We start from the raw sequence: 115343 nt of genomic DNA, 5'->3' as shown, positions 1-115343 counted from the left end.
GAGGAGGAGTTCGCCAGGCTCGACGGCCCGTCGGTCAATGCCGACCCGGCCGAGGTCGCGCGCATCGCCGCCTATTTCGCTCCGCCGGCCTATGAGGTCCTGCCCGCGATCAGCCGGGTGCTGGATGCGACCAAGGCCGCCAACCCGGCTTTCTCGCGCTGGGTCGAGACCAACACCACGCCGCACAAGGCGCCGGGCTACGCGGCGCTGACGATCTCGCTGAAGCCGATCAACCAGGCGCCGGGCGACGCCACCTCCGACCAGATGCGTCTCGTCGCCGATCTGGCCGAGCAATATTCGTCCGACGAGCTGCGCGTCACCCATGCGCAGAACCTCGTCCTGCCGCATGTCCGCCAGCGCGACCTGTTCGCGATCTGGCAGAAGCTCGGCGAGGCGGGGCTGGCCAGCGCCAATGTCGGGCTGATCACCGACATCATCTCCTGCCCGGGCCTGGATTATTGCGCGCTGGCGACCGCGCGCTCGATCCCGATCGCCCAGGCGATCCAGCGCCGTTTCGCGGACGACAGGCGCCAGCGCGAGATCGGCGAGCTCAACATCAAGATTTCCGGCTGCATCAATGCCTGCGGCCATCACCATGTCGGCCATATCGGCATTCTCGGGCTCGAGAAGCGCGGCATCGAATCCTACCAGGTCACGCTCGGCGGCGACGCCACGGAGAACGCCGCGATCGGCGAGATCCTCGGGCCCGGCCTCGCGGCCGAGGACGTGCCGGACGCGATCGAGCGCATCGTCGGCGTCTATCTTGAAACGCGGCAGGCCGATGAGAGCTTCATCGACAATGTCCGCAGGCTCGGCCTCGCCCCGTTCAAGGCCGCTTTCCAGGAGGCCGCCCGTGCCGTTGCTTGATCGCACCGGGGCCAAGCCGGATGTCTGGACGCGTAGCGAGGCCGCCGCGATCGACAACCTGTCGCACGCGCTCGTCGACTGGGACGCGCTGCCCGAGGCGCTTCGGCAGAAGGCCCGCGACCAGCGCATCGGGGTGGTCGTGCCGAACACGGTGGGCATTGCCGAGCTCAAGCTCGTCCTGCGGCAGCTCTCGCTGGTCTGCGTGACCTTCCCCGCCTATTCCGACGGACGCGGCTTCAGCCTTGCCAAGCATGTGCGCAATCACGGCTTCACCGGCACCTTGCGCGCCAGCGGGCCGCTCATCGCCGACCAGTTCGCCTATGCCCTCTCTTGCGGCTTCGACGAGATCGAGCTGCCCGAAGCGAGCGCGGCGCGCCAGCCCGTAGGCCAATGGCTCGCGGCTCTGGAGCGGATCAGCCACGGCTATCAGCGCGGCTATGGCGATGCCCGCAACATCCTCGACCAGCGCCGCGCCGCGCGCGCCGCCTTGGGTTGAGGCGATGCTCGGCTCCGCACAGGACCAGGCGGGGCGCAGCAAGCCTGGCGGCGTGTTCGGCCACAATGAGGAGGATGAGATGGGCGGCGACCTGCTGAGCACGATTCCGCCGCGCCCCTATGAGCGCTGGTTCGATATTTGCTTTCGCCTTATCATCCTTGCGCTTGCCGGATTCTGGGTGTTGATGCCGCCGGCCGGCGCTCCGGATCGACCGGTCGACCTGAAGGCGGCAGAAACCACGCGATGACGCAAAGACAGCCAGAGCCGACGACCGCCCGCCGCATCGAGCGGCTGGCGACCTTGCCGCTGTTCCACAAGCTCGACGGACGCAAGGTCGTGCTCGCCGGCATGGGCGAAGGCGCGCTCTGGAAGGCCGAGCTGCTCGCCGCGACTGGCGCCGAACTCGTCATCCTCGCCGGTGGCGAGACCGACCTCTTCGACGCGCTCGTTGCCGATCCTCCGGCCGCCGCCATCGTCCTGCACGAGCGCGGCTGGCAGCCGGACGATCTCATCGGCGCGGCGCTTGCGATCGGCGAGATCGAGGACGACCGGGAAGCCGGCGCCTTCGCGGCGGCCGCGCGGCAGGTCGGCGTGCCGGTCAATGTCGTCGACAAGCCGGGCTTCTGCGACTTCGCCTTCGGCTCGGTCGTGAACCGCTCGCCGCTCGTCGTCGCGATCTCGACCGATGGCGCCTCCCCTGTCTTCGGCCAGGCCATCCGCGCCAAGATCGAGGCCCTGCTGCCCGCCGGCCTGAAGGATTGGGCCCGCGCCGCCAGCGACTGGCGTCCGGCCGTGCAGGCGCGCGAGCTGCCCTTCGCGCTGCGCCGCGCCTTCTGGGAGCGCTTCACCCGCCGCGCCATGGCTGCGCCCGACCGGGCTCCGGAAGCCCATGACGAAGCCGAGCTCTTTGGCGCGCTCGACCGGCTCGAGGCCAGCTATCAGGGCGTCGGCCGCGTCACCCTCGTCGGCGCCGGTCCGGGCGATCCCGAGCTGCTGACGCTGAAGGCGATCCGCGCGCTGCAGAGCGCCGACATCATCCTCTATGACGACCTCGTCTCGGAGGGCGTGCTGGAATTCGCGCGCCGCGAGGCCAAGCGCATGCTGGTCGGCAAGACGGGCTACGGCCCTTCGGTCAAGCAAGGCGACATCAACGCGCTGATCGTGTCACTGGCGATACAGGGCAAGCATGTGGTGCGGCTGAAAGGCGGCGACCCGGGCATTTTTGGCCGGGCGGGCGAGGAGATCGAGGCCTGCGCGAAGGCCGGCATCGCGGTCGCCGTCGTGCCCGGGATTTCGGCGGCGCAGGGCGCAGCCGCCTCGCTCGGCATTTCCCTGACGCATCGCGACCATGCCAGGCGATTGCAATTCGTCACCGGCCATGCCCGTACCGGCGCCCTGCCGGAAGATTTTGACTGGCGAGCGCTGGCCGACGCCCACGCCACCACCGTCATCTACATGGCGCGCGCCACGCTCGCCGCCTTCCGCGAACAGGCCATCGCCGCCGGTCTCGCGCCCGACACGCCGGCAATCGCGGTCGTGGCCGCGACCCAGCCCGGCGAAGCGCGTCTGCGCGCCACGATCGCGACCCTGCCCGAGCGGCTTGGCGAATTGCCGGCGAAGGGGCCGCTACTCGTCATGGTCGGACATGCCCTTGGGGATGTTGCCATCGAGGGCGTCAGCCTGCAGGATTTGCGCAGCGCCTAGCCAGGTTCTGCCATGCCGAGAACCTGGCCGAGGGCCTGATGGCCCCGATGTGGTTTTGGCCAGAATGGCGGCATAATTCGCATCGGATCGTGGAACGCTTCGGGACGGAGAGGTGTTTTCTCCCGAGGACCTTAAATTTGGAACGGGAACGCTGCGCCATCCCGTTGTGAGAAAGCCGCCTGTTCAGTACGTTTCGTTTGTTATTCAGAACGGTTGCTGCAGTCCGCCTCCGGACGCGGGACCATGACTTCGACGGAGCACTGATATGACGCGAGAGCGCATTCGCCGCATCCTGCAAGCGGCCCTGATCCTCGGCGCCTTTTCGATCTGCTTCGGCATCGTCAGCGGCGCCCGGGCCCAGAGCGAGCTGCTGAACGTCTCCTATGATCCGACGCGCGAACTCTATCGCGCCATCAACGCGGCCTTCGTTGCCGAATGGCAGAAGACGAGCGGCCAGAAGCTGACGATCCGCCAGTCGCATGGCGGCTCGGGGGCCCAGGCCCGCACCGTCATCGACGGCCTCAATGCCGACGTGCTGACCCTGGCGCTCGCCGGCGACATCGACGCCGTGGCCGAGCGCTCCAAGAAGATCCCGCTCGACTGGCAGAAACGCCTGCCGCAGAACTCCTCGCCCTATACCTCGACCATCGTCTTCCTGACCCGCAAGGGCAATCCGAAGGGCGTCAAGGACTGGGGCGACCTCGCCAAGCCGGGCGTCGCCGTGATCACGCCCAACCCGAAGACCTCGGGCGGCGCGCGCTGGAACTATCTCGCGGCCTGGGCCTGGGCCGAGAAGGCCTATGGCAAGGACGACGCGAAGGTCCGCGAGTATATCGCCGCTTTGCTGAAGAACGTCCCGGTCCTGGACACCGGTGCGCGCGGTGCGACCACGACCTTCGCCCAGCGTGCCCAGGGCGACGTCTTCCTGTCCTGGGAGAACGAGGCCTTCCTCGTCCTGCAGGAGTTCGGGGCCGACAAGTTCGACATCGTCGTGCCCTCGCTGTCGATCCTGGCGGAGCCGCCGGTGACGATCGTCGACGGCAATGTCGATGCGAAGGGAACCCGCGCCGCGGCGCAGGCCTATCTCGAATTCCTCTATACGCCGGCCGCGCAGGCCATTATCGCCAAGAACTTCTATCGCCCGCGCAATCCCGAAGCCGCGGCTCCCGAGGACATCGCGCGCTTCCCCAAGCTCGATCTGATCACCATCGACGAGGTGTTCGGCGGCTGGGCCAAGGCGCAGAAGGATCATTTTGCCGATGGCGGCACCTTCGACCAGCTCTACAAGCCGGCGCGGTGAGTTCGTGACCACTGCGGCCAGCTCCTGGCGGCAGCCGAGCATCCTGCCCGGCTTCGGCCTCGCATTCGGGATCACGATCAGCGCGCTCTCGCTGGTCGTGCTGATCCCCCTGGCCGCTCTCTTCCTCAAGGCGGCGAGCGCCGGCCCTGCCGATATCTGGGCGATCCTCACCTCCGCCCGCACGCAGGCCGCCCTGCGCCTGTCCTTCGGCGCCGCGCTGTTCTCGGCCACGCTCAACGCCATCTTCGGACTGATCATCGCCTGGGTGCTGGTGCGCTACCGCTTTCCTGGCCGGCGCCTTCTCGATGCGGCCGTAGACTTGCCCTTCGCCCTGCCGACCGCCGTTGCCGGTATCGCGCTCGCGGCGATCTATGCGCCGAACGGCTGGATCGGCTCGCTGCTCGCCCCCTTCGACATCAAGGTCGCCTATACGCCGCTCGGCGTCATGGTGGCGCTGGTCTTCATCGGCCTGCCCTTCGTCGTGCGCACGGTGCAGCCGGTGCTGGAGGAGGCCGATGCCGATATCGAGGAGGCGGCGGCCCTGCTCGGCGCCAGCCGCCTGCGGACCATTTTCCGGGTCATCCTGCCCAGCATCGTGCCGGCACTGCTGACCGGTTTCGTCCTCGCCTTCGCTCGGGCCGTCGGCGAATACGGCTCCGTGATCTTCATCGCCGGCAACGTGCCGATGTTCTCGGAGATCGCGCCGCTGCTGATCGTGATCCGGCTCGAGCAGTTCGACTATGCCGGCGCCTCGGTGGTCGCGATGATCATGCTGATCGTCTCCTTCGCGCTGATCCTCGCCATCAACGGCATCCAGGCCTGGAGCCGCGGGAGGCTCGGCAATGTCTGACGCGACCTTGTCCGAGGCGACGCTCCCCGCCGCGGTCTATCGGCCGGATCGCGCCCTGCGTGACGGCCTGTGGATACGCGCCCTGCTGCTGACGCTGGCGCTCGGCTTCCTGACGCTCTTCCTATTCTTGCCGCTGATCGCGGTCTTCGTCGAGGCGTTCCGCAAGGGCTACGAGGTCTTCGCCGAGGCCCTCGTCGAGCCGGACGCACTGAGCGCGGTGCGCCTGACCTTGCTGGTCGCGGCCATCGCCGTGCCGTTCAACCTGGTCGTCGGCGTCGCCGCGGCCTGGGCGATCGCCAAGTTCGAGTTCCGCGGCAAGAGCCTGCTGATCAGCTTCATCGACCTGCCGTTCTCGGTCTCGCCCGTGATCTCGGGACTGGTCTATGTGCTGCTGTTCGGGGCCCAGGGTTTCCTCGGGCCCTGGCTCAAGGCCAACAATATCGAGATCATCTTCGCCCTGCCCGGGCTCGTCCTGGCGACGATCTTCGTGACCTTTCCCTTCGTCGCGCGCGAGCTGATCCCGCATATGCAGGCGCTCGGCTCGAGCGACGAGGAGGCGGCGCTGACGCTCGGCGCCTCGCCCTGGCGCACCTTCTTCAGCATCACCCTGCCGAACGTGAAATGGAGCCTGTTCTACGGCGTCCTGCTCTGCAACGCGCGGGCCATGGGCGAATTCGGGGCGGTGACCGTGGTGTCCGGCCGGATCAGGGGCGTCACCACCACGATGCCGCTGCATGTCGAGATCCTCTACAACGAATATAACAGCGTCGCCGCCTTCGCCGTCGCCTCCTTGCTGGCCGGCCTGGCGCTCGTCACGCTTGCCCTGAAAACCTATCTCGAATGGCGCTTCGCGGATGCGATTTCCGCCAAGACGCGTCATTGACGGAGGCCGTTCATGTCTGTTGCCGTGACCATCGAAGGCGTCCGGAAAACCTTCTCCAACTTCCCGGCCCTGCGGGGCATCGCGCTGGATGTCCAGCCGGGCGAGCTCGTCGCCCTGCTCGGCCCGTCCGGCTCGGGCAAGACCACCTTGCTGCGCCTGATTGCAGGCCTGGAGCAGGCCGATGACGGCCGCGTCCTGTTCGACGAGACCGATACGCGCCGGCTTAGCCTGCGCGAGCGCCGGATCGGCTTCGTCTTCCAGCATTATGCGCTGTTCAAGCACATGAACGTCGCCGACAACATCGCCTTCGGGCTGAAGGCCCGCCCGCGCCGCGAACGCCCGGGCCCGGACGAGATTCGCCAGCGTGTCGGCGGCCTGCTCGAGCTCGTCCAGCTCGGCGGCCTCGAGCGGCGCTTCCCGGCGCAGCTCTCCGGCGGTCAGCGCCAGCGCGTCGCGCTTGCCCGGGCGCTCGCCATCGAGCCGCGGGTGCTGCTGCTCGACGAGCCCTTCGGCGCCCTCGACGCCAAGGTCCGCAAGGACCTGCGGAGCTGGCTGCGCGACCTGCATCGCCGCACCGGCCATACCACCCTCTTCGTCACGCATGACCAGGAGGAGGCCCTGGAACTGGCCGACCGGGTCGCGATCCTGAACGATGGGCGGCTGGAGCAGGTCGGCTCGCCCGACGATGTCTATGACCATCCGGCGACGCCTTTCGTCTGCGAATTCCTCGGCGAGGCCAACAAGCTCCCGGTCGAGGTCGTCGGCGGACAGGCCTTCTTCAGCGATCGGCCGGTGCTCGGCGGCCTGCAGCAGAACCAGGGCGGGCCGGCCTCGCTCTATGTCCGGCCCCAGCACCTGCGCATCGTCGACGACACGCCGCTGGCTTTACCTGGAATCGTCGAGGACCTGCGTCGCAACGGGCCGCTGCGCCGGGCCGAAGTCGCCATCGAGGGCTTGCCGCGGCGGCTCGATGTCGACCTCGCCAGCCAGCTCGCGCCAGCGATCGGCGAGCGCGTACGGCTGCGCATCACCCATGGCAACCTGTTCGCCGCAGCCTGACGGCCCTCGCCTCCCGGAGCCTGACGGGTTAAGTCTCCGTCGAGTCACGAATGTGAGGATGCGGCAATGAAGGCACGGGCGAGCTGGGTCGAAGGCATGGCCTTCATGGGCGAAGCGGGCAGCGGCCATGCCGTCGTCATGGATGGCGCCCCCGAATATGGCGGGCGCAATATCGGCATCCGGCCGATGGAGATGCTGCTGATCGGACTTGCGGGCTGCACCGGCTTCGATGTCGTGCAGATCCTGAAAAAGGGTCGCGAGGCCGTCACCGGCTGCGACGTCGAGGTCGAGGCCGAACGGGCGAGCGAGGATCCGAAGGTTTTCACGAAGATCCATCTCGCCTACCGCGTGACGGGAAAAGGGCTGGCGCGGGCCAAGGTCGAACGGGCCGTCACATTGTCGAAGGAAAAATACTGTTCCGCTTCGATCATGCTCGGGGCGACGGCCGAGATGAGCTACGCGCTGGACGTCATCGATGAACTGAACCAGGTGGCCGCCGAATGAACGACGCGACCCTTTCCGGACTGATCTCGCCCGAGGCGCTGGCCGAGCGGCTCGGCGACAGCAACCTCGTCATCCTCGATATCCGCTCCTCCGTCGACGGCGGCGGCAAGGCGGCCTATGAGGCGGGCCACGTGCCCGGTGCGGTCCATACCAACTATGTCGCCGACGGCTGGCGCGCCAAGGTCGGCAATGCGCCGGGCATGCTGCCGCCGCTCGATCATCTCGCGCGGCTTGTCGGCGAGCTCGGAATCAAGCCGCATGACGACGTCGTCATCGTGCCCGCCGGCATCAGCGCCACCGATTTCGCCGCTGCCGCGCGGGTCTACTGGACGTTGAAGCTGGTCGGTCACGGGCAGCAGGCCATTCTGGACGGCGGCTTCAAGGCCTGGAGCGCCGATCCCGGGCGCCCGGTCGAGACCGGTTCGTCCGCGCCGAACCCGGCCACGCCTTACCCGGTCGTGGTGCAGCAGCGCCTGCGCAGCACGGCCGACGCCACGCTCGTCGCCTCGCGCAGCCGGCTCGCGACGCTGGTCGACGCTCGTTCCCCAAGCTATTTCGAGGGCCGGGAAAAGGCGGCGGAAGCGACCCGCGCCGGACATATCCCCGGCGCCCTGTCGCGCGACTATGCCGAGGCCTTCGATCTCGCCACCGGCCGCCTCAAGCCGGTGCGCGATCTCTCCGCGCTTTTCGCCGCGGTGCCGAACGGGCCGGCGATCTCCTATTGCAATACCGGCCATACGGCCGCGTTGAACTGGTTCGTGCTTTCGGAAGTGCTCGGGCGCGACGAGGTCTCGCTCTATGACGGCTCGATGACCGACTGGACGCAGGACCCCGAACGGCAGGTGGCGACGGCGGGCTGATCCGCCAGCATTTGCAAAATACTCTGAAACGGGTCAAAGGAGCGCGACTCGCCGGTCCCGCACCCGCGCCCCCTTTTCCCGTTTCCGAGCTTGCCGCCGATGAACGCCGTCGCGCCCAAAATTTCCTTCGTTTCCCTGGGTTGCCCCAAGGCCCTGGTCGATTCCGAGCGGATCATCACCTCGCTGCGCTCGGAGGGTTATGAACTCAGCAAGAGCCATGCGGGCGCCGATCTCGTCATCGTCAACACCTGCGGCTTCCTCGACAGCGCCAAGGCCGAGTCGCTGGAGGCGATCGGCTCGGCGATGGCGGAGAACGGCAAGGTCATCGTCACCGGCTGCATGGGCGCCGAGCCGGAGCAGATCCGCGACGCCTTCCCCAACGTGCTCGCGATCACCGGGCCGCAGGCCTATGAGAGCGTGGTCTCGGCCGTGCACAGCGCCGTGCCGCCCAGGCACGACCCCTTCGTCGACCTCGTGCCGGACCAGGGCATCAAGCTGACGCCGCGGCACTATGCTTATCTCAAGATTTCAGAGGGTTGCAACAACCGCTGCAGCTTCTGCATCATCCCTAAGCTGCGTGGCGACCTGGTCTCGCGGCCGATCGGCGAGGTGCTGCGCGAGGCCGAGAAGCTGGTCAAAGCCGGCGTCAAGGAGCTGCTGGTGATCTCGCAGGACACCAGCGCCTACGGGCTCGACATCAAATATGCGCCTTCGATCTGGCAGGATCGCGAGGTTCGCACCCGCTTCTTCGAGCTGGCGCGCGAGCTCGGGCAAATGGGCGTGTGGGTGCGGATGCACTACGTCTACCCCTATCCGCATGTCGACGAGGTCATCCCGCTGATGCAGGAAGGGCTGATCCTGCCCTATCTCGACATCCCCTTCCAGCATGCCTCACCCAGCGTCCTCAAGGCGATGAAGCGCCCGGCCCATCAGGACCGCACGCTCGACCGCATCCGCAAATGGCGCGAGATCTGCCCGGACCTCGCCATCCGCTCGACCTTCATCGTCGGCTTTCCCGGCGAGACCGAAGAGGATGTGCAGTTCCTACTCGAGTGGCTGAAGGAAGCGCGGCTCGAGCGCGTCGGCTGCTTCAAATACGAGCCGGTGAAGGGCGCGCCCGCCAATGATCTCGGCCTGCCTTTGATCGCGGAGGACGAGAAGGAAGCGCGCTGGCACCGTTTCATGAAGGCGCAGGCCGAGATTTCGGCCCGTATCGTCAAGAACCGCGTCGGCAAGCGCATCCCGGTGATCATCGACGAGGCTGGCCCGACGGTCGCCAAGGGCCGCTCGAAATGGGATGCGCCGGAAATCGACGGCAATGTCTATGTCGCGAGCCGCCGGCCGCTCAGGGCCGGCGACATCGTCACCGTGAAGATCGAGCGCGCAGACGCCTATGATCTGCACGGCATCGCGGTCTGACGGAGCTCAACGCTCGTCGCAGAAGGCGCGGATGACCTGACCCTGGCGGTCGCGGACGAGATAGACGTCGCCACCGGCGCAGGCATTGTCGAACTGCGCGAGGCGGGCCGGAGGACGGCGCGGCGGCGGCTCGTTGCAGGCATGGGTGAGGCAGCCGGCGGCGCCACGACGTGGCTCGACCGCACGGGTCAGGCGCGCCTTCTTGGCAGCGTCCTCCCGCAGGAGCTGCAGGATCGACGGATCTCCGCCGCCACCGCCACCACCCGCGCCACCACCGCCGCCGCTCCCGCCGCCTCCACCCTGCTGGGCCATGGCGACCGTCGAGATGGTGAGTGAGGCCAGCACGAGGCCGGCGAAACGAATTGAACGGTTCATGACATGTCTCCCGAATGAAGATCAGCTCGTGCTGACCCTCATTGGTCGCGGAGACGCCGGAACAGGTTCACGCGTGGGGCTGATTTTCTGCCGAAGCGTCAGGCGGCATGGAGGGTGCGCCGCGGGCGACGGCGGCCGAGCCACCACCCCAGCCGCTGCGCAAGCATGGCGAGGGCGAGTGCGTAGCCCAGTAGCGCCAGCATCCAGCTCACGGTCGTCAGGCTCAGCGCCCCGAGCACCAGCGCGGATCGGCCGAGGACCTTGAGGACCGCGCGCGCCGTCGAGGGCTTTGCGGCCGCGAGCTTGGCGGCGCGCCCGAGATCCGCCGCCTCGTCGGACAGCGCGAGGACCTGCCGCAACCCGCCCTGCCCCAGCTTGCCGTAGACCGCGCCGGCATCCTGGCCGAGTGTCGCGATCCGCGTCATCACCGCAGGACGGATGATCTTGGCGCTCGCCATGCGCGTGGCCGCGAGATCGAACTTGGCGGCCGCCGCCAGGCTTGCGCTCAGAGCCGGCCGGTCGATCGCGCCCGCGGTCATGCGGCCGAGATTCGCCGCCAGCCGCGGCGAGAGCTTGCCGGCCTTGGCGGTCGTCTTGACAAGGCTCAGGCCCCCGCGCACCGGCAGGCCGCCGCCCAGGCTGACCCAGGTCGCGGCGCTGATTGCCAGCCCCGCCGCGGCGAGCGTCAGGACGAGCTGGTCCGGGGCCTCGCCGCGCACAAGCTTCTGGCCTTCGCTGGCGAGATCGCGCAGATCGCCGAAGCCAACGACATCGCCGGTGACGGCCCCTGCAAGGCCGGCGCCGGTGATCCGCTCGCCGGAGAGAAATCCGGACCCGAAATCCCTCAGGGCGCGTGTGGTCGCCTCGTCCTTCAGCGCGGCAAGGCGCTGCCGCCGCTCGTCGCCAATGGCAATGCCGTGCTCCGCGGCGAGGTCGATCAGGCTTTCCGTCAGCTCGGAATCGCCGTCGGCAATGGCCCGGTCGATCTCGGCGCCCATGCGATGGCGGTCGACCGCGCCCTGCAGGCGCAGTTGCGACAAGGCCGCCGGGTCGTGGGCAAGGGCGGCTTCCTGCCAGCCCGGCCAGGCGCGCGGAAGCACGACCGCTCCCGCGCCGATCGCGCCGGCGACGACCGCCAGCGCCAGCGCCGTCCGTTTCATTGCGCGCCCGCCTTGCATCATTGTCATGCTGTTAGCGCGCAATCTGGGCAAGAGTGGCGCGGCCCTACGGAATGAGGACGGTCGAGCCGGTCGTGCCGCGTCCCTCGAGCGCGCGATGAGCCTCGGCGGCGTCCTTCAGGGCGAAGGTGGCGTTGACCGGCACCGTGACCTTGCCGGACGAGACCGCGCCGAACAGGTTCCTGGCCATCTCGACCATGGTCTCGCGCTTGGCGATATGCGTGAACAACGTCGGCCGGGTCACGTAGAGCGAGCCCTTGGGGCCGAGCAGGCCGAGATTGAACGGCTCCACCGCGCCCGAGGCATTGCCGAAGCTCGCCAGCACGCCAAAAGGCTGCAGGCAGTCCAGCGAGGGCAGGAACGTGTCCTTGCCGACGCCGTCATAGACCACGGCGCAGAGCTTTCCGCCGGTGATCTCCTTGACGCGTGCCGGGAAATTCTCCTCGCGATAGAGGATCGTGTGATCGGCGCCATGCGCCTTGGCGAGTTCCGCCTTCTCCTTGGAGCCGACCGTGCCGATCACGGTCGCGCCGAGCGCCTTGCCCCACTGGCACAGGATCAGGCCCGTGCCGCCGGCCGCGGCATGGACGAGGATCGTGTCGCCCGGCTTCACCTTGTAGGTCCGATGCAGCAGGTACTCCGCCGTCATGCCCTTCAGCATCATGCTGGCCGCCGCCTCGAACGACACGGCCTCCGGCAGGGCCACGACGGAATTGGCCGCGACGACGCGCTCCTCGGCATAGGAGCCCAGCGTCGCGACATAGGCGACGCGGTCGCCCGGCTTGAACTCGCTGACATTCGGGCCGACGGCGAGCACCTCGCCGGCGCCCTCATTGCCCGGGACGAAGGGCATCTGCGGTGCAGTGTAGAGGCCGGAGCGGAAATAGGTGTCGATGAAATTCAGGCCGATCGCGCGGTTCTTCACCAGAAGCTCGCCCGGACCGGGAGCCGGCAGCGTGATGTCCTCGAGTTGCAACACTTCCGGTCCACCGACCTTATGAACGCGTATCGCCTTGACCATGGAAACCACTCCGTGACGTGAAGGCCGGACCATAGGGACTTGCATCGCGTCAGCGCAACGGCTCGACTGCGCGGCAGGCCGGCGCCCAGCGCCGAGTCGGGCAGATCGGTTGGGGGCACGATATGGACGGGTCGGGCGCTCGCCATGGTGGCGACATGGCGTTCCGCGAGCTTTTCACGCCAAAACTCGTTACCACCCTGCGCGAAGGCTATGGCCTTTCGCGTTTCCGGGCCGACACACTGGCCGGCCTGACCGTCGCGATCGTCGCCCTGCCCCTGTCGATGGCGATCGCGATCGCAAGCGGAGCGACGCCCGCCGCCGGGCTGTTCACCGCGATCGTCGGCGGCTTCCTGATCTCCGCCTTCAGCGGCAGCCGCTACCAGATCGGTGGACCGGCCGGGGCCTTCATCGTCCTGATCGCCGCGTCCATCGACCGTCACGGCTTCGACGGGCTGCTGCTCGCGACGATGGTCGCAGGCGCGATCCTGATCGCCGTCGGCCTGCTCAGGCTCGGGACCTACATCAAATACATCCCCCACCCCGTTCTGGTCGGCTTCACCACCGGCATCGCCATCATCATCTTCGCCAGCCAGATCCGCGACCTCATCGGCCTCCAGCTTCCCGGCAAGGAGCCGGCCGCGCTGCTGCCGAAGCTGCAGGCGCTGACATCGGCGCTCGGTTCGGCCAATCCTGCCGCGATCGGGCTCTCGGTGCTGACCATCGCGATCATCCTCGGCCTGCGCCGCTATCGGCCGACCTGGCCCGGCCTGCTGATTGCCGTCACTGGCGCGGCGGCCCTGGTCTGGCTGCTGCAATTGCCGGTCGAGACGATCGGCAGCCGTTTCGGCGGCATCCCGCGGTCGCTGCCGGCTCCGCATCTGCCGCAGGTCACGCTCGACAAGCTCATCGATATCTTGCCGGCCGCGCTGTCGATCGCCGTGCTGGGCGGCATCGAATCCCTGCTCTCGGCCGTCGTCGCCGATGGCATGAGCGGCCGCCGCCATCGCTCGAACATGGAACTGGTCGCGCAGGGCGTCGCCAATATCGGCTCGCCGCTGTTCGGCGGCATCTGCGTCACCGGCACGATCGCGCGCACCGCGACCAATATCCGGGCGGGCGGGCTGACGCCGGTCGCCGGCATGATGCATGCGCTCTTCGTGCTGCTGTTCATGCTCGTGGCGGCGCCGCTGGCGGCTTATATCCCGCTCGCGGCGCTCGCCGGCGTCCTTGCCGTCGTGGCGTGGAACATGGCCGAGAAGCACGCCTTCGCCGCGATCCTGCGCCATTCCCGGGCCGATTCCGTCGTCCTCCTGGCGACATTCCTGCTCGTCGTCTTCGAGGACCTGATGGTCGGCATCGCCGTCGGCGTCGTGCTCGGCTCCCTGATCTTCATGCATCGCATGGCCAATATCGTCACGGTCGAGGCCGGCATGCCGAGCGCCGTGGTCGATGACGACCAGGCTTCCGAGGCGGAGCTCGACAGCAATGGCAACGGTAGGCGCAAGGGCGACGCCTTCCATTACAAGATCACCGGCCCGCTCTTTTTCGGCGCTAGCACACATGTCGCGACCGTGCTCGAACGCCTCGGACCCTATCCGCACCATCTGGTGTTCGATCTTTCCGGCGTGCCTTTCGCCGATTCGAGCGCCGCGGTGGCGCTGAAGGCGGTGATCGACAAGGCCGTGCACCACGGCGCGACCATCGAGATCCGCGGCGCGGCGCCTGCTATTCGCATGGTCTTCGCTCATGAGGGCATCGCCGGACCCTCGGTCGCGTTCCGGGATGCTTGAACCCGCGACATGGCGCGGTCTGGTCAACCAGCCCGCGGTCGGCTAGCCAAACGCCATGACAGCCCATGATCAGCAGGTCGATATCGCCATCGTCGGAGCCGGCGCTGTCGGCATCGCCGCAGCGCTGGCGCTGGCAGCGGATGGCCGCAGCGTGGTGCTGTTCGGCCGCCCGGCCGCGCCGCGCGACGGGCGCACGGTCGCGCTGCTCGACGGCTCATGGCGCCTGCTGGCCGAGCTCGGCGTCGTTCCGGCCCTGGCCGACAAGGCGGCTCCGCTTGCCGTGATGCGCCTCGTCGACGACACCGGCAGCCTGTTCAGGCAGCCCCCGGTCGAATTCTATGCCTCCGAGCTCGGGCTCGACGCCTTCGGCTGGAATATCGAGAATGCCGATCTGTTGGCGGCGCTCGCCGCCGCGGCGGAAGCCCATCCCGCGATCCGCATCGTGCCGCATATGGTATCCGGGATAGCGGCCGACGCCGCCGCCGTCGTGCTGACCGGAGCGGATTTCGAGCCGATCCGGGCGCGGCTGGTGGTCGGCGCCGATGGCAGGAAGTCCCGCGTTCGCGAGGCCGCCGGCATCGCCGCGCAAGACTGGAGTTATCCCCAGGTCGCGCTGACGGCGATCCTGGGCCACCGCCGCGATCATCGCGAGGCCTCGACCGAGTTCCACACCCGCAGCGGACCGTGCACGCTCGTGCCCCTGCCCGGCCGCCGCTCCTCGCTGGTCTGGATGCTGGAGCCGCGCGAGGCGGAGCGCGTGGCGGCGCTCGACGACGCGGCCTTCGCCCGGCGCGTCGAGGCGCAGACCCATTCCCTGCTCGGCGCAATGACCGTCGAAGGGCCGCGCGGGCGCGTTCCGATGGGCGGGCTTTCGGTGACGCGCTTCGGCGCCAGCCGGATGGCGCTGATCGGCGAGGCCGCCCATGTCTTCCCGCCGATCGGCGCTCAGGGGCTCAATCTCGGCCTGCGCGACGTCGCTTCGCTGCGGCAGGTCCTGCGCAGCACTGAGGATCCCGGCAGCGAGACGGCGGTCTCGGCTTATGACGGGGCGCGGCAGGCGGATGTCCGGCTGCGGACCGGCGCGGTCGATGCGCTCAACCGCACGCTGCTGACCGGGACCGGCGGCGGGTGAAGTGTCACGATCCGGCGCTTACTCGCCGGACCCGTCCCGCACCATCTCCTGATCGCCGCCGCTCGCCGGCACCCGGCGCAGACCCGGCGCCCGCTCGCGGAACGTCGGCGCGAGCGGCAGCGGCGTCGAGACCAGCCGTCGACCACCGGGCTCCTCGGCCTGGGCTTCGAGCAAGCCGCGCGCGGTCAGGTGCGGATCGGCCAGCGCCTCCTCGAGGCTGCGCACCAACGTGCAGCAGCAATCGCGCGGCTCGAGGTAGCTGCGCCAATAGGCGGCCGGCTCGGCGGCGATGATGGCGGCGATGGCCGCGTGTGTCGCTTCCGGGTTCGTGCGATCGTCGCGCAAGGCGGGCTCCAGTTCGAGCGCCTCGCAAAAAATCTCCCAGAACTTCTGTTCGAGCGCGCCGACCGCGAGGAACCAGCCATCGGCCGTGGCATAGAGCCCGTAGCGTGGGCTGCCCCCGGTCAGCAGGCCTTCCCCGCCCTCGGGCCAGCTCCCGGTCACCTGGCCCTGGGCGAGGCTGTACCAGGTGAAGGTCGGCATGGCATCGGCCATGGCGATGTCGAGATGGCAGCCGAGACCGCTGCGCTCGCGCTGGCGCAAGGCCAGCAGGATGTTGAGGACAGCCGGCATCGCGCCGCCGCCGATATCGGCGACCAGCGTCGGCGGCAGCGGCGGCTCCTGCCCGCGTTTCAGCGACTGGCCGAGCAGTCCGCCGATCGCCTGGTAGTTGATGTCGTGCCCGGCCTCCTGGGCGCGCGGGCCGAACTGCCCGTATCCGCTGATCGAGCAATAGATCAGGCGCGGATTGAGCTCGCGCAGCGCCTCGTAGCCGAGGCCGAGCCGCTCCATCACGCCCGGCCGGAACTGCTCGATGACGATGTCGGCGCGCTCGACCAGCGGCCTGAGCTGCGCCAGGGCGCCGGGCGACTTCAGATCGATCTCGATGCTCTTCTTGCCGCGGTTGAGCGCGGCGAAAGGCGCCGAGGTCTCGCCGAAGCGCGGCGGAAAGCGCCGCATGTCCTCGCCGCCCGGCCGCTCGACCCGGATGATCTCGGCCCCGGCCTCGGCCAGGAATAGGCTCGCGAGCGGTCCCGGCAGCAAGGTCGAGAAATCCAGCACGAGAAGGTCATCGAGCGGCAGCATCGCGGTCCCGGGCTTGGACGGCGACGCCGTCAGGGGAAGAGGTCGGCTGCCATCCTGCCTGTCTTCACCAGCCACAGGAAGCCCGTCAGCGTCGCCATCGAGACGATGGTGCCGACGAGGATGCAGGCCGAGGCGCGCTCGACGCCGACACCGTACTGCGTCGAGATCACGAAGATGTTCAGCGCCGGCGGCAGCGCCGCCATGATCACCGCGGCATAGACCCAAGGGTCGCTGAAGCTGCCGAGTGCGGAGAGCAGCACCCAGACCAGCAGCGGGTGCAGAACGAGCTTGATCACGACCAGCGCCGGCACCTCGCCGGGCATCGATTTCATCGGCCGCAGCGCCACGGTCACCCCGAGCAGGAACAAGGCGCAGGGCGCTGCCGCCTGGGAGAGCCAGAGCGTCATCTTGTCGAGCGCGGTCGGCAGCTCGAGCTTGGTGTAGCTCGCGATCACCCCCGCCAGCGTGGCGAGGTTGAAGGGATGAGTCACGACCTTCCAGAGCACGTCGCCGGCAGTCGCCAGAAAGCCCTTCTTCTCGACGCCGGCCAGCGCCATCAGGAACGGCACCAGCGAGAACAGCAGGATATTGTCGAAGACGAAGATCAGCGCCACCGGCGCGCTCGCGATCGGCCCCAGCGCCGCCAGGATCAGCGGCGGGCCCATATAGCCGATATTGGAATAGGACCCCGCCACGGCCTGCATCACAGCCTGGGGCATGTCGCCGCGCGTGTATTTCAGGCCGACCAGGAGCGACAGCGAGAAGACGCAGAAGGTGGCGAGCGTGGTCGCGCCGACGAAGCTCCAGTTCGCCAGCTCGCTCAACGGCTTGTCGGCGATGAGCCGATAGAACAGCGCCGGCAGCGCGATGAAGATCAGGAAATACTGCATCCAGGCCAGCCCCTCTTCGGGGAGCTGCTTGTAACGGCCGACGGCGAAGCCGAGCAGGATCAGGCCGAAGAACGGCGCGACCAGATTGAACAGGCTGACAAGCTCGGCCATGCGGGCTGGATACCTTGAAGCCGCTGCGCCACCCGTTCTGGAGCGCCATGCGTCGCGCGGGGTTTAGCGGGTCGGATGGCCCGAGCAAAGCCGGCCAACGCAAGCGGTCTCGGCAAAAATGCAAGCCGGGAGGAATTCGAGCCTAGGAATTTAAGCCTTTCACGTTCTTGGTATTGTTTCCTAGGCTATCATTCCTGACATCAAGCGCTATGGCGAAAGCACGATGGACGCGCCTCGTTCGCTCCGGCACATTCGCTGCAACGCACCATGGAGCCAGCCATGCCGACCAAGACGCCGCGCCAGTTCTTCCGCCCGCTCGCGATCGGCGCGCCGGAGCCCTGGCGCGAGCTGCCGCTCCGGCTGGAGCGAATGATCCATTTCGTGCCGCCACATCTGGAGAAGGTCCGGGCGAAGGTCGGCGAGCTCGCCGGCCAGGTCGATATCGTGCTGGGCAATCTCGAGGATGCCATCCCCGTCGACGCCAAGCAGGCGGCGCGCGACGGCTTCATCATGATGGCCAAGGCCGTCGATTTCGGTGCGACGGGCTTGTGGACGCGCGTCAATGCGCTGAACTCGCCCTGGTTCCTCGACGATATCACGGCGATCATGGCCGAGATCGGCGGCAAGCTCGACGTCGTCATGGTGCCGAAGGTCGAAGGGCCCTGGGACATCCATTATGTCGACCAGCTGCTCGCCCAGTTCGAGGCGCGCCATCAACTTTCCAAGCCGATCCTGATCCACGCGATCCTCGAGACGGCGGAAGGCGTGAAGAATGTCGAGACGATCGCCACCGCCTCGCCGCGCATGCACGGCATGAGCCTGGGTCCGGCCGATCTCGCCGCCTCGCGCGCGATGAAGACGACGCGGGTCGGCGGCGGCCATCCGGACTACAAGGTGATCGCCGACCCCTCCCCCGATGGCGGCGCGCGCGCCGTCGCGCAGCAGGATCTTTGGCATTATACGCTGGCCAAAATGGTCGATGCCTGCGCCGCCGCCGGGCTGAAGCCGTTCTACGGTCCCTTCGGCGATTTCGCCGACGAGGCCGCCTGCGAGGCGCAGTTCCGCAACGCCTTCCTGCTCGGCTGCGCCGGCGCCTGGACCTTGCATCCCTCGCAGATCGCCATCGCCAAGCGGGTTTTCAGCCCCGATCCCGGTGAGGTCGCCTTCGCCAGGCGGATTCTGGAGGCGATGCCGGACGGTTCAGGGGCGGTGATGATCGACGGCAAGATGCAGGACGACGCGACCTGGAAACAGGCCAAGGTGATCGTCGACCTCGCCCGCCAGGTCGCGGGGCGCGATCCGGCACTCGCGGAGCGCTACGGATTGTGACGAAAAGTCCCGTTCAGGTCGGTTGATCTTGACGCATTTGCGACGCAATCCTACCCCATGCGCGGGATGGCGGCGTTATCCGGAGGCTCGTGGGCCTTCCGGCTCGAGTACAGATCAAGGCAAGACATGGAAGCGCGTTCGGCGAAGTTCCGGATCGGACAGGTGGTGAAGCACCGCGTCTATCCGTTCCGGGGGGTGATTTTCGACGTCGACCCGATCTTCTCCAATACCGAGGAGTGGTGGCTGGCGATCCCCGAGCATCTGCGGCCGTCCAAGGACCAGCCCTTCTACCATCTCTTCGCCGAGAACGAGGAGACGGAATACGTCGCCTATGTCTCCGAACAGAACCTCGTCGTCGACGAATCCGGCCAGCCGATCCGGCATCCGCAGGCCAAGGAGTTTTTCCGGCGGGACCGCAAGGGCCGCTACCTGATCGACAGGACCGAGCTGAACTGATCCCGGGCTGGCACAGCCGTCGCGGCAATGAAAAAGGCCGGTCCTTTCGGACCGGCCTTTTCTGTATCGGCGAAGCGGGCCCGGATCAGGGCTTCGGCGCGGCCGGGGCAGCCGGAGCCGGTGCCGCACCGGGTGCCGGAGCCGCGCCGGGAACACCGGGGACGGCGGGCGCGGTGCCGTTGCTGGCGCCGCCGCCACCGAGCCGCTGACGCAGCTCTTCCTGGCGCTTGGCGAGTTCGTCCTGCAGCTGCTTCTGCTGATCCTCGAGCACCTTGGGATCGATCGGCGCGCCGTCGAAGCCCTTGGCGAAATCGGCCAGCGGAATCGCGAAGGAGACCTCGCGCGCCGTCTGGTTCTGGACGCTGACGCTCAGCGTCGTGCCCTTCTTCATGGCGTTGATGAAATCGTCCTTGACCTGCGCCTCGGCGAAGCAGCCGTTCGGGAAACAGACGGCGTAGCGGCCCGGCTGCGGCTGGGCATTGTCGACGCCGAAGCGGATGCCGGGATTGATCAGCAGGCCGAGCGGCATCAGGAAGCGCACGATCTTGTTGGGGTCGCCCTTGACGTCATAGATCGCGACCGCGAGCACCGGCTGGCCCTGATCGGAGACGAAATCGCGGGTCGTGTAGCAGATTTCCTTGTTCGCGGCCTGGTCCTTGCCGCAAACCTTGGTCCAGCTCGTCTGAGACGGCTCCGGCTTGACCTGGACCACGGTCGGCCCCGTCGGCTGGGCCTGGCCGGCCGGCGGCTGCGCGGGCTGGGCCGGCTGTTGCTGCTGTTGTGCCGGACGCTGCGGCGGGCGCTGCTGCTGGGCCGAGGCGGCGACCGGGCCGAGGCCGATCGCGACGCTCAGGGCCAGGCCGAGCCCGCGTGAAGACAGGCGCAAGGCGGCATCGCGACGCGTGGACGGGCTGAACGAAGCGGACATATGTTTTTCCTTACCAGGCGAATCCGGAAACACGACTTCGCGAGCCGCGCGCGTCATCGTCGACGGCTCAATCGCGCTCATGCGCCAGCCCTCGGAGGCCGTGCACATCGGCTGCGATTGAGGCGTTTGAATGACACCTCGCGTTGCGTTTAGCGAGTTCCGTCGCAGGTTTCCAGCCCGAACAGCGTACGTGACTGCCACCAAGCCGTGTTATCCTTTCCTACGGGAATCAGGTCAGGCGATGGGTTCAATTCGCATTCTGACTGCAGCCATGGGCGTTGCAGCCAGGCAAATCTTCACTCTCCTTGCACTCGTCCTGGCGACGGGCGCCGTTGCGCGCGCCGAATCATCGCATTCGGATCACGCCATCGCGATGCATGGCGAGCCGGCGCTCGCCAAAGGTTTCGCGCATCTGCCCTATGCCGACCCGGCCGCGCCCAAGGGCGGACGAATCATTTTTGGGCTGCAGGGCACCTTCGACAGCCTCAACCCGCTGGTCGTGCTCGGCGTCGCGCCGGACGCGGTGCCGCGCTATGTGCAGCAGAGCCTGCTCTTCCGCTCGGCCGACGAGCCTTTCACCGCCTATGGGCTGCTCGCCAGCAAGGTCGAGCTCAACGATGACCGCACCCGGCTCGCCTTCGAGATCGACCCGCGCGCGACCTTCTCCGACGGCAAGCCGGTCACGGCGGAGGACGTGCAATTCACCTTCGAGATGCTGAAGAGCAAGGGCAAGCCGTTCCATCGCGCCAGCCTCGGACGCGTGACCAAGGTCGAGACCCCCTCCCCGCGCCGCATCGTCTTCGAGCTTGGCGACGGCTCGAACCGGGAACTGCCGCTGGTCATCGGCGCGATGCCGATCTTTGCCAGGCATGCGACCAATGCCGAGACCTTCGGCGAGACCAGCTTCAAGCCCGCGCTCGGCTCGGGCCCCTATCTCGTCAGCGAGGTGAAGCCGGGCGAAGCGCTGACGCTGAAGCGCCGCAGCGATTTCTGGGCCGAGGACCACCCGCTGACGCGCGGCCTCTTCAATGCCGACGAGATCCGCTATGATTTCTATCGCGACGCCAATTCGCTGTTCGAGGCCTTCAAGGCCGGGCTCTACGACGTCCGGCTCGAGGGCGACCCGACGCGCTGGATGACCGGCTATGACGTGCCGGCCGTTCGCGACGGGCGCATCGTCCGGGAGGCGCTGCGCTTCGAGACGCCGAAGGGCATGACCGGCCTCGTCTTCAACACCCGTCGCGGGATCTTCGCGGATGTGCGGGTGCGCGAGGCGCTCGGCTTCCTGTTCGATTTCGAATGGGTCAATCGCAATCTCTTCCATGGCGTCTATCGTCGGGCCGGCAGCTTTTTCTCCGATTCCGAATTGTCGGCGCTCGGCGTCGCCGCCGATGCCCGCGAAAAGGCCCTGCTCGCAGCCTTCCCCGGCGCGGTGCGCGACGATATCCTCACCGGCGCCTGGACGCCCTCCGCCACCGACGGCTCGGGCCGCGACCGCGAGCAGGCGCGCAAGGCCCTCGACCTGCTCAAGGCCGCCGGCTACGAGCTGCAGGACGGCGTGCTGCGCAAGCGCGCCTCGGGCGAGGCTTTCGCCTTCGAGATCACCGTCACCAGCCGCCCGCAGGAACGCCTGGCGCTGAACTATGCCCAGTCGCTGAGCCGGTTGGGCATCACGGCCTCGGTGCGGCTGATCGACGACGTGCAGTACTGGCGCAGGCTGTCGGCCTTCGATTTCGACATGATCCAGTGGACCTGGCCGGCTTCCGCCTCGCCCGGCAACGAGCAGATCGGGCGCTGGGGCTCGGCCAATGCCGAACGCAAGGGCGCGCTGAACTATGCCGGCGTGGCGTCCCCGGCGGTCGATGCGGTTCTGGCGGCGCTGCTGGGGGCGCGCGAACGCGAGGATTTTGTCGCGGCCGTGCGCACGCTCGACCGACTGCTGATCTCGGGATTCTATGTCGTGCCGCTCTATTACCTACCCGAGACCTGGCTGGCGCTTTCGCGTGACGTTGTCCTGCCCGAGCGCAAGCCCGCCTATTTCCTGTCCACCGAAGTGCTGGCCCGCGTCCCGTCGCCGCCGGCGCCGGCGAATTGAAGGACAGTCGATGCGGGCCGATCATGACGAAGCCGCTGCCCTGCTCGACGGTCTCGATCTCGATACCCTGCTGAAGGCTCTCGTGCGCGGCCGTGGCTACGAGGCCGCCTTGCGCGATCCGCCGGGACGGCGCGGCTGGAGCGACGAACAACCCGCCTCGCTCAGCTTCGTCGATCTCGACGACCGGATCGACCGGCTGGCAGGGCTCCTGGCGACGAACCGGGCACAGCCGGGCGCGACGGTGGCGATCCTGGCGCCGCTCGGGCCGGAGGCGATCGTCTCGATCCTGGCCTGCCTGCGCGCCGGCCTGTCGCCTTTGTTACTGCCGCTGCACGGCAACGAACTCGAGCTGCTGCGGCTGATCGAGGCATCCGGCGCGGTGATGGCGCTCGGAGCCGGCCGCGTCGGACCCGTCCGGCCGCTATTGATGCTGCGCAACCTCGCGGTCCGCGCCTTCGGCACCCGTTTCGTCGGCGGCTTCGGCCGCGACATCCCCGATGGCGTCGCGCCGCTCGACATCCTGATGGCGAGCGGCGCGCGCCACCCTTTGCCGGACGAGATCGAACGGCCCGCGCTCCAGGTCGTCGATGCCGACAATTTTGCCGGGCCGCTCGTCCTCTCCGAACGCGAGCTGCTCGGCAAGGCGCTCGATATCTCGCGCATGCTGAAACCGATGGCCTCGTCACGGGTGATCACCACGCTTGTCGGGGGCGACCTCGCGGCACTGGCCGCTGGGCCAGCCATGGCGATCCTGACCGGCGTCGAGCTCTTGCCGCTCGGGCTGTTCAGCCTCGGCGACCTGCACGCCTGCCTCGAAGGCGGGCGCAAGGCCCATCTCGTTGTTCCGGGCGCCATGGAGCCGGCGCTGGCGCGCTCGAAGCTGGCAAGCCATCCGGCGCTCGCCAGCCTGGTCTTCATTCAGCGCAAGGCCGAACGCCGCTCCCATCCGGCGCTGGACCGGCCCGACATCGCGATCGTCGATATCGACGTGCGCTCGGCGTCGGAGATCGAGGTCGAGCGGCGTTAGCCAGCTCCTCCGGACTCAACCTTCCCGTCATTGCGAGGAGCGCAGTGAAGCAATCCAGGAGGTCTCGCGCAGTCCCCCTGGATTGCTTCGTCGCTGCGCTCCTCGCAATGACGTCGGACTCAGGCCGCCTTCTTGCGTTCCGCGATCCGCGCCAGATCGGTCAACAGCCGGCGCGTGCCCGTGAGCCGTTGCTCGGCCGTCTCGAAATCGTCGATGAAGACGACGCGCATGTCGGGGCGGACCTTGGCGAGCGTGCCCTGCTTGGCGACATAGCCGACAAGGCCCTCCGGATTGGCGAATTCATTGTCGCGGAAGGCGACGATGATGCCCTTCGGCCCGGCCTCGACCTTCTCGACATTGGCGCGGCGACAGAGCGCCTTGATCGCGACGATCTCGAGAAGCTGCTGGACCTCTTCCGGCAATGGCCCGAAGCGGTCGACCAGCTCGGCGCCGAAGGACTGGATCTCGGCATCCTCGTCCATGGTCGAGAGTCGCTTGTAGAGCGTCAGCCGGAGCGTCAGGTCGGTGACGTAATGCTCCGGGATCATCACCGGTGCACCGATCTGGATCGAGGGCGACCACCGGCTCTCGGCTTCGATATCGATGCCGGCCTTGAGGCTCGCCACGGCCTCCTCCAGCATCTGCTGGTAGAGCTCGTAGCCGACCTCCTTGATATGGCCGGACTGCTCGTCGCCCAGCAGGTTGCCGGCGCCGCGGATGTCGAGATCGTGGCTGGCGAGCTGGAAGCCGGCTCCGAGCGTGTCGAGCGATTGCAGCACCTTGAGGCGCCGCTCGGCCTGCTCGGTCAGCTTGCGGTTGGGCGGCATGGTGAAGAGCGCATAGGCGCGGATCTTCGAGCGCCCGACACGACCCCTGAGCTGATAAAGCTGGGCGAGGCCGAACATGTCGGCGCGGTGCACGATCAGCGTGTTGGCCGTCGGGATGTCGAGCCCCGATTCGACGATCGTGGTCGAGAGCAGGATGTCGTACTGGCCCTCGTAGAAGGCCGTCATCACGTCCTCGAGTTGTCCGGCCGCCATCTGGCCATGCGCAATGCCGACCTTGGCCTCCGGCACCTGCTTGTCGAGGAAGTCCTTGACCTCGGCGATGTCCTCGATGCGCGGCACGACATAGAAGGAGCGCCCGCCCCGGAAGCGCTCGCGCAGCAGCGCCTCGCGCACGATCAGCGGATCGAAGGGCGTCACGAAGGTGCGCACCGCGAGCCGGTCGACCGGCGGCGTCGCGATGATCGAGAGCTCGCGCACGCCGGTCATGGCGAGTTGCAGCGTGCGCGGGATCGGCGTCGCCGAGAGGGTCAGCATATGCACCTCGGCGCGGAACTCCTTGAGGCGTTCCTTGTGCGCCACGCCGAAATGCTGCTCCTCGTCGACGATGACGAGGCCGAGATCCCTGAACTCGACCTGCTTGCCGAGCAGCGCATGGGTGCCGACGACGATGTCCATGGTCCCGTCGCGCACGCCTTCCTTCACCGCCTTGAGGTCCGGGGCTGGAACGAAACGCGAGGCCTGGCCGATCTTCAGCGGCAGGCCGGCGAAGCGATCGACGAAATTGCGGTAATGCTGGCGCGCCAGCAGCGTCGTCGGCACCACGACCGCGACCTGCTTGCCGGCCATGGCGGCGGTGAAGGCGGCGCGCAGCGCCACTTCTGTCTTGCCGAAGCCGACATCGCCGCAGACCAGCCGGTCCATCGGACGTCCGGCGGCGAGATCGTCGAGCACCGCATCGATCGTGTTCTGCTGGTCCTCGGTCTCCTCGAAGGGGAAACGGGCGCAGAACTCGTCATAGAGACCGTCCGGAGGCAGCAGGCGCGGCGCTTCCTTCAGGGCGCGCGCCGCGGCGATCTGGATCAGCTTGCCCGCCATCTCGCGGATGCGCTGCTTCAGCTTGGCCTTGCGCGCTTGCCAGCCGCCACCGCCGAGCCGGTCGAGCGCGACCTCGGTATCCTCCGAGCCGTAACGCGAGAGCAGCTCGATATTCTCGACCGGCAGGAAGAGTTTTGAATCACCAGCATAGTGGATCTCGAGGCAGTCATGCGGCGCGCCGGCGGCTGTGATGCTCTTCAGGCCGATGAAGCGGCCGATGCCGTGATCGACATGGACGACGAGATCGCCCGGCGCCAGCGATGACAGTTCGGCGATGAAGTCCTGGGGCCGGCGCGATTTCTTGCGCGGTCGCACGAGCCGATCGCCGAGGATGTCCTGCTCGCCAATGACCGCGAGCTTGCCGGCCTCGAACCCGGTCTCAAACCCCCAGACGGCCAGCGCCGTCGTGCCGGGCTTGAGATCGAAGGCGGCACGCAGCGAGCCGGTCGTCTGCACGGTCCTGAGACCGTGATCGGCCAGGACATGGGCGAGGCGCTCGCGCGAACCTTCCGACCAGGCGGCGAGGATGACGCGGCGGCCATCGGCCTGCAGCGCCTTCACATGCTGGACCGCGGCGTCGAACACGCCACCGGCATTGTCGGCGCGCTCGGCGGCGAAGCTGCGGCCCTGGCGCGCGCCGAGATCGACGATCAGCTTGCCGTCGCTGTCGGGCAGCTGGAACGGCGTCAGCGACGCAGCGCCGGCCGCGTCGACGATGCCGCGCCATTCCGCCGGCGCGAGATAGAGCCCCTCGGGCGGCAGCGGTTTGTAGGGCGCGGCCCCAGTCCCGCCCTGGTCGAGCGCGGCTTTGCGGGCGTCGTAATAGTCCTTGATCAGGCTGATGCGCTCGCCGACGGCGTCCTCGGCCTGATGGTCGAGCACCATCGGCACGTCGGGCAGGTAGGTGAAGAGGGTATCGAGCCTGTCCGCTAGCAGCGGCAACCAGTGCTCCAGCCCGGCCGGCCGGCGGCCCTCGCTCACCGCCTCGTAGAGCGTGTCGTCGCGGCCGGGCGTGCCGAAGCTCGCGATATAGGACTGGCGAAAGCGCTTGATGCTCTCGCTGGTCATTTGCGCCTCGGACATCGGCACGAGGTCGAGCCCGCGCAACTGTCCGGTGGTGCGCTGCGTCTCGGGATCGAAGGCGCGGATCGATTCCAGCGTGTCGCCGAAGAAGTCGAGCCGGATCGGCGCCGGCATGCCGGGCGGAAACAGGTCGACGATGCCGCCGCGCACCGCGAATTCGCCGGTCTCGCGCACGGTCGAGGTGCGCAAATAGCCGTTCATGTCGAGCCAGCGCGCGAGCTGCTCGGTATCGACCATGTTGCCCGGCGCAGCCGAGAAGCTTTCCGAGGCCACCTTGCTGAACGCCGGCACGCGCTGGAGCACGGCGTTGACGGTGGTCAGCAGCAGCCGCGGCTTCTCGCCCGACTTGGTCTTGGCCAGCCGCGACAATGTCGTCATGCGATGCGCGACGATGGCCGGCGCCGGCGAGACCCGGTCATAGGGCTGACAGTCCCAGGCCGGGAAGCTCATCACCTCGAGATCGGGCGCGACGAATTGCAGCGCGTTCTCGAGCACCTGCAGGCGCTGGCCGTCGCGGGCGACGAAGACGAGCATCGCCGCGCCTTCGGCCTTTTTCGCCCGGGCGCGGGTGAGATCGGCGAGGACGACGGCGTCGAACCCGTCGGGCACGCTGGCGAGCGTCGGCTTGTCGCCGCGATTCAGCGCGTCGAGGATGCGGTCGATCTGCAGCTTGGCGAGCTGGGCGGGCGCGGGAATGCTCATTCGGTCATCGACGCCGGGGCGTCGGCCTCTTGGTGATCTTCAACGGCTGTGATGGTGATTTTCTCGACGGTGGCACGAACCGTGCCGAACGCGCCGAAGCATGGTTCGATCTCAAACTCGATGTCGCCCTGGCCAAGGCCGACGCCGACGAGGCTGCTGTGGACGGGCGACGTGTTTGCGAAACGCAGCCACATGTCGCCCATCACGTTTTGATGGCTGAAACCTTGGAGGGAGACATCAATCATGTCTCCTCCCTTGAAAGCGAACGTGATCTGCGCCTGTTTGAACGGCCAGCCGCTACCAAATCCGTTGACGCTCGCCATGACCTCAACGGTCAGGCTCGGCGCGCTCCGGTCGAGATCGAGACGGACGATCTCGCCGTCACCGAAGGACGGGCGACCGCCGAACCAGTCAAGCAGAGCCTGCCCGCCCGGGAGCCGCTGCAGCACCGCCGCGGTATCGGCCAGACGCGGATCGTCACGCTGATCGGCGACGTCGTCACACATGGATCGGCTTGTCATGCCGGTGAAACGCCTTCAGCCGACGGAACAGCTCGGTATCGTAATGCTCCGGCACCTCGGCCTCGCCGGTCACCCAGCTCAGCAGGTCGCGGTCGAGCACTTCGATCAGCCGCTCGAACTCGTCGAGCTCGGTCTCGCTCAGCGTGCCGATCTCGGCATCGGCGAAACGGCCCATGATCAGATCCATCTCGCGCATGCCGCGATGCCAGGCGCGGAACAGGATCTTGCGGCGGCGCGGATCGAGGTCGGCGCTGGTGCGGGAAGAGCCACTCATCGTCATCCTCGACATCTCGCAATGGAAAACGGGCCGGCCCCGTCGCGGAGCCTGCCGTCAGCGGCTATATAGCGATGGCCCAGGGCGAAGTCAGCGGCCAATCGGCCGCGTTCGCCGCACTCCTGACATGTCGCGCGAGGCCGATTGCGTCCGTCCATCCTCGATCCGCTCTTCGCTCCGGCCACGACGCTCTCCGGCGTCGGCCCCAAGCTCGGCAAGCTGCTGGACAGGTTCCTCGGCGACGAGACGCAAGGCGCGCGCGTCATCGACCTGATGTTCCACCTGCCGACCGGGGCGGTCGACCGGCGCCCCAGCGCCTCGATCGCGGATGCGCCGATCGGCGAGATCGCGACCTTCTCGGCCCGGGTCACCGAGCACCGGCCCGCCCCTCCCGGCAAGGCCAAGGCGCCGTACCGCATCATCGTCGAGGACGAGACCGGCGACGTCACGCTGGTCTTCTTCCATGCCGATGTCCGGCACCTGCTCACCACCTTGCCGGTCGGCGAATACCGCATCGTCTCCGGCAAGCTCGAGCTCTGGGACGGGATGCGCCAGATGGTCCATCCCGACCGGATCATGGACGCGCGCGCCTTTGCCAGCCTGCCCTCGATCGAACCCGTCTATGGCCTTACCGAGGGCATCGGCAGCCGTGTGATGACCCGGATCGTCGGTGCTGCGGCGGAAAAATGCCCCGAGCTTGCCGAATGGCAGGACCGCGGCTTTCTCGGCAAGAACAGTTTCGCTCCCTTCTCCGAGGCCATCCGGGCGCTGCATCATCCGCCCGACCTGCGCGCCGTCGAGGGCGACACCGTCGTACGCCGCCGCGTCGCCTATGACGAATTGCTGGCGAGCCAGATCGCGCTCGCTCTGGTGCGCCGGCAGCAGAAGAAGGCGGCCGGACGCGTCACCGCCGGAGACGGGCGCATGCTGGCGGCGATCGAAGCTGCCCTGCCCTTCTCGCTCACGCAGGGCCAGCGCCAGGCGGTCGCCGACATCCATGACGACATGGGAAAGCCGGACCGCATGCTGCGGCTGCTGCAGGGCGATGTCGGCTCGGGCAAGACCGTGGTGGCTTTGATGGCGATGGCAGCCGCGGCCGAGGCCGGCCGGCAATCGGTGCTGATGGCGCCGACCGAGATCCTTGCCCGCCAGCATGCCGAGCGGCTGGCGCCGCTGGCCGAGAAGGCGGGGCTGAAGCTCGCCTTGCTGACCGGACGCGAGAAAGGCGCCGGCCGGCGGCAGGTGCTCGACAGGCTGGCGAGCGGCGAGATCGCGATCGCAGTCGGCACGCATGCGCTCTTCCAGGAGGGCGTCGCCTTCCATGATCTCGCGCTCGCCGTGGTCGACGAGCAGCACCGCTTCGGCGTGCATCAGCGCCTGCTGCTCGGCGCGAAGGGCGAAGCGGTCGACGTGCTGGTGATGACCGCAACGCCGATCCCGCGCACGCTCTCGCTGACCTGGTTCGGCGACATGGACGTCTCGGTCCTGGCCGAGAAGCCGGCCGGGCGAAAGCCGATCGCGACGCGCGCGATCTCCTCGGAGCGCTATGACGAGGTGGTCGGCGCCGTCGGGCGCGCGGTCGCTGCCGGCGCGCAGGTCTACTGGGTCTGCCCGCTGGTGCAGGAATCCGACACGCTCGACGTTGCCGCCGCACAGGAGCGCTTCGAGGAGTTGCGGGCTCGTTTCGGCGCAAGGGTCGGGCTGCTGCACGGCCAGATGCCGGGCCGCGACAAGGATGCGGCCATGGCCGCCTTCGTCGCCGGCGAGACGCGCATCCTGGTCTCGACCACGGTGATCGAGGTCGGCGTCGACGTGCCCAATGCCAGCGTGATGGTCATCGAGCATGCCGAGCGCTTCGGTCTGGCGCAGCTGCATCAGCTGCGCGGGCGCATCGGGCGCGGCTCCGCTGCTTCGACCTGCCTGCTGCTCTACAAGGGGCCGCTCGGGCCGGTGGCGGAAGCGCGCCTCACCATCATGCGCGAGACCGAGGACGGCTTTCGGATCGCCGAGGAGGATCTGCGCCTGCGCGGCGAAGGCGAAGTGCTCGGCACCCGCCAGTCCGGCTCGCCCGACTGGCGCATCGCGCGCCCCGAAAGCGACGGCGACCTGCTTGCCGCCGCGCGCGACGATGCGCGCCTGCTGATCGAGCGCGATCCGCATCTGCAAACGCCGCGTGGCGAAGCCGTCAGGACGCTGCTCTATCTGTTCGAGCGCGATGTCGCGATCAGGCTGCTGCGAGCCGGGTAGCAACGCGACGACAATCAGTCCTGCGGCTTGCCGTTGCCCGGCACGAGCTTGATGCCGTTCTCGCCGGGCTGGATCAGGCCGGCTGACATGATCAGCTTGGCGCCCTCCTCGACCGAAATCGACAATTCGACGATCTCGCGCCGCGGCAGGTAGAAGAAGAAGCCCGTGGTCGGGTTCGGCGTGCAGGGCAGGAAGACGCCGATCTGCTCGTCGCCGTTTGGCAGGCGCGAGCCGATCTCGGGCGCCGCCGCCTGCGAGATGAAGACGATCGACCACATGCCCGGCTGCGGGAACTGCACCATGCCGACCGTGCGGAAGGAGGTGCCGGACTGCGAGAAGATGGTCTCGAAGACCTGCTTCACCCCCTTGTACAGACTACGCACCACCGGCATGCGATTGAGGATCGCCTCGCCGGCGTCGATCAGGGTGCGCCCGACGAGATTGGCCGTGAGGAAGCCGAGCAGGGTCAGGCCGACCAGCCCGATCACCAGTCCGAATCCCGGCAGCGGATAAGGCAGATAGGTCTCCGGAAGGTAGCTGTCGGGAATGAACCGCTTCACCATCCCGTCGATCAGGTTGATGAACCACCAGGTCACCGAGGCGGTGATGGCGAGCGGACCCGCGATCACCAGACCGGTGAGAAAATAGCGGCGCAGCCGCGTGCCGGCCGTGGGCCGCAGCAGATCGGGCTGAATCATGAGGCGGGGATCAGGCGGGCCGTCTGTGGTCATGCGCGGTCCAGATCCGATCTCCGAAAGATAAGCTTGTCTCGGCGCTGACACGCCGCGATATGAACAAGATAGCCGAGCCGCCGGCGCTGACCAGCCCCGTCTCGAGGCGCGACGCGAATACGGACGAATTTCGTGACGGAATCACCCCGGCCGACCGGCCGCTGGCACAGGTCGCTGATGCTCGCCGCCGGCTGGGTCTTCACCGGCCTCGGGATCGTCGGCCTCGTGTTGCCGCTGATGCCGGGTACGGTCTTCCTGATCCTGGCCGCCTGGTGCTTCTCGCGCTCCTCGCCGCGCTTCGAAGCCTGGCTGCTCGGCCATCCGCGGCTCGGCCCGCATGTCCTGCGCTGGCGCGCGACCGGCGCGATCGACCGCCGGGCGAAATGGATCGCCTGTGGCTCGATGCTGTTGAGCTTCGGGCTGGTCTCGCTGAGCGGCGCGCCGCCGATCGCGCTCTGGGCGAGCGGCGTCAGCCTACTCGCCGCCGGGAGCTATGTCGCGAGCCGGCCGGAGCCGTCCCGCGGGGAGTGATTACTCGACGGTGACGGATTTCGCCAGGTTGCGCGGCTGGTCGACGTCCTTGCCCATGAAGACGGCCGTCTGGTAGGCGATCATCTGGATCGGCAGGGCGTAGACGATCGGCGCGAAGAGCGGATCCATCTCCGGCATGACGATCGTCGCCTCCGGGGTGATGCCGCATTCGGCCGCGCCCCTGGCATCGGTGATCAGGATGATCCGGCCGCCGCGCGCCGCGACCTCCTGCATGTTCGACGCGGTCTTCTCGAACAAGGCGTCATGCGGCGCGATCACGATGACCGGCATGTCCTCGTCGATGAGCGCGATCGGGCCGTGCTTGAGTTCACCTGCCGGGTAACCTTCGGCGTGGATATAGCTGATTTCCTTGAGCTTCAGCGCGCCTTCGAGCGCCAGCGGGAAGCTGGTGCCGCGGCCGAGATAGAGCACGTCGCGCGCCCTGGAGAGGCGCCGCGCCAGCTTCTCGATCTCGGGCTCGAGCATGAGCGCCTGCGCCATCAGGCCCGGAACGGCGATCAGCTCCTGCACATATTTCGCCTCCTGCGCCGCCGAGAGCGTCCCGCGCGCCCGGGCCGCGGCGAGCGCCAGGCTGGCGAGCGCGGTCAGCTGGCAGGTGAAGGCCTTGGTCGAGGCCACGCCGATCTCGGGGCCGGCCAGGGTCGGCGCGACCACGTCGCTCTCGCGCGCGATCGTCGAGGTCGGCACGTTGACGACCGAGAGGATGTGCTGCCCTTCCTGGCGGGCATAGCGCAGGCCCGCCAGCGTGTCGGCGGTCTCGCCCGATTGCGAGACGAAGAGCGCGAGCCCGTCCTTCGGCAGCGGCGCTTCGCGATAGCGGAACTCGGACGCGACATCGATCTCCACCGGCAGCCGCGCCAGCTTCTCGAACCAGTATTTGGCGATCAGCCCGGCATAATAGGCGGTGCCGCAGGCCGAGACAGAAAGCCGCGACAGGGCGCTCCAGTCGAAGGGCGGCTCGAAGGGCAGGCGCGCCGTACCGCCGACCATGTCGAGATATTGCGTCAGCGTGTGGCCGACCACTTCCGGCTGCTCGTAGATTTCCTTGGCCATGAAGTGGTGGTGATTGCCCTTCTCGACGAGGAAGGCGCCGGCGGCGACGCGCTGAGCACGGCGTTCCACCTGGTTGTTGGCCTTGTCGTAGAAGGTCGCGCCCTTGCGATGGAGGACGACCCAGTCGCCCTCTTCCAGATAGGCGATCAGATTGGTGAAGGGCGCGAGCGCGAGCGCATCGGAGCCGAGATACATCTCGCCGTCCCCGACGCCGACCGCGAGCGGCGAGCCCCGGCGCGCGCCGATCAGCAGATCCTCCTGGCCCTCGAACAGGAAGGCGAGCGCGAAGGCCCCGCGCAGGAGCGGCAGGCTGGCCGCCACCGCGGCGGCGGGGTCCTTGCCATGGTTCATCTCGCGCGTGACGAGATGGGCGACGACCTCGGTGTCGGTCTCGGTCTGGAAGACATGGCCGTCGGCTTCGAGCTCGGCCCTGAGTTCGCGAAAATTCTCGATGATGCCGTTATGGACGACGGCGAGCTTCTCGGTGGCGTGCGGATGGGCATTGGTCTCGTTCGGGCGGCCATGCGTTGCCCAACGCGTGTGGCCGATGCCGATCAGCCCTTCGAGCGGCTCGTTCGACAGGCGGATCTCGAGATTCCTGAGCTTGCCCTCGGCGCGACGGCGTGCGAGCAGCCCGCCCTCCAGCGTCGCTACGCCGGCCGAGTCGTAGCCGCGATATTCGAGCCGCCGCAGCGCCTCGACCACCTGCGTGGCCACGGCTTGCTTGCCCAGAATTCCGACGATGCCGCACATGCCCCAGCCTCATTCGCGATTGCCGTTGCGGGACCGTTTACCGGCGAACCGCGAAAACGCCCAATCACGTTGAATGTCAAACTGTGAACAGGCGGTTTCGCCGTTATCCTAATCCTTGGATTTTGCCATGTTCTGCTTCCTGGCCATGGCGCTTTCCCGGAACGTCTTCGCCCAACCTTCGCGCTCGACTTGGCGGCCGCGCGCGATGGCGAGCCCGTCCGCCGGCACGTCGCGGGTCACCACCGAGCCCGAACCGACATAGGCGCCCTCCCCGATCGTCACCGGCGCAACCAGCGACGAGTTGGAGCCGACGAAGGCGCCGGCGCCGATCGTGGTCTTGTATTTGAAGAAGCCGTCATAATTGCAGGTGATCGTGCCGGCGCCGATATTGGCCTCGGCGCCGACGCTGGCATCGCCGATATAGGTCAGGTGGCTGACCTTGGCGCCCTCCCCGATCTCGGCAGCCTTGATCTCCACGAAATTGCCGACCTTGGCCTTGCGCGCGAGTTTTGCGCCGGGGCGCAGCCGACCGTAGGGACCGACGCTCGCCTGCGGCCCGACCTCGGCGCCTTCCAGATGCGAGAAGGCGTGGATCACCGCTCCATCGGCGACGCTGACGCCGGGCCCGAAGACGACGTTCGGCTCGATCAGCACGTCGCGGCCGATGGCGGTGTCGTGGCTAAAGAAGACGGTCTCCGGCGCGATCAGCGTTGCGCCACCCTTCATGACCGCGATGCGCCTGCGGCGCTGGAATTCGGCTTCCGCCGCGGCGAGCTGCACGCGGTTGTTGACGCCCTGGACCTCGGTCTCCGGCGCATCGAGCGCCACGGCTTTCAGGCCCTGTGCACGCGCCACCGCGACGGCATCGGTCAGATAGTACTCGCTCTGCGCATTGTCGTTGCCGATCGCATCCAGGATCGCGAGCGCGTGACGGCCGTCCATCGCCATCAGACCGGCATTGCAGAGCCGGATCGCCCGCTCGGCCTCGCTCGCGTCATTGTGCTCGACGATGGCTTCCAGAACACCGTCGCGGCTCACGAGCCGGCCGTAACCGGTCGGATCGGCAGCCTCGAAGCCGAGCACGGCGACCGGCGCTCCCGCGGCGAGCGCGCTCCGCATCGCCTGAAAGGTCCCGGGGCGCACCAAAGGTGTGTCGGCGAAGGCGACGAGGACGTCGTCATATCCGCCCCGCAACGCTTCGCGGGCCGCCAGCACCGCATGGGCCGTACCCCGTCGCTCGGCCTGAACGAAGACGCGAGCCGACGGCAGCCGGGCGGTGACCTCGGCTGCGACATCGGGGCGGTCGGGGCCGATCACGACGGCAACGGCGTCGGCTCCCGCAGCCATGACGGCGGCGATCGCGTGGCCCAGGAGCGAGCGGCCGGCGACTTCGTGCAGCACCTTCGGGCGCTGCGATTTCATCCGGGTTCCCTCGCCGGCCGCGAGAATCACGGCGAGACAGCTCCGGCCGGACTGCATTTCGGTCATGATTATCGGCTTCCTTGCGGACTCACCGTCAACTCTCGTGACCTGGTTCCAGGTCATGAAGGTCGATGCGGCGCATGGTGGCGTTGCAGTCGCCGTGGATAGCCGATCCTCACTGCATTTGCCAAAACCACCGGAGAGAGCTGCGGCCAGCGCGAGCGATAGGGCGATTGGCAATGCCACACCTGAACAATCGGGAGCGCGAGCGCGTTGTCCAAGTCGCTGGCCTCGCGGATTTTTTTGAACGTCGACCGCTTTTCAGCCGGTCGCGAAATGCTCTAGAAGCGCTGGGGGCGGAGGGCGCCGCCCGCTGATGTTGGGAATGATGTCGAAATCCTTGAATCGTCGATGCTTTCTGGAAGGTGCGGCCTACAGCCTCGCCGCCGCCCCGCTTCTGGCGACCGGCCCCGCCTCTGCCCAGGCCACCGGCTGGGCGGCCACCGTGCAGTCGGTGATTGCCGAGGGGCAGCGTTTCGACCCCTCGCTGGTTGTCGAGGCGGCCCGGATGTTGTCGCGCCGGCCGATGGTACCGGTCACGGCGACCGATCTGCCGGAAGGCTATGCCGCCCTGCCCTTCGACCAGTTCTCGGGAATCAGGGCGCAGCCGGGCGGCCTGATCTGGGCCGGCGAGAATCGCGGGTTCACGGTCGAGCCGCTGCATCGCGGCTATGTTTTCTCCGCTCCGGTCAGTTTGTTCACGGTCGAGGACGAGGTCGTGCGGCGCGTCGCCTTCGACCGCGGCAAGTTCGATTACGGCAAGGTGCCGCCGCCGCCGGCCGGCGTCGATCTGCAATTCTCTGGGTTCAGGGTCGCGGCAGGGCATGAGCGGCCCTACGAGGTCGCGATCTTCCAGGGCGCGACCTTCTTCCGGGCGCTGGCGCGCGGCCAGAATTTCGGCGCGCTGGCGCGGGCGCTGATCCTGCGCCCCGGCGAGACGCGCGGCGAGGAGATTCCGTTCTTCCGGGCGTTCTGGATCGAGCGGCCCAACCCGGCCTCGGGCCTGCTCGTGATCCATGCCCTGCTCGATTCGGAAAGCCTGTCCGGCGCCGTCCGGATGACGCTGCGGCCCGGCGACGTCACCTTCATCGATGTCGAGATGACCCTGTTCGCGCGCCAGGCGCTGGACCATGTCGGCTTCGGCTGCACGATGGGCACCTTCATGGCGGCCCCGCAGAGCCGCCGCACCTTCGACGACATCCGCCCCGCCGTGCACGAGGTCTCGGGCGTCCAGATGCTCACCGGCGGCGGCGAATGGATCTACCGTCCGGTCAGCAATCCGGTGGCGCTGCAGGTCTCCTCCTTCGTCGACACCAATCCCCGCGGCTTCGGCCTCGTCCAGCGCGAACGCGACCCGACCGCCTTCCAGGACGATGATCAGCGCTTCGAGCTCAGGCCGAGCGTCTGGATGGAGCCGCTCGGGGAATGGGGCGCGGGCTCCGTGCAACTGATCGAGATCCCGAGCGAATCCGACCTCAACGACAACATCATCAGCTATTGGCGGCCACGCCAGCCGATCGCGGCTGGCAGCGAGACCACGATCGCCTATCGCCAGGCTTGGTGCTGGCAGCCGCCCGAACGGACGACGCTCGCCACCGCGACACGGATCCGGCAGGGCAAGGGCTCGACGGGCCGGAGGCGGCGATTCTTCGTCGAGTTCACCGGCGACAGGCTCGCCGATCCCGGCGTCGTCGCCGCGACGCGCGCCAATGTCACCGCCACACCCGGCGCCGTCCATGGGCTGCGGCTCTGGCCCTACCCGGAACGCAAGACCATGCGCGTCGGGTTCGAGGTCGACCCCGGCACCGAAAACCTCTCCGAGCTGCGCCTCGTCCTCGAGGCCGGCGGCCAACCCGTATCGGAAACCTGGTTGAATCGATGGACGTGGTGACAGAGAAGCCGCCCCGGCGCGCGGCCGAAATCGCCATGGCGCCAGCGCCGTCAGGCACGCAAGCCGCGACCCCGCCGGAGAACCGGCTGGTGATGCCCGTCCAGTCCTTCAGGAGATGGGATCCGTCCGAGCGGCGCAAGCCCGCGTCCCCGCGGCATTGGACGACGCCGTGGTTCAAGCGGCTCTTCGTCTTCGGCGGCGGGCTCGCGCTCACGGCCTATGGCGCCTGGGAAATGTACAATGTCGTGTCGGTCAGCCGCACGACGTTCCTGCAGTACGTTTTGCTGCTGCTGTTCACGGTCAATTTTTCCTGGATCGCGCTTGCCTTCACCAGCGCGCTCGTCGGCTTCTTCGGGTTGCTCTTCGGCTCGGGCCGGACGGAACGGGCCGAGAGCCTGAAGCATCGCACCGTCGTGGTGATGCCGATCTACAACGAATCGACGGCGCGCACCTTCGCCGCCCTCGCCGCCATCCGGGAATCGGTCGAGGCGACCGGGCTGGGGGCGAATTTCGACTATTTCATTGTCTCGGACACCACGAACCCGGATGTCTGGATCGCCGAGGAGCGGGCCTTCCTGGCGCTGCGCGAGCGGCTCGGGCCGGATGCACGCGTCTATTACCGCCACCGGCCGAAGAACCATCATCGCAAGGCCGGCAATATCGCCGATTTCGTCACGCGCTGGGGCGGGCATTACGAGCACATGGTCGTGCTCGACGCCGACAGCCTGATGACCGGCACCTGCATCGTGCGGCTCGCCGCCGCGATGGAGGCCGATCCCGACGCCGGCATCATCCAGTCGCTGCCGCTGATCATCAACCGCAACACCTTCTTCGCGCGGCTGCAGCAGTTCGCGGCGCGGGTCTATGGCCCGGTCATCGCCACCGGCCTCGCCATCTGGTCGGGCCGGGACGGCAATTACTGGGGCCATAACGCGATCATCCGGACGAAAGCCTTCGCCGAGCATTGCGGCCTGCCGGACCTCAAGGGCAAGCCCCCCTTCGGAGGGCATGTGCTCAGCCATGACTTCGTCGAGGCCGCGCTGATGCGCCGCGCCGGCTGGTCGGTCTATATGCTGTCGGACCTGACGGGGTCCTACGAGGAGAGCCCGCCTTCGCTGATCGACATCTCGGTGCGCGACCGGCGCTGGGCGCAAGGCAATCTGCAGCATTCGCGCGTCATCGGCGCAAAAGGCTTCGTCTGGTCGACGCGCCAGCATTTCGCCACGGGCATCATGGGCTACCTGGCCTCGCCCTTCTGGCTGATGCAGCTCGTCGTCGGCATCCTGATCGTGCTGCAGGTCAATTACGCCCGTCCGGAATACTTCACGCAGGAGTTCACCCTCTTCCCGGTCTGGCCGCGCTTCGACCCCGAACGCGCCTTGAACCTGTTCGCGCTGACCATGGCGATCCTGCTGGCGCCAAAACTCTTCGGCCTCCTGCTCACGCTCTTCAACGGCAAGCTCAGGCGCGCCTGCGGCGGCGGCATCCGGCTGATTTTCTCCTCGCTTCTCGAGATCCTGTTCTCGGCCTTCTTCGCGCCGATCATGATGCTGATCCAGTCCGGATCGGTCTTCCAGATCCTGCTCGGCCGCGATACCGGCTGGAACCCGCAGCGCCGCGACGACGGCTCGATCCCCTTCAAGGACATCGTGCGCCGTCACCGCATGCATACGGTGCTCGGCGCCATCGCCGGTATTTCCGCCTTCATGATCGCGACCTCGCTCTTCGCCTGGATGTCGCCGACGATCGTCGGCCTCTTGCTGGCGATCCCGCTCTCCTGGGCCTCGGGCCAGCTCGCGCTCGGGCTCTGGCTGAAGCGGCACAAGCTGCTGATCACGCCGGAGGAAGGCGATCCGCCGACGATCGCGCTGCGCGCCAACGCCCTGCAGGCGGAGTTCGCCGAGGCCGGCTTCGATGAGGCTGACGGGCTCAAGGCGCTGCATGCCGACCCGCGCCTGCGCGCCGCCCATGACCGGATGCTGCCCGAAGGCCAGATGCGCCGGCGTGGCGAGATCGAGGCAGAACGTGCGGTGGCGCAGGCCAAGCTCGTCGAGGCCGAGACGATCGACGAGGCGGCGATCTGGCTGAAGCCGAAGGAACGGATGGTGGTCCTGCACGACCGGGCGCTGGTCGGCCTGCTGGCCTCGCTGCCGGCGGTCGAAAGCCAGGAGAGCCCGGCCTAGAGCATCGGACCGAAAAGTGGAATCCACTTTTCGAAAAAATTCGATGCTAAAACAAAGAGATAGATCGCCACCTTGCGTCCGATAGAACACACGGCGATCTAGTGCCGCACCTGACGCTCCGGTTCGGCGCTCGCTCTGGGCCTACTGCTTCGCCAGGGCCGCCAGAATGGCTGCGCCGGCGATGGCGTGGGCTCTCTCGTTCCAGTGCGCGTCGGCAGCAAACTCGAAGCGCTGGTGATTCTGCGCCCAGTCCGCGGCGAAGACGGGCTGCAGGTCGAGGAAGCTGACGCCGGCGCGCTGCGCCGCCTCGGCCGCGATGCGGTTGAGCTTGAGCGCCAGACTGTCCTGGCGGCCGGCATAGATCGCGCCGCGATCGCCATCCATGGCGATGAGCAGCTTTGCGCCTATGCTCCGTGCCTGCTCCGCCAAGCGCTTGACGACATAGTCGGTCGCCGCCCTGACATCCGCCTCGCGGGCGAGCACCGAAGCGATATCGACATTGGCGGCATAACCGCCCTCCTGCGCCCGGGCCGGGCCGAAGATCGCATCGACCAGCGCCTGCGGGCGCACCTGCCAGCGATAGAGGAAATAGCGGGCGGTCGCGCTCTGCCGCAGCCATTCGACGGCGCCCGGTCGCCAGGGCTGCGGCGGAATCTCGCTCGTCACCTTGCCATCCTCGATCTTCAGCTTGAGGAAGCTCGAGGTATAGCGGCCGGGCCTGAAGACGAAGCTCTCGTCGAAGTCGTTATGGACGAACAGCACGACGATCTGGTCCGGCCGCGTCGCCAGGACCTCGCGCTCGATCATCTGGAGATATTGGCTGAACGGCGCGCCGGCGATCGCGAAGCGATAGGTCTCTACCGGCCCCGAGCCGCTCAGGCCCGCCTGGACGGTCTCCACGAAACTGCGCGAGACGGGCACCTGGAGCGCCTCGACGAAACTGTCGCCGACGAAGGCGATGCGCCGGCGGCCGGCCACCCGCTCGCGCGGGTAGTCCTGGAGCGGGGAGTTCCAGCCCTTCACGTTGATCGAGAACGGCGCCGCGATCTCGTCGCGCACCCGCCAGACGCCGCTCTGGTTCGGCGCATAGCGCACGACCTCGTTGACGAAATCATTGTGCGGCACGTCGCTGCCCGGCAGCACGTAGCGGAACAGGACCAGCTCGCAGAAGGCCAGGAAGACCAGCAGGCTCGCCAGCGAGACGCCAAGATTGATCAGGCCGTTGCGCAGGCGCGAGCGAGGTTTCTCCACCGTCATCCCCGCCAACGCGTCAATCGATATCCTCGACCTCGACCTCGGTGCCGTAGACGCGCTGCGCCAGCGAGGCTTCCATGAACGGGTCGAGATCGCCGTCGAGCACGTCGGAGGGCGCAGTCGACGAGACGCCCGTGCGCAGGTCCTTCACGAGCTGATAGGGCTGCAGCACATAGGAGCGGATCTGGTGGCCCCAGCCGATATCGGTCTTGGAGGCCGCCTCGGCATTGGCCTTGTCCTCGCGCTTCTTCAGCTCGACCTCGTAGAGCCGGGCACGCAGCATGTCCCAGGCCTTGGCGCGGTTCTTGTGCTGCGAGCGCTCCTGCTGGCAGGTGACCGCGATCCCGGTCGGGATATGGGTGATGCGCACCGCCGAATCGGTGGTGTTGATGTGCTGGCCGCCCGCACCCTGGGCGCGATAGGTGTCGATCCGGCAATCCGATTCCTTGACGTCGATGACGATGCGGTCGTCGACGACGGGATAGACCCAGACGGAGGCGAACGAGGTCTGCCGGCGGGCGTTCGAATCGAAGGGCGAAATGCGCACCAGCCGGTGCACGCCCGATTCGGTCTTCAGCCAGCCATAGGCATTGTGGCCCTTGAACTGCAGCGTCGCCGACTTGATGCCGGCCTGGTCGCCGTCCTGATAGTCGAGCATCTCGACCTTGAACTTCCGCCGCTCGCCCCAGCGCCGATACATGCGCAGCAGCATCTCGGCCCAGTCCTGGCTCTCGGTGCCGCCGGCGCCGGGATGAATCTCGACATAGGTGTCGAGCATGTCGGCCTCGCCCGAGAGCAGCGTCTCGACCTGGCGGCGCGCAGCTTCGTGCTCGACCGTCTTGACCGCGGCCTCGCCCTCGGCGATCGAGGCGGCATCCTCCTCCATCTCGCCGAGCTCGATCAGCGTCAGCGCGTCATCGAGATCGCGCTCCAGCTTGATGATGCCGTTGATCTGGTCCTCGAGCGAGGTGCGCTCGCGCATCAGCTTCTGCGCCTGCTCGGCGTCGTCCCAGAAGGTTGGCCCTTCGGAAAGCGCGTTCAGCTCCGCGAGGCGTCGTTGTGCGACATCCCAGTCAAAGATGCCTCCTCAGCAGTCCGATCGACTGCTTGGCGTTGTCGAGTTGGGTCTGGACTTCGGGACGCATGATTCTGAATGGGCTTCCGTTCGAGCTGCGCGATGGAGCGTTGAGATAGGGCTGAAAGGCTCGGGTGTAAACGCCCGACGCGACGTCATTCCCGGGCGGAGCCCTCGGGTCCGGCCTTTGGCCGGCCCAAGGATAAACTCCGCGCAGACCCGAGAATCCCCGGGCGAGAGATGCTCGGGTCAAGCCCGAGCATGACGCCCGGGCCACGGTCACAGGAGCCTAGTAGAGGCCGCCGGTTCCCGACCCGACCCCGCGGCCGCCGGGCGAGACGTTCAGTGGCGCGCCGCTGCCGTCTCCGGCCGCGCCGATGACCGAATAGCTGTCAGGCGGGGCGGTGCCGGGCTTGAAGGCTTCCAGGATGCCGCCCTCTCCACCGGCGCGCATGCCGGTGCGGGGATCGACGCGGATCAGCTTGATGCCGGGCGGCACGCGGAACGGCGTCGCCGGCTTGTCCTTCAGCGCCGCCATCATGAAATCGCGGAAGATCGGGGCCGCGTATTGTCCCGCCGTCGCCGAGTTGCCGAGCGATTTCGGCTTGTCGAAGCCCATATAGACGCCGACGGCCAGGTCCGGAGAGAAGCCGACGAACCAGACGTCCTTGGCCTCGTTGGTGGTGCCGGTCTTGCCGGCCAGCGGCTTGCCGACCGATTTCACGACCTGCGCCGTGCCGTTCTGGACGACGCCCTCGAGCAGCGAGACCATCTGGTAGGCGGTCAGCGGGTCGAGCACCTGGTCGCGGTTGTCGACGAGGCGCGGCTCCTTCTGGTTCGCCCATTTATCGGCGTTGCAGCCCTCGCAAACGCGCTGGTCGTGACGGTAGATCGTCGCGCCCCAGCGGTCCTGGATGCGGTCGATCAGCGTCGGCCGGATGCGCTTGCCGCCATTGACCAGCATGGAATAGGCCGCCGTCATGCGCATCACCGTCGTCTCGCCGGCGCCGAGCGCCATCGAGAGCACCGGCAGCATGTCGTCATAGACGCCGAAGCGACGGGCATATTCCGCGATCAGCGGCATGCCGACATCCTTGGCGAGGCGCACCGTCATCAGGTTCTTCGAATACTGGATGCCGTAGCGCAGGGTGCGCGGCCCGGTCGACTTGCCGTCATAGTTCTCCGGGCGCCAGACGCCGAGCCCGCCGCCCTGGTCGACCTCGATCGGCGCGTCGAGCACGATGCTCGACGGCGTGTAGCCGTTGTCGAGCGCGGTGGCGTAGACGAAGGGCTTGAAGGACGAGCCCGGCTGACGCAGCGCCTGCGTCGCGCGGTTGAATTCCGACTGGTCATGCGAGAAGCCGCCGACCATCGCGAGCACGCGGCCGGAATAGGGATCCATCACGGTGATCGCGCCGTTGACCTCCGGCATCTGGCGCAGGCGGACCTGGCCCGGCTTGCTCTCGACCGGCTCGACATAGACGACATCGCCGACCGAGACGACCTGGCTGACGCGCGCCCGGCGGGTCCAGCGGATGCCCTCGCCGGTCAGCGTCACCATATCGCGCTCGGGCTTCAGATGGCCGGAATTCTCGCGCATCGGATGCAAGCCGAGACGGGCGCTGTCGCCGCTCACCTCGAGAACCACCGCCAGCCGCCAGGGCGCGACATCGCCCATCACCGGCAGATTGCCGATCGCGATGCCCCAGTCGCGGGCGCCGATGTCGAGCTTCTCGACGGCGCCGCGCCAGCCGCGCGCCTCGTCGAAGCGCACGAGCCCGTCGACCAGCGACTTGCGGGCCAGGAGCTGCATCTTGGGATCGACGGTGGCACGGACCGAGAGGCCGCCTTCCAGGAGCTTCTTCTCGCCGTAGCGATCCTGCAATTCGCGCCGGATCTCCTCGGCGAAATAGCCGGCGGCGATGTTGTTCGCCGAGACCGTGCGGGGATTGACGCCGAGCGGCTGCCTCTTGGCGGCTTCCGCCTCCGCGCGCTTCACGAATCCGTTATCGGCCATGCGGTCGAGCACGTAATTGCGCCGCTCGATGGCGCGTTCGCGGTTGCGGAACGGGTGCAGGTCGGTCGGGGCCTTGGGCAGCGCGGCGAGATAGGCCGCCTCCTGCAGGTTCAGCTCATGCACCGACTTGCCGAAATAATTCAGCGCGGCCGCGGCGACGCCGTAGCTGCCCTGCCCCGGCGCCGGCGCGCCGAGATAGATCTCGTTCAGGTAGAGCTCGAGGATCTTGTCCTTGGAATAGGTTCCCTCGATCCGCAGCGCGATCAGCGCCTCGCGAATCTTGCGCTCATAGCTCTGCTCGGAGCCGACGAGGAAGTTCTTCGCGACCTGCTGGGTGATGGTCGAGGCGCCCTGGGGCCGGCGATTCGAGCCGCGGCTGCGGAAATTGGTGATCGCGGCGCGAACCAGACCCTCGGGATCGACGCCGATATGCTTGTAGAAATTCTTGTCCTCGGCCGAGAGATAGGCGTCGATGATCATCTTCGGCACGGCCTGGATCGGCAGGTAGAGCCGACGCTCGCGCGCGAACTCCGCGATCAGGCTGCCGTCGCCGGCATGCACGCGGCTCATCACCGGCGGCTCGTAATTGCGAAGCTGCGCCGAGTCCGGCAGGTCCTTGGAGTAGTGCCAGATGAAGCCGCCAGCGATGACGGCGCCAACGACGAAGACGATCGCGCCTGCAGCGAACAACCATCCAAAGATTCGCAGAACAAACCGCATCTAAGGCCTATGCCCCTGCTTGCTGCGCGGTCATCCGTTTCATCGGATTCGCCGCCCCAGTCCTCGTCGCTTCCAAATCACGTCTATAGCACGGCAGAGATGGCGGAACCGTGGCCTGAAGACCACAATCGCCGCTGACGGCAACAACGCTCAGCGCTGGTTGGCCGCAGCCTTCCCAACAGCCTGTCCGCGCTCGAAAAATCCGTTGACCGCGGCTTCGACCGCCGCCACCGCCTGCAGCCTCCAGGACAGCGAATTGAGCAGCTCCGCATCCTTCGGGCTCGACATGTAGCCGAGCTCGATCAGCACGGAGGGCACGTCAGGCGCCGTCAACACGCGAAAACCCGCCGAACGCATCGGGACCTTGTGCAGCCTGACAGATCCGCCCAGCTTCTCGACCAGATTGCGGGCGAAAAGCGAGGAGAAGGTCCGGGTTTCGCGCTTGGCGAGGTCCATCAGGATACCCGCGACGTCCTGCATGTCCTCGGTCGCGTCGAGCCCGGCGACGGCGTCGGCTTGGTTTTCCTTGGCTGCGAGCCGCGCCGATTCGGCATCGGTGGCGCGCTCGGACCCGGTGTAGATCGTGGCGCCGCGCACGTCCTGCGACTGGGTCAGCGAATCGGCATGGATCGAGATGAAGAGGTCCGCCCCGGCAGCGCGGGCGATCCTCACCCGTTCTCCCAGGGGGACGAAGGTGTCGTCGTCGCGCGTCATCAGCACGCGGTAGCGACCGCTCGCCTCGAGCTGTCCCTTCAGTGCCAGCCCGAAGGCCAGCACGACCGATTTTTCGGCGATCGAAGCGACGACCGCGCCCGGATCGATGCCGCCATGGCCGGGATCGATCACCACGAGCTGGCGTGTCTCGCCCTGCGGCTTGGCCGCCTGCGAGGCCGGGTCCTCCGGCGCCTGCGGCGCTGCGCGGACGGAAGCCGCCTGGAACTCGGCCCGGCTGGCACGCTTCAATTCGACGACCAGTTCGCCGAATCCGCCGCGGACGCTCCGGACCTCGGCGCGCGTCACCAAAGCGGGCTGAGCGAGATCGAGGATGATGCGCGATTTATCGGGCGTGAACATGCCGAAGCGGAAGGCGCTGACGAAGCCCGCGCTCTTGCGTGCGGCGCTCGGCTGGACCTGGAAATTCACGGAAGGCAGATCGATGATGACGCGATCGGGCGCGGCCATCACCGAGGCGCTGACCTCGACCGGGCGCGACAGCGCCATGGTCAGCCGCACGACCTCTCCCGCCTGCTCTATCCTGGCGTCCGTCGCGACCGCGAACTCGTTTGCCGGGCGTGACGGATTGGACATCGCCGCGCCGGGCATGAGCGCCAGGCACAGGCCGAACGCCAGGCCGATCAGGCCGTGGAGCCTCGGCCGGCCCGAGCCGGTGCTGCGAGAGCCGTATGTCAGCTGAGTGGTTCCCATGCGTGTCACCAACGCTTAACCATAGCGGCGCGGCGACTTAACAACCGGTTACCATGGACGCTCATTGCCGTGAACGGCCGCCAGGGCGCCGCGGCGAGGTTCCCAAATGATGTTGCTTGCAAATCACGGTCACCTATCTGTAATGGGGATGGTTGCATTGCGAAGCCGCCCGTAGCGCGCGTCCGGATCCGAGGATCCGCTGGCGTCCGGGACCAGGGCCTAGCGACCGTTCCGTCCTGGACCGGTCGCAGCAAGGCAACCGCCAACAGATCGTCCGCGGACGGCCTGCGTCAGGCACGAAGTTCGGCGCAAGGCGGTTTTTCGCGAGCGTGCAAACGCGGTGCGCCGTCTCAAGGCGGACGTGCCGCAGGTCAGGTCAGATGTCGGGGCATACGACGCCGCTTAGCTTACCGGTGCATCGTCCATACCTTCGGGACCACGGCGGACTCGTTGTCCGGCCGGGTTTCCCGAATCGCCGTCGCGTCCTGATCGAACACTTTCTCCTGCAACATGCCGGCGGAAGCCGGCCTACGCGCGGCGCCCCTGCCCGCGGCAGCGGATTTCGATCCGCAGCCCGGCGGGACATGACGGCGGCCGCGCCAATGGAAACGTCTTATGGCCAACAAGATGCTCATCGACGCCACCCACCCGGAAGAGACCCGGGTCGTGGTGGTTCGCGGATCACGCGTCGAGGAATTTGATTTCGAATCCGCCAGCCGCAAACCGCTGCGGGGCAATATCTATCTGGCGAAGGTGACGCGGGTCGAACCCTCGCTCCAGGCGGCCTTCGTCGAATATGGCGGCAACCGTCACGGCTTCCTCGCCTTTTCGGAAATCCACCCGGACTACTACCAGATTCCGGTCGCCGACCGGCAGGCTCTGATCGCCGAGGAAGCGCGCGCCGACCGCGAGGAGGAGCGTGACGAGGAACGCCGCGAGAAGCGCGGACGGCGCGACCGCGGACGTCGCGGCGACCGTGACGGCCGCGCCAAGAAGGCGAGCCGCGACGAGACCGTCACCGCCGAGGTCGAGACCGACGGCAAGGAAGCCGCGATGGTCAACGAGGGGGCTCCCGCCTTCGGCGAGTCCTTCGCTCCCGCCGTCGCCGAATCGAGCGACGAGACCGTCCTCGATAACGCAGCGCCGCTGACCTTTGAGACCGCGCCGGCCGACGCTCCGGAAGCCGAGGCGTCCGAAGGCGAGAGCGAGGATGCTGCCGAGGCTCGCCGCCCGTCCGAGGAGAACGAAGACGGCGACGAGAACGGCCAGGACGAGAATGGTCACGACGAGCCGCATGAGGAGCCGGAGCATCTCGGCGGCGGCGACGCCCTCGACGACATGCCCGAGCGCCCGCGCCATTCGCGCCGCCAGTACAAGATCCAGGAGGTCATCAAGCGCCGCCAGATCATCCTGGTCCAGGTCGTCAAGGAAGAGCGCGGCAACAAGGGCGCGGCGCTGACCACCTATCTCTCGCTCGCCGGCCGCTATTCGGTGCTGATGCCGAACACCGGCAAGGGCGGCGGCATCTCGCGCAAGATCACCAATGCCGAGGACCGCAAGCGCCTCAAGGAGATCGCCCAGGAGCTGGAGGTTCCGGACGGGATGGGCATCATCCTGCGCACCGCCGGCGCCTCGCGCACCAAGGTCGAGATCAAGCGCGACTACGAATACCTGATGCGGATGTGGGAGAGCGTGCGCGAGCTGACGCTCGGCTCGGTCGCGCCTGCGCTGGTCTATGAGGAGGGCAACCTCGTCAAGCGCTCGATCCGCGACCTCTACAACAAGGATATCGACGAGGTTCACGTCGCCGGCGACGAGGCCTATCGCGAGGCCAAGGACTTCATGCGCATGCTCATGCCGAGCCATGCCAAGAGCGTGAAGTCCTACCGCGACCAGACCCCGCTCTTCGCCTCCTTCGGCGTCGAGAGCCAGCTCGACGCGATGTTCTCCAACACGGTCACGCTCAAGTCCGGCGGCTATATCGTCATCAACCAGACCGAGGCGCTGGTGGCGATCGACATCAACTCGGGCCGCTCGACCCGCGAGCACAATATCGAGGACACGGCCCTCAAGACCAATCTCGAAGCGGCGGAGGAAATCTCCCGCCAGCTCAGGCTGCGCGATCTCGCCGGTCTCATCGTGATCGATTTCATCGACATGGAGGAGAACCGCAACAACCGCGCCGTCGAGAAGAAGCTCAAGGACTGCCTCAAGAACGACCGCGCCCGCATCCAGGTCGGCCGCATCTCGGCTTTCGGTCTGCTCGAGATGTCGCGCCAGCGCATCCGCACCGGCGTGCTCGAGAGTTCCTCGGTGCCCTGCCCGCATTGCGCCGGCGCCGGCATGATCCGCTCGACCTCCTCGGTGGCGCTGCAGATCCTGCGCGCTCTGGAAGAGGCGCTGATCAAGAGCGCCTCGCACAATCTCACCGTCCGCACCCGGCCGGAAGTGGCGCTTTACGTCCTCAACCAGAAGCGCGCGCATCTGAGCGACCTGGAAGCGCGCTTCGCCGTGGCAGTCACGGTCTCGGCCGACGCGACCTTGCTCGGCACGCGCTATTTCGAGGTCGAGCGCGGCGAGTTCGTCGGCAATGAAGGCCGTGTCGTGCCGAGCCCGTTCAAGGCCGAGGCGATCGCCGAGACCGATGACGAGGATGCGCTCGACGCGGCGGCCGAGGCCGAAGCGGCCGGTGTTGAGGATGAGCTGAAGCCGGCGTCCCGGAGCGAGGCCGCATCGGACCGCCAGGACGAAGACCGTGGCGAGGGTGGACGCAAGCGCCGCAGGCGTCGTCGCCGGCGGCGTGGCGGCGAGCGTGACGCCAATGGCCAGCGCCTCGACGGCGGCAGCGATGCCGAAGGCGACGAGGACGGCGAAGGCGATGAGGATGGCGCCGAGCGCGATGGCGAGAATGCCGCCAGCGAGCAGGCGGTTGCGGCGGAGTCCGTCGCAGCTCCGGTCGAGGAGATCGCGCCGGAACCGGCCGAGGACGCCAAGCCGCGCCGGGCCCGTCGCGGTGGCCGCAAGCCAAAGGCGGAAGCCGAGGCGAGCCTCGCTACTGAGGCGCCCGAGACGGCGGACATCGTGACCGAGACGGTCGCGGAAGCTGTTCCGGACGCCCCGGCCGAAAAGCCCAAGCGCAGCCGCGCCCGCAAGAAGGTCGTCCCGATCACCGAGGACGGCGTCGCGGCTGAGGCGCCTGCTGCCGAGCCGGCCCTGGTCGAATCGGCGGTGGCCTCCGAAGCCGAACCGGCGCCCGAGCCGCCCGCCCCTGCCCGGGCGCGCCGCGTCGCCGAGGAGCCGGTCGCGGTCGTGCTGACGCCGCAGGATCCGGATCGACCCAAGCGCGGCGGCTGGTGGAACAAGCTCGCCGGACGCAAGTGAACCAAAGGCCGCTGCGGACCCCCGCAGCGGCCTTTTCCGTTAAGCGATATGCCGGGCGCCTATCCGGCAGCCGGGGCCAGCGGTGTCGGCGGCGGCACGGCCGTGATCGCCGCGGCTCCCGCCGAGGCCTGCCCCTCCCCACCGCGGACCGTCACGGCATTGGACGCGAAGGGCACGCCGGCTTCGTTCAGCGCCCGGTAGACCCGCTTCAGCGCCTCCCGCTGCAAGGTCGAGGCATGGGCGGGCTTGGCCGTGAATTTCAGCCGGACCACGACGGCGCTGTCGGTGATGTCGGCGACGCCCTGCATCTTGAGCTGGGAGATGAAATGCGGCGCGAATTCCGGATCCTCGAGCAGCGCCAGCCCGACCTTCTTGATCGTCTTGCGCGCCTTTTCGATATCGGCCGAATGGTCGAGCCGGACATTGAACTTCAGCGTGGCCCAGTCGCGGCTGGCATTGGTGAGCGAGGGGATCTGGCCGAAGGGGACCGTGTGGATCTGCCCGCTCTGGTGGCGCAGCTGCATCGAGCGCAGCGAGATTTTCTCCACCGTGCCCTTGAGCCGGCCTGTATCGACATATTCGCCGACGCGAAAGGCGTCCTCGATCATGAAAAAGAAGCCGGAGACGATGTCGCGCACGAGCGCCTGCGAGCCGAACGAGATCGCGAGACCCAGGATGCCGAACCCTGCCAGCAGCGGCCCGATATCGACTCCGAGGCGCGACAGGACGACGAGCCCGACCAGCCCCGCCACCGCGCCGAGCACGACGCCGCGCAGCACCGGCAGCACGGTGGCCAGGCGCGACGGGATATGGCCTTCGACCGGAGCCGCGTCCTCGTCGGCCGGGCCGCTCGCCGCCTGCCGCGGCGCATAGGCATCGAAGAAGGCCCTGAGAAAGACCAGCGCCACCCAGCCGACAAAGAGCAGGATCGCGACGCCGGCGGCCTGACGCGAGAAGGCGCTGAATTCGGGCGAGGCCATGTCAAAGGCGAAACCGGCCCATAGCCGCGCCAGCAGGTAGAAGGCGATGGCCCAGACGATCCCGGTCGCTGCGGCTTGGCCTGCACGCGAGAGGGCCTCGCCATGCGGCGTCGTCTCGGCGACGGCGGCGCGATGGGCCCGCCGGCAGCGGATCAGGTTGCCGATGCCGACCGCGATCACCGGTGCCAGCACGACGACGATCTGGGTGATCCCGGCGGCTTCGGCCCAGCGCGCGCCATCGGACATCATCGCCGAGGCGCGCCCGACCATCCAGATGACGACCGCCACGGCGATGTAGAACCAGGGCGTGAGCAGCGCCAGCACGCGCAACCCTGGGCTCGGCGCCTCGGCATTGCGCAGGACGAGGCGCGTCAGGTCGTGCCGGGCGTCGAAGAACCACCAGAGCTTGAAGAGCGTGATGGCAAGGGCCGTGGTCGCGAACAGTCCGGCAACGGTCATCGGGCTGGCGGCGACCCGTTGGGCAAGGAAGACGCCGACGATGACGACCGGCGCGCAAATCGCGTAGGCGACCAGAAGCCCGAAGTGACGGTCGGCGCGGGGCAAAGGCATGAGCCTGCGGTCCGGGGCCCCGGGCGCGAGCAGGAACCGTCCGACCATCATATAGGCCGCGCCAATCACGGCGCCGTTCCCGACCGTGCGCAGCGTGCTCGCCGCCAGATCCCATTCCGGCAGCACGAGGTTGCCGCAGACGCGCAGGATGACGAGCGCGATGCCGAGCGTCACCAGGTCCTGAAGCAAGCCATAGGCCGACGCGATCAGGCGTGAGGTGAATTCCGGCCCGCCCGGCACCATTCGCCGCGAGAACCAGCCGGCACTGGCGCGGCGAAACAGCGCCGCCGCGGCCGTGGCGAGCGCGAGCACCAAGAGCAGCCGCGCCACTGCCGGAAGCCCGGCGGCGCCGTTGCGGTTGCCGGCCCAGGCGCGGCTCCAATCCTCCGGCAAGGCGGCGGCGGCTGGTATCGCTTCGTTGCCATAGTCGAACCCGGCGACGAAATCGTCCCAGAACGTGTCGATGCGCGAACTGCCCTGCTTCGGCGTCGCCGCTGCTGCTGTCGGTGATGTCGGAGCGGCAGATGTGGCCGCCGCCGCCGGCGCAGCCACTGCCGCCGGAACGGTCTCGCCTGCGCCGGCGATCCGCAAGGTCACCTTCCGGCCGCCCGCCTCCAGCGCATCGAGCGTGCGCTTCAGCGCCTCCGGCGTCTCATCGCCGCGCAAGGTCAGGACGATCGACGGTTCCGGGCTGGCTTGCGCCAGGGCGGCACGGCTGCCAGCGAGAAGAACCATCGCCAGGGCCGCCAGGATCGGCAGCGCGCAGGACTGCCCCGCCTTGCCGAAGAGTCCGATGCGAACCCGCATGCTGCCGCCTCCCGACCATGCAACGCGATGTCACAAGCCCGAGAGTTGTTCCGCTGTGCCTCGTTTGGCAAGCGGCTATTGCGACGCTGGTTTCAGCGGCGTTTCAGCCACGTCCCCATGCGTGCGACCGCATCCTCGCATTCGGCGAGCGAACCGGCGAAGGAGAGCCGGACCGTGCGGGCCCCACGCGCCTCGTCGAAATCGAGCCCCGGGGTGATCGCGACATGCGCCTTTTCGAGAACATCCCGGCAGAAGGCCATGGAATCGTTCGAATATCGGCCGATGTCGAGATAGATGTAGAAGGCCCCGTCGACGGGCAGGAAGTCGCCGAGCCCGATCTCGGGCAGGGTCTTCAGGAGATAGGCGCGGTTGGCGGCATAGCCCGCCTTGATCGCCTCGCATTCGGCCGTCGCATCGAAGGCGGCCTCGCCCGCGACCTGGCTGAGATAGGGCACCGAGATCGAAAAATTCTGCTGCAGCCGCTCGATCGTGCGCACCATGCGCTGCGGCACCACCAGCCAGCCGACGCGCCAGCCGGTCATGCAGTAATATTTGGAGAAGGAGTTGACGATGATCGCTTCGTCATCGGCCGAGAGCGCGGTCGTCGCCGGCGCCTCGTAGGTCAGCCCGTGATAGATCTCGTCGGAGATGTACCAGAGCCCCAGCCGCCGGCACTCGGCCGCCACGGCCGCGATCGCCTCGGGCGCCATCACAACTCCGGTCGGATTGGCCGGGCTCATGGTGAGCACGCCCGCCAGCGGCCGCTCGGCATGGGCCTTCGCGATCAGCTCCGGCGTCAGCGCATGGCGCGTCTCCGGCCCGACCTCGATCGCGACCGGCTCGAGACCGAGCGCGATCAGGATGTTGCGATAAGCCGGATAGCCCGGCGCGGTGATGGCGACGCGCGCGCCGGGCTGGAAACAGGCGAGGAAGGCGAGGATGAAGCCGCCCGACGAGCCGGTCGTCACCACGACGCGCTCGGCCGCCACGGCGACGCCATAGCTCTCGCGATAATGGCGGGCGATGCGTTCCCTCAGCGAATCGGTGCCGAGCGCCTGGGTATATCCGATGCGGCCATGCTCCAGCGCGCGCCCTGCCGCGGCACGGATGCTCGCCGGCGTCGGCGCCGAGGGCTGGCCGACCTCCATATGCACCACCGAGCCGCCGGCCCGCTCGATCGCCGCCGCCTGGTTCATCACGTCCATGACGATGAACGGCGCGACGCGTTCGGCGCGCGCCGCCAGCTCGGGGGTCGGAAAGAAGCCGCTGGCCTGTTGCATGTCGGGATCCGTCTCGGCGCCGGTCGGGGGATGCGCCGCTAGCCTTTGGCTAGCCGAGCGGTCACTTCGCCGCAACCGTTGGCAAAGCTGTGAATTGACGCTGCCCGCCCGAGAGCGGAGAAGGTGTCGCAATGACGAATGGTTCAGCGCCTGCTTCGGCTTATGGCCGGCAGGCTCGAAAGGATGACGAGATGGCCGTGATCACCCTGTTCCGCCGGGCGCTCGCCGGCGTTCGGCGCGCCGGCCCGGCGCTGGCCGGCCTCGGCCTCGCCCTTTCGCTCATGGCCGGCCCCGTCCAGGCACAGGCGCAAGCCCCGCTGACGCCGGAACAGCGCAAGGCGGTCGTCGATCTCGTCCGCGAGACGCTGCTGAAGAATCCGGAGCTGATCCAGGAGGCCCTGATCGAGCTCGAGCGGCGCAACCAGGTCGCCCAGGCCGACGCTCAGCGCAACGCCGTCGCCGCCGAGAAGGTGAGCCTCACCGATCCGACGACCTCGATCATCGCCGCCAATCCGCAGGGCGACGTTACGCTGGTCGAGTTCATGGATTACAATTGCGGCTTCTGCAAAAGAGCGCTGGAGGACGTCCGTACCCTCGCCAAGGACGACCCCAAGCTTCGCGTCGTGATCAAGGACTTCCCGATTCTCGGGCCGGATTCGGTCGAGGCCAGCCGCGTCGCCATCGCGGTCAAGAACCAGCTCCAGGGTCAGAAATACTGGGATTTCCACAACAAGCTGATGGCGACCAAGGGCCGTATCAACGGCGCCAAGGCGCTCGAGGTCGCCAAGGAATCCGGCGCCGATGTCGAGCGCGCCCGCAAGGACATGGATGCGCCGGCGACCCGCGCCGCGATCGAATCCACCGTGGCGCTCGGCGATCGGCTCGGCCTGACCGGGACGCCGGCCTTCATCATCGGCGACGAGGTGGTCTTCGGCGCGGTCGGCGCCGCGGCGCTGAAGCAGAAGATCGACGCCGTCCGCAAATGCGGCAAGGCGACCTGCAGCGGCTGACGCACCGGCCAGCCCCGCACGGCTCCTGCCAGCGGGCCGGCCGCTCAGGCTTCCCCTGCCCCGCTCTTCCGGTTAAGACGACGCCGACGCCGCGAACCTGCGGCCTGGGGAATCAGCGCGCGCTATGGTTGCCGTCCACGTCCTGAACGGACCCAATCTCAATCTGCTCGGCACCCGCGAGCCGGGAACCTATGGTTCGGTGACGCTTGCCGGCGTCGAGGAACGCCTCAAGGCGAAAGCCGCCGCGGCGGGGGTCGAGCTGACCTTCAGCCAGACCAATTTCGAGGGCGAACTCGTCACCCGAGTGCAGCAGGCGGGCCTGGCCGGCGCCGGCATCATCATCAATGCCGGGGCCTATACCCACACCTCGCTGGCGCTGCGCGACGCGATCAAGGGCACCGAGGCGCTCGCCATCGAGGTCCATGTCTCGAATGTCCATGCGCGCGAGGCGTTTCGGCACCATTCCTATATGGCGCCGGTCTGCGTCGGCGTGATCTGCGGCTTCGGCGTGGCGAGCTACGACCTTGCTTTCGACGCGATCGTGCCGCTTCTGCAGAAGCGCGCGGCCAAGACGGCGGCCTGACGGCCGGTTCAATCCAGCGGGACGACGGCCTCTCGGCTGCTCGTCCTTCCAACAGACGACGAAGACGGTGAAACCCGCCATGGCGACCAAGAGTCCGATCGATCCTGAAATGGTGCGCGAGCTCGCGCAGCTCCTCAACGAGACCGATCTCACCGAGATCGAAGTCGAAAAGGGCGATCTGCGCGTGCGCGTGGCGCGGACGATTTCAGCCACGGTGCAGGTGCCCGTCGCCTCCCACGCTCCGGTCGCGGCCAGCGCTGCGGCTCCGGCGGCGTTCTCTCCGGTCGATGCCAAGTCGGCCGGCACCCATCCCGGCGCGGTCCCCTCGCCGATGGTCGGCACCGCCTATCGGCGCCCCTCGCCCGAGGCGAAGCCCTTCGTCGAGATCGGCCAGGAGGTGAAGGTCGGCGAGCGCGTGCTGCTGGTCGAGGCGATGAAGACCTTCAACGACATCGTCGCGCCGCGCGCCGGCAAGGTCACCGCGATCCTGGTCGAGGACGGCCAGCCGGTCGAATATGGCGAGCCGCTTCTGGTGATCGAGTGAGCAGGCTTGCGAGCGCGGACGAGCCGAAGATGTTCGACAAGATCCTGATCGCGAACCGGGGCGAGATCGCGCTGCGCGTCCTGCGCGCGGCCAAGGAACTCGGTATCGCCACGGTCGCGGTCCATTCCACCGCCGACGCCAACGCCATGCATGTGCGCCTCGCCGACGAGAGCGTCTGCATCGGCCCCCCGAGCGCGCGCGAGAGCTATCTCAACATCCCGGCCCTGATCGCGGCCTGCGAGATCACCGGCGCCGACGCGGTCCATCCCGGCTACGGCTTCCTCTCCGAGAACGCCCGCTTCGCCGAGATCCTGGAGCGGCACAACATCGCCTTCATCGGCCCCAAGGCCGAGCATATCCGCAGCATGGGCGACAAGATCGAGGCCAAGCGCACCGCCAAGCGCCTCGGCATTCCCTGCGTGCCGGGCTCGGAGGGCGGCGTCACCGACGATGACGAGGCATTGCGCATCGCCGCCGAGATCGGCTTCCCCGTGATCATCAAGGCGGCTTCCGGCGGCGGCGGCAAGGGCATGAAGGTCGTGCGCAACGCCGACGAGATGTCCGTCGCGCTCTCCACGGCAAGAACCGAGGCCAAGGCCAATTTCGGCGACGACGCTGTTTATATCGAAAAATATCTCGAGAAACCGCGCCATATCGAGATCCAGATCCTCGGTGACGGCAAGGGCCACGCCATCCATCTCGGCGAACGCGACTGCTCCCTGCAGCGCCGCCACCAGAAGGTCTGGGAGGAAGGCCCCTCGCCCGCCCTGAATGCCGGCGAGCGCGACAGGATCGGCAATATCTGCGCCAAGGCGATGGCCGAGCTCGGCTATCTCGGCGCCGGCACGATCGAGTTCCTCTACGAGGATGGCGAGTTCTACTTCATCGAGATGAACACGCGCATCCAGGTCGAGCACCCGGTGACCGAGATGATCACCGGCATCGACCTCGTCAACGAGCAGATCCGCATCGCCGCCGGCGCGCCGCTCGCGCTCAAGCAGAGCGACATCGTCATCGAGGGCCATGCCATCGAGTGCCGGGTCAATGCCGAGCACCCGGCGAATTTCCGGCCCTCTCCCGGCAAGATCGCCTCGTTCCATACGCCGGGCGGCCTCGGCGTGCGCGTCGATTCGGCCGCCTATCAGGGCTATGCGATTCCGCCGCATTACGATTCGCTCGTCGGCAAGCTCATCGTCCATGGTCGCAACCGGGCGGAATGCCTGATGCGCCTGCGCCGTTCGCTCGACGAGTTCGTCGTCGACGGCGTCGACACGACGCTGCCGCTGTTTCGCACGCTCGTGCGCAACCACGACATCCTGAACGGCGACTACAACATCCACTGGCTCGAGAAATTCCTCGCGGCCGGCGGCATGGGGCCGGAGGGGCAATAGGCCCGTCTCCGTCCCGTCATGGCCGGGCTCGCCCCGGCATCTCGGAAACCAGCGCCTTTTCGTCACGAGATTCTCGGGTCTACGCTTCGCTTCGCCCGAGAATGACGCCTTCGCTGCCAGGACCGGCGGATCATGACGCGGAAAAGTGTCTTTCCCGTTTGACAGCACAGCGCAGCCACGCTCCCATTCCCGCATGAAGGCTCGCTCCGCGCCCATCCGCTCGCCCGTGATCACGCCGGAGATCATGCTGCGCGCCTATGCCGCCGGCATTTTCCCGATGGCGGAGAGTGCCGGTGATCCGAGCCTGTTCTGGGTCGAGCCCGAGATCAGGGGGGTGATTCCGCTCTCCCGTTTCCATCTGCCCTCCCGTCTCGCCCGCACCATCCGGTCCGACCCTTTCGAGATCAGGGTCGACACGGCGTTCGAAGAGGTGATCGCCGCTTGCGCCGAGCCGCAGCCGGACCGGCCCGACACCTGGATCAACGCGCGGATCAGGGAGCTTTTCGGCGAGCTCTTCCGCCTCGGCCACGCTCACAGCGTCGAGTGCTGGCGCGACGGCCGGCTGGTTGGCGGCCTCTACGGCCTGGCGCTCGGCGGCGCTTTTTTCGGCGAGAGCATGTTCCATCGCGAGACCGACGCCTCGAAGGTTGCGCTGGTGCATCTCGTGGCGCGGCTCCGGCGCGGCCGCTACCGCTTGCTTGATGCGCAGTTCCAGACGGCGCATCTGGCCCAGTTTGGTACGCAGGAGGTGCCACGCGAGGCCTATCGCATGCTGCTCGAGGACGCCGCCGAGGCAAGCGCGACCTGGTGGTCATGGCCGAAGGACCAGGCGGTGACCGGTCGCGAGGCGCTTACCGAACTTGCCGCCGGCTGAGGATTGCGTCGTCGCTGACGCTCTTTGCAATGACGGTCAGCGGTTGGAGTCGCGATCCGGCTGCGCGCCGCCTCGCCCGCTCGGATTGGTCGGGAAGAAGCGCTGGCTCGGCGCCTGCCGCGGCTCGACCGGCACGCCACGCGGCGGCGCCACGTCGATGCGCTGCCCGGGCGGCGGCTGGTTGACGTCGCGAGGCGCCGTCGTCCGGGGCCGGCGCGGCTCCTCGGGCGGAGGCGGCGCCTCCGGCTCTTTGGGATCGACGACCAGCTCGGTCCCGCCTTTGCAGTCGGTCAGCCAGACATCGTAGATCGCGTGCTCGACGCCGTGCAGGCCGGGGCTGGCGGCGTACATCCAGCCGGTGAAGATGCGCCGATACTCGTTGTTGAAGGTGACCTCGTCGACTTCCGTGAAGGAGGTCGTCTGCGGCGCTTCGGTCGGCGGCCGCGTCCAGCAGACGCGCGGCGTGATCTGCAGCGCGCCGAACTGGACCGTCTCGTCGACGGCGACCTCGAAGGAGATGATGCGCCCGGTGATCTTGTCGAGCCCGGCGAAGACGGCCGTCGGGTTGCGGATGCGGTCGGCGGCGGCAGGGCCCACGAGCGCAAACGACAGGACGGCGGTCGAGACGAGGCCGGCGAGGATCGGAAAGCGTGAAGGCGACGGCATGCGGGCGCGAATCTCTTCAAAGGCGCGGCCGAACCGCGACGCCGCGGAGTAGCACGTCAATCGCAGCGGAAAAAGGGCGTGCCGATGATGGGGGGCGTCGATCTCCGCCAGGGCTGCTCGATTCGCAGCCGTTTCCGGCAACGGAACGCTAGATCGCCATGCGTCCTCCGGACGCGAAGTGGCGATCCAGCTCGTTGTAGTCGCATCGGATTTCCCCGAAAAGTGGATGCCACTTTTCGGTCCGATGCTTTAGCGCCCAGGCGTCCAGGCCTCGTAATCGCCGGTCGCGGGCGGGCGCTCGCCCTCGGCCAGCGTCGAGCCCGGCGGCCGGTAGGCCAGCGCGGTGCCGGTCCAGTTCTGCTGATGCGGCTTCTGCCACTCGCGCGGCTGGTAGCTTTCTTCCGACGGCGCGACATCGACGGTGTGGTGCAGCCAGCCGTTCCAGCCCGGCGGGATGGCCGAGGCTTCGGCCGGGCCGTTATAGACGACCCAGCGCCGCTGCAGGCCGAGCGCCTTGTCCTTGGCGCCGCCCCTGGTGCGATAATAGATGTTGCCGAATTCGTCCTCGCCGACCTTCTCGCCGAAGCGCCAGGTGTGGAAGCGCGTGCCGAGGGTCTGGCCGTTCCACCAGGTGAAGATCTGCAGCAGCGTCTGCTTCATCGCTCTCGTCCGCCGTGGTCCGCGTCGCGGTCGCGGGACTTATGGCGTCAGCGCCCCGGCCTGTCCAGCCTTGCAGCGGCGCCGGCCTCCCGGAAAGTCGCGTTTGCCGTCCGCCCGTCGCACCGCACCAGGGTCACGATCGCGAGAACGTCCGGCGGCGCGGCCTGGACATGGCGCGTTTTCTTGTCGCGGGCGATGACGTTTGTCGGGAAGACGCGCGAGTTCGAGGCGATGAGCGTCGCCACGATCTCGTAGTCGGCAGGATTCGGCCCCTTCGACTTCTGGTCGGAGAATTGCGATTGCACGACGAGTTTCGCAGCCGCGCTGAGCTCCATGGTGAGATGGGCCGTCGCGCCGGTCACGGTGGAACGGGTGAAGGTCAGCCCGTCGATCGGCATGCCGCTGGCGGAGATGCCGCTCTTGTTGATGGCGATGCGCGGACCGCCGCTGCAGCCGCGCTTCGCCGAGGCCCACTCCCCGGCAAAGGCCGGAGCGAGAGGCTCCTGATCGGCGCATCCCGCCAGGAGGAGAAGCGGCACGGAAAAGGCAAGGCGTCGCATCGGGCCACTTTCACGCCGCTACGTCTGCCCCATGGTAAGTGCGGCGCATTAATGTCGCGCTAAATGCGGTCGCCAATTCGCTCGCATGCAGAAAGCATCGCTTCACCGTGCCGCGGTCCGACCGTCACCCGCCGAGCCGTCTTCGCGGCCCGGCCGATACATCGGCGCCATTGGAATCATCCGACGCCTTGATTCGGCCACGCTTCCGACACTGCGTCGACCCGGTTCGGCGGACGAAGACCGCCTGTCTCCAGATACTTGGCGCAGGCTGCGCAGATGCCGCTTGCGCCAGACGTCCCTCCGCGGCGCCCGCTAACCTTTGGTCAACCATGATTGCCTCGAATTTTAGGCTTCCGCATCGCGCCGGGAGCGCCCATTCTCGCCGAGCCGCGTCGATTCCTTCCGTGATTCCGGAGGCTTAGGATGGGCCTTGAAACTTATCCCCATAACTCACACATCCCTACCAGATGTCGTGTCCACAGGGATTGCTGTGCACTATTCCTTGACGAGCGACCCCATTCGGGACTAAATTTTGACGGTCGCGTGACGGCTGGCGGAGACGCCTTCGACACCCGCGAATAAGAGTTCCCAGAGGGGTCGAGACGATCACCGCGTGGCACGCCTTCATCGGCGGCGGCGAACGGCGACGTGCGGCCAGGCTGGCCGCAACCGGAGTTTCGACGGCGGGATACACCGTCGCGGGATCCAGGGGCATCAAACCGAGTTGGGCTGACATCAGGAGCCGGTGAGCAACCGGCCGCGCGGGGCATCATGCCCGCGGCATGCATTGGGGACGACGATCATGCGCATTGAGCGCCGCTACACCTCCGCCGGACAATCGCCCTACGCCGCGATTCCCTTCCGCTCGGCCGTCAGCGAGATCCGCAATCCGGACGGCTCGATCGTCTTCCGCCTGGACGGCATCGAGGTGCCGGAATCCTGGTCGCAGGTCGCCAGCGACGTCCTCGCGCAGAAATATTTCCGCAAGGCCGGCGTGCCGGCTGCCTTGAGACGAGTCGAGGAGAACGACGTTCCCTCCTTCCTCTGGCGCTCGGTTCCCGACGAGGCGGCGCTCGCCGCCCTCCCCGAGGTCGAACGCTATGTGTCCGAGATTTCCTCCAAGCAGGTTTTCGACCGGCTCGCCGGCTGCTGGACCTATTGGGGTTGGAAGGGCGGCTATTTCTCCTCCGAGGAGGATGCCGCGGGCTTCCACGACGAGCTGCGCTTCATGCTCGCGACCCAGCGCGTCGCGCCGAACTCGCCGCAATGGTTCAATACCGGCCTGCATTGGGCCTATGGCATCGACGGCCCCGGCCAGGGCCATTTCTATGTCGACTTCAAGACCGGCAAGCTGGTGAAGTCGAAGTCGAGCTACGAGCACCCGCAGCCCCATGCCTGCTTCATCCAGGGCGTGCAGGACGACCTCGTCAACGAGGGCGGCATCATGGACCTCTGGGTCCGCGAGGCACGGCTGTTCAAATACGGCTCCGGCACCGGCTCGAACTTCTCGATGCTGCGCGGCGAAGGCGAGAGGCTTGCCGGCGGCGGCCGCTCGTCCGGCCTGATGTCCTTCCTGAAGATCGGCGACCGCGCGGCGGGCGCCATCAAGTCGGGCGGCACCACGCGCCGCGCCGCCAAGATGGTCGTGGTCGATGTCGACCACCCCGATATCGAGACCTATATCGACTGGAAGGTGCGCGAGGAGCAGAAGGTCGCCGCCCTCGTCACTGGCTCCAAGGTCGTCCAGAAGCACATGAAGGCCGTGATGAAGGCCTGCGTGAACTGCGAGGCCGATGACGACGCTTGCTTCGACCCGGAGAAGAACCCCGCCCTGAAGCGCGAGATCAAGCTCGCCCGCAAGGCGATGGTGCCGGACAACTACATCAAGCGCGTCATCCAGTTCGCCCGCCAAGGCTACACCGACATCGCCTTCGACACCTATGATACCGACTGGGATTCCGAGGCCTATCTCACGGTCTCGGGCCAGAACTCGAACAACTCCGTCTCGCTGACCGACGATTTTCTGCGCGCCGTGGAGACGGATGGGGAGTGGAACCTCACCGCCCGCACCACCGGCAAGGTGACGAAGACGCTCAAGGCTCGCGACCTCTGGGAGAAGATCGGCTATGCCGCCTGGGCGAGCGCCGATCCCGGCCTGCATTTCAACACCACGATGAACGACTGGCACACCTGCCCGGCCTCGGGCCGGATCCGGGCGTCCAATCCGTGCTCGGAATACATGTTCCTCGACGACACGGCCTGCAACCTGGCCTCGGCCAACCTGCTGCAGTTCTACGATCGCGAGACCAAGGCCTTCGATGTCGCGGCCTATGAGCATCTCTGCCGGCTCTGGACCGTCGTGCTCGAGATCTCGGTGACGATGGCGCAGTTCCCGAGCCGCGAGATCGCCGAGCTCTCCTACGAATACCGCACGCTCGGCCTCGGCTACGCCAATATCGGCGGCCTCTTGATGACCATGGGCCTCGGCTATGATTCCGACGAGGGCCGCGCGCTCGCCGGCGCGCTGACCGCGATCATGACCGGCGTCTCCTATGCGACCTCGGCCGAGATGGCGGGCGAGCTCGGCCCGTTCCCGGGCTACAAGAAGAACGCCGGCCACATGCTGCGCGTCATCCGCAACCACCGCACCGCCGCCCATGGCCAGGCCACCGGCTATGACGGCCTGCAGGTCACGCCGGTCCCGCTCGACCATGGCACGCTCAACCGCCTCGGCGGCTCCAGCGCCACCATGTCGGAGCGCGCCCGCATCGTCTGGGACGAGGCGCTGGCGCTCGGCGAGACGCATGGCTACCGCAACGCCCAGGCGACCGTGATCGCGCCGACCGGCACGATCGGCCTCGTCATGGACTGCGACACCACCGGCATCGAGCCCGATTTCGCGCTGGTGAAGTTCAAGAAGCTGGCTGGCGGCGGTTATTTCAAGATCATCAACGGCGCCGTTCCGGACGCGCTGCGCTCGCTCGGCTATCGCGAGAGCGAGATCGCCGAGATCGAGGCCTATGCCGTCGGCCACGGCACGCTGGCCCAGGCGCCGGGCATCAACCACGGCTCGCTCCGGGCCAAGGGCTTTCCGCAGGACAAGATCGACGCAATCGAGAAGGACCTGAAGGCCGCCTTCGACATCAAGTTCGTCTTCAACAAATGGACGCTGGGCGAGGACTTCCTGACTGGCACGCTCAAGGTGCCGGCTGAGAAGCTGAACGACATGACGTTCGAGCTCCTGCCCTTCCTCGGCTTCTCCAGGGCCGAGATCGAGGCCGCCAATGTCCATGTCTGCGGGGCGATGACGCTGGAAGGCGCGCCGCATCTCAAGACCGAGCATTACAACGTCTTCGACTGCGCCAATCCCTGCGGGCGCATCGGCAAGCGCTATCTTTCGGTCGAGAGCCATATCCGCATGATGGCGGCGGCCCAGCCCTTCATCTCGGGCGCGATCTCCAAGACCATCAACATGCCCAACGACGCCACGGTCGAGGATTGCAAGAGCGCCTATCTGCTCTCCTGGAAGCTGGCGCTGAAGGCCAACGCCCTCTATCGCGACGGCTCGAAGCTGTCGCAGCCGCTGAACTCGGCCCTGATCGCCGACGAGGACGACGAGGACGATGCGGTCGAGGCCCTGGTGCAGCAGCCGATGGCCGCCCGCGCCACGCAGGTCGCGGAAAAGATCGTCGAGCGCATCGTCGAGCGTATCGAGCGCAAGCGCGAGCGCGAGAAGATGCCCGACCGCCGTACCGGCTATATCCAGAAGGCGGTGGTCGGCGGCCACAAGGTCTATCTGCACACCGGCGAATATTCCGACGGGCGCCTCGGCGAGATCTTCATCGACATGCACAAGGAGGGCGCGGCCTTCCGAGCGATGATGAACAACTTCGCCATCGCGGTCTCGCTCGGCCTGCAATATGGCGTGCCGCTGGAGGAATATGTCGAGGCCTTCACCTTCACCCGCTTCGAGCCCTCGGGCTTCGTGCAGGGCAACCAGTCGATCAAGAACGCGACCTCGATCCTCGACTATGTCTTCCGCGAGCTGGCGATCAGCTATCTCTCGCGCAACGACCTCGCCCATGTCGACCCGAGCGAGATCGGCCACGACGTGATCGGCGGCGGCGTCGGCCAGGACAAGGCGCCGGATGCGACAGGCCCGATCACCACGACCCCGCTGGCTTCGACGGGCTTTCGTCGCGGCAAACCGATCAACTTGCTCGCCATCCAGGGAGGCATCGGCAACGAGGCGACCGCCCGCAACGCCCTCACCTCCTTCGCCACGGCCGGCGCCACCGCGCTGAAGCCGGAAGCCGAGGAGGAAGCGGTCGGCGAGGCCGAAATGGCCAAGCTCGGCTTCGCCGCCACCGCGGCCCAGCCCAGCGCCTCCGAGCGCAGGGCCGAGGCGATCATGAAGGGCTATGTCGGCGACAGCTGTGGCGAGTGCGGGAATTTCACGCTGGTGCGCAACGGCACCTGCCTGAAGTGCAACACCTGCGGGAGCACGACTGGGTGCAGTTGATTATTCCAACGGTTCCGACTGCTGTTAAGTTCGAGTGACGGCCGCCCACAACGACCACTGACAGGTTATTCTGTGTTGAGGCGTCTCCTAGGTTGACGACGAGTTGCCGCCACTCGGCCTCCCTTGGCAGAGTGGCGGAGCACTACCGGCAGGAAAAGCGGCCCCAACCTTTGGGGTTGCCCGTCGCAATTCGGCGCGTGGCCTGCTCTGGCGGCGCTCTCCAGCCGACTTTCTATCGGGCGAGGCTCGTGCGAAGGCGACGTTACGTCACTCTTGAGACTGTCGGCCTCCGTTGCGCCACGTCCAGACATCACAATATGCGGACGGCTCCTCAGCCAATCTCATAGTGCTGACGGAGCGCCTCCGAGAGGTTCGCGGCCAGTCTTCTGATTTCAGCATCGGGCCGCGTTTCGGCCGCGGTCCGCATTGCCTTCGCACGGACGCGATCGGCATCTGCGCCGATCAATGTGCCGTTTTGATAGAGAATGCGTCCGTCGACCATGGTCATCACGACATCCCGGCCCGTCGCTCGCGCCAGGATTGCCTCCAGAACCTGTACGCCGGGGTCCAGATAGATTCCTTCGGCGGCCGAGAGATCGATCGCGACCAGGTCGGCCTTGAGCCCTTCTTCGATGCGTCCGGTCTCGGTGAGAAAAGCGGCTTCGGCCCCTCGTTCCGTTGCGGCGGCCAGGAAGGCGCGTTGTTGATCGGCTGCCGCCGCCGGGCGCCCGAGCAGGCGCCCGAGTCTCAACTCCGACAGATAGTCCTCATTGTCGTCGAGCGCGCAATTGTCGGTGCCCAGCGCAAAATCGATACCGGCATCCATCAGCGCAGCAATCGGGGGGGCGCCGTTGCCGAGACGCATATTGGAGCCGGGATTGACGACGATCCTCAAACCGAGGCGCGCCGCGTCGGCAATATCGTCTGCCGTCGCGTGGACGAAATGCGCTGCGCTGGCGCGGGTCTCGAAGACCCCGAGCGCTTCGAGCCGCGGCAGCACCCGCTCCGGATAGAGCGCACGCGAACAGGCCGCTTGGGCTGGCGATTCGAGCAGATGGAAATGCATGCCGACGCCGCGCGCCTTGGCGTCTGCGGCGAGCGCCCGCCATGCTTCGTCGCTCACCCATTGTGGTCCGGCCGGCCCGTAGGCGAAGGTCAACCGAGGATGCCCGGCATAGTCGGCGCGAAGACGCGTCATCAGGCCGATCGTCTCGTCGAGCTGCAGGTAACCGGGTTTGGCGGCGCCAATCAGTGCCTGCACATCCGCAGGCAGCGTCGCCAGGAATGCCTTTTCGTCCGCGGGCGGGTAGACGAGGCCGCCCCGGTCGGCATAGCCGATGCAGACCGTGGCGCGCAGTCCGCTATCGTCATAGGCCTGGATCGCGGCGCGAAGCTCCGCTTCATAGTCGCCCGAGCCATAGGAATAATTGGCGTGCAGGGTGGCGGTAACGCCGTTCTCGATCATCTGGACGGCCGCGAGCCGGGTCAGCGCATAGACGTCGGGTGCCGCGCGTCCCCGCCGCCGGGCGATCCAGGGCTCCAGATTGTCGTCAGGGAAACCGAGCTGGATCTGGCTCAGGCCACGGCCATGCTGATGCGCATTGATCAGGCCTGGCATCAGGCACGCATTGCCGAGCGAAACGATCTCGGCGGCGAGATAGGTGCCCCGCAGTTCGGAGGCCGGCCCGCAAGCCATGATGCGACCGTCGAGAACGGCGACCGCCCCGCCCGAGATTGCGGGCGAAGCGGCGTTCTGCAGGACATAGTCCGCCTCGAGGAGCAGCACGGATCAGAACAGCTTCTGCGGGAGCCAGAGCGCCATTTGCGGCCAAAGCACCAGAAGCCCCGTGAACCCCAGCATCAGCAACACGAACGGGATCGCGCCGTAGATGACGTCCATGATCGATCCATGATTCCGGACGCCCTGGACGACATAGAGGTTCATGCCGATCGGCGGGGTGATGAGGCCGATCTCCATCATCAGCACCAGGAAAATGCCGAACCACACCGGATCGATGCCAAGATGCACGACGAGCGGGAAGACCACCGGAATGGTCGCGATCATCATGGACAGGGTTTCCATGAAGCAGCCCAGGATCAGATAGAAAACCACCAGAAGGAGGATGATCTCGAGCTGGGTCGCGCCAAACTGCGAGACGAACGAGGTCAGCGCCTGCGGGATGCCAAGCACCCCGATCACGAAATTCAGGAAATGCGCACCGACCATGATCAAGAGGATCATCGAGGAGATGCGTACCGTCGCGATCATGCTCTCATGGAGAAGCGAGAGCGTGAACTGCCGCTTCGCGATGGCGACGCCGATCGCGCCGACGACGCCGACCGCCGCCGATTCCGTCGGCGTCGCCCAGCCGAGATAGATCGACCCCATCACGATGACGAAGATCACGAAAGGCGGGAAGATATCGAGCAGGCTCTTGATCTTCTCCGCCCGCGAGCGGGCGGGAAGCACGGGTCCGGCAACGCTCGGCTTCAGGATCGCCAGGACCGCGATCAGGGCCATGAACAGAACGGTCAGGATGAGGCCTGGAACGATGCCCGCTGCGAAAAGCTGGCCGATCGAGGTGTTCGTCATCGAGCCATAGATGATCATGTTGATCGATGGCGGAATCAGGATCCCGAGCGTTGCGCCGGCGGCGATCGAGCCGGTCGTCAGGCGGTCGTCATATTGACGTTCCCGCAAGAGCGGAACCGCGACGGTGCCGATCGTCGCCGCGGTTGCGACCGACGAGCCCGAGACGGCCGCGAACACCGCGCTCGCGCCGATATTCGTATGCAGCAGCCCACCGGGAAGGCGCCGTAGCCAGTCGGAAAGGCAGCGGTAAAGACCGTCCGCCACCCCCGACCGGACGAGGATCTCGCCGAGGAACACAAAGAGCGGAATGGCGGTCAGAATGAAATCGTTCTGCCCGCTCCACATCTGGTTGCCGAAGCCCATGAGAGTCGGCCAACCGAGAAAGCCCCAGGCCCCGATGAAGGCCGTCAGGAAGAGCGCAATCGCCACGGGAAGCCCGATCATCATCAAGCCGAGCATCATCACAAAGCCTATTGTCGCGCCGGCAACCCCGATCATTGGCCCTGGACCTTCATTTCGAGGGTCGGCACCGTTTCCTCTTCGATGATCTCGTCGAGTGTCTTGACGCCATAGAAGCGGTTCAGCCCGATGCGGTCGCTTGCCATCAGCCAGCTCGCGTGAAGCGCGACAGCGACGGAGGTCACGGCAAAGAACAGGAGGCCCGCGAACCAGAGGGTTTGCGGCTGCCATAGCGGCGTCATCAGCGGCGTTCCGGAGAGGGCGCGATACTCGATGCTTTCGCCGAGCGCGGCATAGGCGCGCCAGGCCATGAAGCAGGCCATCAACGCGACGCACCAGGCCGAGATCACGTTGAGGATGGAGCGCAGGCCGAAGCCGACGCGCTCGAGCAGGATTTCGACGCGCGTATGGGATCGCTCCAGAAGCGCGTAGGAAAACCCGAAGGCTGCCAGGATCGCCAGCACGTAGCCACCGAACTCGTCGCCGCCCTGCAACGAGAAGTTCATGAAGCGCCGCAGCAGGATTTCGGCGGTGACGAGCAGCGCGAGACCGAGAAGGAGATATCCCGCGATCAGCGCCAGCCCCCTGGCGGCGGGCAGCAGGGCGCGCGCGACCGGATTTGCCTGGGTCATGACCAAGCTCCCTAAAAGAAGGGCCATCCCGGAGGGATGGCCCTATTGGTTACTGGATGGTCAGACCGACTGCAGCGCCCGCCGTCTCGCTCCATTTGGCCGAGCAGGTCGCGTCGACCGCATTGCAGGTCTTCTTCCAGATCGGCAGCACGACCTTCTCCGCGACGGTCTTGATCGCCTCACGGTCGGCAGCGCTGATCTCGACGAGCTTCATCGAGAACTTCTTGTGCGACTTGCAGTCGGCCTGCCCGGTGCTGCAGGCGGTCGCGTCGTCGTTGGCCGAGATTGCGAGATTCCAGAGCTGATCTTCGAGCGCCTTGAACTGCGCCGAGAGCTTCGTCTGCTGCTCAGGGGTGAATTTCTTCCAGGTGTCGAGATTGATAAAATGCCCCTGAACCGAGCCGGAGACCGAAAGCGGAAGCAGATGCGTCGTCACTTCCGGCCAGTTGCCGGTGTTGCCGGAGGTCGGCGAGGTCACGCCGCAGGAAGCGACCCCGCGCTGAAGCGCCGGATAGACTTCGGAGAACTGCAGGGTGACCGGCGTCGCGCCGAAATGTTCGAGCATCGCCGACATCGACGGCGTGAACGAACGCACCTTCAGGCCCTTCAGATCCTGCAGGGTCTTGATGTCATGGTTGCAGTAGAAGACCTGGGGTCCGAACGGCCACAGCGTCAGCACCTTGGCATTGAACCTTGTCTGCAGGCGCGCATCGAACGCCGCGCGATAGGCGTCGACGACCTTTCGCAAGCTGTCCATGTCGGTCGCGACACCGATCAGGTCGACGCCCTCGAAGAAGGGGTCGTCACGCGAGGCCATGCCGATCTGCACCGACATGACGTCGAATGAGCCACCGCGCAGCATGCGCAACGCGTCCGGCGCCTTCACGCCCACCACATCCATCGGGTTGTAGTTCATGGCGATCGGAACGCCTGCCTTGGCGCCGAGTGCGTCGAAGAAGGCGCGCTCGATATCGACCTGCTTGACGTTCTGGGAGAAATTTCCGGCAACCCGGAGCGGCGTCTGCGCCGATGCGGAAGCGATGCCGGCCACCACAGCGGCGGCGAAAGCCAAGCGCGGAAGTATGTTCCTCATGGTGCCTTCCCCTTTTGCATTTTGCATTCAGAATGAGCATTGATTGTCAAAAAGCGCTCCCGCCGAGACAATGCACATTTCAGGCCAAGCCGGTTCCCTAGGCGCGTCAACATCACACGGAGATGCAGAGCGCTCTTGCTGTTTTGCTCAACCTATCGCGAAAAACTGGCCGTACAACAGAAAATTCACCTCCGATCGCACTTGTCAGTCGCGTCATATTCGCGGCATACAGAGGCTTGAAATCTGGTGACCGGCAGGCCGCCCTCCCGCTCAGTGAGTGGTTTCTGAATGCAATATGACGCTAAACCGACTGTGATCGGCATGCTCACCCCGTCCTCCAATACGGTGCTCGAGCCCTATACGGCGGCGATGGCTTGGCCGCTCTTTCCCAAGGTGAGCGTGCATTTCAGCCGCTTCCGGGTGACGAAAATCGCGCTGGACGAGGCTTCAAACAGCCAGTTCACGCTCGAGCCGATCCTGCAGGCTGCGGATCTCCTCGCCGATGCTCGCCCCGACGTGATCGCCTGGAACGGCACATCGGCAAGCTGGCTCGGCTTCGACACCGACGAGAAGCTCTGCGCCACCATCACGAAGCGAACGGGCATTCGCGCCACCAGCGCGATCCTCAGCCTCAACCATCTGCTCGAGGCGATGGGGGTCAGGCGGCTCGGGCTGGTCACCCCCTACACACGGGACGTACAGCAGAAGATCATCGCCAATTATGCGGCACTCGGCATCGAGACGGTTGCCGAGCGGCACAGCGGAAGGTCCGACAACTTTTCCTTCGCAGAGGTCGGCGAAAGCGACATCGCCGCGATGTGCCGGGACGTCGCCAGCGCCAGGCCGGACGCGATCGCCATCGTCTGCACCAATATGCGCGGCCCGCTGATCGCCCCGCAGCTCGAACGGGAACTCGGAATCCCGGTTCTGGATTCGGTCGCCTTCACATTGTGGGGATGCCTGGAGGCGACCGGGGCCGACATGCAGCCGCTGCACGGGTTCGGCCGGATGTTCGAATACCGGCCGGCGTCCGTGCCCGCCCACGCGTGAGGCAGACCTTGGCGACGCTCGTACCCTTCCCAGATGGCGAAGCCGCGCAGGTCGAGGTTCCCCCTACCCTGCATGAGCTCCTGATCGGGCAGTTGCGAACACTCCTGCTCAATGGCGAGCTGCCTGATGGCAGCCGGATTCCCGAAGCGAAGCTGTGCGAGCGCTTCGGAGTATCCCGCACGCCCTTGCGCGAAGCGTTGAAGGTCATGGCCGCAGAAGGTTTCGTGACCCTGCGGCCGAACCGCGGAGCCGTGGTGGCACCGATCGATCCTGGCGAGATCGGCCCCCTCGTCGAATTCAAGGGCGCGCTGGAACGTCTGATCGGCCTGCTCGTCCCGGAGCGAGCGAGCGATGCGGACATCGAAGAACTCGAACGTCTGCATCTTGCTCTGAAGGACGCCCTGACGCGGCATGAGCATACGGCCTATACGCACCTCAATTTCGCGTTCCACCAAAAGCTCGCGCAGACGACGCAGAACCCGATGCTGGTTCAGAGCTACGAGGCGCTGCAGCAGAAGATCTGGCGCTATCGCTTTACGATCAATGAGCTTTCCGAGCGCCTGGCTGAATCCTACCAGGAGCATGAGCGCATCATGATCGCCCTGCGTGCCCGGGCCCGGCTCGATCTCGCCGAGCGGCTCGAGGACCATAACCGCCTGACGGGCGAAGCCATGTCCCGCGCCCTCGCTGCGTCGACCAGGGCGGGGCAAGCCCCGAATGCTCGCAGACGGAAGAAATCGGCATGACGACATTCAGCACGATTATCCGCGGCGGCCGCGTTTCGACCGCCTCCGACACCTATCACTGTGACATCGGCGTCAAGGACGGTCGGATCGCCGCTCTGGGTGACGATCTCGGCAGCGCCGACTTGGTCATTGACGCGCACGGCAAATGGGTGCTGCCCGGCGGCATCGACAGCCATGTGCACATCTCGCAGCCCTCCGGCGAGGGCATCCTGATGGCCGATGATTTCGAGAGCGCGACGCGTTCGGCGGCGCTTGGCGGCAACACCACGGTCCTGCCCTTCTGCCTGCAGGAGAGCGGAGTGCCCCTGCGCGAGAGCGTGAAGGCCTATCACGCCAAGGCCGAGGGCGCCTGCTATACCGATGTCTCCTTCCATCTGATCATTTCCGACCCAACCGAGCAGGTCCTCGGTCAGGACCTGCCGGCACTCGTCGGCGACGGCTACACCTCGTTCAAGGTCTTCATGACCTATGACGGCCTGGCCCTGAGCGACCTCGAGATGCTGAAGGTCATGGCGGTCGCACGCGAGACGCGCGCGCTCGTGATGGTCCATGCCGAGAACTACGACATCATCCGCTATCTGACCGAACAGCTCGAGCAGGCGGGCAAGACGGCGCCGCGCTTCCATGCCTCGTCCCGCCCCGTCATCGCCGAGCGCGAAGCGACCTATCGCGCGATCTCGCTGGCGGAACTTTCCGACGTTCCCTTGATGGTCGTCCATGTCTCCAATCGCGAGGCGATGGACGAAATCCGCCGCGCCCAGCAGAAGGGCCTGAAGATCTTCGGCGAGACCTGTCCGCAATATCTGACCCTGACCGAGCACGATCTCCATGGCCTCAACATGGAAGGCGCCAAATATGTCTGCTCGCCGCCCCCGCGCGACGCCGAGAGCCAGAAGGCCTGCTGGGAGGGTCTCCAGCAGGGCGTGTTCTCCGTCTTCTCGTCGGACCATTGCCCGTTCCGCTACGACGACCCGCAGGGCAAGCTCGTGCCGAAGGGCCGCACCAGCTTCCGCTGGGTGCCGAACGGCGTCCCCGGCGTGGGTGCGCGCCTGCCGATCCTGTTCTCGGAGGGCGTGGTAAAAGGGCGGATCGACATCAACCGTTTCGTCGCGTTGACGTCGACCAATCACGCCAGGATGTACGGCCTCTATCCGCGCAAGGGGACGATCGCGGTGGGGGCCGATGCCGACATCGCGATCTGGGATCCGCTGATCGAGCAGACGCTGACCCATGCGATGGTGAACGACGGCTCCGACTATACGCCTTACGAAGGCATGAAGATCACCGGCTGGCCCGTCATCACGCTCGTGCGGGGGGAGATCGTCGCCCGCAATGGCAGGATCGAAGCCCGGAAAGGGCATGGAACCTATCTCAAGCGCGATTTCAGCCAATTTGCCTGAGACGACGGCAGGTCCCATCGTGAGAGGCGACACGCGGCGTCATAGAGCGCTGCAGATCCGCAGCGCGTCGAGCATCGCCGAGTGAATATTGCGGCTGGCCACGGCATCGCCAATCCGATGCAGTTCGAAGCCCGCGCCGTCCCGCCGCGGCTGCGGCGCAGCTTCGACCATCGCCGCCAGGTCCGTGACACCGTCGTTAAGCGAGCGACTCCGAAGCTGGTCGTAGACTTCCGCCATGGGAATGCTGCCCTGCTCGACCACGACATGATCGACCAGGACCGCGGAGACCTCCCGCGTGAGGTCGCTGACCACTGTCGCAAGCAGTCGATTGTCCTGCCGCTTGACCGAAACGAGCCGCGACTCTGACGCGGGCTGGATGCCGCTCCTGAGAAAGAACTGCTTCCATCGGATCCGCTCTGAATAAGTCAGTTCCTCGGCGAGGATTGCATCGATGGAGATGTAGCTGACGCGAGCGCCCATTTCGACGGCCCTCTCCGCCGCCAGCGGCCCGGGATGGCGCCCTGTCCCGTCGAAGATCAGCACGTCTCCAGCCAACGGAACCTGCCCGGTCAGAACGTCCCAGGTGTTCGTGCAGAGCTCCACACCCTCTTCGAGGTCGATCATCGGCAGGCCACCGGTCGCCATGATGACGACATCGGGCTCCAGGGCAGCAATATCCTGTTCGTCCATGTAGGCGTTGGTATGCAGCTGCGCGCCCATCCGTTGGAGTTCGGCCACCCGCCATTCGACGATGCCCTTCAGATCGCGTCGCCAGGAGCCGGTCGCCCCGACGAGGATCTGGCCACCGAAATCCGATGCGGCTTCGAAAAGCGCGACGTTGTGGCCTCGCTCGGCACTCACCCGGGCCGCCTCCAGGCCTGCCGGACCGCCACCGATGACCACGACTTTGCGGATTGGTCCGTCCGTCTTGGGAATCCTGTGCTTGAGGGTCAATTCGCGTCCAGTGACAGGGTTATGAAGGCAGGACGGCCGATGCGGCGACTGACAATGCGTGGCTCCGACGCAGGGGCGGATTTCATCCTCGCGGCCGCTCGCCAACTTGGTCACAATATAAGGATCGGCGATCTGGGCGCGAGTCATGCCGGCCATGTCGACCTTCCCCTCCTTTACGGCGTACCGCGCCGAGGCCAGGTCGGCGATCCGGGCCGCGTGGAAGACGGGCAACCCCACCTCGTGGCGGAAAGCCCCGACGGGCTCGACCCAGGGGGCGAGCGGTGTACCCATGCCGGGCATGTTGTATTCGGCGAGGGCCGGCACGGATTCCATCGTACCGTAGATCGCGTTGAAGAAATCGATTGCGCCCGCTTCCTTGAGAATGAGGGCGATCCGCACGCATTCCTCAAGCCGCAGGACGCCGTACGGTCCTTCGTCGACCACAAAGCGCATACCCACGAGGAAATTGTCACCGACCGCTTTGCGGATCGCTTCATGCACCATCAGAGCGAAGCGGCACCGGTTCTCCAGCGAACCGCCGAACCTGTCCGTCCGTCGATTGGTCTCCGGCGAGAAGAACTGCCCGATCAGATGTCCCGACGACATCGTTTCGATGCCGTCGAGACCGCCTTCCTTGCAGCGAGCCGCAGCCTGCGCGTACGCATTCACGACCCGGTCGATGTCGTGCTCGTCCATCTCCTTGGGAATGCTGCGATGGGCGGTTTCGCGAACCGGTGACGGCGCGATCGTCGGCAGACGAGCGCCGCCATAGGGATCGCCGCGCCGCCCCAGATGCGTGATCTGGCACATCAGCCCCGCGCCCTGCCCGTGCATTCTGGCGCTGAAGCGCTGGAGATAGGGGATGATGGCATCGGTGCCGACGTTGAGTTGCCGAAAGATGTTCGGGGAGTCGAGGTCGACGTTCGAGGAACCGCCGAACATCGAGAGGCCGATGCCGCCCTTGGCCTTCTCCTCATGATAGCTCTGGTACGCCTCGTCCGGCATGCCGTCGACCTCGAGCCCGCAGGCATGACTCGTGCTCATGATCCGGTTGCGGAAGGTGACGTGCCTGATCTTCAGGGGCTGGAGCAATGGGTCTTTGGCGACGATGGAAGGATTCGGGCTGTACATGTTGTCTCCTCGGATTTGGACATGCTTCACCGTTCGCGCGAACGAACGGGTTCGCACGGCGCCGGCCGCGTATGTTCGGTAATCCGCGCCGCAGCGGCGCGGGGTTCAACTCAAAGGACTTGGCTCAAAAACTGCCTGGTCCGCGGATCCTTGGCATTGGTGAAAAACTCCTCAGGGGGACCGTGCTCCACGATCACGCCCTTGTCGGTGAAGTAGATGTGGTCGGCGACCTCGCGGGCGAAGCCCATCTCGTGCGTGACGAGGATGCAGGTCATGCCATCGGCGGCGAGCTCCTTGATCGTCACCAGCACTTCCTTGACCGTCTCCGGATCAAGTGCAGCCGTGACCTCGTCGAACAGCATGACGTCGGGCCGCATCGCCAGGCTGCGGGCAATGGCGACGCGCTGCTGCTGGCCACCGGAAAGCTGTCCGGGATAGACGTCTTCCTTGCCGGTCAGCCGAACCTTCCGGATGAGCGCACGCGCCCGCTCCTCCACCTCCGCCTTCGGTTCGCGCAGCACCTTCACCGGCGCCATCATCACGTTTTCCAGCGCGGTCTTGTGTGGGAACAGATTGTACTGCTGGAAGACGATCCCGACCTTCTTCCGCAGAGCCAGCTTGTTCAGTTTGGGATCGTTGACTTCCTGGCCTTGCACCTTGATCGAACCCCGCTGGATCGGGCTCAGACCGTTGATGCACCGGATCAGGGTCGATTTGCCCGAGCCGGAGGGACCGATGATGCAGACGACCTCGCCCTTGCGGACGTCGAAGCTGATGCCCTTGATCACCTCGAGGGCGCCGAATGCCTTGTGCACGTCGTAGAGTGAGACGATCGGCTCGATCGCCGGGCCTGCACGTGAGGTGCTGATCGATTTGCTTTCAGATGACATATCTACGCTCAAGCTTTCGCGTCCAAAGCGCGATCGGATAGATGTAGGCGAAGAAGAGACAGAGCAGGAAAAGGTAGAACGGGAACAAGAGCTCCGGTCTCGCGCCTGCCGCCTCCATCCCCGCTTGCGCGTTGGCCACGGCCTCGTGAACGCTGAAGATCGAGGCCATCGGCGTCGAGAGCGTCAGAAGCGCGTACCAGTTCATCCAGGGCGGAATCGTCCGGCGCACACATTGGGGAAGGATGATCCAGCGCAGCGTTTGCGAGCGGGTAAAAGCAAGACCTTCGGCCGATTCCCACTGTCCCGTCGGGATCGAACGGACCGCCCCGCGCACGATCTCGCTGATGTTCCCCATGACGGGCAAGGCGAAAGCGACGGTGGCCTTGATCCAATCGGGGATCGTCACCCGGCCGCCGCCTGGCATCCGGAATTCTGCCGGCAGCATGTACATCACGACGAACAGGATCACGAGCCACGGTGAGTTTCGCAGCAGATGAGTGGCAAGGCGGGACGGCGACCGGACGGGCCAGAGAAGACTGATCTGCATGAGGCCAAGGCCGATGCCCAGAACCGTCGCCAGCGCCATGGCCAGGAAGCTCATGAGCAGATTGAGCGCGAAGCCCTGAAGAATGAAGGGAAGCCAAAGGATCAGCGTCTCGATCGCGGACGGGCGACCGGGCGGGGTCGTTTGCGCCCACGCCGACATCAGGGACGCCAGGAAGGCAAGCGCCAGCCATAGGCCGTGCCGCCAATCGAGATGCGATAGCGGACGTAGCGATGACAGCTTGGTGGGATCGAGGACGAATGCGCGCGCCGTCATTGGCCGTATCCCGGGAGCGCGAGCTTGCGCTCGAGGAAATGGAGTGCGCTGGCGAGGGCCGTGACCACGATGATGTAGAACAGGAACAGCAGGAGCATCATCTCGGGGACGTTGACGTTGTCCGACCAGACCTGGTTCAGCACGTAGGTCATCTCCGGAACCGCGATGACGTATGCGAGCGAGGTCGTCTTTGCCAGGCTGACGAGGTTGTTGGTCAGGGCCGGCAGGCTGATCCGGAAAGCCAGGGGCAATGTGATGTAGAGATATGTTTGCCATCGCGAAAAGCACAGGCTTTCTGCGGCTTCCAGGGTCGATTCCGGAACGGCTTCGAGACCCGACCGGAAGATCTCGACATTGAAGGCGCCGCCGAAAATACCGAGCGAGATGATGGCCCACATGTAGGCCGAGATCAGCGGCTGCGTATATCCGCCCATGTCGACAGTCGGGGTCAGCGTCCCCAGGCCGAAGAAGAAGAACAGGAGCTGGATCATCGGCGGGGTGTTACGGAAGACCTGGATGTAGGCATCCATGCCCACGCGCACGATGGTGCTTCTCGCGCTCTGCGCCCAGGCGCCCAGCACGCCGATCGCGAGCGACAGCAACAACGTCCAGAATATCAACTGGAGGGAGTTGCTGGCGCCTGTCGCGAAACGATCGAACTCGTAACCATCGTAGAAGACGTTGAAATTCAGGCCCCGCGTGTCGTAGAGCCTTCGAAAGAAGGGGCCAATGAGCTCAATCATGATGGATCATCAGGAACAAGGCGGGTCTGGATCGGTGTACCGTCAATTTCTGGGGCTCAAATAGGTCGTATCCCAGTTCAGCTTCTTGTGCTGTTCGGCAAACCAATCCGTCGGTTTCACGTTCCATTTCTTGGCGAGTTCGATGAGCTTGCCTTCTCCTTGCCAGCGATAGGCCATCCCGGCCATGAAGACGCCCCAGCCTTTGTTCAACTCTTCCATCGGCACCGCGGCGCCCCAGGGGTTGTTATAGAGCGTCGAGACTGGCATCTCGTAATCCTGCCACTCAGGGGCCTCGAGGTCCGCGATGATGCTGACATCGTCATAGACCCACGCGATGCATTTGCCGGATCGCAGCGCTTCCTTGCCTTCCGTGTTGCCCGTAAAGGCCGTCAGCTTGGCCTTCAATTCGGTCTCGATCTGCTTGTTGTAGGCATTGCCCTGCTTTCCGCAGACGGGCTTGTTCGCGATGTCCTTCCAGTCCTTGATCACGCCCTTCTTGGCGAGGATCGTCGGACCGGAGGTCCAATATGCCGGCTCGATCATGCCCACGACCTTCCGGCGCTCCGCCGTGTCGTACATCCCGCCGATGATCAGATCGATCTTTCCCTGCTGCAGCATCTGCATGCGGTTGGCCGATGTGATGATAACCGGCTCGAACTTGACGCCGAGCGCGTCCGCCACGCTCTTCGCGAGGTCGACCTCGATGCCCTGGAGCGAGCCGTCGGGAGCCGGGAAGGACCAGGGCTTGAACGCCCCCTGCACTCCGACCCTGACCGTGCCGCGGTCGAGGATGTCCTTCAGGCGGCCTTCGGCGGCCTGGGACTGCCCCGCGGCGAAGACCCCTGCGCAGCCGAGCCACGCGGCGGCCACTGCGCCTAAACGCTTCGAGTTGCTTGATGATGCCATAGCTGTCTCCCCTTTTATTGGACTTCGCTCGTGGACGTTCTTCAGGCTGCACTCCCGGTCGGGAATGCGCGTCGTTGGTGTTCGAGAAATTCCTCGACCTGCGCGGCGGCCTGTTCTGGTCTCCATCCCAGCAGGTCGGAGACGCTGTTCGCCGCGTGCGCGACGGAGTCGCGATCGAGGTGCCGTCCCCATGCGCGCGCCGTGCGCGTGTACAGAATGCCGCGCAGATCCCGCGCATGCTCCTTCAGCACGGCCGATCTCCATGCGTTTTCCTGGGCATCTGCTTCGGCGATACCTTCGGATGCGGCGTGTTCAGGTATGATCGTCGCTGGAGCCTGTCGGCGAGAAGGGGTTATCAGGCGTGCCACTGCGTCCCGCAGTTCCCGGCCGGCGCTCCCGTAGCTCATGACCGGTCCCGCGGTCATGGCGAGCACGCCCGGCATGTTCCTGTTCCGAAGATCGTGGATCTCGCGCGTGCGACGCCCCATCGGCTGGTCGCGGTCGTAGGTCAACGGCCGTACGCCCGCCCAGCTGAACTCCACGTCCCGGCGCTGCAGCTTCAGCCCCGGCAGGAGATAGTTGGCTTCGCCGAGGAGGAAATCGATGTCCTGGCCCGAGGCGCGCGCCTCATCTGCGTCACCATCATAGGGAGTCTCAGTGGGCCCAAAGTAGAAGCGATCGCCGTCGAGAGGCAGGCAGTAGAACGGCATGCCGCCGCGATGGAGCGTCGCGACACCAAAGCCTCGATATCGGTCCGGCAACCGAACCACGATATGCGCCCCCTTGGTGCCCCGGACGAGCGGCGTATTGGACGCCTTCCCAGGAGGGAGGAGATCGTCCATCCACGTACCCGCCAAGTTCAGCACCACCTTGGCGCAGACCTGCTCAACCCGCCCAGACCTGTCCGCAAGCTCTACGGTCCACTCGCCGCTCGGCAAACGCTCGCGAAGCGACGCCCGCGTGAACAGCCTGAGGACCGCACCGTTCCGCTCCGCTTCCAAAGCCAAGTTGACGCAGATCCGATCCGGCCAATCGATGATGTACTCGCGATAGGTCGCGATCGAGCTCAGCTGCCGTCGATCCCGCAAGTCGATGGCGAAAGGCAGTTCCCGGTCGATCTCGGCGCTTATGCGCCGATATTCGAGCGGGGGATCTGGCGGCCCGAGGCGCTTCAGAAGCGCGAACCCCATGTCCAGATGCCAGCCGCGGATTTCGTCGCCCCGATAAAGGGGAAAGCACATCGTGAAGGGCTTGCAACGATCCGGCTGCAACCGAACCAGTTCCTCGCGCGCTTCCATGGCGGCCTTCGCCATCTTGATGGCGCCAGAAAGCCGTCGAGGCGAACGAGCGAACGTCCTGACCGGGTGGCTGGTCTCGAAATAGCGCAGCCCGCAGTGGAGGATGCGCGACGAACGACTGGAGGCGCCGTTGGCGAGATCGGCCTTTTCCGCCAGCAATACGCGAAAGCCGGAAGCCGAAAGTTCCCTGGCCGCGCTCGTGCCGTTGATGCCGCCACCAACGATCACGACGTCGAACTGGTCGTGTTGGGCTCGGTTCGGCGTCATTCAATCCGCGCTCGTTCAAACACTGAGCCGAGTAAATCGCCAAATTCGAAATGTTCAAAATAGAATGATCGGCGATCGTTATGCGAAGTTTGCATACCCGAGCGATCTCGCGGCGGGGCCGGTAGGGCCGGAGCGGTGCTACCGGGGCAGCCGCTTCATCAGCATGTCGCGTTCGGCAGCCATGAGTTCCAGCAACGCCTCCGCCGCGCGGTTTGCCGGTCTCGATTCCGGTCGCAGAAGTGCGACGTTGAACGGTATGGCGGGGAGAAAAGGGACCAACCTGACGCGGTCGTCCAAATCATTGATCGCGGTATAGGGGTCGATCAGCCCCACGCCGACGCCATTCTTCACCATCTCGTACATGGTCGACGAGACTGTCGTCTCGTAGGCAGGGTCGTACTTGACGCCGCATGAGCGGAACGCCTGCGCAACAAGCTGTCCAGCGGTGGTGAGGGCCGCCAAGGAAATGAAGGCGACATCGACGAGATCCGCCGGTCCGATTTGGCTGCTGTCAGCGAGCGGGTGATGAGCGGGAACCGCCGCGATGTATGGGCTATCGCTGAAAGTCTCGATACGGAAGCCGGATCGGCGGAACGGTGTTTCCGCGAGGCCGAAGTCGATCTGCTGCGAGGCTGCCCATTCCTCGACCTTCACGGACAGCGTCACATTGAGGAGAATCTTGGTGTTGGGCCATTCCTCGCGGAACTTTCCGAGGAGACGGGGTACGAACCCCAGGCCGAGAGCAGGCATGATCGCCGTGTCGATGCGCCTGCTCTCGCCCTCGGCGACCCGAGCCGCGAAGCTCTTCAGGGAATCGAGAGAAACATAGGCTCGCTCGATCTCGTCGAGAAGCAACTGAGCGACCGAGGTGGGCGTCACCAAGCCGCGTCGCCGCTCGAACAGCGTGACCCCGAGCTCGCTTTCAAGCTTGTCCAGCAGGCGGCTGACTGCCGGTTGGCTCCGCCCAAGGAGTTCGGCCGCCGCGCTGACCGTGCCGGTAAGCATGACGGCTCGAAAGGCGGAGAAATACAGCAAGTTCATCAAATCGGCCCCGTTGGCGGCGCGCCCAATCATCGCGCGCGCCGACGGTCGAATTCAATCCATTAGAGCAAGATGCGAAAAAGCGGGAACCGGCTGAAGTCATCCGGCTCTAGCACCGACGCGCGATGGTTTGCAGGCTGCGTGCTGCCCGAAGGTGCAAGGCTTCGAGGATCAGACAAGAGCGTTGATCGGCCTCAGCTTGTTCTTGATGTCGCTGAGCGACCCCTCGTACTCCCAGGTCTGCACCGTATCGTGCGGGCACTCGATGAAGATGTAGTCTTCGGTGACGGACAGGATCCGGTCGATCTTGATGAGCTTCTCGACGAAATCCGTCGAGCCGACCGGTTCGATGATGAGTTTTCCCTCTTCGTCATAGCCATGATAGACGGATTTCGCTTTGATTTTCAGCGCGATGAACATGTCGATCCTTCTCTTGCCTTGGCGTGGTCTACCTGTTCGCTGCCGTCATGACAGCATGAATTCGCCATAGACCGAATTGCCCAGCGCGTTGCGGCGCAGCTCGACTCCGAAGCCTGCGGCATCGCTGACGGGAATGATGCCGCCCTTCACCGACGCCTCGATCGGATTCTCCAGCACCTCGACATGGCCGGGAATGCGCGCCCAGTAGGGGAAATGCTCCTGAATGTAAAAATTCGGGATCGACGCGCTGAAATGCATGCCGACCGCAGTCGACAGCGCGCTGGCGCAGATATGGGGCTGCACCTTCATGCCGTAGGCCTCGGCCATCGCTGCGATCTTGCGGGCCTCGAGCAGGCCGCCGGTATTGCCGATATCCGGCTGCAGGATGTCGACGGCGCGGCTTTCGAGGATGTCGCGGAAGCCGTAGCGCGAGTAGACACGCTCGCCCACCGCGATGCGCTGCGAGATGCCCTTCGCGATCTTCACCAAGGCGCCGACATCGCCAGGCACCGCCGGCTCCTCGACATAGGTGATGTCGAGGTCCTCGACTGCACGGCAGAAGCGGATGGTGTCGTCCGGCGTCAACCCGGCCGAGAGATCGAGCATGATCTCGACATCGGGCCCGACGGCGCGGCGAATCTCGCCCACCGTCGTGACGGCGCGCTTGACGACGCTGCGGTCGCTGGCGGCGCGGTAGGACGGGTGGCGCAGCCGCCCCTCGGGCAGAATCGTGACGAAGGGATAGAATTTCAGCGCGTCGTAGCCATCGGCGACAGCCTTCTCTGCCGCGGCGGGCAACTGGCTGTCCTGCGTGCAGCCGAAATACCAGCCGTTGCAATAGGTCCGCAGGCGGTCGTGCACGCGCCCGCCGAGAAGCTCGTAGACCGGGATGTTCAGGCTGCGGGCCTTGATGTCGAGCATCGCCTGTTCGATCGCGCTCATCGCCGCATAGACGATCGGGCCGCCGCCCTTGGCCCAGAAACCGTGGTCGTAGATCTCGGTCCATAGCGCCTCGATCCGGAACGGATCGATCCCGCCCATCATGTAGCGCTCGATGATGTCCTTCAGCATCCCAGCCGAGGCTGTGCCACCGATCCCATAGGCGATGCAGGCCTCGCCGAGCCCGACGATGCCCTCATCCGTCGTCAGCTCCAGGATGACCGGGCGGATGCCGCCGCTCTCGATCAGGTAGATGCGCGCCGATGTGATCTTCATGTCGCCTTCGCCAGTGGGAATGATGGCCCGGTTGACCGGCCGCGCCGGGCCTGCCCGGCGGCGGAACGCGGCTCTCAGATGTCCTTGCAGAGCCGCATCGCGTCGAGCATCGCGGCATGGATATCGCGCGAGGATATCGCGTCGCCGATGCGGTGCAGCTCGTAGCGGCCCTCGGGATTGAGCGAGAGCTCCTGCCGCCCGCCCGCGACGAGCGCGTCGAGATCGGTCACCCCGTCATTGACGGCGCCCGAGCGCATCTCGTGATAGAGTTCGTCCATCGGGATCGTGCCACGCTCGATGACCATGCGGTCGCAGGACATCGTCTCCTCGACCTCGGTGTATTCGTTGACGAAGGTCGCCTCGATGCGGTTGCCGTTGCGCGCGATCCGCTTCAGGCGCCGGTCGGGATGGAGCGCGGTTCCGGCGCGGTAGAGCTGGCGCATGATGAAGGGGCGGTCGAGATAGCTGGTCTCGATGCCAGCCTGCTTGTCGGGCGTGACGTAGACAAGCTGGGCGCCCTGCTCTGCCAGCATCTCGGCGCTGGCCGCGCCGGTGATGGTGCCGAGCCCGTCATAGAGCAGCACGGTGCCCTGCGAGGCGCGCGGCGTCTCCAGCATCTCCCATACCGTCTCGGCGAGATCGGCACCCGCGACCTCGTCCTCCATCTTGTCGGGCAGGCCACCCGTCGCGATGATCACGACATCGGGGTTTTCCGCCTCGATCGTCTCGCGGTCGGCATAGCTGTTGTAGTGGAAGACGACGCCGAGCCGCTCGGCCTCGGCTACGCGCCAGTCGACGATGCCGATGAGATCGCGCCGGCGCGGGATGCGCGCGGCGAGCAGGAGCTGCCCGCCGGCCTGCGAGGCGGCCTCGTGCACGATCACCTCATGGCCGCGTTCGGCGCAGATGCGCGCCGCTTCCAATCCCCCCGGCCCCGCGCCGACGATGACGATACGGCGCCTGGCCGGCGCCTTGGCGATGAGATGCGGCAGCGTCGCCTCGCGCCCGATCGAGACGTTGTGGATGCAGCGCCGCTGCCATGAGCAATAGGTCGCGCCGACACAGGGACGAATGCTCTCCTCCTCGCCGCGCATGAGCTTGTTGACGATATGCGGGTCGGCGATATGAGCGCGGGTCATGCCCACGAGCGAGACCAATCCCTCCTGAACGGCATAGCGCGCCGTCGCCAGATCGGTGATCCGGGCGGCATGGAAGACCGGCAGGGACAGCTGCTTCTTCACCGCCGCCACCGGCGCGAGCTGCGGCGACAGCCCGACATGCATTCCCGGCATATAGTCGGCGAGACCGACCTCGGTATCGATGCGGCCGAAGGTGAGGTTGAAGAAGTCGATCAGGCTGGAACGCTCGAGCAGCTTGGCCATCTCGAGATATTCGGCGCCCGACATGCCCTCCTCGTGGCCCTCGCCGACGGCCATGCGGACCCCAACGAGAAAATCATCACCGACGCGCCGACGGATTTCCTCGAACACCATCAGGCCGAAGCGAGCGCGGTTTTCGAGCGAGCCGCCGAACTCGTCGCTGCGGTGGTTGACCATCGGGTTCCAGAACTGGCCGACGAGATGGCCGTGGACATGGACTTCGCAGCCGTCGAGCCCGCCTTCCCGGCAGCGCCAGGCGGCATCGCCGAACTGGCGCACGATGCGCGCGATGTCGTGCCGGTCCATCTCCTTGGTGAAGCCGCGATGCGAGGGCTCGCGATAGCGCGACGGCGACACGGTCGGCAGCCAGTTGTCCGAGCGCCAATGGCTGCGGCCGCCGAGATGGGTGATCTGGCACATCAGCGCCGCGCCATGGCGATGCACCCGCTCCGAGAATTCGCGGAAATGCGGGACGATGCGGTCGTCGCCGACGCTGAGTTGGCCGAAGACCGAGCCAGAATCGGGCGAGACATTGGAGGAGCCGCCGAACATGGTCAGGCCGATCCCGCCCCTCGCCTTCTCCTCATGGTAGAGCTGGTAGCGCTCCTTGGGCATCGCGTCCTCGCCATAGCTGATGGCGTGGCTGGTGCTCATGATGCGGTTCTTGAGCGTCAGATGCTTGATCGTCAGCGGTTGCAGCAGCGGATCGGAGGACATGGGCGGGCTCGTTGTTGAGCGGTGAAAGGGCAGCTCAGCGTTGATCGGCCGAGGCAAGACGCCCCAGCAGATGGCTGGCGAGGAAAAGGTCGAGATGGCCGGCGCCACCGTTCTTGAAGAGTGTCGGGCGCTCGCCGGGCTGGACCGTAATGTCGCCGCGGCAGAGCGCGAACAGATCGCCGCGGACGTCGTCGCGGGAGATCACGCCCGTACGCAGTGGCTCGATGAACTCGCCGGACCGCTCGAGACAGGCATAGTCGTCGACGAAGATGGCGGCGCGGCACAGCAACGCATCGTCGCCCTCCCGCATCTCCGGCGTGAAGGAGCCGATCAGGCCGACATGGGCGCCGGGCGCGACCAGATCGCCCTTGACCAGCGGCCGCTCGGCCATGGTCGCGGCGATGACGATATCGGCCGTAGGCAGCTCGGTATCGAGATCGGGACAGGGCTCGGCCGGCTTGCCGGCCGCCCGCAACGTCTCCGCCAGCACCCGAGCCCGCTCGGGCGTCCGATTCCAGATCAGGATGCGCTTCAGCGAGGGGCGTACAGTCAGCATCGCGTCGATGACATAGGGCGCGAGAGCACCGGCGCCGACCATCAGCATCGTCTCAGCCGTCGGCGGCGCGAGGAAGCTAGCGCCGAGCGCGCTGTCGGAGGCCGTCTTGCGGAAGATCAGCGCCTCGCCGTCGATCACGGCCTGCGCCTTGCCGGTCTGCGGATCGAAGACGAGGTAGAGCGCGTCGACGGTCGGCAGCCCGAAAGCTTCGACATTGCGGGGAAACGAGGTCACGACCTTGATGCCGAGCGCCTCGCCCGCCTGCCAGGCCGGCACGGCAAGCAGCATGTCCGGGTGGCCGCCCTCGCGCGGTTGGTCGAGCGCGAGGCGCGCGATCTTCGGCTTGTCCCTGAGATGGCCGAGCCGCATCGCCTCGACGGCGCCGGGCCAGTCGAGCAGGCGATGCACGGTCGCGGCTTCGATCATGCGCATCAGGCGACGGCCTCGGCCGAACCGGCCTGCGCCTGCAGCGCGCGCGGCGCGAAATTCTCGGCCGTGAAGCGACGATAGGCGTCGACCTCGTGGCCGATCCGCGCCTCGTCCCAACCGAGAAGATCGGCGACGGTCTCGGCCGCTTGCCGTGCATCGCCCAAGCCCATTTCCGGTGCCCAGCCGACCGGGACCCGGCGGAACAGCAGATCGACCAGCGTCTCGACATGCTCGTGCTCGGCGGCTTGGCGCAGGCGCTCGGGCGACAGCGGTCCGTCGCCAGGCATGGGTTTAGCCGCGTAGGACAACGGCGCCGGAGTGCCGGTGGCCTTGCCCATTTGCGCGACGCGCGCGGCGATCATGCGCCCGGCATGGCGATGGGTCATGATCGGGCAGCCGGTCACGGTGAGAGCGCCCGGCATGCCCTCGGCGGCCATGTCGTGAATGGTGAGGGATTTGACCCCCGAAGCCGTTTCGCTCGTCGTGCGCGGGCGCACGCCAGCCCAGCGATAGACGATGTCGCTGGTCGTCAGGTTCAACGAAGGCAGGGCCCTGTTGGCCTCGGCGATGATGAAATCCGCCTCCTCCGGCAGCACCCGCACCGCGCCCGGCTCATCCTCGAAGATGGTCTCGGTCGGGCCGAAGAAGTGATGGTCGCCCCAGGGCATGCAGTAGAAGGGCTGGCCGATGCTGCTGATCATCTCGAAGCCCGTGCCCCGGCAGGAGTCCGGCAGCTTGACGAGGAGGTTCACCCCCTTGATGCCGACGAGATGCTTCTTCTGCGGCACCGGCCCGGAGGTCTTGCGCAGCAGGCGGTCGGCCCAGGGGCCAGCGGTATTGACCAGCGTGCCGGCCTCGACCGTCACTGTTGCGCCTGGCGAAGCGGCATCCTCCAGCGTCACCCGCCAGCCGCCGCCAGGCAGCGGATCGAGCCGGGTCGCGGTCGTGTAGTTGCGGATGGTCGCGCCGCAGCGCTCGGCGTCGAGCATGGTGTCGAGGCAGATCCGCTCCGCCCACTGGTACTGGTATTCGTCGAAGACGGCGACGCTGGTCAGGCGCGAGCGATCCATCAGCCCGACCAGCCCGAACTGCTCTGCAGCTTTCGCAGCCGGCAGGCGCCGATAGGACAGCGGCACCTTCGAGGACCCGAACAGGCCGAGTGCGCGATAGCCGAGATCGACCTTCCAGCCCGGATAGTCGCCGCCCTCGAAGACCGGGAAGAAGAAGGTGTGCCGGCTGACACGCTCCGGCATGGTGCTGGCGAGCTCGGTGCGGCATTGCATGGACAGCCGTGCCATCCGCACCCGCTGGAGCAGGTCCTTCGGTCGATAGGCGAAGCGCCACAGCGCGTAGTCGGGCGAGAAATAGGCCAGGCCGGAATAGAGCAGCCGGCTCGAGCGGCTCGACGTGCCCGAGCCGAAATCACCCTGGTCGACCAGCAGCGTGGTGCGCCCACCTGCGGCGATGTGCTGGGCGGCGCTGGCGCCGACGACCCCGCCGCCGATCACAACGACGTCGAAGGAGCGTCCGTCGAGTTCCGAGAGAGGACCGCGCATCGGGTTATCTCCGCTTTGCCATGGCTCAGGCGGCGCCGGGCCGCGAGGTTTCGAGCTCGGTGGCGAGCGTCGCGCGCATCGCCGCCGCATCTTCCAGCCAGCCCTGCCGCAGCTCCGGCACGGAAGCGACGAGCAGGCGCGTATAGGGGTCCGACGGCGCGCTCAGCACGGCGGCGCTTTCGCCAGCCTCGACGACGCGGCCATGGCGCAGCACAGTGACGCGGTCGGCGATCGAGGCCACGGTCGCGAGATCATGGCTGATGAAGATGATGGTGAGGCCGAGCTCGTCGCGCAGGCGCTTCACCAGCGCGATGATCTGCCCGGCGACGATGGTGTCCAGCGCCGAGGTGATCTCGTCGCAGATAAGGATCTCGGGTTCGGCGGCCAGAGCGCGGGCGAGATTGACGCGCTGCTTCTCGCCTCCCGAAATCTCGGTCGGATAGCGGTCGAGATAGTGCTCGGGCAGACTGACCATCGCCAAAAGCTCGCGCATGCGCGCCTCGGCCGCCTCCCCTTTCAGCCCGTGGAAGAAGGTCAGCACGCGCCCGAGGATGCGGCGCAATCGATGTTTCGGGTTGAGCGCTGTGTCGGCCATCTGCACCGCGAGCTGGATCCGGCGGCGCTCGGCGCCGGTCCGCTGCGCGTCGAGCCCGGCGAGCGCTTTCCCGTTCAGCGCGACGGTCCCGGATGCTGGCGCATGCAGGCCGGCGATGACCCGCGCCAGCGTCGTCTTGCCCGAGCCGGACTCGCCGATCACCGCGACGATCTCGCCCTTCCCGACCGCGAGGTCGACGCCGTGCAGCGTCGCGATCTGCGGCTTGCCGTCGCTGACCTTGCCGTAGCCGGCATTGAGGCCCGCGACCGACAAAGCCGGGCCGGCGCCCGTCGCCGGGCGGGCCGGCCGCTGCGCCAGGGCGCCGAGCGAGAGATGCTGGCAGGCAGCGATGAGCTCGCGCGTATAGTCCTCGCGCGGCGCCTCGATGATCTGCCGGGTCTCGCCGACCTCGACGATGCGCCCGGCCCGCATCACGGCGATGCGCGTCGCGATCTGCGCGACGACGGCGAGATCATGGCTGACGAACAGGGCGGCCGTATCATTGTCGGCGATGACCTGTTTCAGCAGGCGCATGACCTCGACCTGCGTGGTGACGTCGAGCGCGCTGGTCGGCTCGTCGCAGACCAGCAGCAGCGGCTCCTCCTGCATCCCCATCGCGATCATGAAGCGCTGCAGCTGCCCGCCCGAGACCTGGTAGGGAAAGCGGGTGCCGATCCGGTCCGGCGTCGGCAGGCTGATGTAGCGGAACAGCTCCCGCGCCCGCGCCTGCGCCTGCTTCGGCGCCTGGCTGCGATGCAGCAGCGCCGACTCGATCACCTGGTCGCCGAGCCGGATGCGCGGGTTGAAGGCCGCCGCCGCGCTTTGCGCGATATAGGCCGCCGTGCGGCCGCGCATGCGGTTCAGCACGGGTTGGGGGGCGGTGAGCATCTCGACGCCGTCGAGATGCAGCGTCCCGCCCGCCACCGCGAGGCCCGGCCGCAGATGGCCGAGCGCGGCCAGCGCCAGCGTCGTCTTGCCAGAGCCCGAGGCGCCAATCAGCGCCAGCACCTCGCCACGGCAGACCCGCAGCGAGACGCCGTCGAGAACTGTCGTTCCCATCGTCGTGGCGATTGAGAGATTGTCGACCGTGAGGATGATGTCGCTCGCGACAGCGTTGTTCATGGCCGCCTCAATGCCGCGCATCGCCGTCGAGCGCGTCGACGAGCAGATTGAGGGAGATCGAGACCAGCGCGATGGCGATCGCGGGACCGACGGCCGCCAGCGGATTGGTCGAAAGCCCGCCGAGATTTTCGCGCGCCATGCCGCCCCAATCGGCCATCGGCGGCTGCACTCCCAGGCCGACGAAGCTCAGGCTGCTCATGAACAGGATCGCGAAGCTGGCGCGGATGGCGAAATCCGTGGCGAGCGGCCGCACCACATGCGGCAGCATCTCGCCGAACAGGATCCAGCCCATGCCCTCGCCGCGCGAGCGGGCCAGCTTGATGTAGTCCATCTCCTTGAGATCGTTGCCGAGAGCGCGCGCGATCCGGAAGACCCCAGCCGAGTAGACCACCGCCGCGATGCCGATGATAACCGAGACGGACGAGCCCAGCGCCGCCACGACCACGAGGCCGACGATGATCTTCGGCAGGGCCAGGATGACATCGACAATGCGGCTCAGAACCGTGTCGACAAAGCCGCCGCGCGTGGCCGCCAGCAGGCCCAGCGTATCGCCGATGAGATGGGCGAGCAGCGTCGCGCTCAACGCCATGAACAGGGTGATGCGCGTCCCGTCCATCAGGCGCGAGAGCACGTCCCGGCCGAGATAGTCGGAGCCCAGCCACATGCCGGCAGCCGGAGGCCGGAAGGGTTCGTCGGTGATGAAGTCGAACGGGTCCTGCGGCAGGACGACGAGCGAGACAAGCGCGATCAGCACGAAGACCGCCAGCAGCGCGGTGCTGAAGACCAGCGTCGGCGACAGGCGCCGGGGAGCGGAGACGCCAGTCATATCGCGTCCATCGGGCGTTGCGGCAGGGAGCGCGGATCGAAGAGGCGCGCCATCACGTCGGCCAGCAGGATCAGCAGGACATAGGTGGCGCAGAAGATCATGGCGCAGGCCTGGACCACCGGCAGGTCGCGCGACTGCACTGAATCGATCATCAGCCGGGCGAGGCCCGGATAGGCGAAGATGGTCTCGACGACGACGATGCCGCTGACCAGATAGGCCGTGTTGAGCGCGACAACGTTTGCGATCGGCCCGACCGCATTGCGCAGGGCATGACGCGCCACGACGCGGCGGCCGGGCACGCCCTTGAGGATCGCCATCTCGATATAAGGCTGGGTCAGGATGTTGCCGAGGATGGCCCGCGTCATCCGCGCGATCTGTGCGGTGACGATGACGACGAGGCTCGCGGTCGGCAGCAGCAGCGCGCGCGCCGTCTGGCCGAAGCCGGAACCGGTGCTGAGATAGGCCACCGCCGGCAGCCAGCCGAGATTGACAGCGAAGAGCAGCACGAGAAGCGTCGCCAGCAGGAACTCGGGCGTGGCCGACAGCGCCAGGATGACGACCGAGGCGCCACGGTCGAGCGCGCGCCCGTTCCACATCGCCATCACGACACCGAGGACGATGGCGAGCGGCACGGCAACGAGCGTGGTGATGCCCGCCAGAAGGGCCGTGTTCGCCACGCGCTCGGAGAGAAGCGCGCTGACCGGCGACTTGGTCACCAGCGAGCGGCCCCAGTCGCCCTGCACGGCGCCAGCGAGCCAGCCGAGATAGCGTTGTAGCGGCGGCTCGTTGAGGCCCATTTCCAGCCGCAGCGCACGCACGTTCTCGGGCGTCGCATATTGACCGAGCGCGACCTGCGCGACGTCCCCGGGCAGGATCTCGCAGGCCCAGAAGACGAGCAGCGAGACGATGAAGAGCAGCAGGAGCGTGGCCAGCAACCGCCAAAGAATGAAACTAGCCACGCTCCGTCACTCCAACCGAACCCGATCCATCCGGATCAGGCTTCGATCCAGATGCGATCGGTGAAGTTGAAGCCGCCGAGGCTGCCGATCGGCAACGGCGTCAGCCCCTTGATCTTCTTCGAGACGCCGTCGACATAGTTGAGGAAGGTCGGGATCATGATCGCCCCCGAATTGTGGATGATCGTCTGGATCTCGCCGTATTGCTCCTTGCGCTTGGCGAGGTCGAATTCGGCCCGCGTCATGTCGATCAGCTTCTCCAGCCGCTCGTTCTCGTAGTGCGAGAAGTTCCAGACGGCGCCCTTCTTCCAGCTCAGATTGAGCAGCATGTTGTAGGTCGGGCGCGGGTGGAAATTGGTCGCGAAGAACGGGCGCTTGCCGGCGACCGCAGTCCAGTAGCTTTCCGCCGGCTCGCGCTTGATCTGCAGGTTGAGCCCGGCGCGCATTGCCTCGCGCTGCATCAGCTGGCCGATATCGACGCTGTAGAGCACGCCGTCGCCCATGGAGAGCTCGATCGGGCTCTGGCCGATGCCCGCCTTGCCGAAATGGAACTTGGCCTTGTCGATGTCGAGCTCGCGCTGCGGCAGCGCTGCGTTGAAGTAGGGGCTCGTCGGGCCGATCGGATGATCGTTGGCGATCGTGCCATAGCCGCGCAGGACGGTGTCGAGCACGCGCTTGCGATCGACCAGATAGGACAGGCCGAGCGCGAGGTCGGTGTTGTTCGACGGGGCCCGGTCGACCGCGGCCTGGATCGCGGTGTAGCGCGTGCTGGGCGTGACGAAGACCGCGGCATTGCTGGACTTGGCGACCTGCTCGATGCTGTTGCCGCGCAATTCGAGGATCATGTCGACATCGCCGGACAAAAGCGCATTGGCGCGCGCCGAAGCGTCCGGGATCGGGAACATCTCGAACTGGTCGATATAGGGCTGGCCCTGTTTCCAGAAATTCGGATTGCGCACCAGCACTGTGCGGATGCCGGGCTGGAACTCCTTGACCGTGAAGGCGCCGGTGCCGATCGGCTTGGAGAAGTCGTAAGTGCCGTTCTTGACCAGCGCGAACTGGAAGATGCCAACGAGGATCGGCAGGTCGACGTCGGGCTGGGCCAGATCCATGACGATCTTGTTCGGCCCATCGGCCGTGACCGAGGTGATGTTGGCGACCAGTTGCTTGGCGCTCGAGGCCACTTTCTCCTCGCGGTGGCGCAGCAGCGAGAAGATGATGTCGTCCGTCGTCAGCGGCGAGCCGTCACTGAAGCTGATGCCCTTGCGGATCGTGAAGACCCAGCGCGTTGCCTCCTTGTTGGCCTCCCAGGATTCGGCGACCTCCGGCTGGGCCTGGCCCTGCTCGTCCATGCGCGTCAGATAGCTGTAGACGCTGGTGCCGCGGATATAGTCGTTGCCCTTGTCGTAGCGGGCGGAATCGAAGGTATCGCCCGTCGACTGCTGGAACAGCGCCAGCCGCACCGTGCCGCCGCGCTTCGGCGTCGCCTGGGCGAAGCCGCGCCCGGGGCCGGCAATCAGTCCTGTCGTGAGCAGGCCCGCACTGAAGGCGCGCCGCGTGAGGGCGCCCGCCGGCAGAGAACTGCCGGTCATCGTTGAACCGTCGGCCATTGCGTTCACCCTCTTGTTTGACGGCGTCTTTGACGCTCGCATGTCATGTCGCATCGCCACGCCCGCCAAACGGGCACGCCTCGGAGCAGAACGACCCGGCATATGGGCAGTTCATCGCGTGACTTGCCTGGATAGGCAGGATTTCTGGCAATTATTCTGAGGAACTCAGTATTCGATGCCCGAATATTGAATTACTCAAAATCAACACCACAAGATCATTGGAAAAAGCGGAGCCTTCGGATACTCTCGCCTTGGACAATCAAAATTCCCATTCTGGACATATGCCGCCCGCCTGCGTCGGAGATGCGAGCCGCGGCACGCCTCAGACCATCCGCTTCGGATCGAGCTGGTTCTGATAGGGATGCAGGTCCGTCAGTGGCGAGACCCGGTCCGGCTGCGTCGGCTGCAGCAGCTCCGAGGCCCGATCCCCCGAAGGCGAGACGCCATAGGCCTCGCGATAGCGCTCGAGGAAACGCGGATAGGAGCGGAAGCCGCAGCGCATGGCGATGGTGGTGAGTTCGATGCGCGTCGCCCTCACCAGCTTGCGGGCGCGCGCCAGCCGGATCATGCGGTAGTAATCGAATGTCGAACAGTTGAACGCGATCTCGAACAGCCGGTCGAGATGCCGCCGCGAGAGCGCGACCTGCTCCGCGATCGCCTCGATGTCGAGCGGCCGATGGATCGCCTCCTCCATCATCCGGCAGGCTTCGCGCACCGGCTGGGGAAAGCCGTTATAGGCGGAGGTGAAGAGATCGTCCTGATAGGCGCCGATCTCGCGGCGATACGGAAAGATGATGATGTTGGCGACACGCGCCGCCACCGCCTTGCCGAGATGCTCGGAGACGAGGTGCAGCATCATATCGGTCGCGGCCGCCCCGCCGGCGCAGGTCATGCGCTTCTCGCTCCAGGTGTAGACCTTCTTGACGAAGCTCACCTGCGGGAAGAGTTCGGCGAACATCGGCAGATTGTTGAAATGCGCCGTCGCGACATGACCGTTGAGCACGCCGGCCCTGGCGATGTGATAGACGCCGCTCTCGATCGACCCGATCGTCTTGCCGTGCCTGTCGAAGCGCCGGATCAGGTTTTGCGTCTCGACGTTCTCATAGCTGTCGTGCCGGAAGCTCGACAGCACGACGAGCGCGTCGAACTCCTTCAGATCGCGGACATGCATCTCCGCCTGCAGGGGAATGCCCGAGCTCGACGCCACGCGTGGCTCGGTGTCGTGCACGAACAGATAACGGAACGGCGGCTCCGGGTAGAGCGAATTTGCGACCCGCAACGTCTCGGTTGCCGAGACAGCGCCGAGCAGGGAGAATTCCGGCAGCAGCAGAAAAGCGATCGTATACATTAAATACTTTCGCGGGGGCTAGATCGAGCCGGGGTGCTGGCTGCGGCTCAAGACGCCGGCGAGCGATGCTATCGCGCGACCGCCGGAGCTAGAGCAGGATGCGAAAAAGTGGGAACCGGTTTTTCGCATCGATCCTGCTCTAACTTATTGGTGAGAGACGGATTCAGACGTCAGTTGGAACCGCTTTGCGATTCCAACTGACGTCATCCGGCTCTAAGGCCAGCCGAGCCATGATACTGCAACGAATGCGATATGCGATCACTTGGTAGCTGACATCAGGGTCCCTATCCCTCGCCTGGCGCAACCACCGCTCGCAGCCGAGCCGCGTCGATGACGGCCGCCCGCGCAGATAATGACACCGTATGTCCCAAGCGGCTGTGACAGAGGCGGTGGCGCATTCCGCTATGATCCCCCGCAGGATCGGACCGCCCTGCCGGAGCGGGCCGCCTCAACGACAAGCCAAAACGATGACAGGGAGGGACATGATGAAGACGAAGGGAATCGTACGCGGCCTAGCGCTGGCCGGCGGGCTGCTGATGGGCGTCGCAGCCGGCGCGCAGGAGCCGGGCATCACCGACAAGACGATCAAGATCGGGATCTTCGGGCCGCTCTCGGGCCAGAACATGGCCTATGGCTTCGACGTCGTGAACGCGGCGAAGATGTACTATGACAAGATCAACAAGGACGGAGGCATTCACGGCCGCAAGATCGAATACGTCGTCGAGGACGACCGCTGCAACGCCAACGATCTCGTCGCCGCCGTCAAGAAGCTGGTGGAGCAGGAGAACGTCTTCATGCTCAATGGCGGGTCCTGTTCGGCGGCCGTCGTCGCCGCCAAGGACTACATCGTCCGCAACAAGGTGCCCTATCTGATGCTGAACGCGTCGGGCGACGGAGCATTGTTCCCGCCGACCGATTACATCTTCGGCGCCTTCTCGATCTCGCAATACGCGGTCGGCGGCGCCATGGTCGAATTCGCGGCCAAGAGCCTGGGCGCCAAGACGGTCGCCTATATCAACCACGACGACGCCTATGGCGCCTGGAACCTCGAGGGTTCGAAGAAGGACGCCGAGGTCAACGGCGTCAAGCTCGTGGTCGAATCGATCAATCCGACCATCAACGACGTCACCGCGCCCTTCCTGAAGCTGCGCGCGGCCAATCCGGACGCGATCCTGCTCGTGACCTATGCCCGTCCGGCCGCATTGCTGATCAAGAAGGCGGCCGAACTCGGCTTCAACAAGCCGATCATCCTCTCCGTCACCGGTACGGCGAGCCTCAACCAGCTCGTCGGCAATGTCGGCAAGGACGCGCTGAAGAACTTCTATACCCAGGAGGTCATGATCGACTCGCCCGGCGGCGACAAGCTCAAGCCGATCTACGACATGTACAAGGCGGCCTATCCCGATCTCGCCGCCAAGCCCGACCATCCGCAGACCTACATGCCGTACGGCATCCCTCCGGCGATGTCCCTGGTCAAGGCGTTGCAGGATGCCGGCCCGAATCCGACCCGCGAGAAGGTGCTCGCCGCCCTGAAAACGCAGGATTTCGACTCGGGCGTCATGGCCGGGCGCATGCAGTTCGGACCGCAGCAGCGCGCCGCGAACCGCTCGACGATCTTCATCAAGTACGACGGTACGACGATGGCCCCGCTGCCCGGCGTCTTCACCAGCCGCTGGACCTACGAGGCGAAGTGACCGTCGCGGGCAACCTCGCCCTCCCCGACATCGGATGGCGGCCCCGTGCCGCCATCCCTCCCCTGACTTGAGCCCGGGCCGGACATGGACCTGCAACTCGCGCTGATCTTCCTGCAGCAGGGCATCGCCTCGGGGCTGGTCTCGGGCAGCGTCTACGCGCTGCTGGCGCTCGCCATCGTGATCATCTTCAAGACTTCGGACGTGCCGAACTTCGCCCAAGGCGAGGTCTTCATGGCGGCCGGCTATGTCGCGCTCTATCTTTTCGTCTTCCAGCAAATGCCGATCTGGGTCGTGCTGCCGGCGACGCTGCTCGCAGCCTTCCTCGCCATGGCGCTGTTCCGGCGCGTCGTGCTCGACCAGGTCGCGAAATCGGCCAAGGACCTCGTCTATCTCGTCATCGCCACGCTTGGCCTGTCCTATGTGCTGAAGGGGCTGGTGCGCCGCACCGGCTTCGGCGACACGCCGCGCTCCTTCCCCGCCCTGGTCCCGACCGATTCCGCCATGATCGGCCAGGCATCGGTCACCCTGCTCGACCTTGCGATCTTCGGCACCGCCGTCGCCGTGATGGCGGCCTTCTTCTGGATGTTCAATTACACCAAGACGGGACGCGCCATGCGCGCCGTCGGCATGAACCCGAAGGCGGCGCAGCTCGTCGGCGTCGATCTGCGCCGCTGCCACATGCTGATCTGGGGCCTGTCGGGCGTCATCTCGGCGATCGCGGCGCTGCTGATCTCGCCCAAGATCCTGATGACCGCGGACATGGGCTCGATCGTCATGCTCGCCTTCGCGGCGGCGATCGTCGGCGGCTTCTCGAGCCTGCCCGGCGCCGTCGTCGGCGGCTTCATCATCGGCATCGTCGAAAACATGGTCGGACTGTTCATCTCCTCCCGCGCCATCGTCCTCGCCCCCTTCCTCGCCATCCTAATCGTGCTCGTCCTGCGCCCGCAGGGGCTGTTCGGCGGGAAGCTGACGATCAAGAAGGTCTGACCCCGTGTCGTCCTCTCCCCTCGCGCCGGCGACGCCCGGCAGGCGTGCCCTCTCGGCCCCGGCCATCGCAGGGCTGGCGCTGGCGGCGCTCGTCGCCGTGGCCCTGCCGGCCTTCACTACGGGCTATGTCATCTACATCGCCAATCTGCTGCTGGTCTTCGTGGTGCTCTGCCTCGGGCTGCACATCGTCATCGGCGAGACCGGCCAGTTCTCCATGGCCCATGCCGCCTTCTACGGCATCGGCATCTATGCCAGCGCGCTGGCCAACCGCGCGGTCGACCTGCCCTACCCCTTCGCCATGCTGTTCGGCGCGCTCGTCGCCGGCATCGTCGGCCTGTTCATCGGCGCGCTGGCGCTGCGCATGCGCGACATCTACCTCGCGCTCGCCACCTTCGCCTTCGGCGAGGCGATGCAATGGGTCTTCGCCAACTGGGACAGCGTCACCAACGGCCCGAACGGCCTGCGCATCAGCCCCGCGCGCTTCGGCCCGCTCGAGATCCTCAGCGACAAGCAGGCCTATCCCTTCGTCGTCTTCTTTTGCCTGCTGATGATCGGGGTCACCGTCGCGATCTCGCGCTCGCGGCTCGGGCGTTCCTTCCGCGCCGTGCGCGAATCCGAGGTCGCGGCCATGGCCATGGGCATCGACGTGCGTCGCACCCGGGTCGTGGCGTTCGGTCTCTCGGCCGCCATCGCGGGCTTCGCCGGCGGTATGTTCGGCCTGTTCCAGACCTTCATCCATCCCGACAGCCTCGGCTTCCAGACCACGATCCTGGTGCTGACCATGGTCGTCGTCGGCGGGCTGGGCTCGATCGCCGGCGCGATCGGAGGCGCCATCGTCTTCGGCCTGATCTCGGAGGTGCTGCGCCAGGCGCCGCAGTATCAAGAGATCATCTACGGCGCGATCCTGATCCTGTTCATGATGTACGCGCCGCGCGGCCTCTTCGCCTTCATCGGCGACCGGATCAGGGAGGCGCGCCATGGCCGGTGAGACCGCCGCGCCCTTCCTCAACGTCGCGGGCCTGACCATCCGCTTCGGTGGGCTCACCGCAGTCGGCGGGCTCGACATGGCGGTGGCGAAGGGCTCGATCCACGCGCTGATCGGCCCGAACGGCGCCGGCAAGTCGACCACCTTCAACTGCATCTCGCGCTTCTACACGCCGAGTGAAGGCCACATCACCTATGACGGGCGCGACATCACCCGCCTGCCCGCCAAGGAGATGGCCGGGCTCGGCATCGCCCGCAGCTTCCAGAATCTGGAGCTGTTCGCCGAGCTCACGGTCTTCGAGAATGTCCTGATCGGCGCGCATGTCCATGCCGGCCGCTCCTGGCGCGATGCGATCAGCGCCCGGCCGCGCGGGATCGTCGAGCATGTCGAGCATCTGCTCGAGCGCACCGGCCTCTCGGCCTACGCCCAGACCAAGGCGCGCAATCTCGATTTCGGCCACCAGAAGATGGTCGAGATCGCCCGCGCACTGGCGATCCGCCCGCGGCTGCTGCTGCTCGACGAGCCGGCGGCAGGCCTGCGCAATCGCGAGATCGCGGCGCTCGACCGATTGCTCTGCGAGCTGCGCGAGCGCGACGGCATCACCATCCTCCTGGTCGAGCACGTCATGCAGCTGGTCATGTCGATCTCCGACCGCATCACCGTGCTGAGCTTCGGCACCAAGATCGCCGAAGGCACCGCCGCCGAGGTGCGTGCCCATCCCGCCGTGATCGAAGCCTATCTCGGCCGCGAGACCACGCAGGAGACGCCCCATGGCTGACCTGCTCGAAATCGACGCCATCTGCGCCTCCTATGGCCGCATCCAGGCGCTCTCGGAAGTTTCGTTGAAGGTGCCCGAGGGCGCGATCGTCGCCCTGCTCGGCTCGAACGGCGCCGGCAAGAGCACGACGCTCAACACCGTGTCGCGCCTCGTGCCGGTGACCGCAGGACATATCCGTTTCGCCGGCGAGGCGATCCAGTCCTGGCCGTCGCACAAGGTCGTCTCCGCCGGGATCCTGCAGGTGCCCGAAGGGCGCGAGGTGTTTCGCGACATGAGCGTGCGCGAGAATCTCGACATGGGCGCCTATCGCCGCAGTGACGCGGCCGGGGTCAGGCGCGATCTGGAGCGGGTGTTCGAGTATTTCCCGAAGCTGAAGGAGCGGCTGCAGCAGAAGGCCGGCACCCTTTCCGGCGGCGAACAGCAGATGCTGCTGATCGGCCGGGCGCTGATGGCGGGGCCACGGCTGCTGCTGCTAGACGAGCCGTCGCTCGGGCTTTCGCCGCTGCTGGTCCAGCAGATCTTCGCGATCATCGAACGGCTGAACCGCGAGGGGCTCACCATCCTCCTCGTCGAGCAGAACGCGGCAATCGCACTCGGCTGCTCCTCCTACGCCTACATCCTCGAGAACGGCGAGGTGGCGCTCGAGGGCCCGTCCGAACACTTGCGGCGAGACGACAGTGTCCGCCGCACCTATCTCGGCGGCTGAGCCGGGACGACCATGCGCACAGGAACTGGCTGATGGCTGCCCAGCAGGACAAACCTCTCGCCCTCGTCACCGGCGGCGCCCGCGGGATCGGCCGGGCCATCGTCGAGCGCCTCTGTGCGGACGGTTTTGCGGTCGGCATCCTCGATCGCGCGGCGGAGGCTGCCGCTGCACTCGTGGCTGGACTGACGGCAAGCGGGCATAGCGTCTTCTTCGAGCCGATCGATCTCGCCGATCACGACGGCCTGGCTGCGCTGGCGGAACGGCTGCCCGCGGTGCAGGCCCTCGTCAATAATGCCGGCATCTTCGAGAACAAGCCGTTCTTCGAGCTCGCCGCCAGCGATTTCAGAGGGATGATGGACGTCAACGTCACCGCCCTCTTCCTGCTCTCGCAGGCCGTGGCGCGGCGGATGGAAAAGGGCGGGCGCATCGTCAACATCGCCTCGCGGACCTTTCTCGGCTCGCGCAACCACGCCCACTATGTCGCCTCGAAGGCAGCCGTCGTCGGGCTGACGCGAGCCATGGCGATGGAGCTGCTGCCGCGTGGCATCGCGGTCAACGCCGTGGCGCCGGGCGCAGTCGCGACCGAGATGGTGGCGAAACAGTCAAAAGAGGCCCGCGCCGCCTTGCTCGCTCTGCAGCCGACCGGGGCGCTCGCCGCCCCTGAGGACATCGCCAACGCCGTCGCCTTCCTCGCCTCGCCGCGCACCAATTTCATCTACGGCCAGGTCCTGCTCGTCGACGGCGGCAAGTCGCTCGGCGGCGGCATGGGCATCTGAGCGGAGAAGAGCCGTGAGCGAGCGTTTCGACGAGATTTGCGACGTGGTCGTCGTCGGCTCCGGTGCCGGCGGCATGGCGGCAGCGATCACCGCCGCCAAGGCCGGGCTCGACGTCCTGCTGATCGAGAAGAGCGAGTTCGTCGGCGGCAGCACCGCGGTCTCCGGCGGCGCCATCTGGGTCCCGGAGAACCCGCATGCCGCAAAGGCCGGGCATGCCGATAGCCGCGAGGCGGCGATGACCTATGTCGAGGCCGTGCTCGGCAACCGCCTGCAGCCGGACCTGATGCGCGCCTTTCTCGACAACGGGCCGGAGATGGTGCGCTTCTTCGAAAGCGAGACGGCGTTGCGCTTCGAAGCGCGCGCCTACTCACCCGACTATCAGCCCGAGCAGCCCGGCGCCTCGAAAGGCGGCCGGACTATCGACCCCGCCCCTTATGACGGCAACGATCTGGGCGCCGATTTTGCCCTGCTGCGGCCGCCGTTGAAGGAGTTCACCGTGCTCGGCGGCATGATGGTGAACCGCAAGGATATCGACGCGCTGGTCGGCCGCTTCCACAGCCTCGCGAATTTCCGACATAGCGCGAAGCTCCTGCTTCAGCACGCCCTCGACCGGCTGCGGCATCCGCGCGGCGCGCGGCTGCTGATGGGCAATGCGCTCGCCGGACGCCTGCTGAAATCGGCACGGCTGGCCGGCGTCGACCTGCGCGTCGAGACGGCCGCGGGCTCCCTGATCGTTGACGACGGCTCGGTCGTCGGCCTCGTGGCAAAGGGTCCGAACGGCGAGCGGCGCATCGGCGCGCGGCGTGGCGTGGCGCTGGCGAGCGGCGGCTTCCCAGCCAATGCCACGATGCGGAGCGAACACATGCCGCATGCCGACGTCCACCGCTCGATGGCGCCGGCGACCGACACCGGCGATGGCATCGTGCTCGGGCTCGGCGCTGGTGGAAGCCTGCGCGACGACAATATCGGCGCCGCCTTCTGGACGCCGGTCTCGGTGATGCGGAAGCAGGACGGCAGCGAGGTCCAGTTCCCGCACCTGATCCTCGATCGGGCAAAGCCGGGGCTGATCGCGGTCGATGGCGAGGGCCGCCGCTTCGCCAATGAAGCAACCTCCTATCACGGCTTCGTCGAGGCCATGCATGCGAACGGGGCCGTGCCGGCCTTCCTCGTCTGCGACAGCGCCTTCCTGCGCAAATACGGGCTCGGACTCGTCCATCCCGGCCTCAAATCCCCCAAGGCCTTCGTCGAGACGGGCTACCTGTTCGAAGGCGGCGACATAGCCGCTCTCGCCGAGCGGATCGGCGTGCCCGCAGCGGCACTCGCGGCCGAGATCGCAGGGATGAACGAGGCGGCGCGCTCGGGCGTGGACCCCGCCTTCGGCAAGGGCACGAGCGAGTACAATCGCTATCTCGGCGACCCCGCCCGCAAGCCCAATCCTTGCCTCGGGCCGATCGAGACCGGCCCCTTCTATGCCGTGAAGGTCTGGCCGGGCGATATCGGCACGGCGACCGGCCTGATCTGCGATCCGCAGGCCCGTGTTCTCGGCCGCGACGAGCGCCCTATCCCCGGGCTCTACGCCTGCGGCAACGACATGAACTCGATCATGGCCGGCGCCTATCCGGGCGCCGGCATCACCCTCGGCCCGGCGCTGACCTTCGGCTTCATCGCCGGACGTGCGCTCGCCGCCGGGCCCGACCATCTGCCCCGCTGAGAAAGGCCGCCGCGATGAAGCTCTACCAGTCCGCAACCTCCCCCTTCGTCCTCAAGGTTCGGATCGCCGCCGCCGAACTCGGCATTCTCGACCAGATCGAGATGCTCGACGTCTCGCAGGAATACAAATCCGGCGGACCGCTGGCGCGCGAGCAGAATATCATCAGGTCGAACCCGCTCGGTCAGGTCCCGACCCTGCTGACCGAGGATGGCGCAGCAATCGCAGACAGCCGCGTCATCTGCGAGTACCTGAATCACCGCGCCGGCGGCACGCTCTTCCCGACCGAGCCGGCCGCGCGCTGGAATGCCCTGACCGAGCAGACATTCGGCGACGGCCTGCTCGATGCCGCGCTCCTCGCCCGCTACGAGGGCTTGTTGCGCGACGAGGCGATGCGCTGGGAGCGCTGGATCGACGGCCAGATCGCCAAGGTCCGGGCCGTACTCGACATCATCGAAGGCAAGGCCCCCTCCTTCGGCAGACGGGTCGATATCGGCACAATCACCTTCTTCTGCGGCCTCGCCTATCTCGACCTGCGCTTCGCCGACCTGAACTGGCGCGACGGGCGACCGCTGGCTGCCGCCTGGTTTGCGCGTCTGTCACAGCGGCCGGCCTTTGCCGGCCAGAAGCTGGGTTGAGCGGCGTAGCGTGATTCCATCTCGGGGAGCAGGACATGAGCGCCAATTTCGGACTTTCAGGCCGCACGGTCATGGTCACCGGCGGCGCCTCCGGCATCGGGCGGGCCTGCGCCATGGCGCTTGCGCATGAGGGCGCAGCCGTAGCGGTCGCGGACGCCAATGCCGAAGGCGCCGCGGCGGTGGCCCGGGAGATCGAGGCGCTGGGCGCCCGCGCAATCGCCACCAGCTTCGACGTCCGCGATCAGGCGGCCACCGACGCTGCGGCTGCAACGATCGAGCGCGATCTCGGCCCGCTCGACGGGCTGATCACCGCCGCCGGGATCTCGCGCCCCGCCCGCGCGACAGAACTGTCAGCCGAGAGCTGGGAGGCGGTGATCGGCGTCAACCTCTCCGGCACCTTCTACTCATGCCAGGCGGCGGGCCGACGCATGGTCGCGCGCGGTCGCGGCGCCATCGTCACCATCGGCTCGGTCTCCTCGCTCGGCGGCCAGTCGGGGCGGGCTCATTACTGTGCATCGAAGGCGGGCGTGGTGGGTCTCACCCGCGATCTCGCGATCGAATGGGGCTCGCACGGCGTCAGGGTGAACTGCATCGGCCCGAGCGCGACCGACACGCCGATGATCCGCGCCGGCATTCCCGAACGCTTCGTCGCCGGCGTCATGGAAGACCGCACGCCGCTCGCCCGGCTCGCCCGGCCGGAGGAGATCGCGAATGTCTGCCTGTTCCTGCTCTCGGATCTCGCGAGCTACGTCAACGGCGCCCTGATCATGGCCGATGGCGGCCTCTCCGCCGGCTTCTTCACGCGCAGCCACGGCCGCGACTTCTCCTCCCGGGCCTTGCTCGCGCAAGGCATCTACAGCGAATGAACGGACGCTGACATGACCAAGCTAGCCCTCGTCACCGGTGCCGGACGTGGAATCGGAGCCGCGATCGCCCAGAAGCTCGCCATCGACGGCTGGCGCGTCGCCGTCTGTGACCTGACGAAGGAACCGGCCGCGTCGGTGGCCGCCTCGCTACCAGGCGAGGGCCACAGCGGCTGGGCGGTCGACGTCTCCGACGAAAGCTCGGTCGAGGCGCTGTTCGACGCCGTCGAGGCCGCTCACGGCCCGGTCACCGCACTCGTCTGCAATGCCGGCATCCTGCTGATGGCGGCGGATGGCGAGCGGCCGACGATCTTCGACATGACGCTGAACGACTGGGAACGCACGCATGCGGTCAACACGCGCGGCGTCTTCCTGAGCATCCGCGCCTATGCGCGCCGCCGCCGGGAGCGGCCGGTCGAGGGCGGGCGCATCACCACGACCAGCTCCGTCGCCGCCGAGCTGGGCGGCTATCGTGGCTCGGCGAGCTATATCTCGTCGAAGTCGGCAATCCTTGGCTTCACCAAGGCGATGGCGCGCGAACTCGCGCCGCTCGGCATCACCGTGAACTGCGTCGCGCCAGGTATCATCGACGCGCCCATGCTGGCGGCGGCAACTCCACGCTCGGCCGGACCAGGCTCGCTGGGCGTGCTGGCGCAGGCGGTGCCACTCAGCCGCCTCGGCCAGCCGGAAGACATCGCCGGGGCCGTGGCTTTCCTGCTCTCCGCACAGGCATCCTACATCACCGGCGCGACGCTCGACGTGAACGGCGGGTATCGGATGGCTTGATCCTGCCGTCGCTGCCGCGTGCTACATCAGGATGCGCATCAGCTCGTTCTGCGAGGAAATGCCCAGCCGGGCATAGGCTCGCTTGCGATAGGTCAGGACGGTGTTGAGGCCGACCCCGAGCTCGAGCGCGATCCCTTCCGAGGTCAGGCCGGTCGCGATGAGCGCACAGACATCGCGCTCGCGCTTCGATAGGCCGGGCGCGAACGCCTCGAGCCGTGCCTGGAGAGCTGCGGCGGCGCGGTGCCCGTCGGCGGGCTTCACCGCCTCGTAATGACGCCAGAGGGCCGCCATGAGCAGCGGCGCGCTTTCGACGAGATGCAAGATTTCCTCGTCGCTGAAGCTTTCCTTGCGACGACGATAGATGCTGAGCCGCATCGTGCCGGCCACCCGCCGCTGGATCAGCGAAAAGCGCTCCGACAACCCGACGGCGACATAGCATTCGCTCCGGTAGGTCGGGCTGGCGATGTCGCTAGCCCGCATGCGGACGCCCCAGCAATCACGGTTGCCGCCTTCGTCGAGGGCGATCGCGTTGGCTGGATCGGCGCGCCAGTGGCGGGAGACATAGCGGCGCGCAACATCGAGCGCGGCCTTGCCCGGTTCCTGCCGGTTCTCGGCGAGAAGCGTATGAACCTCCCCATCGGGCGCGGTCATGAACGCCGTAACGATCTCGGTGCCGGTGAAGCGACGGGCGATGTCAAACAACCCGGTCGAAAAATCGGGACGGCCCACACTCTCGATGACCTGCGGCATGGTCGCCAGAATACTGCCCGAGGCCACAGTCTGTTGGATGGCCAAAAGCTGCATCCCAACCTCCCGCCGGCTCCTCTTTCAGCATGGCCGGGGGCCAGCGGCGGGAGCGCGTTAGGCTTGAAGCGATAACAGTATCCAATTTCGCATGCAAACTAGCGTACAGGCAGGTCGGAGAGGCGCACGACCGGACGTTGATCAGCAAATTGCTTGGTTATTCGTCACCGGCTTTCACGGTAACCAAGTCTTTCACTGATCTGTCGCCCGGCATCCTTGAGAGCCGCAATGAGTTCGCCGCTGCGGGATTGGTATCGTGTCGTCACCACTCCCAGGTTCAGCGCGGCGACGACGCTGCCGTCTCGCCCCCGGATCGGCACCGCGAGGCCTGTCGAACCGAGGATATGCTCCTCGTCGCAGATCGAAACCCCGTCTTCCTGAATCCTGACGAACAGGGCTCGGATCGCATCGGGGTCGATGACGGTCTTTGGTGTGCGCGCGATCAGCGGCACGCGCGCGAGATAGGCGTCGGTGAGCGCGGCGTCCCAGTGCGCCAGCAGGAGGCGCCCTGTCGCCGTGCAGTAGGACTCGCTGTTGCCGTCGAGATCGACGTCGAAGCGAATGGCCTGGCGGCTGACGCATTTCGCGAGGCGCTTCGACTCCCCGCGCGTGTTGCGAACCGCTAGCACGACCGTCTCGCCGGAGACGTCGCGCAACTGCTCCATCACGGGATGCGCGGCGGAGAGCAGGCGCGCCTCGTGCGCGCGCGTCGCCGATCGGTGCCGGCTGGCATGGACCAGCACGTAGCGCTCGGTCGAATCCTGGATGGCATAGCCACGCGAAACCAGCGTCTGAGCGAGCGCATGCGCGCTGCTCTTGGGAAAGCCCAATGTGGCGACGATGTCCTTGAGTTTGACGGGCTCGGAACAGCCCGCAAGGTACTCGAGGAGGTCGAGCATGCGGGCGCCCGATTTCACTTCGGTATTCATGTATGTGAACCAAATCCACCTTGGCGGACAACTTAGCCGACGATACGCTCCCCTTCAATCGAGATGAATTCAAGACGTTCGGCGGGGTGAATTCGGCAGATGAAGGCATCGCACAGCCCATCCGTGGCGATCGTGACCGGCGGCGCCAGAGGCATCGGCCGGGCCTGTGCCAAAGCGCTGGCCGGGGCCGGGTTCGACATCGCGCTCGTCGACCTGTTGCGCCCTGAGCTCGATCGCACCGCCGGAGAGATTCGCGAGATGGGCCGCAAGGCCCTGACCTTCGAGGCGGACGTCTCGTCCTTCGCCGAAGCGCAGCGTGTCGCGGACGAGACCGTCGCGCAGTTCGGCCGCATCGACGTGCTGGTCAACAATGCCGGACGCTCGATGCCGAAGGGCATTCTCGAGATCACGGAAGACGAGTTCGACCGCACCATCGCGATCAACCTGAAGAGCTGCTTCAACTACATCCGCGCGGTTGCCCCGGTGATGCAGGCGCAGGGCGGCGGGCGCATCGTCTCGATGTCCTCGCTCAACGCCCATACCGGCGGCGTGACCGCGGCCGTCAGCCGCTTCGCCTATGCCGCCGCCAAGGCCGGCATCATCGGCATGACCAAGGCGCTCGCCAAGGAACTCGGCCCCACGATCCTGGTCAATGCGCTCTGCCCCGGCGTGATCGAGACCGAGCTCGGCAACACGCTGACCCGCGAGCGCGGCGCCGCCCTGGCACAGGCCGGCATCGCATTGCAACGCATGGGAAAGCCGGAAGACGTCGCCCAGCTGGTGCTGTTCCTCGCGGCATCCGAACCCTGCTTCATGACCGGCCAGGCGCTCGTCGTCGACGGCTTCCAGTACAATTGCTGAGCGTCAAAGAATGATCTCTCCAGTCCCCCCCAAGACCGATCCCTGGACCTGGCCCGAGGATGTCTGGCGCGGGGCCGTCGAGCATGTCCGCGCCGGGCGCTCGCTGAAGCCGGCGCGCTGGAAAGACGGGGCGACCTTCGCCGTCGCGCTCTCCTTCGACAGCGATCACGAGACCATCGAACTGCGCAATGGCGGCCGTTCCTATTCGAAGCTGAGCCAGGGCCAGTACGGAGCGCGCGCCGGCATGCCGCGCATCCTGGCGATGCTGCATCGCCATGGCGTTCCCGCCAGCTTCTTCATGCCGGCCGTCGCCGCCATGCTGAACGAGCGCGAGATCGAAACGGCGGCCGCCGCCGGGCACGAGATCGGCATCCATAGCTGGATCCACGAGCTGAATTCGGGGCTCGACTACGAGACCGAGCGCGACCTGGCGCTGCGCGCCGGCGACGTGCTGACCAGGCTCGCGGGCACACGCCCGGTCGGGATGCGCACCGCCTCCTGGGATTTCAGCCCCTGGACGCTGAAGATCATCCGCGAGATCGGGCTGCTCTACGATTCCTCGCTGATGGCCGATGACGAGCCCTATGAGCTGCTCGACCAGGGGCAGCCCTCCGGCATCGTCGAGATCCCGGTCGAATGGATCCGCGACGACGCGGTCTATTTCAGCATGGACCGTTTCGCGGCGCTGCGGCCCCATGGCGGGCCGCAAATGGTGCTCGACATCTTCCTGCGCGAGCTCGATCTCGCGGCGCAGGAAGGCGGGTTGTTCCAGCTCACCATGCACCCGCACCAGATCGGCCACCGCTCGCGCATCTGGATCCTCGACGAGGTCATCCGCGCCGCCAAGGCGAAGGGCTCGGTCTGGTTTGCGACCCATGCCGAGATCGCGCGCCACTGCGCGGATGAAGCGGGCATGACGGCACGGGGCTTGCCTGACATCACCGCTGCGAATGGACGGAGCTGAACCGTGGGCTATCGCATCGGCGTCGATATCGGCGGCACCTTCACCGATTTCTGCGTCTTCGACGAGGCGTCCTTCGGGCTGCATACGCTGAAGGTGCTGTCGCGGCCGGATGCGCCGGGCGCCGAGGTGCTACAGGGCCTGGACGAGATCGAGCGCCGCTTCGGCATCTCCCCGCGCGAGGTCAGCTATTTCACGCATGGCTCGACCGTGGGCGTGAACAGCGTGATCCAGGGCACGGGCGCGCGCCTCTGCCTCTTCGTCACCGAGGGTTTTCGCGATGTCCTCGAGCTCGCCCGGCTGAAGATCCCCGACCCCTACGACCTGTTCTCGCGGCGCCCGCCGCCGCTGGTGCCGCGCGACCGGGTGATCCCGCTGCGCGAGCGCATGAACGCCGACGGCAAGGCCGAAACCGTGCCGGAGGAGGATGCGATCGCGGCGGCGCTGGCGCAAGCGGAAGCCGCCGGTGCCGAGGGCATCGTGCTCGCCTTCCTGCATAGCTACACCAACCCGGCGCATGAGCGGTTGGTCAAGCAGGCACTGAACCGGATGCGTCCGGAGCTTCCCGTCTTCTGCTCGGCCGATGTCTGGCCGATCGTGCGCGAATATGAGCGCACCATCACGGCCTGCATCCACGGCGCGGTGCAGCCGCGCGTCTCGCATTATATCGGCCGGCTGGAAGCGGCGCTGCGCGAACGCGGCGTCGGCCCGGCGCCGATGATCACCAAGTCGAATGGCGGCGTGATGACCGCCGCAGCCGGCAAGGAGCGCAGTATCGAGATGCTGCTCTCGGGCACGGCGGCAGGCGTCATCGGCGCCGGCTTCGTCGCGGAACGCGCCGGCTTCCCCCGCGTGATGAGCCTCGATATCGGCGGCACCAGCGCCGATGTCGCCCTGCTGCGCGACGGCATGCCCGATTTCCGCTCCGGCGAACTGGTCGGGCGCTATCCGATCTATCTGCCGACGGTCTCGGTCTCCTCGATCGGCGCAGGCGGTGGCTCCATCGCCAGCGTGGATTCGCTCGGCGTCCTGCGCGTCGGCCCCGAAAGCGCCGGCTCGAAGCCCGGCCCGGCCTGCTATGGCAGCGGCGGAGAGCGGGCGACGATCACGGACGCCTTCGCCGTCACCGGCGTGCTCGGCGCCGCCGAGCTCGGCTACGGCGCGGTCAATGTCGATCGCGCAAAGGCGCTCGCCGTGGTCGAGCCTCTCGCGCGGGGCCTCGCCCGCAACCCCGCCGCCACGGCCGAGGCCGTCATCGATCTCGCCGTCGCCAACATGTATCGCGAGGTCAGCCGGCTGTTCTCGCAGGTCGGCGAGGAGCCGAGCGGCTATGCGCTGCTCGCCTTCGGCGGCGCCGGCCCGATGCTGGGCTGCCTGCTGGCCGAGGCCATGGGCATGGAGACCGTCATCGTGCCGGAGACGCCAGGCGTGCTTGCTGCGCTCGGCGGCCTGCTCGCGGATCTGCGCTCCGATTTCGTCCGCGTCGTTTTCCTCGACGTCGACGCCACGACCATGCCGGCCATCGGCCAGGCGCTAGCGGGGCTCGTCGGCGAGGCGCGCAACTGGCTCCATGGCAGCCAGGGCCATGAGGGCGAAGCCACACTGACGGTCTCCGGCGACATGCGCTATCGCGGTCAGTCCTACGAGATCGAGACGCCGATCGCGGAAAGCTGGATTACGGAGGGGAACGACAAGGCGATCATCGACGCCTTCCACGCCCGCCATGCCGAAATCTACGGCCATGCCGACGAGAAGGCGCAGGTGCAGCTCGTCGCGCTCCGCGTCGTCATCGCCGGAAAGACGCCGAAACCCTCCTTCTCCGAGCGCATCGTCGCAGCGACCGACGTCGCGCCGCAGGAAACCGTGACGGTGAGCCATCGTGGCAGCGAGATCGCCGCTGGCCTGTTCCGGCGCCGCGACCTGAAGCCGGGAAGCCGCTTCGCCGGCCCCGCCGTGATCATCCAGGACGACACGACGACCTGGGCGCCGCCCGGCTTCACGGGCAAGGTCGACGGCTATGGCAACCTCATCCTGAGCAGGGCGCAGATGTCATGACGGCTCACACCATGACCGCGACCATCAAGCCAACGCTCGATCCGGTCACGCTCCAGATCCTGAAAAGCCATTTCGAGGCGGCTGCCGAGAGCATGGCCTATACGCTCCTGCGCACGGCCCATTCGGCCTTCGTCAAGGAGACGGAGGACTTCACCAGCGGCCTGACCACGCCCTGCGGCCAGACCTTCGCGAGCCCGAAGGACCTCGGCGCGACCTGGTTCATCGGACTGGACTACAAGGGCGCGATCGACGCGATTCCCGATTACAGGCCGGGCGACATCTGCATCACCAACGACCCCTATTCCGGCTATGTCTGCACCCATGCGCCGGACATCCACCTGTGGATGCCGATCTTCGAGGGCGAGACGCTGGTCTGTTTCGCGGTCGGCCATATCCACAACACCGACATGGGCGGCGCGGTGCCGGCCTCGCTCTCGCGGGCGCTGACGGAGGTCCAGCAGGAAGGCATCCGCATCCCGCCGATGAAGCTGGTCGAGGCCGGCGTGATGAACGAGCAGGTGCTCGCGATCATGCTGCGCAATGTCCGCATGCCCGACCAGAACTGGGGCGACCTGACGGCGCAGATCGCCTCGCTCAAGACCGGCGAGCGCAAGATCCGGGACGCCATCGCCCGCTTCGGGGTCGAGACGGTCTGCGCGGCGACCTATGGCGTGCTCGATCTCGCGGACCGGCAGGCCAGGCGTCTCTTCGCCTCGATGCAGGACGGCGACTACGTCTTTACCGACTATATCGACGAGGACAGCCCGGGAGGCGTGCCCTGCCGGCTGAAGCTGACCGTACGCGTCAGCGGCGACGAGGCCGTGTTCGACTTCACCGGCAGCGACCCGCAACTGCAGTCGGCGCTGAACATGCCGACCGGCGGCCTGCCGCGCCACATCCTGCCGCTGGTCGGCTACAACTACGTCGTCTATTCGCTCGATCCCACCGTCGCGCTCAATGCCGGGCTGCTGCGGCCGGTGCGCTGCATCCTGCCGGAAGGCTCGGTGGTCAACCCGGTCTATCCGGCGGCGACAGGCATGCGCAGCCTGACCTGCGCCCGCATCCAGGGCATGGTCGTCGGCGCCTTCTCGCTCGCCTTGCCCGACAGGTTGCCGGCCGGCCCAGCCGGTGGCGGCGGCATCCTCAATGTCCGCACCACCGACAGCCGGACGGGGCGCCTCGCCATGGCCTCGATCAACCCGATCACCGGCGGCGGTGGCGGCTGGGCGAAGGAGGACGGACAGGACGGCTCCAACTCCTTCCTGAAGAACACACCGATCGAGATCACCGAATCCGAGGTGCCGATCCGCGTGCTCAGCTACCAGCTCGTACCCGACAGCGGCGGCGCCGGCCGCTATCGTGGCGGCCTTGCCGCACAGATGACCTTCCAGATGTTCACGCCGAACTCGGTCGTGACCGCACGCAACCGCGACCGCGTGCGCTTCTCCTGCTGGGGCCTCGAGGGCGGACAGCCCGGCGCGACCTGCGATTTCCTCCGCAATCCCGGCACCGAGCGCGAAGAGAGCCTCGGCAACACCGATGTGGTGCGCTGCGCGCCGGGCGACGTCCTGATGATCTCGGCCGCCGGCGCCGGCGGCTGGGGCGACCCCTTCGAGCGGCCCGTGACCGAGGTCATGGACGACGTCGCGCAGGGCAAGGTCTCGGCTGAAGGCGCCCGCGACTACGGTGTCGTCATCAACGGCGGAAAGTTCGACGAGGCGGCCACGCAGGTCCTGCGGGCCGGACCGGGCGAGCGCCCCAGCGGTCTCGTCTTCGACAAGGAGCGGCTGTCCTTCGAGCGCATCTGGTCCGACCATGCCTGGGACCACCTCTCGGAAACGCTCTTTGCCCTGCCGATCGAATGGCGCTTCTTCCTCAAGCACGAAATCTTCGCGCTCGTGAACGCGGATGCCGCAGCCGAGTCCGATCCGATTGCGGCGATCGAGCGCGCTTATGCGAGCCTTCTGCGGCTCTATCCGCAGATCGCCCCTCGCAATGTGGAAAAGGTCGCATGAACATCGGTTTCGCAGGCCAGTCCGTCCTGATCGCGGGTGCCGCACGCGGCATCGGGCGCGGGATCGTCGAGGCCTTCGCCGCACGCGGCGCCAAGGTCTTCGCCGGCGACCGGCTCGGCCAGGAGCTGGAGGGACTGCCGGCGCACAGGACGGAGCTCGACCTCCTCGACAAGGCGCAGGTCCGCGCCTGGATCGCCGCGAGCGAAGCCGCCTCCGGCCGCAGCCCCGACGTGCTGGTCTATGTCGCCGGCGGCGTGCTCGGCCAGAGCGCGACGCCGCTGGAGGATGTCGACGAGGCGGCCTGGCGCGCTGTGCTCGACGTCAATCTGACCGGGGCCTTCCTCTCGGCCCAGGCTGTAACGCCCGGCATGAAGCAGGCCGGCAAGGGCCGCATCGTCTTCATCGCCAGCGGCGCGGGCCTGCGCACCTCGCTGACCGGCATCCAGGCCTATGCCTCGGCCAAGGCCGGCGAGATCGGCCTCGCCCGCCAGCTCGGCCAGGAGCTCGGCCCCTTCGGCATCACGGTCAATGCGGTCGCGCCCGGCTTCCAGCGCACCAGTCCGGACTATGAGCGGCAATGGCAGTCCTATTCGCCGGAGCGGCAGGAAGGCATGATCGCCAACACCGCGCGCCGCCGCGCCGGCACGCCGCAGGACATCGCGCATGCCGTGATGTTCCTCGCCTCGGACTATGCGGACTTCATCACCGGCCAGGTCATTTCCGTAACCGGCAGCCCCTGAAACCAGCGACCACTCGGAGGACGGCATGACGACGACACGCAGAGACGCCTTGAAGACGGTTCTTGGCTCCGTCGCCCTCTCCACGGTCGGTTTCGAGGGCGCATCCGCCCAGGCCGGCGGCAAGTTCGTCTATGCCAACAACAGCCCCTACGACAATCTCGACCCCCATACGATCTTCGACACCGCCCGCGCGGCGACCCGCTTCAACCTCTATGACGGGCTCTATCGCTGGGTCGACAACCCGCCGAAGATGATCCCCTGGCTCGCCGAGAGCCACACCGTCTCCGAGGACGGCAAGGTCTACACCTTCAAGCTGCGCCGGGACGCCAAGTTCCACGACGGCAAGCCGCTCACCGCGGAGGACGTGGTCTATTCGATCGAGCGCCTGATCGCGCTGAAGAAGGGCGCCGCCAGCCTCTATCTCGACGCGATCAAGCCCGGCACGACCAAGGCGCCCGACGCGCATACCGTCGTCTTCAACCTGGTGCAGCCCTCGGCGATCTTTCTCACCACCGTCCCCGACATCCTGGTCGTCAACAGTGCGCTGGTGAAGGCGAACGAGAAGAACGGCGACTGGGCGGAAGCCTGGCTCGCGCGCAACGAGGCCGGCAGCGGCTCCTACGCGCTGCGCCGGCACGATCCTGCCGTCGGCTGGACCGCCCGCCGCTTCCCCGAGCATTTCGCCGGCTGGACCGGCCAGCCCTTCGACGATCTCGAGTTCCGCACGGTGCTCGAGACCAATACGCGCGTGCTCGGCCTGATCCGCGGCGATTATCAGGGCGCCGACGGCTATCTGCCCTACGACCAGATCCAGCGTCTCAGGCAATCGCCGAACGTGCAGATCATCGAGCAGGAATCGATGCGCGTCTTCATCCTCGCGCTGAACAACAGCAAGCCGCTGATGAACAACGTCCACTTCCGCCGGGCGCTGGCCTATGCCTTCGACTATGACGGCTTCATCGCCAACATCATGAAGAGTTCCGTCTCACGCAATCCGGGACCGAACCCGAACAACATCTGGGGCACGCCCGCCGGCCTGAAGGGCTACAGCTACGATCTCGACAAGGCCCGCGAGGAGCTGAAGAAGGTCACCGAGCCGCTGCGGCCGATCACCATCAACGCGCTCGCCGGCTTCAGCGAATCCGAGCAGGCCGCGACCCTGTTCCAGAACACGCTGCGCCAGATCGGCGTCGAGGTCGTGGTCGAGGTCTCACCCTGGTCGATGGTGTCGGGCCGGATGCGCAGCGCCAACACGCAGGCCGATATCGTGCCGCTCTGGAAGAGCACCTACTATGTCGATCCCAACAACTGGGTCGGCGAACTCTACGGCACGCGCTATCACGGCACGCGCACCTTCTCCTATTACAGCAACCCGGAATTCGACAAGCGCCTCGACCGCGCACTGGTGTCGGGCGACCAGGTGGAGAGGCAGAAGCTCTACGAGGAGATGACCCAGATGGTGAATGACGATGCCGCCGGCATCTTCGTCTACAACACCAAATGGTACGGACCCTATTCGAGCAAGGTCGAGGGCATCCGCTTCTCCCCGGTCAGCAATGGCCAGGACATCCGCTGGGCCTCGCAGAAGCGATGAGGATCGCGGGCTGATGGCGAGGCCGACGGCAAGGGCTGCAGCATGAACTGGCTCTCCATGGTCGCCAACCGGCTGATCTGGTTCGTCCCGACCTTGCTCGGGCTGCTCGCCATCGTCTTCATCCTGTCGCGCGTCGTGCCGATCGATCCGGCCTTCCTGGCGGCGGGCGAAAACGCCTCCGCCGAGCAGGTCCAGCAGGTGCGCGAGCGCTTCGGCTTCGACAAGCCTCTGCCGGTGCAGTTCCTGAATTATGTGAGCGACGTCGCCCGGGGCAATCTCGGCGTCAGCCTGTTCACCCAGCAGCCGATCATCGACGACCTTGCGACAAGGCTGCCGGCGACGCTCGAGCTCACCCTCGTCGCCGTGCTGGTCGCGGCGCTGCTCGGCATCCCGCTCGGCGTGCTCTGCGGGCTGCATCGCAATTCCTGGCTCGACCACATCCTGCGTGTCGTCACCGTCTCGGGTCTCGCGGTCGCCTCCTTCTGGTTCGCGATGCAGCTGCAGTTCCTGTTCTCGATGAAGCTCGGCTGGCTGCCGCTGTCGGGCCGCCTCGACGGCTTTCCGCCGGAACCCGTCAGTGGATTGATGGTCGTCGATGCGCTCATCGCCGGCGATCGAGAGGCGCTGGTCTCGGCGCTGCGGCACATGGTCTTGCCCACCCTGACGCTCGCCCTGCCGGCGGCGGCCACCGTCGTGCGCTTCACCCGCAATGGCGTCATCGGCGTGATCAACTCGCCCTCGGTCGCCTATCAGACGGCGATGGGCTTCCCGCGCCGCGTGATCGTCTGGAAATATGTGCTGCGGATGGCCCTGACCGCGACGGTGACGCAGCTCGGGCTGATCTTCGGCATCCTGCTCGCGGGCGCGGTCGTGGTCGAGACGGTGTTCGACTGGCCGGGCCTCGGCGCCTATGCGGTGCGCTCGATCCTGCAATCCGACTACAACGCCGTGATGGGCTTCACGCTCTGCACGGGAGCGCTCTTCGTCTTCATCAACCTCCTCGTCGACATGCTGCAGGCGGCGATCGATCCGCGCGGAGCCGCCTGATGGATCTGGTCAAACGCTTCGCCCGCGACAGGGCCGCGCTGCTCGGCGCCACCTTGCTCGCCCTGCTGGTCATCGCGGCGATCTTCGCGCCGCTGCTCGCCCCCTACCCCAACGATGTCTTCGATTTCCACATCGAGCGACGTCTGATGCCACCCGCGCCGGAGGCCTTGATGGGCACCGACCGCATGGGCGGCGACATCTTCAGCCGCCTGCTCTTCGGCGCCCGCATCACGCTGATGCTCGCCGGCATCGCGGTCGGCTCGGCGCTGCTGATCGGCGTGCCGATCGGCCTCGTCGCGGGCTATTACAAGAACTGGTTCAGCGATGCGCTGATGCGGGTGGCCGAGATCTTCCTCGCCGTGCCGCAAATCGTGCTCGCCATCGCCATCGCGCAGACGCTGGGGCCCTCGATCGAGAACGTCATCCTGGCGCTGTCGCTGACCTACTGGCCGTTCTGGGCGAGGCTCGTCTATGCCGAGACGCGCTCGATGCGAAACGAGGTCTTCGTCGAATCCGCCGTGGCGCTCGGCGCCTCGCCCTGGCGCGTCATCGTCCTGCACATCCTGCCCAACATCGCCTCGCCGATCATCGTGCGCACCTCGATCGGCATGGGCGCGACGATCCTCACTGCCGCGACGCTGGGCTTCCTCGGACTCGCGCGCCGCCTCCGACGCCGGAATGGGGCCGCATGATCGCCGAGAGCCGCGAATACCTGCCCGAGGCCTGGTGGTATGCGCTGGCGCCCGGCATCGCGATCTTCCTGACGGTGCTCGGCTTCAACCTCTTCGGCGACGGGCTGCGCGACATCCTCGATCCGCGCACGCGGCGAAGCGTCTGACCCGATGACCGCACTTCTCGACATCAGCAAGCTCTCGCTCAGCTTCCGCACGGAGAAGGGCCCGGCACGCGTGCTCGACATGATCGACCTCGCGGTGAAGCCGGGCGAGATCGTCGGGCTCGTCGGCGAATCCGGTTGCGGCAAGACGACGCTCGCAAGGTCGATCCTCGGCACCCTGCCGGAAGGGCTGACCGAGATCGGCAGCGGCCATATCCGGCTCGACGGCGTCGACATGCTGCGCGGCGGCAAGGCGGCCGAGAGCATCCGCGGCCGGGTCGTGACCTTCGTGCCGCAGGACCCGTTCGCCAGCTTCAATCCGTTGTTCAGGGTCGGCACCCAGATCGCCGACCTGATGCGCTGGAAGGCGCCGCGCCCGGCAGGCTCGCGCTTCGGCGGGCATCGCCGCGCCGACGAGGACGCGGCGATCGCGATGCTCGACGCCGTCCAGCTGCCGCAGCCGCGCGCCATCCTGGCAAAATACCCCCACGAATTGTCGGGCGGACAGCGCCAGCGCGTGATGATCGCGATGGCGCTGCTGCCGCAGCCGCGCCTGATCATCGCCGACGAGCCGACGACCGCGCTCGACGTCACGGTCCAGGCCCAGATCCTCGGCCTGCTGCGGCGGCTCGCGGTCGAGCGCGGCGTCTCGGTGCTGTTCACGACGCATGATCTCGGCGCAGCCTGGGAGATCTGCGACCGCATCGTCGTGATGTATGCCGGCCAGACCGCCGAGATCGCGCCGCGCGAGGCCTTCTTCGCCGACCCGCGCCACCCCTATACCCGCATGCTGCTGGACAGCCTGCCGGAGCCGGGGCGCGACCCGGTCGGCATTCCCGGCGGCGTGCCGAGTCCCCTCACCCCGCCATCCGGCTGCCGTTTCAACCCGCGCTGCCCGCGTGCGACGGAACTCTGTCACGAGACCCGTCCGGCCCTGGCGGAAAGCCATGGCGGGCATCTCGTCGCCTGCCATCATCCCGTGACCGCCAGCGCGGAGGCCGTCCATGTCTGAGCCGCGCGCATCCGAACACCGCTCGCCGGAGCCATCGCCTGCCCTGCTCGACGTCGCGGGGCTCGCCCGCCATTTCCCGGTGCGCGGCTTCCTGAACCGCCGCGTCGGCACGCTGCGCGCGCTCGACGATGTCAGCTTCTCGGTCGCGAAGGGCGAAGTCCTGGGGATCGTCGGCGAATCCGGCTGCGGCAAGTCGACCCTCGGCAAGACGCTGATGGGCATCCATGAGCCGACGCAAGGCGAGGTCCGACTCGCCGGCGCGCGCATCGCCTCGCCGGGCCAGAAGCGGGCGGCCGAGGTCAGGGCGCGGCTGCAATATGTCTATCAGGACCCCGGCGCCTCGCTCGATCCGCGCTGGACGCTGCGCCGCTCGCTGCACGAACCGCTGATCATCCACACCGACTGGCCCCGCGCCAGGCGCGAGGAGCATGTCCAGGCGATCGTCAAGGCGGTCGGCCTGCCCCAGGCCCATCTCGACCTCTATCCGCACGAGATCAGCGGCGGCCAGCAGCGTCGCGTCGGGCTCGCCCGCATCCTCGTGCTCGGGCCGCAACTCATCATCTTCGACGAGCCGACCTCGGGCCTCGACGTCTCCGTGCAAGCGACGGTGCTCGCCCTGTTTCGCGATCTCCGGCGCGAATTCGACCTGACCTATCTGTTCATCAGCCATGACCTCGCCGTCGTGCGCTCGATCTGCGACCGCGTCGTCGTCATGTATCTGGG

96 protein-coding genes (2 of these 96 running past the window's edge) are annotated in these 115343 nt (G+C 66.7%); 52 read left to right on the top strand and 44 right to left on the bottom strand.

Features of this window, described 5'->3' with window-relative positions:
• The 11 genes from ACTIF2_RS17605 to rimO form a co-directional block, all read left to right on the top strand.
• Positions 1-867, top strand: partial view of a nitrite/sulfite reductase gene (locus tag ACTIF2_RS17605; protein WP_439498399.1) — the 3' portion only. The gene continues 804 nt to the left of window position 1, outside the view; only the last 867 of its 1671 coding nucleotides appear in the window; the start codon falls outside the window, past its left edge; the stop codon is at positions 865-867.
• On the top strand, positions 854-1363 hold the full coding sequence (locus tag ACTIF2_RS17600) for a DUF934 domain-containing protein (RefSeq protein WP_439498398.1): 510 nt from the start codon (positions 854-856) through the stop codon (positions 1361-1363). Before ACTIF2_RS17605 ends, ACTIF2_RS17600 begins: the two co-directional genes overlap by 14 nt.
• 4 nt (positions 1364-1367) lie before the next feature.
• Entirely contained in the window at positions 1368-1610 is a 243-nt protein-coding gene (locus tag ACTIF2_RS17595) for a hypothetical protein (RefSeq protein ID WP_439498397.1), read from the top strand.
• Positions 1607-3067, top strand: coding sequence for a siroheme synthase CysG (gene cysG, locus ACTIF2_RS17590; protein ID WP_439498396.1), 1461 nt, complete (start codon positions 1607-1609; stop codon positions 3065-3067). Before ACTIF2_RS17595 ends, cysG begins: the two co-directional genes overlap by 4 nt.
• A gap of 265 nt (positions 3068-3332) precedes the next feature.
• On the top strand, positions 3333-4367 hold the full coding sequence (locus tag ACTIF2_RS17585; protein ID WP_439498395.1) for a sulfate ABC transporter substrate-binding protein: 1035 nt from the start codon (positions 3333-3335) through the stop codon (positions 4365-4367).
• Positions 4327-5217 (top strand): sulfate ABC transporter permease subunit CysT, encoded by an 891-nt coding sequence (gene cysT, locus ACTIF2_RS17580; RefSeq protein ID WP_439498394.1) that lies wholly within the window; start codon positions 4327-4329, stop codon positions 5215-5217. Before ACTIF2_RS17585 ends, cysT begins: the two co-directional genes overlap by 41 nt.
• On the top strand, positions 5210-6100 hold the full coding sequence (gene cysW / locus ACTIF2_RS17575; RefSeq protein ID WP_439498393.1) for a sulfate ABC transporter permease subunit CysW: 891 nt from the start codon (positions 5210-5212) through the stop codon (positions 6098-6100). Before cysT ends, cysW begins: the two co-directional genes overlap by 8 nt.
• A 12-nt stretch (positions 6101-6112) precedes the next feature.
• Complete coding sequence (locus tag ACTIF2_RS17570) at positions 6113-7159, top strand: sulfate/molybdate ABC transporter ATP-binding protein (RefSeq protein WP_439498392.1); 1047 nt, start codon at positions 6113-6115, stop codon at positions 7157-7159.
• Between the two features lie 66 nt (positions 7160-7225).
• Positions 7226-7663, top strand: a complete 438-nt coding sequence (locus tag ACTIF2_RS17565; RefSeq protein WP_439498391.1) for an OsmC family protein — start codon at positions 7226-7228, stop codon at positions 7661-7663.
• Entirely contained in the window at positions 7660-8523 is an 864-nt protein-coding gene (locus tag ACTIF2_RS17560) for a sulfurtransferase (protein WP_439498390.1), read from the top strand. The genes ACTIF2_RS17565 and ACTIF2_RS17560 overlap by 4 nt, the downstream gene beginning before the upstream one ends.
• A gap of 99 nt (positions 8524-8622) precedes the next feature.
• Positions 8623-9942, top strand: coding sequence for a 30S ribosomal protein S12 methylthiotransferase RimO (gene rimO / locus ACTIF2_RS17555; protein WP_439498389.1), 1320 nt, complete (start codon positions 8623-8625; stop codon positions 9940-9942).
• Between the two features lie 6 nt (positions 9943-9948).
• Here rimO and ACTIF2_RS17550 read toward each other — a convergent pair whose 3' ends face one another.
• The 3 genes from ACTIF2_RS17550 to ACTIF2_RS17540 form a co-directional block, all read right to left on the bottom strand.
• A complete protein-coding gene (locus tag ACTIF2_RS17550) occupies positions 9949-10317 on the bottom strand; it encodes a hypothetical protein (RefSeq protein WP_439498388.1) in 369 nt (122 codons plus the stop codon).
• 98 nt (positions 10318-10415) lie between these two features.
• A complete protein-coding gene (locus ACTIF2_RS17545; RefSeq protein WP_439498387.1) occupies positions 10416-11477 on the bottom strand; it encodes a hypothetical protein in 1062 nt (353 codons plus the stop codon).
• 64 nt (positions 11478-11541) lie between these two features.
• Positions 11542-12516 (bottom strand): quinone oxidoreductase family protein, encoded by a 975-nt coding sequence (locus ACTIF2_RS17540; protein ID WP_439498386.1) that lies wholly within the window; start codon positions 12514-12516, stop codon positions 11542-11544.
• Positions 12517-12671: 155 nt separating this feature from the next.
• Between ACTIF2_RS17540 and ACTIF2_RS17535 the strand changes: the two genes are divergently transcribed.
• Both ACTIF2_RS17535 and ACTIF2_RS17530 read left to right on the top strand, forming a co-directional pair.
• Positions 12672-14306 carry a SulP family inorganic anion transporter gene (locus tag ACTIF2_RS17535; protein WP_439498385.1) on the top strand — a complete coding sequence of 545 codons (1635 nt, stop codon included), beginning with the start codon at positions 12672-12674 and terminating at the stop codon, positions 14304-14306.
• A gap of 55 nt (positions 14307-14361) precedes the next feature.
• Positions 14362-15438: an FAD-dependent monooxygenase gene (locus ACTIF2_RS17530; protein ID WP_439498384.1), complete on the top strand. Its 1077-nt coding sequence runs from the start codon at positions 14362-14364 to the stop codon at positions 15436-15438.
• An 18-nt stretch (positions 15439-15456) separates the two neighbouring features.
• Here ACTIF2_RS17530 and ACTIF2_RS17525 read toward each other — a convergent pair whose 3' ends face one another.
• Together ACTIF2_RS17525 and ACTIF2_RS17520 are read right to left on the bottom strand one after the other, a co-directional pair.
• Positions 15457-16584 carry a CaiB/BaiF CoA transferase family protein gene (locus ACTIF2_RS17525; RefSeq protein ID WP_439498383.1) on the bottom strand — a complete coding sequence of 376 codons (1128 nt, stop codon included), beginning with the start codon at positions 16582-16584 and terminating at the stop codon, positions 15457-15459.
• A gap of 29 nt (positions 16585-16613) precedes the next feature.
• Positions 16614-17585: an AEC family transporter gene (locus ACTIF2_RS17520; protein WP_439498382.1), complete on the bottom strand. Its 972-nt coding sequence runs from the start codon at positions 17583-17585 to the stop codon at positions 16614-16616.
• A gap of 279 nt (positions 17586-17864) precedes the next feature.
• Here ACTIF2_RS17520 and ACTIF2_RS17515 point away from each other — a divergent pair, with 279 nt between their 5' ends.
• Entirely contained in the window at positions 17865-18914 is a 1050-nt protein-coding gene (locus tag ACTIF2_RS17515) for an HpcH/HpaI aldolase/citrate lyase family protein (protein ID WP_439498381.1), read from the top strand.
• 126 nt (positions 18915-19040) lie between these two features.
• On the top strand, positions 19041-19370 hold the full coding sequence (gene hspQ, locus ACTIF2_RS17510; protein ID WP_439498380.1) for a heat shock protein HspQ: 330 nt from the start codon (positions 19041-19043) through the stop codon (positions 19368-19370).
• Positions 19371-19455: 85 nt separating this feature from the next.
• On the opposite strand, the gene ACTIF2_RS17505 is transcribed toward hspQ, so the two are convergent.
• The gene (locus ACTIF2_RS17505; RefSeq protein ID WP_439498379.1) at positions 19456-20298 is read right to left on the bottom strand and encodes an invasion associated locus B family protein; all 843 of its coding nucleotides are present in this window, start codon (positions 20296-20298) and stop codon (positions 19456-19458) included.
• Positions 20299-20569: 271 nt separating this feature from the next.
• Between ACTIF2_RS17505 and ACTIF2_RS17500 the strand changes: the two genes are divergently transcribed.
• Positions 20570-22393, top strand: coding sequence for an extracellular solute-binding protein (locus ACTIF2_RS17500; protein WP_439498378.1), 1824 nt, complete (start codon positions 20570-20572; stop codon positions 22391-22393).
• 10 nt (positions 22394-22403) lie between these two features.
• Positions 22404-23420 (top strand): AMP-binding protein, encoded by a 1017-nt coding sequence (locus tag ACTIF2_RS17495; RefSeq protein WP_439498377.1) that lies wholly within the window; start codon positions 22404-22406, stop codon positions 23418-23420.
• Between the two features lie 119 nt (positions 23421-23539).
• Here the strand turns inward: ACTIF2_RS17495 and mfd are convergent, their stop codons facing one another.
• Genes mfd through ACTIF2_RS17480 form a run of 3 tightly spaced genes read right to left on the bottom strand, consistent with a single transcriptional unit; the run spans position 23540 to position 27883 of the window.
• Positions 23540-27088 carry a transcription-repair coupling factor gene (mfd, locus tag ACTIF2_RS17490; protein ID WP_439498376.1) on the bottom strand — a complete coding sequence of 1183 codons (3549 nt, stop codon included), beginning with the start codon at positions 27086-27088 and terminating at the stop codon, positions 23540-23542.
• Entirely contained in the window at positions 27085-27594 is a 510-nt protein-coding gene (locus ACTIF2_RS17485) for a hypothetical protein (protein WP_439498375.1), read from the bottom strand. Before ACTIF2_RS17485 ends, mfd begins: the two co-directional genes overlap by 4 nt.
• Positions 27587-27883, bottom strand: coding sequence for an FAD assembly factor SdhE (locus tag ACTIF2_RS17480; protein ID WP_439498374.1), 297 nt, complete (start codon positions 27881-27883; stop codon positions 27587-27589). The genes ACTIF2_RS17485 and ACTIF2_RS17480 overlap by 8 nt, the downstream gene beginning before the upstream one ends.
• 144 nt (positions 27884-28027) lie before the next feature.
• On the opposite strand from ACTIF2_RS17480, the gene recG reads away from it, so the two are divergent.
• Positions 28028-30130, top strand: coding sequence for an ATP-dependent DNA helicase RecG (recG, locus tag ACTIF2_RS17475; RefSeq protein ID WP_439498373.1), 2103 nt, complete (start codon positions 28028-28030; stop codon positions 30128-30130).
• Between the two features lie 14 nt (positions 30131-30144).
• On the opposite strand, the gene ACTIF2_RS17470 is transcribed toward recG, so the two are convergent.
• Complete coding sequence (locus ACTIF2_RS17470; protein ID WP_439498372.1) at positions 30145-30828, bottom strand: DUF502 domain-containing protein; 684 nt, start codon at positions 30826-30828, stop codon at positions 30145-30147.
• Positions 30829-30993: 165 nt separating this feature from the next.
• On the opposite strand from ACTIF2_RS17470, the gene ACTIF2_RS17465 reads away from it, so the two are divergent.
• Positions 30994-31392 (top strand): YbaN family protein, encoded by a 399-nt coding sequence (locus tag ACTIF2_RS17465; protein ID WP_439498371.1) that lies wholly within the window; start codon positions 30994-30996, stop codon positions 31390-31392.
• Here the strand turns inward: ACTIF2_RS17465 and glmS are convergent, their stop codons facing one another.
• Both glmS and glmU read right to left on the bottom strand, forming a co-directional pair.
• Entirely contained in the window at positions 31393-33219 is a 1827-nt protein-coding gene (gene glmS, locus ACTIF2_RS17460) for a glutamine--fructose-6-phosphate transaminase (isomerizing) (protein ID WP_439498370.1), read from the bottom strand. It abuts the gene before it with no gap.
• A 108-nt stretch (positions 33220-33327) separates the two neighbouring features.
• A complete protein-coding gene (glmU, locus tag ACTIF2_RS17455; RefSeq protein WP_439498417.1) occupies positions 33328-34698 on the bottom strand; it encodes a bifunctional UDP-N-acetylglucosamine diphosphorylase/glucosamine-1-phosphate N-acetyltransferase GlmU in 1371 nt (456 codons plus the stop codon).
• A 343-nt stretch (positions 34699-35041) separates the two neighbouring features.
• Between glmU and ACTIF2_RS17450 the strand changes: the two genes are divergently transcribed.
• Positions 35042-36592, top strand: coding sequence for an OpgD/OpgG family glucan biosynthesis protein (locus ACTIF2_RS17450; protein WP_439498369.1), 1551 nt, complete (start codon positions 35042-35044; stop codon positions 36590-36592).
• Positions 36580-38775, top strand: a complete 2196-nt coding sequence (gene mdoH, locus ACTIF2_RS17445) for a glucans biosynthesis glucosyltransferase MdoH (protein ID WP_439498368.1) — start codon at positions 36580-36582, stop codon at positions 38773-38775. Before ACTIF2_RS17450 ends, mdoH begins: the two co-directional genes overlap by 13 nt.
• Before the next feature lie 141 nt (positions 38776-38916).
• Here mdoH and ACTIF2_RS17440 read toward each other — a convergent pair whose 3' ends face one another.
• From ACTIF2_RS17440 to ACTIF2_RS17425, 4 genes are all read right to left on the bottom strand, one after another.
• The gene (locus ACTIF2_RS17440; protein ID WP_439498367.1) at positions 38917-40026 is read right to left on the bottom strand and encodes an SGNH/GDSL hydrolase family protein; all 1110 of its coding nucleotides are present in this window, start codon (positions 40024-40026) and stop codon (positions 38917-38919) included.
• A 19-nt stretch (positions 40027-40045) separates the two neighbouring features.
• Positions 40046-41174, bottom strand: a protein-coding gene (gene prfB, locus ACTIF2_RS17435) for a peptide chain release factor 2 (RefSeq protein ID WP_439498366.1) whose coding sequence is annotated in 2 segments (ribosomal slippage) — positions 40046-41104 and positions 41106-41174 — 1128 coding nt in all. Because the reading frame shifts where the segments join, the coding sequence is not laid out codon by codon here.
• A 219-nt stretch (positions 41175-41393) separates the two neighbouring features.
• The gene (locus ACTIF2_RS17430) at positions 41394-43841 is read right to left on the bottom strand and encodes a penicillin-binding protein 1A (RefSeq protein ID WP_439498365.1); all 2448 of its coding nucleotides are present in this window, start codon (positions 43839-43841) and stop codon (positions 41394-41396) included.
• A 150-nt stretch (positions 43842-43991) separates the two neighbouring features.
• Complete coding sequence (locus tag ACTIF2_RS17425; RefSeq protein ID WP_439498364.1) at positions 43992-45266, bottom strand: N-acetylmuramoyl-L-alanine amidase; 1275 nt, start codon at positions 45264-45266, stop codon at positions 43992-43994.
• A gap of 615 nt (positions 45267-45881) precedes the next feature.
• Between ACTIF2_RS17425 and ACTIF2_RS17420 the strand changes: the two genes are divergently transcribed.
• Complete coding sequence (locus ACTIF2_RS17420) at positions 45882-48647, top strand: Rne/Rng family ribonuclease (protein WP_439498363.1); 2766 nt, start codon at positions 45882-45884, stop codon at positions 48645-48647.
• A gap of 59 nt (positions 48648-48706) precedes the next feature.
• On the opposite strand, the gene ACTIF2_RS17415 is transcribed toward ACTIF2_RS17420, so the two are convergent.
• A complete protein-coding gene (locus ACTIF2_RS17415; protein ID WP_439498362.1) occupies positions 48707-51004 on the bottom strand; it encodes a mechanosensitive ion channel family protein in 2298 nt (765 codons plus the stop codon).
• A 92-nt stretch (positions 51005-51096) separates the two neighbouring features.
• On the bottom strand, positions 51097-52284 hold the full coding sequence (locus ACTIF2_RS17410) for a pyridoxal phosphate-dependent aminotransferase (RefSeq protein WP_439498361.1): 1188 nt from the start codon (positions 52282-52284) through the stop codon (positions 51097-51099).
• Between the two features lie 191 nt (positions 52285-52475).
• Between ACTIF2_RS17410 and ACTIF2_RS17405 the strand changes: the two genes are divergently transcribed.
• The 5 genes from ACTIF2_RS17405 (at position 52476) to aat (ending at position 56686) form a co-directional block, all read left to right on the top strand.
• Positions 52476-53294: a DsbA family protein gene (locus ACTIF2_RS17405; RefSeq protein WP_439498360.1), complete on the top strand. Its 819-nt coding sequence runs from the start codon at positions 52476-52478 to the stop codon at positions 53292-53294.
• 124 nt (positions 53295-53418) lie between these two features.
• On the top strand, positions 53419-53877 hold the full coding sequence (gene aroQ / locus ACTIF2_RS17400) for a type II 3-dehydroquinate dehydratase (protein WP_439498359.1): 459 nt from the start codon (positions 53419-53421) through the stop codon (positions 53875-53877).
• Positions 53878-53956: 79 nt separating this feature from the next.
• The gene (accB, locus tag ACTIF2_RS17395; protein ID WP_439498358.1) at positions 53957-54421 is read left to right on the top strand and encodes an acetyl-CoA carboxylase biotin carboxyl carrier protein; all 465 of its coding nucleotides are present in this window, start codon (positions 53957-53959) and stop codon (positions 54419-54421) included.
• A gap of 29 nt (positions 54422-54450) precedes the next feature.
• Positions 54451-55812 (top strand): acetyl-CoA carboxylase biotin carboxylase subunit, encoded by a 1362-nt coding sequence (accC, locus tag ACTIF2_RS17390; RefSeq protein WP_439498357.1) that lies wholly within the window; start codon positions 54451-54453, stop codon positions 55810-55812.
• A gap of 193 nt (positions 55813-56005) precedes the next feature.
• On the top strand, positions 56006-56686 hold the full coding sequence (aat, locus tag ACTIF2_RS17385) for a leucyl/phenylalanyl-tRNA--protein transferase (protein ID WP_439498356.1): 681 nt from the start codon (positions 56006-56008) through the stop codon (positions 56684-56686).
• A gap of 36 nt (positions 56687-56722) precedes the next feature.
• On the opposite strand, the gene ACTIF2_RS17380 is transcribed toward aat, so the two are convergent.
• From ACTIF2_RS17380 to ACTIF2_RS17370, 3 genes are all read right to left on the bottom strand, one after another.
• On the bottom strand, positions 56723-57352 hold the full coding sequence (locus ACTIF2_RS17380) for a DUF2155 domain-containing protein (protein ID WP_439498355.1): 630 nt from the start codon (positions 57350-57352) through the stop codon (positions 56723-56725).
• A gap of 249 nt (positions 57353-57601) precedes the next feature.
• The gene (locus ACTIF2_RS17375; protein ID WP_439498354.1) at positions 57602-58012 is read right to left on the bottom strand and encodes an NADH:ubiquinone oxidoreductase subunit NDUFA12; all 411 of its coding nucleotides are present in this window, start codon (positions 58010-58012) and stop codon (positions 57602-57604) included.
• 47 nt (positions 58013-58059) lie between these two features.
• Positions 58060-58551: a hypothetical protein gene (locus tag ACTIF2_RS17370; RefSeq protein ID WP_439498353.1), complete on the bottom strand. Its 492-nt coding sequence runs from the start codon at positions 58549-58551 to the stop codon at positions 58060-58062.
• Positions 58552-59374: 823 nt separating this feature from the next.
• Between ACTIF2_RS17370 and ACTIF2_RS17365 the strand changes: the two genes are divergently transcribed.
• Positions 59375-63094 carry a vitamin B12-dependent ribonucleotide reductase gene (locus ACTIF2_RS17365; protein ID WP_439498352.1) on the top strand — a complete coding sequence of 1240 codons (3720 nt, stop codon included), beginning with the start codon at positions 59375-59377 and terminating at the stop codon, positions 63092-63094.
• Positions 63095-63425: 331 nt separating this feature from the next.
• On the opposite strand, the gene ACTIF2_RS17360 is transcribed toward ACTIF2_RS17365, so the two are convergent.
• From ACTIF2_RS17360 to ACTIF2_RS17345, 4 genes are read right to left on the bottom strand one after another with little or no spacing between them, the layout of a single operon-like run.
• The gene (locus ACTIF2_RS17360; RefSeq protein ID WP_439498351.1) at positions 63426-64880 is read right to left on the bottom strand and encodes an amidohydrolase family protein; all 1455 of its coding nucleotides are present in this window, start codon (positions 64878-64880) and stop codon (positions 63426-63428) included.
• Between the two features lie 3 nt (positions 64881-64883).
• Positions 64884-66185 (bottom strand): TRAP transporter large permease, encoded by a 1302-nt coding sequence (locus ACTIF2_RS17355; protein ID WP_439498350.1) that lies wholly within the window; start codon positions 66183-66185, stop codon positions 64884-64886.
• Entirely contained in the window at positions 66182-66778 is a 597-nt protein-coding gene (locus tag ACTIF2_RS17350) for a TRAP transporter small permease subunit (protein WP_439498349.1), read from the bottom strand. Before ACTIF2_RS17350 ends, ACTIF2_RS17355 begins: the two co-directional genes overlap by 4 nt.
• A 49-nt stretch (positions 66779-66827) precedes the next feature.
• Positions 66828-67871, bottom strand: a complete 1044-nt coding sequence (locus tag ACTIF2_RS17345; RefSeq protein WP_439498348.1) for a TRAP transporter substrate-binding protein — start codon at positions 67869-67871, stop codon at positions 66828-66830.
• 288 nt (positions 67872-68159) lie between these two features.
• On the opposite strand from ACTIF2_RS17345, the gene ACTIF2_RS17340 reads away from it, so the two are divergent.
• Genes ACTIF2_RS17340 through hydA form a run of 3 tightly spaced genes read left to right on the top strand, consistent with a single transcriptional unit; the run spans position 68160 to position 71067 of the window.
• Positions 68160-68921, top strand: a complete 762-nt coding sequence (locus ACTIF2_RS17340; protein ID WP_439498347.1) for a maleate cis-trans isomerase family protein — start codon at positions 68160-68162, stop codon at positions 68919-68921.
• Positions 68922-68929: 8 nt separating this feature from the next.
• Positions 68930-69667, top strand: a complete 738-nt coding sequence (locus tag ACTIF2_RS17335; protein ID WP_439498346.1) for a GntR family transcriptional regulator — start codon at positions 68930-68932, stop codon at positions 69665-69667.
• Positions 69664-71067, top strand: coding sequence for a dihydropyrimidinase (gene hydA / locus ACTIF2_RS17330; RefSeq protein WP_439498345.1), 1404 nt, complete (start codon positions 69664-69666; stop codon positions 71065-71067). Before ACTIF2_RS17335 ends, hydA begins: the two co-directional genes overlap by 4 nt.
• 39 nt (positions 71068-71106) lie before the next feature.
• Here the strand turns inward: hydA and ACTIF2_RS17325 are convergent, their stop codons facing one another.
• The 17 genes from ACTIF2_RS17325 to ACTIF2_RS17245 form a co-directional block, all read right to left on the bottom strand.
• Entirely contained in the window at positions 71107-73152 is a 2046-nt protein-coding gene (locus ACTIF2_RS17325; protein WP_439498344.1) for an oxidoreductase, read from the bottom strand.
• Positions 73153-73262: 110 nt separating this feature from the next.
• Positions 73263-74042: an amino acid ABC transporter ATP-binding protein gene (locus tag ACTIF2_RS17320; protein WP_439498343.1), complete on the bottom strand. Its 780-nt coding sequence runs from the start codon at positions 74040-74042 to the stop codon at positions 73263-73265.
• On the bottom strand, positions 74032-74862 hold the full coding sequence (locus tag ACTIF2_RS17315) for an amino acid ABC transporter permease (RefSeq protein ID WP_439498342.1): 831 nt from the start codon (positions 74860-74862) through the stop codon (positions 74032-74034). The genes ACTIF2_RS17320 and ACTIF2_RS17315 overlap by 11 nt, the downstream gene beginning before the upstream one ends.
• On the bottom strand, positions 74859-75605 hold the full coding sequence (locus ACTIF2_RS17310) for an amino acid ABC transporter permease (protein WP_439498341.1): 747 nt from the start codon (positions 75603-75605) through the stop codon (positions 74859-74861). The genes ACTIF2_RS17315 and ACTIF2_RS17310 overlap by 4 nt, the downstream gene beginning before the upstream one ends.
• Positions 75606-75647: 42 nt before the next feature.
• On the bottom strand, positions 75648-76511 hold the full coding sequence (locus ACTIF2_RS17305; protein ID WP_439498340.1) for a transporter substrate-binding domain-containing protein: 864 nt from the start codon (positions 76509-76511) through the stop codon (positions 75648-75650).
• Positions 76512-76552: 41 nt separating this feature from the next.
• Positions 76553-78076 carry an FAD-dependent oxidoreductase gene (locus ACTIF2_RS17300; RefSeq protein WP_439498339.1) on the bottom strand — a complete coding sequence of 508 codons (1524 nt, stop codon included), beginning with the start codon at positions 78074-78076 and terminating at the stop codon, positions 76553-76555.
• 138 nt (positions 78077-78214) lie between these two features.
• Positions 78215-79150, bottom strand: coding sequence for a LysR substrate-binding domain-containing protein (locus tag ACTIF2_RS17295; protein WP_439498338.1), 936 nt, complete (start codon positions 79148-79150; stop codon positions 78215-78217).
• A 138-nt stretch (positions 79151-79288) separates the two neighbouring features.
• Complete coding sequence (locus ACTIF2_RS17290) at positions 79289-79537, bottom strand: hypothetical protein (RefSeq protein ID WP_439498337.1); 249 nt, start codon at positions 79535-79537, stop codon at positions 79289-79291.
• Positions 79538-79582: 45 nt separating this feature from the next.
• Positions 79583-80752: a mandelate racemase/muconate lactonizing enzyme family protein gene (locus tag ACTIF2_RS17285; RefSeq protein WP_439498336.1), complete on the bottom strand. Its 1170-nt coding sequence runs from the start codon at positions 80750-80752 to the stop codon at positions 79583-79585.
• A 74-nt stretch (positions 80753-80826) separates the two neighbouring features.
• Positions 80827-82848, bottom strand: coding sequence for an oxidoreductase (locus ACTIF2_RS17280; protein ID WP_439498335.1), 2022 nt, complete (start codon positions 82846-82848; stop codon positions 80827-80829).
• A 34-nt stretch (positions 82849-82882) separates the two neighbouring features.
• Positions 82883-83836 (bottom strand): ornithine cyclodeaminase family protein, encoded by a 954-nt coding sequence (locus tag ACTIF2_RS17275; RefSeq protein WP_439498334.1) that lies wholly within the window; start codon positions 83834-83836, stop codon positions 82883-82885.
• A complete protein-coding gene (locus ACTIF2_RS17270; RefSeq protein WP_439498333.1) occupies positions 83836-85389 on the bottom strand; it encodes an FAD-dependent oxidoreductase in 1554 nt (517 codons plus the stop codon). Before ACTIF2_RS17270 ends, ACTIF2_RS17275 begins: the two co-directional genes overlap by 1 nt.
• Positions 85390-85414: 25 nt before the next feature.
• The gene (locus tag ACTIF2_RS17265) at positions 85415-87106 is read right to left on the bottom strand and encodes an ABC transporter ATP-binding protein (RefSeq protein WP_439498332.1); all 1692 of its coding nucleotides are present in this window, start codon (positions 87104-87106) and stop codon (positions 85415-85417) included.
• Between the two features lie 7 nt (positions 87107-87113).
• The gene (locus tag ACTIF2_RS17260) at positions 87114-87932 is read right to left on the bottom strand and encodes an ABC transporter permease (RefSeq protein ID WP_439498331.1); all 819 of its coding nucleotides are present in this window, start codon (positions 87930-87932) and stop codon (positions 87114-87116) included.
• The gene (locus ACTIF2_RS17255) at positions 87929-88891 is read right to left on the bottom strand and encodes an ABC transporter permease (protein ID WP_439498330.1); all 963 of its coding nucleotides are present in this window, start codon (positions 88889-88891) and stop codon (positions 87929-87931) included. Before ACTIF2_RS17255 ends, ACTIF2_RS17260 begins: the two co-directional genes overlap by 4 nt.
• 35 nt (positions 88892-88926) lie before the next feature.
• The gene (locus ACTIF2_RS17250) at positions 88927-90498 is read right to left on the bottom strand and encodes an ABC transporter substrate-binding protein (RefSeq protein WP_439498329.1); all 1572 of its coding nucleotides are present in this window, start codon (positions 90496-90498) and stop codon (positions 88927-88929) included.
• A gap of 322 nt (positions 90499-90820) precedes the next feature.
• Positions 90821-91846 (bottom strand): GlxA family transcriptional regulator, encoded by a 1026-nt coding sequence (locus tag ACTIF2_RS17245; protein WP_439498328.1) that lies wholly within the window; start codon positions 91844-91846, stop codon positions 90821-90823.
• A 482-nt stretch (positions 91847-92328) separates the two neighbouring features.
• Between ACTIF2_RS17245 and ACTIF2_RS17240 the strand changes: the two genes are divergently transcribed.
• The 10 genes from ACTIF2_RS17240 to ACTIF2_RS17195 all read left to right on the top strand — a co-directional run bounded on the left by ACTIF2_RS17240 (position 92329) and on the right by ACTIF2_RS17195 (position 101767).
• Entirely contained in the window at positions 92329-93540 is a 1212-nt protein-coding gene (locus ACTIF2_RS17240) for an ABC transporter substrate-binding protein (protein ID WP_439498327.1), read from the top strand.
• A gap of 84 nt (positions 93541-93624) precedes the next feature.
• A complete protein-coding gene (locus ACTIF2_RS17235; protein ID WP_439498326.1) occupies positions 93625-94527 on the top strand; it encodes a branched-chain amino acid ABC transporter permease in 903 nt (300 codons plus the stop codon).
• A 4-nt stretch (positions 94528-94531) separates the two neighbouring features.
• A complete protein-coding gene (locus ACTIF2_RS17230; RefSeq protein WP_439498325.1) occupies positions 94532-95515 on the top strand; it encodes a branched-chain amino acid ABC transporter permease in 984 nt (327 codons plus the stop codon).
• A complete protein-coding gene (locus ACTIF2_RS17225; RefSeq protein ID WP_439498324.1) occupies positions 95505-96290 on the top strand; it encodes an ABC transporter ATP-binding protein in 786 nt (261 codons plus the stop codon). The genes ACTIF2_RS17230 and ACTIF2_RS17225 overlap by 11 nt, the downstream gene beginning before the upstream one ends.
• Positions 96283-96996, top strand: a complete 714-nt coding sequence (locus ACTIF2_RS17220) for an ABC transporter ATP-binding protein (RefSeq protein WP_439498323.1) — start codon at positions 96283-96285, stop codon at positions 96994-96996. Before ACTIF2_RS17225 ends, ACTIF2_RS17220 begins: the two co-directional genes overlap by 8 nt.
• Before the next feature lie 32 nt (positions 96997-97028).
• A complete protein-coding gene (locus ACTIF2_RS17215) occupies positions 97029-97772 on the top strand; it encodes an SDR family NAD(P)-dependent oxidoreductase (RefSeq protein WP_439498322.1) in 744 nt (247 codons plus the stop codon).
• 13 nt (positions 97773-97785) lie between these two features.
• Positions 97786-99483, top strand: coding sequence for an FAD-dependent oxidoreductase (locus tag ACTIF2_RS17210; protein ID WP_439498321.1), 1698 nt, complete (start codon positions 97786-97788; stop codon positions 99481-99483).
• 14 nt (positions 99484-99497) lie between these two features.
• On the top strand, positions 99498-100118 hold the full coding sequence (locus ACTIF2_RS17205; protein WP_439498320.1) for a glutathione S-transferase family protein: 621 nt from the start codon (positions 99498-99500) through the stop codon (positions 100116-100118).
• Positions 100119-100153: 35 nt separating this feature from the next.
• Complete coding sequence (locus ACTIF2_RS17200; protein ID WP_439498319.1) at positions 100154-100984, top strand: SDR family NAD(P)-dependent oxidoreductase; 831 nt, start codon at positions 100154-100156, stop codon at positions 100982-100984.
• A gap of 12 nt (positions 100985-100996) precedes the next feature.
• The gene (locus tag ACTIF2_RS17195) at positions 100997-101767 is read left to right on the top strand and encodes an SDR family NAD(P)-dependent oxidoreductase (RefSeq protein WP_439498318.1); all 771 of its coding nucleotides are present in this window, start codon (positions 100997-100999) and stop codon (positions 101765-101767) included.
• A gap of 21 nt (positions 101768-101788) precedes the next feature.
• Here the strand turns inward: ACTIF2_RS17195 and ACTIF2_RS17190 are convergent, their stop codons facing one another.
• A complete protein-coding gene (locus ACTIF2_RS17190; RefSeq protein WP_439498317.1) occupies positions 101789-102571 on the bottom strand; it encodes a helix-turn-helix transcriptional regulator in 783 nt (260 codons plus the stop codon).
• A gap of 164 nt (positions 102572-102735) precedes the next feature.
• The gene (locus ACTIF2_RS17185) at positions 102736-103500 is read right to left on the bottom strand and encodes an IclR family transcriptional regulator (protein ID WP_439498316.1); all 765 of its coding nucleotides are present in this window, start codon (positions 103498-103500) and stop codon (positions 102736-102738) included.
• A gap of 99 nt (positions 103501-103599) precedes the next feature.
• On the opposite strand from ACTIF2_RS17185, the gene ACTIF2_RS17180 reads away from it, so the two are divergent.
• The 11 genes in view from ACTIF2_RS17180 to ACTIF2_RS17130 are tightly spaced (at most 42 nt apart) and all read left to right on the top strand, a layout consistent with a single transcriptional unit that may run on beyond the window.
• Complete coding sequence (locus tag ACTIF2_RS17180; RefSeq protein ID WP_439498315.1) at positions 103600-104361, top strand: SDR family NAD(P)-dependent oxidoreductase; 762 nt, start codon at positions 103600-103602, stop codon at positions 104359-104361.
• A gap of 10 nt (positions 104362-104371) precedes the next feature.
• The gene (locus ACTIF2_RS17175) at positions 104372-105325 is read left to right on the top strand and encodes a polysaccharide deacetylase family protein (RefSeq protein WP_439498314.1); all 954 of its coding nucleotides are present in this window, start codon (positions 104372-104374) and stop codon (positions 105323-105325) included.
• A 3-nt stretch (positions 105326-105328) separates the two neighbouring features.
• Complete coding sequence (locus ACTIF2_RS17170) at positions 105329-107377, top strand: hydantoinase/oxoprolinase family protein (protein ID WP_439498313.1); 2049 nt, start codon at positions 105329-105331, stop codon at positions 107375-107377.
• Positions 107378-107388: 11 nt separating this feature from the next.
• Complete coding sequence (locus ACTIF2_RS17165; protein ID WP_439498312.1) at positions 107389-109392, top strand: hydantoinase B/oxoprolinase family protein; 2004 nt, start codon at positions 107389-107391, stop codon at positions 109390-109392.
• The gene (locus ACTIF2_RS17160) at positions 109389-110132 is read left to right on the top strand and encodes an SDR family NAD(P)-dependent oxidoreductase (protein WP_439498311.1); all 744 of its coding nucleotides are present in this window, start codon (positions 109389-109391) and stop codon (positions 110130-110132) included. The genes ACTIF2_RS17165 and ACTIF2_RS17160 overlap by 4 nt, the downstream gene beginning before the upstream one ends.
• Positions 110133-110157: 25 nt before the next feature.
• Entirely contained in the window at positions 110158-111726 is a 1569-nt protein-coding gene (locus tag ACTIF2_RS17155) for an ABC transporter substrate-binding protein (RefSeq protein ID WP_439498310.1), read from the top strand.
• Between the two features lie 42 nt (positions 111727-111768).
• The gene (locus tag ACTIF2_RS17150; RefSeq protein WP_439498309.1) at positions 111769-112773 is read left to right on the top strand and encodes an ABC transporter permease; all 1005 of its coding nucleotides are present in this window, start codon (positions 111769-111771) and stop codon (positions 112771-112773) included.
• Positions 112773-113465, top strand: a complete 693-nt coding sequence (locus ACTIF2_RS17145; protein ID WP_439498308.1) for an ABC transporter permease — start codon at positions 112773-112775, stop codon at positions 113463-113465. The genes ACTIF2_RS17150 and ACTIF2_RS17145 overlap by 1 nt, the downstream gene beginning before the upstream one ends.
• Positions 113462-113611, top strand: a complete 150-nt coding sequence (locus ACTIF2_RS17140) for a hypothetical protein (protein ID WP_439498307.1) — start codon at positions 113462-113464, stop codon at positions 113609-113611. The genes ACTIF2_RS17145 and ACTIF2_RS17140 overlap by 4 nt, the downstream gene beginning before the upstream one ends.
• 4 nt (positions 113612-113615) lie before the next feature.
• On the top strand, positions 113616-114620 hold the full coding sequence (locus ACTIF2_RS17135) for an ABC transporter ATP-binding protein (protein WP_439498306.1): 1005 nt from the start codon (positions 113616-113618) through the stop codon (positions 114618-114620).
• Positions 114613-115343 carry the 5' portion of an ABC transporter ATP-binding protein gene (locus ACTIF2_RS17130; protein WP_439498305.1) on the top strand. It continues 283 nt past the right edge of the window, so the window shows 731 of its 1014 coding nt (coding positions 1-731); its start codon is at positions 114613-114615; the stop codon falls past the right edge of the window. Before ACTIF2_RS17135 ends, ACTIF2_RS17130 begins: the two co-directional genes overlap by 8 nt.

It is taken from the genome of Allobosea sp. (assembly GCF_051860145.1).
Classification (GTDB): Bacteria; Pseudomonadota; Alphaproteobacteria; order Rhizobiales; family Beijerinckiaceae; genus Allobosea.
Note: the sequence above shows the minus strand (reverse complement) of the source record. Positions and strands in the feature narration are given on the sequence as shown.

Coding starts and splice junctions, on each gene's coding strand:
- ACTIF2_RS17595 (WP_439498397.1), top strand. CDS start 1,368: ATGCTCGGCTCCGCACAGGACCAGGCGGGGCGCAGCAAGCCTGGCGGC.
- cysG (WP_439498396.1), top strand. CDS start 1,607: ATGACGCAAAGACAGCCAGAGCCGACGACCGCCCGCCGCATCGAGCGG.
- ACTIF2_RS17585 (WP_439498395.1), top strand. CDS start 3,333: ATGACGCGAGAGCGCATTCGCCGCATCCTGCAAGCGGCCCTGATCCTC.
- cysT (WP_439498394.1), top strand. CDS start 4,327: ATGGCGGCACCTTCGACCAGCTCTACAAGCCGGCGCGGTGAGTTCGTG.
- cysW (WP_439498393.1), top strand. CDS start 5,210: ATGTCTGACGCGACCTTGTCCGAGGCGACGCTCCCCGCCGCGGTCTAT.
- ACTIF2_RS17570 (WP_439498392.1), top strand. CDS start 6,113: ATGTCTGTTGCCGTGACCATCGAAGGCGTCCGGAAAACCTTCTCCAAC.
- ACTIF2_RS17565 (WP_439498391.1), top strand. CDS start 7,226: ATGAAGGCACGGGCGAGCTGGGTCGAAGGCATGGCCTTCATGGGCGAA.
- ACTIF2_RS17560 (WP_439498390.1), top strand. CDS start 7,660: ATGAACGACGCGACCCTTTCCGGACTGATCTCGCCCGAGGCGCTGGCC.
- rimO (WP_439498389.1), top strand. CDS start 8,623: ATGAACGCCGTCGCGCCCAAAATTTCCTTCGTTTCCCTGGGTTGCCCC.
- ACTIF2_RS17550 (WP_439498388.1), bottom strand. CDS start 10,317: ATGAACCGTTCAATTCGTTTCGCCGGCCTCGTGCTGGCCTCACTCACC.
- ACTIF2_RS17545 (WP_439498387.1), bottom strand. CDS start 11,477: ATGAAACGGACGGCGCTGGCGCTGGCGGTCGTCGCCGGCGCGATCGGC.
- ACTIF2_RS17540 (WP_439498386.1), bottom strand. CDS start 12,516: ATGGTCAAGGCGATACGCGTTCATAAGGTCGGTGGACCGGAAGTGTTG.
- ACTIF2_RS17535 (WP_439498385.1), top strand. CDS start 12,672: ATGGCGTTCCGCGAGCTTTTCACGCCAAAACTCGTTACCACCCTGCGC.
- ACTIF2_RS17530 (WP_439498384.1), top strand. CDS start 14,362: ATGACAGCCCATGATCAGCAGGTCGATATCGCCATCGTCGGAGCCGGC.
- ACTIF2_RS17525 (WP_439498383.1), bottom strand. CDS start 16,584: ATGCTGCCGCTCGATGACCTTCTCGTGCTGGATTTCTCGACCTTGCTG.
- ACTIF2_RS17520 (WP_439498382.1), bottom strand. CDS start 17,585: ATGGCCGAGCTTGTCAGCCTGTTCAATCTGGTCGCGCCGTTCTTCGGC.
- ACTIF2_RS17515 (WP_439498381.1), top strand. CDS start 17,865: ATGCCGACCAAGACGCCGCGCCAGTTCTTCCGCCCGCTCGCGATCGGC.
- hspQ (WP_439498380.1), top strand. CDS start 19,041: ATGGAAGCGCGTTCGGCGAAGTTCCGGATCGGACAGGTGGTGAAGCAC.
- ACTIF2_RS17505 (WP_439498379.1), bottom strand. CDS start 20,298: ATGTCCGCTTCGTTCAGCCCGTCCACGCGTCGCGATGCCGCCTTGCGC.
- ACTIF2_RS17500 (WP_439498378.1), top strand. CDS start 20,570: ATGGGCGTTGCAGCCAGGCAAATCTTCACTCTCCTTGCACTCGTCCTG.
- ACTIF2_RS17495 (WP_439498377.1), top strand. CDS start 22,404: ATGCGGGCCGATCATGACGAAGCCGCTGCCCTGCTCGACGGTCTCGAT.
- mfd (WP_439498376.1), bottom strand. CDS start 27,088: ATGAGCATTCCCGCGCCCGCCCAGCTCGCCAAGCTGCAGATCGACCGC.
- ACTIF2_RS17485 (WP_439498375.1), bottom strand. CDS start 27,594: ATGTGTGACGACGTCGCCGATCAGCGTGACGATCCGCGTCTGGCCGAT.
- ACTIF2_RS17480 (WP_439498374.1), bottom strand. CDS start 27,883: ATGAGTGGCTCTTCCCGCACCAGCGCCGACCTCGATCCGCGCCGCCGC.
- ACTIF2_RS17470 (WP_439498372.1), bottom strand. CDS start 30,828: ATGATTCAGCCCGATCTGCTGCGGCCCACGGCCGGCACGCGGCTGCGC.
- glmS (WP_439498370.1), bottom strand. CDS start 33,219: ATGTGCGGCATCGTCGGAATTCTGGGCAAGCAAGCCGTGGCCACGCAG.
- glmU (WP_439498417.1), bottom strand. CDS start 34,698: ATGCAGTCCGGCCGGAGCTGTCTCGCCGTGATTCTCGCGGCCGGCGAG.
- mdoH (WP_439498368.1), top strand. CDS start 36,580: ATGGACGTGGTGACAGAGAAGCCGCCCCGGCGCGCGGCCGAAATCGCC.
- ACTIF2_RS17430 (WP_439498365.1), bottom strand. CDS start 43,841: ATGCGGTTTGTTCTGCGAATCTTTGGATGGTTGTTCGCTGCAGGCGCG.
- ACTIF2_RS17425 (WP_439498364.1), bottom strand. CDS start 45,266: ATGGGAACCACTCAGCTGACATACGGCTCTCGCAGCACCGGCTCGGGC.
- ACTIF2_RS17420 (WP_439498363.1), top strand. CDS start 45,882: ATGGCCAACAAGATGCTCATCGACGCCACCCACCCGGAAGAGACCCGG.
- ACTIF2_RS17415 (WP_439498362.1), bottom strand. CDS start 51,004: ATGCGGGTTCGCATCGGACTCTTCGGCAAGGCGGGGCAGTCCTGCGCG.
- ACTIF2_RS17410 (WP_439498361.1), bottom strand. CDS start 52,284: ATGCAACAGGCCAGCGGCTTCTTTCCGACCCCCGAGCTGGCGGCGCGC.
- ACTIF2_RS17405 (WP_439498360.1), top strand. CDS start 52,476: ATGGCCGTGATCACCCTGTTCCGCCGGGCGCTCGCCGGCGTTCGGCGC.
- aroQ (WP_439498359.1), top strand. CDS start 53,419: ATGGTTGCCGTCCACGTCCTGAACGGACCCAATCTCAATCTGCTCGGC.
- accB (WP_439498358.1), top strand. CDS start 53,957: ATGGCGACCAAGAGTCCGATCGATCCTGAAATGGTGCGCGAGCTCGCG.
- accC (WP_439498357.1), top strand. CDS start 54,451: ATGTTCGACAAGATCCTGATCGCGAACCGGGGCGAGATCGCGCTGCGC.
- aat (WP_439498356.1), top strand. CDS start 56,006: ATGAAGGCTCGCTCCGCGCCCATCCGCTCGCCCGTGATCACGCCGGAG.
- ACTIF2_RS17380 (WP_439498355.1), bottom strand. CDS start 57,352: ATGCCGTCGCCTTCACGCTTTCCGATCCTCGCCGGCCTCGTCTCGACC.
- ACTIF2_RS17375 (WP_439498354.1), bottom strand. CDS start 58,012: ATGAAGCAGACGCTGCTGCAGATCTTCACCTGGTGGAACGGCCAGACC.
- ACTIF2_RS17365 (WP_439498352.1), top strand. CDS start 59,375: ATGCGCATTGAGCGCCGCTACACCTCCGCCGGACAATCGCCCTACGCC.
- ACTIF2_RS17355 (WP_439498350.1), bottom strand. CDS start 66,185: ATGATCGGGGTTGCCGGCGCGACAATAGGCTTTGTGATGATGCTCGGC.
- ACTIF2_RS17350 (WP_439498349.1), bottom strand. CDS start 66,778: ATGACCCAGGCAAATCCGGTCGCGCGCGCCCTGCTGCCCGCCGCCAGG.
- ACTIF2_RS17345 (WP_439498348.1), bottom strand. CDS start 67,871: ATGAGGAACATACTTCCGCGCTTGGCTTTCGCCGCCGCTGTGGTGGCC.
- ACTIF2_RS17340 (WP_439498347.1), top strand. CDS start 68,160: ATGCAATATGACGCTAAACCGACTGTGATCGGCATGCTCACCCCGTCC.
- hydA (WP_439498345.1), top strand. CDS start 69,664: ATGACGACATTCAGCACGATTATCCGCGGCGGCCGCGTTTCGACCGCC.
- ACTIF2_RS17325 (WP_439498344.1), bottom strand. CDS start 73,152: ATGTACAGCCCGAATCCTTCCATCGTCGCCAAAGACCCATTGCTCCAG.
- ACTIF2_RS17320 (WP_439498343.1), bottom strand. CDS start 74,042: ATGTCATCTGAAAGCAAATCGATCAGCACCTCACGTGCAGGCCCGGCG.
- ACTIF2_RS17315 (WP_439498342.1), bottom strand. CDS start 74,862: ATGACGGCGCGCGCATTCGTCCTCGATCCCACCAAGCTGTCATCGCTA.
- ACTIF2_RS17310 (WP_439498341.1), bottom strand. CDS start 75,605: ATGATTGAGCTCATTGGCCCCTTCTTTCGAAGGCTCTACGACACGCGG.
- ACTIF2_RS17305 (WP_439498340.1), bottom strand. CDS start 76,511: ATGGCATCATCAAGCAACTCGAAGCGTTTAGGCGCAGTGGCCGCCGCG.
- ACTIF2_RS17300 (WP_439498339.1), bottom strand. CDS start 78,076: ATGACGCCGAACCGAGCCCAACACGACCAGTTCGACGTCGTGATCGTT.
- ACTIF2_RS17295 (WP_439498338.1), bottom strand. CDS start 79,150: ATGATTGGGCGCGCCGCCAACGGGGCCGATTTGATGAACTTGCTGTAT.
- ACTIF2_RS17290 (WP_439498337.1), bottom strand. CDS start 79,537: ATGTTCATCGCGCTGAAAATCAAAGCGAAATCCGTCTATCATGGCTAT.
- ACTIF2_RS17285 (WP_439498336.1), bottom strand. CDS start 80,752: ATGAAGATCACATCGGCGCGCATCTACCTGATCGAGAGCGGCGGCATC.
- ACTIF2_RS17280 (WP_439498335.1), bottom strand. CDS start 82,848: ATGTCCTCCGATCCGCTGCTGCAACCGCTGACGATCAAGCATCTGACG.
- ACTIF2_RS17275 (WP_439498334.1), bottom strand. CDS start 83,836: ATGCGCATGATCGAAGCCGCGACCGTGCATCGCCTGCTCGACTGGCCC.
- ACTIF2_RS17270 (WP_439498333.1), bottom strand. CDS start 85,389: ATGCGCGGTCCTCTCTCGGAACTCGACGGACGCTCCTTCGACGTCGTT.
- ACTIF2_RS17265 (WP_439498332.1), bottom strand. CDS start 87,106: ATGAACAACGCTGTCGCGAGCGACATCATCCTCACGGTCGACAATCTC.
- ACTIF2_RS17260 (WP_439498331.1), bottom strand. CDS start 87,932: ATGACTGGCGTCTCCGCTCCCCGGCGCCTGTCGCCGACGCTGGTCTTC.
- ACTIF2_RS17250 (WP_439498329.1), bottom strand. CDS start 90,498: ATGGCCGACGGTTCAACGATGACCGGCAGTTCTCTGCCGGCGGGCGCC.
- ACTIF2_RS17245 (WP_439498328.1), bottom strand. CDS start 91,846: ATGTATACGATCGCTTTTCTGCTGCTGCCGGAATTCTCCCTGCTCGGC.
- ACTIF2_RS17240 (WP_439498327.1), top strand. CDS start 92,329: ATGATGAAGACGAAGGGAATCGTACGCGGCCTAGCGCTGGCCGGCGGG.
- ACTIF2_RS17235 (WP_439498326.1), top strand. CDS start 93,625: ATGGACCTGCAACTCGCGCTGATCTTCCTGCAGCAGGGCATCGCCTCG.
- ACTIF2_RS17225 (WP_439498324.1), top strand. CDS start 95,505: ATGGCCGGTGAGACCGCCGCGCCCTTCCTCAACGTCGCGGGCCTGACC.
- ACTIF2_RS17220 (WP_439498323.1), top strand. CDS start 96,283: ATGGCTGACCTGCTCGAAATCGACGCCATCTGCGCCTCCTATGGCCGC.
- ACTIF2_RS17215 (WP_439498322.1), top strand. CDS start 97,029: ATGGCTGCCCAGCAGGACAAACCTCTCGCCCTCGTCACCGGCGGCGCC.
- ACTIF2_RS17205 (WP_439498320.1), top strand. CDS start 99,498: ATGAAGCTCTACCAGTCCGCAACCTCCCCCTTCGTCCTCAAGGTTCGG.
- ACTIF2_RS17200 (WP_439498319.1), top strand. CDS start 100,154: ATGAGCGCCAATTTCGGACTTTCAGGCCGCACGGTCATGGTCACCGGC.
- ACTIF2_RS17195 (WP_439498318.1), top strand. CDS start 100,997: ATGACCAAGCTAGCCCTCGTCACCGGTGCCGGACGTGGAATCGGAGCC.
- ACTIF2_RS17190 (WP_439498317.1), bottom strand. CDS start 102,571: ATGCAGCTTTTGGCCATCCAACAGACTGTGGCCTCGGGCAGTATTCTG.
- ACTIF2_RS17185 (WP_439498316.1), bottom strand. CDS start 103,500: ATGAATACCGAAGTGAAATCGGGCGCCCGCATGCTCGACCTCCTCGAG.
- ACTIF2_RS17180 (WP_439498315.1), top strand. CDS start 103,600: ATGAAGGCATCGCACAGCCCATCCGTGGCGATCGTGACCGGCGGCGCC.
- ACTIF2_RS17175 (WP_439498314.1), top strand. CDS start 104,372: ATGATCTCTCCAGTCCCCCCCAAGACCGATCCCTGGACCTGGCCCGAG.
- ACTIF2_RS17165 (WP_439498312.1), top strand. CDS start 107,389: ATGACCGCGACCATCAAGCCAACGCTCGATCCGGTCACGCTCCAGATC.
- ACTIF2_RS17160 (WP_439498311.1), top strand. CDS start 109,389: ATGAACATCGGTTTCGCAGGCCAGTCCGTCCTGATCGCGGGTGCCGCA.
- ACTIF2_RS17155 (WP_439498310.1), top strand. CDS start 110,158: ATGACGACGACACGCAGAGACGCCTTGAAGACGGTTCTTGGCTCCGTC.
- ACTIF2_RS17150 (WP_439498309.1), top strand. CDS start 111,769: ATGAACTGGCTCTCCATGGTCGCCAACCGGCTGATCTGGTTCGTCCCG.
- ACTIF2_RS17145 (WP_439498308.1), top strand. CDS start 112,773: ATGGATCTGGTCAAACGCTTCGCCCGCGACAGGGCCGCGCTGCTCGGC.
- ACTIF2_RS17140 (WP_439498307.1), top strand. CDS start 113,462: ATGATCGCCGAGAGCCGCGAATACCTGCCCGAGGCCTGGTGGTATGCG.
- ACTIF2_RS17135 (WP_439498306.1), top strand. CDS start 113,616: ATGACCGCACTTCTCGACATCAGCAAGCTCTCGCTCAGCTTCCGCACG.